Source organism: Adhaeribacter aquaticus DSM 16391 (assembly GCF_000473365.1).
GTDB lineage: Bacteria > Bacteroidota > Bacteroidia > Cytophagales > Hymenobacteraceae > Adhaeribacter > Adhaeribacter aquaticus.
This window is the reverse complement of record NZ_KI421517.1, coordinates 1,337,749-1,452,848: the sequence shown is the minus strand read 5'-3', so window position 1 is coordinate 1,452,848 and position 115,100 is coordinate 1,337,749. Positions and strand designations below refer to the sequence as shown.

At 39.5% G+C, this 115,100-nt stretch carries 118 protein-coding genes and 1 tRNA gene (1 of these 119 running past the window's edge); 50 read left to right on the top strand and 69 right to left on the bottom strand.

Features of this window, described 5'->3' with window-relative positions; translation table 11 throughout:
- Together uvsE and polA are read left to right on the top strand one after the other, a co-directional pair.
- Nucleotides 1-326, top strand: the 3' end of a protein-coding gene (uvsE, locus tag ADHAQ_RS25020) for a UV DNA damage repair endonuclease UvsE (protein WP_034256693.1). Its footprint begins 586 nt before the window's first position; the window shows 326 of its 912 coding nt (coding positions 587-912); its start codon lies beyond the left edge, outside the window; the stop codon is at nucleotides 324-326.
- A complete protein-coding gene (polA, locus tag ADHAQ_RS27160) occupies nucleotides 323-2,944 on the top strand; it encodes a DNA polymerase I (RefSeq protein ID WP_026462552.1) in 2,622 nt (873 codons plus the stop codon). Before uvsE ends, polA begins: the two co-directional genes overlap by 4 nt.
- A gap of 66 nt (nucleotides 2,945-3,010) precedes the next feature.
- Here polA and ADHAQ_RS0108400 read toward each other — a convergent pair whose 3' ends face one another.
- From ADHAQ_RS0108400 to ADHAQ_RS25010, 7 genes are all read right to left on the bottom strand, one after another.
- Nucleotides 3,011-3,757, bottom strand: a complete 747-nt coding sequence (locus tag ADHAQ_RS0108400) for an Fpg/Nei family DNA glycosylase (protein WP_026462551.1) — start codon at nucleotides 3,755-3,757, stop codon at nucleotides 3,011-3,013.
- A gap of 62 nt (nucleotides 3,758-3,819) precedes the next feature.
- Nucleotides 3,820-4,617, bottom strand: a complete 798-nt coding sequence (locus tag ADHAQ_RS0108395) for an SDR family NAD(P)-dependent oxidoreductase (RefSeq protein ID WP_026462550.1) — start codon at nucleotides 4,615-4,617, stop codon at nucleotides 3,820-3,822.
- Nucleotides 4,618-4,735: 118 nt separating this feature from the next.
- On the bottom strand, nucleotides 4,736-5,503 hold the full coding sequence (locus tag ADHAQ_RS0108390) for a C10 family peptidase (RefSeq protein WP_026462549.1): 768 nt from the start codon (nucleotides 5,501-5,503) through the stop codon (nucleotides 4,736-4,738).
- Nucleotides 5,504-5,630: 127 nt separating this feature from the next.
- Entirely contained in the window at nucleotides 5,631-6,536 is a 906-nt protein-coding gene (locus ADHAQ_RS0108385) for a helix-turn-helix domain-containing protein (RefSeq protein ID WP_157433376.1), read from the bottom strand.
- A gap of 399 nt (nucleotides 6,537-6,935) precedes the next feature.
- Complete coding sequence (locus ADHAQ_RS0108380) at nucleotides 6,936-7,664, bottom strand: carbon-nitrogen hydrolase family protein (RefSeq protein ID WP_026462547.1); 729 nt, start codon at nucleotides 7,662-7,664, stop codon at nucleotides 6,936-6,938.
- 162 nt (nucleotides 7,665-7,826) lie between these two features.
- Nucleotides 7,827-8,327, bottom strand: a complete 501-nt coding sequence (locus tag ADHAQ_RS0108375) for a DUF305 domain-containing protein (RefSeq protein WP_084523791.1) — start codon at nucleotides 8,325-8,327, stop codon at nucleotides 7,827-7,829.
- A 366-nt stretch (nucleotides 8,328-8,693) separates the two neighbouring features.
- Nucleotides 8,694-9,464: a DUF6503 family protein gene (locus ADHAQ_RS25010; RefSeq protein ID WP_245590587.1), complete on the bottom strand. Its 771-nt coding sequence runs from the start codon at nucleotides 9,462-9,464 to the stop codon at nucleotides 8,694-8,696.
- A 138-nt stretch (nucleotides 9,465-9,602) separates the two neighbouring features.
- On the opposite strand from ADHAQ_RS25010, the gene ADHAQ_RS0108360 reads away from it, so the two are divergent.
- The 13 genes from ADHAQ_RS0108360 to ADHAQ_RS0108295 all read left to right on the top strand — a co-directional run bounded on the left by ADHAQ_RS0108360 (nucleotide 9,603) and on the right by ADHAQ_RS0108295 (nucleotide 23,372).
- Entirely contained in the window at nucleotides 9,603-12,317 is a 2,715-nt protein-coding gene (locus ADHAQ_RS0108360; RefSeq protein ID WP_026462545.1) for a PAS domain-containing protein, read from the top strand.
- Between the two features lie 6 nt (nucleotides 12,318-12,323).
- Nucleotides 12,324-12,770, top strand: coding sequence for a response regulator (locus ADHAQ_RS0108355; protein ID WP_026462544.1), 447 nt, complete (start codon nucleotides 12,324-12,326; stop codon nucleotides 12,768-12,770).
- 329 nt (nucleotides 12,771-13,099) lie between these two features.
- The gene (locus ADHAQ_RS0108345; RefSeq protein WP_051359798.1) at nucleotides 13,100-14,053 is read left to right on the top strand and encodes a nucleoside hydrolase; all 954 of its coding nucleotides are present in this window, start codon (nucleotides 13,100-13,102) and stop codon (nucleotides 14,051-14,053) included.
- A 139-nt stretch (nucleotides 14,054-14,192) separates the two neighbouring features.
- Nucleotides 14,193-14,882 (top strand): helix-turn-helix transcriptional regulator, encoded by a 690-nt coding sequence (locus tag ADHAQ_RS0108340; RefSeq protein WP_026462542.1) that lies wholly within the window; start codon nucleotides 14,193-14,195, stop codon nucleotides 14,880-14,882.
- Between the two features lie 181 nt (nucleotides 14,883-15,063).
- Nucleotides 15,064-15,579 carry a DinB family protein gene (locus ADHAQ_RS0108335; RefSeq protein ID WP_071781101.1) on the top strand — a complete coding sequence of 172 codons (516 nt, stop codon included), beginning with the start codon at nucleotides 15,064-15,066 and terminating at the stop codon, nucleotides 15,577-15,579.
- A gap of 175 nt (nucleotides 15,580-15,754) precedes the next feature.
- On the top strand, nucleotides 15,755-16,780 hold the full coding sequence (locus ADHAQ_RS0108330; protein WP_026462540.1) for an MBL fold metallo-hydrolase: 1,026 nt from the start codon (nucleotides 15,755-15,757) through the stop codon (nucleotides 16,778-16,780).
- Between the two features lie 25 nt (nucleotides 16,781-16,805).
- Complete coding sequence (locus ADHAQ_RS0108325) at nucleotides 16,806-17,150, top strand: cupin domain-containing protein (protein WP_034256692.1); 345 nt, start codon at nucleotides 16,806-16,808, stop codon at nucleotides 17,148-17,150.
- 330 nt (nucleotides 17,151-17,480) lie between these two features.
- On the top strand, nucleotides 17,481-18,668 hold the full coding sequence (gene egtB / locus ADHAQ_RS0108320; RefSeq protein WP_051359797.1) for an ergothioneine biosynthesis protein EgtB: 1,188 nt from the start codon (nucleotides 17,481-17,483) through the stop codon (nucleotides 18,666-18,668).
- 5 nt (nucleotides 18,669-18,673) lie between these two features.
- On the top strand, nucleotides 18,674-19,615 hold the full coding sequence (locus ADHAQ_RS0108315) for an L-histidine N(alpha)-methyltransferase (protein WP_034256690.1): 942 nt from the start codon (nucleotides 18,674-18,676) through the stop codon (nucleotides 19,613-19,615).
- Nucleotides 19,616-20,106: 491 nt separating this feature from the next.
- On the top strand, nucleotides 20,107-20,778 hold the full coding sequence (gene fsa, locus ADHAQ_RS0108310; RefSeq protein ID WP_026462536.1) for a fructose-6-phosphate aldolase: 672 nt from the start codon (nucleotides 20,107-20,109) through the stop codon (nucleotides 20,776-20,778).
- A gap of 30 nt (nucleotides 20,779-20,808) precedes the next feature.
- Entirely contained in the window at nucleotides 20,809-21,651 is an 843-nt protein-coding gene (locus ADHAQ_RS0108305; RefSeq protein WP_026462535.1) for a transketolase, read from the top strand.
- Between the two features lie 44 nt (nucleotides 21,652-21,695).
- Nucleotides 21,696-22,661, top strand: a complete 966-nt coding sequence (locus ADHAQ_RS0108300; RefSeq protein ID WP_026462534.1) for a transketolase family protein — start codon at nucleotides 21,696-21,698, stop codon at nucleotides 22,659-22,661.
- A 36-nt stretch (nucleotides 22,662-22,697) separates the two neighbouring features.
- Nucleotides 22,698-23,372: an HAD family hydrolase gene (locus ADHAQ_RS0108295; RefSeq protein ID WP_026462533.1), complete on the top strand. Its 675-nt coding sequence runs from the start codon at nucleotides 22,698-22,700 to the stop codon at nucleotides 23,370-23,372.
- 154 nt (nucleotides 23,373-23,526) lie between these two features.
- Here the strand turns inward: ADHAQ_RS0108295 and araA are convergent, their stop codons facing one another.
- The 4 genes from araA to ADHAQ_RS0108275 all read right to left on the bottom strand — a co-directional run bounded on the left by araA (nucleotide 23,527) and on the right by ADHAQ_RS0108275 (nucleotide 28,224).
- Nucleotides 23,527-25,029 (bottom strand): L-arabinose isomerase, encoded by a 1,503-nt coding sequence (gene araA, locus ADHAQ_RS0108290; protein ID WP_026462532.1) that lies wholly within the window; start codon nucleotides 25,027-25,029, stop codon nucleotides 23,527-23,529.
- 140 nt (nucleotides 25,030-25,169) lie between these two features.
- Nucleotides 25,170-25,868, bottom strand: a complete 699-nt coding sequence (locus ADHAQ_RS0108285; RefSeq protein ID WP_026462531.1) for an L-ribulose-5-phosphate 4-epimerase — start codon at nucleotides 25,866-25,868, stop codon at nucleotides 25,170-25,172.
- Nucleotides 25,869-25,884: 16 nt separating this feature from the next.
- Entirely contained in the window at nucleotides 25,885-27,627 is a 1,743-nt protein-coding gene (locus tag ADHAQ_RS25005; RefSeq protein ID WP_051359796.1) for a ribulokinase, read from the bottom strand.
- 144 nt (nucleotides 27,628-27,771) lie between these two features.
- Entirely contained in the window at nucleotides 27,772-28,224 is a 453-nt protein-coding gene (locus ADHAQ_RS0108275; protein ID WP_026462530.1) for an MEKHLA domain-containing protein, read from the bottom strand.
- A gap of 123 nt (nucleotides 28,225-28,347) precedes the next feature.
- Here ADHAQ_RS0108275 and proB point away from each other — a divergent pair, with 123 nt between their 5' ends.
- The gene (gene proB, locus ADHAQ_RS0108270; RefSeq protein ID WP_026462529.1) at nucleotides 28,348-29,433 is read left to right on the top strand and encodes a glutamate 5-kinase; all 1,086 of its coding nucleotides are present in this window, start codon (nucleotides 28,348-28,350) and stop codon (nucleotides 29,431-29,433) included.
- Between the two features lie 2 nt (nucleotides 29,434-29,435).
- Nucleotides 29,436-30,683 carry a glutamate-5-semialdehyde dehydrogenase gene (locus tag ADHAQ_RS0108265; protein ID WP_026462528.1) on the top strand — a complete coding sequence of 416 codons (1,248 nt, stop codon included), beginning with the start codon at nucleotides 29,436-29,438 and terminating at the stop codon, nucleotides 30,681-30,683.
- Between the two features lie 67 nt (nucleotides 30,684-30,750).
- Here ADHAQ_RS0108265 and ADHAQ_RS25000 read toward each other — a convergent pair whose 3' ends face one another.
- Entirely contained in the window at nucleotides 30,751-31,368 is a 618-nt protein-coding gene (locus ADHAQ_RS25000) for an START domain-containing protein (protein WP_051359795.1), read from the bottom strand.
- A 176-nt stretch (nucleotides 31,369-31,544) separates the two neighbouring features.
- On the opposite strand from ADHAQ_RS25000, the gene ADHAQ_RS0108255 reads away from it, so the two are divergent.
- Nucleotides 31,545-32,486, top strand: coding sequence for a Nif3-like dinuclear metal center hexameric protein (locus ADHAQ_RS0108255; RefSeq protein WP_026462527.1), 942 nt, complete (start codon nucleotides 31,545-31,547; stop codon nucleotides 32,484-32,486).
- 111 nt (nucleotides 32,487-32,597) lie between these two features.
- On the opposite strand, the gene ADHAQ_RS0108245 is transcribed toward ADHAQ_RS0108255, so the two are convergent.
- From ADHAQ_RS0108245 to ADHAQ_RS0108230, 3 genes are all read right to left on the bottom strand, one after another.
- Nucleotides 32,598-32,792: a hypothetical protein gene (locus ADHAQ_RS0108245; protein ID WP_026462526.1), complete on the bottom strand. Its 195-nt coding sequence runs from the start codon at nucleotides 32,790-32,792 to the stop codon at nucleotides 32,598-32,600.
- A 290-nt stretch (nucleotides 32,793-33,082) separates the two neighbouring features.
- Nucleotides 33,083-34,507, bottom strand: a complete 1,425-nt coding sequence (locus tag ADHAQ_RS0108240) for an MATE family efflux transporter (RefSeq protein WP_026462525.1) — start codon at nucleotides 34,505-34,507, stop codon at nucleotides 33,083-33,085.
- Between the two features lie 988 nt (nucleotides 34,508-35,495).
- The gene (locus ADHAQ_RS0108230; RefSeq protein WP_026462524.1) at nucleotides 35,496-36,212 is read right to left on the bottom strand and encodes a 3-ketoacyl-ACP reductase; all 717 of its coding nucleotides are present in this window, start codon (nucleotides 36,210-36,212) and stop codon (nucleotides 35,496-35,498) included.
- Nucleotides 36,213-36,404: 192 nt separating this feature from the next.
- On the opposite strand from ADHAQ_RS0108230, the gene ADHAQ_RS28845 reads away from it, so the two are divergent.
- The 4 genes from ADHAQ_RS28845 to ADHAQ_RS0108210 all read left to right on the top strand — a co-directional run bounded on the left by ADHAQ_RS28845 (nucleotide 36,405) and on the right by ADHAQ_RS0108210 (nucleotide 39,790).
- On the top strand, nucleotides 36,405-36,530 hold the full coding sequence (locus ADHAQ_RS28845; protein ID WP_281172326.1) for a hypothetical protein: 126 nt from the start codon (nucleotides 36,405-36,407) through the stop codon (nucleotides 36,528-36,530).
- A gap of 238 nt (nucleotides 36,531-36,768) precedes the next feature.
- The gene (locus ADHAQ_RS0108220; protein ID WP_026462523.1) at nucleotides 36,769-37,797 is read left to right on the top strand and encodes a glycosylasparaginase; all 1,029 of its coding nucleotides are present in this window, start codon (nucleotides 36,769-36,771) and stop codon (nucleotides 37,795-37,797) included.
- An 85-nt stretch (nucleotides 37,798-37,882) separates the two neighbouring features.
- Nucleotides 37,883-38,611 carry a copper homeostasis protein CutC gene (locus ADHAQ_RS0108215; protein WP_026462522.1) on the top strand — a complete coding sequence of 243 codons (729 nt, stop codon included), beginning with the start codon at nucleotides 37,883-37,885 and terminating at the stop codon, nucleotides 38,609-38,611.
- Between the two features lie 900 nt (nucleotides 38,612-39,511).
- Nucleotides 39,512-39,790 carry a hypothetical protein gene (locus tag ADHAQ_RS0108210; RefSeq protein ID WP_026462521.1) on the top strand — a complete coding sequence of 93 codons (279 nt, stop codon included), beginning with the start codon at nucleotides 39,512-39,514 and terminating at the stop codon, nucleotides 39,788-39,790.
- Between the two features lie 235 nt (nucleotides 39,791-40,025).
- Here the strand turns inward: ADHAQ_RS0108210 and ADHAQ_RS28840 are convergent, their stop codons facing one another.
- The 14 genes from ADHAQ_RS28840 to ADHAQ_RS24970 form a co-directional block, all read right to left on the bottom strand.
- A complete protein-coding gene (locus ADHAQ_RS28840; protein ID WP_281172386.1) occupies nucleotides 40,026-40,241 on the bottom strand; it encodes an SDR family NAD(P)-dependent oxidoreductase in 216 nt (71 codons plus the stop codon).
- A complete protein-coding gene (locus ADHAQ_RS28835; RefSeq protein ID WP_026462520.1) occupies nucleotides 40,238-40,480 on the bottom strand; it encodes an SDR family NAD(P)-dependent oxidoreductase in 243 nt (80 codons plus the stop codon). Before ADHAQ_RS28835 ends, ADHAQ_RS28840 begins: the two co-directional genes overlap by 4 nt.
- A 345-nt stretch (nucleotides 40,481-40,825) precedes the next feature.
- Nucleotides 40,826-41,350: a DinB family protein gene (locus tag ADHAQ_RS0108195; protein ID WP_026462519.1), complete on the bottom strand. Its 525-nt coding sequence runs from the start codon at nucleotides 41,348-41,350 to the stop codon at nucleotides 40,826-40,828.
- 78 nt (nucleotides 41,351-41,428) lie between these two features.
- Nucleotides 41,429-42,004, bottom strand: a complete 576-nt coding sequence (locus ADHAQ_RS0108190) for a DUF1572 family protein (protein ID WP_026462518.1) — start codon at nucleotides 42,002-42,004, stop codon at nucleotides 41,429-41,431.
- Between the two features lie 81 nt (nucleotides 42,005-42,085).
- Complete coding sequence (locus tag ADHAQ_RS0108185; protein WP_026462517.1) at nucleotides 42,086-42,838, bottom strand: class I SAM-dependent methyltransferase; 753 nt, start codon at nucleotides 42,836-42,838, stop codon at nucleotides 42,086-42,088.
- A 457-nt stretch (nucleotides 42,839-43,295) separates the two neighbouring features.
- Nucleotides 43,296-43,427 (bottom strand): AraC family transcriptional regulator, encoded by a 132-nt coding sequence (locus ADHAQ_RS28050; RefSeq protein WP_071781165.1) that lies wholly within the window; start codon nucleotides 43,425-43,427, stop codon nucleotides 43,296-43,298.
- Nucleotides 43,428-43,607: 180 nt separating this feature from the next.
- The gene (locus ADHAQ_RS0108180; RefSeq protein ID WP_026462516.1) at nucleotides 43,608-44,354 is read right to left on the bottom strand and encodes a CPBP family intramembrane glutamic endopeptidase; all 747 of its coding nucleotides are present in this window, start codon (nucleotides 44,352-44,354) and stop codon (nucleotides 43,608-43,610) included.
- Between the two features lie 159 nt (nucleotides 44,355-44,513).
- Nucleotides 44,514-45,578: a serine hydrolase domain-containing protein gene (locus ADHAQ_RS24990; RefSeq protein WP_084523789.1), complete on the bottom strand. Its 1,065-nt coding sequence runs from the start codon at nucleotides 45,576-45,578 to the stop codon at nucleotides 44,514-44,516.
- Between the two features lie 1,022 nt (nucleotides 45,579-46,600).
- Nucleotides 46,601-47,053, bottom strand: coding sequence for a cupin domain-containing protein (locus tag ADHAQ_RS24985; RefSeq protein ID WP_051359792.1), 453 nt, complete (start codon nucleotides 47,051-47,053; stop codon nucleotides 46,601-46,603).
- Nucleotides 47,054-47,940: 887 nt separating this feature from the next.
- Nucleotides 47,941-48,684 (bottom strand): DUF4386 domain-containing protein, encoded by a 744-nt coding sequence (locus ADHAQ_RS24980; protein WP_051359791.1) that lies wholly within the window; start codon nucleotides 48,682-48,684, stop codon nucleotides 47,941-47,943.
- Nucleotides 48,685-48,720: 36 nt separating this feature from the next.
- Entirely contained in the window at nucleotides 48,721-49,425 is a 705-nt protein-coding gene (locus ADHAQ_RS24975) for a porin family protein (RefSeq protein WP_051359790.1), read from the bottom strand.
- 119 nt (nucleotides 49,426-49,544) lie between these two features.
- Nucleotides 49,545-50,240, bottom strand: a complete 696-nt coding sequence (locus ADHAQ_RS0108155) for a LytR/AlgR family response regulator transcription factor (RefSeq protein ID WP_026462515.1) — start codon at nucleotides 50,238-50,240, stop codon at nucleotides 49,545-49,547.
- Entirely contained in the window at nucleotides 50,233-51,300 is a 1,068-nt protein-coding gene (locus ADHAQ_RS0108150) for a sensor histidine kinase (protein WP_026462514.1), read from the bottom strand. Before ADHAQ_RS0108150 ends, ADHAQ_RS0108155 begins: the two co-directional genes overlap by 8 nt.
- Nucleotides 51,301-51,534: 234 nt before the next feature.
- Entirely contained in the window at nucleotides 51,535-53,022 is a 1,488-nt protein-coding gene (locus ADHAQ_RS24970) for a serine hydrolase (protein ID WP_051359789.1), read from the bottom strand.
- Nucleotides 53,023-53,146: 124 nt separating this feature from the next.
- Between ADHAQ_RS24970 and ADHAQ_RS27155 the strand changes: the two genes are divergently transcribed.
- Nucleotides 53,147-53,902, top strand: coding sequence for a winged helix-turn-helix domain-containing protein (locus ADHAQ_RS27155; RefSeq protein WP_026462513.1), 756 nt, complete (start codon nucleotides 53,147-53,149; stop codon nucleotides 53,900-53,902).
- A 111-nt stretch (nucleotides 53,903-54,013) separates the two neighbouring features.
- Here the strand turns inward: ADHAQ_RS27155 and ADHAQ_RS0108135 are convergent.
- Together ADHAQ_RS0108135 and ADHAQ_RS0108130 are read right to left on the bottom strand one after the other, a co-directional pair.
- Nucleotides 54,014-54,086: transfer RNA gene (locus ADHAQ_RS0108135), tRNA-Met, on the bottom strand.
- A 145-nt stretch (nucleotides 54,087-54,231) separates the two neighbouring features.
- Nucleotides 54,232-55,992 carry a BamA/TamA family outer membrane protein gene (locus tag ADHAQ_RS0108130; RefSeq protein ID WP_026462512.1) on the bottom strand — a complete coding sequence of 587 codons (1,761 nt, stop codon included), beginning with the start codon at nucleotides 55,990-55,992 and terminating at the stop codon, nucleotides 54,232-54,234.
- 196 nt (nucleotides 55,993-56,188) lie between these two features.
- Between ADHAQ_RS0108130 and hemW the strand changes: the two genes are divergently transcribed.
- Nucleotides 56,189-57,325, top strand: coding sequence for a radical SAM family heme chaperone HemW (hemW, locus tag ADHAQ_RS0108125; protein ID WP_026462511.1), 1,137 nt, complete (start codon nucleotides 56,189-56,191; stop codon nucleotides 57,323-57,325).
- Between the two features lie 465 nt (nucleotides 57,326-57,790).
- Here hemW and rpmA read toward each other — a convergent pair whose 3' ends face one another.
- On the bottom strand, nucleotides 57,791-58,060 hold the full coding sequence (rpmA, locus tag ADHAQ_RS0108120; protein ID WP_026462510.1) for a 50S ribosomal protein L27: 270 nt from the start codon (nucleotides 58,058-58,060) through the stop codon (nucleotides 57,791-57,793).
- Nucleotides 58,061-58,074: 14 nt separating this feature from the next.
- Entirely contained in the window at nucleotides 58,075-58,386 is a 312-nt protein-coding gene (rplU, locus tag ADHAQ_RS0108115) for a 50S ribosomal protein L21 (RefSeq protein WP_026462509.1), read from the bottom strand.
- Between the two features lie 380 nt (nucleotides 58,387-58,766).
- On the opposite strand from rplU, the gene ADHAQ_RS0108110 reads away from it, so the two are divergent.
- From ADHAQ_RS0108110 to ADHAQ_RS0108085, 6 genes are all read left to right on the top strand, one after another.
- A complete protein-coding gene (locus tag ADHAQ_RS0108110; protein WP_026462508.1) occupies nucleotides 58,767-59,726 on the top strand; it encodes a ribonucleoside-diphosphate reductase small subunit in 960 nt (319 codons plus the stop codon).
- Nucleotides 59,727-59,908: 182 nt separating this feature from the next.
- A complete protein-coding gene (locus ADHAQ_RS0108105) occupies nucleotides 59,909-62,296 on the top strand; it encodes a ribonucleoside-diphosphate reductase subunit alpha (protein WP_026462507.1) in 2,388 nt (795 codons plus the stop codon).
- Nucleotides 62,297-62,363: 67 nt separating this feature from the next.
- Nucleotides 62,364-63,197 (top strand): hypothetical protein, encoded by an 834-nt coding sequence (locus ADHAQ_RS0108100; protein ID WP_026462506.1) that lies wholly within the window; start codon nucleotides 62,364-62,366, stop codon nucleotides 63,195-63,197.
- Between the two features lie 82 nt (nucleotides 63,198-63,279).
- Nucleotides 63,280-63,627 (top strand): STAS-like domain-containing protein, encoded by a 348-nt coding sequence (locus ADHAQ_RS0108095; protein WP_026462505.1) that lies wholly within the window; start codon nucleotides 63,280-63,282, stop codon nucleotides 63,625-63,627.
- A complete protein-coding gene (locus tag ADHAQ_RS0108090) occupies nucleotides 63,620-64,213 on the top strand; it encodes a hypothetical protein (protein ID WP_026462504.1) in 594 nt (197 codons plus the stop codon). Before ADHAQ_RS0108095 ends, ADHAQ_RS0108090 begins: the two co-directional genes overlap by 8 nt.
- Before the next feature lie 639 nt (nucleotides 64,214-64,852).
- Nucleotides 64,853-65,398 (top strand): hypothetical protein, encoded by a 546-nt coding sequence (locus tag ADHAQ_RS0108085; RefSeq protein ID WP_157433375.1) that lies wholly within the window; start codon nucleotides 64,853-64,855, stop codon nucleotides 65,396-65,398.
- A 403-nt stretch (nucleotides 65,399-65,801) separates the two neighbouring features.
- Here ADHAQ_RS0108085 and ADHAQ_RS0108080 read toward each other — a convergent pair whose 3' ends face one another.
- From ADHAQ_RS0108080 to ADHAQ_RS0108065, 4 genes are all read right to left on the bottom strand, one after another.
- On the bottom strand, nucleotides 65,802-66,077 hold the full coding sequence (locus ADHAQ_RS0108080; protein ID WP_026462502.1) for an SH3 domain-containing protein: 276 nt from the start codon (nucleotides 66,075-66,077) through the stop codon (nucleotides 65,802-65,804).
- A 241-nt stretch (nucleotides 66,078-66,318) separates the two neighbouring features.
- Nucleotides 66,319-66,777: an Hsp20/alpha crystallin family protein gene (locus ADHAQ_RS0108075; protein WP_026462501.1), complete on the bottom strand. Its 459-nt coding sequence runs from the start codon at nucleotides 66,775-66,777 to the stop codon at nucleotides 66,319-66,321.
- Between the two features lie 671 nt (nucleotides 66,778-67,448).
- Nucleotides 67,449-67,721: an SH3 domain-containing protein gene (locus ADHAQ_RS0108070; protein WP_026462500.1), complete on the bottom strand. Its 273-nt coding sequence runs from the start codon at nucleotides 67,719-67,721 to the stop codon at nucleotides 67,449-67,451.
- A 537-nt stretch (nucleotides 67,722-68,258) separates the two neighbouring features.
- Nucleotides 68,259-68,654 (bottom strand): DUF983 domain-containing protein, encoded by a 396-nt coding sequence (locus ADHAQ_RS0108065; RefSeq protein ID WP_026462499.1) that lies wholly within the window; start codon nucleotides 68,652-68,654, stop codon nucleotides 68,259-68,261.
- Between the two features lie 254 nt (nucleotides 68,655-68,908).
- Here ADHAQ_RS0108065 and ADHAQ_RS0108060 point away from each other — a divergent pair, with 254 nt between their 5' ends.
- On the top strand, nucleotides 68,909-69,157 hold the full coding sequence (locus tag ADHAQ_RS0108060; RefSeq protein ID WP_026462498.1) for a hypothetical protein: 249 nt from the start codon (nucleotides 68,909-68,911) through the stop codon (nucleotides 69,155-69,157).
- Between the two features lie 67 nt (nucleotides 69,158-69,224).
- Here ADHAQ_RS0108060 and ADHAQ_RS0108055 read toward each other — a convergent pair whose 3' ends face one another.
- Both ADHAQ_RS0108055 and ADHAQ_RS24960 read right to left on the bottom strand, forming a co-directional pair.
- On the bottom strand, nucleotides 69,225-69,416 hold the full coding sequence (locus ADHAQ_RS0108055; protein ID WP_026462497.1) for a YwbE family protein: 192 nt from the start codon (nucleotides 69,414-69,416) through the stop codon (nucleotides 69,225-69,227).
- A gap of 28 nt (nucleotides 69,417-69,444) precedes the next feature.
- On the bottom strand, nucleotides 69,445-69,858 hold the full coding sequence (locus ADHAQ_RS24960; protein WP_051360166.1) for a hypothetical protein: 414 nt from the start codon (nucleotides 69,856-69,858) through the stop codon (nucleotides 69,445-69,447).
- A 247-nt stretch (nucleotides 69,859-70,105) separates the two neighbouring features.
- Here ADHAQ_RS24960 and ADHAQ_RS24955 point away from each other — a divergent pair, with 247 nt between their 5' ends.
- The gene (locus tag ADHAQ_RS24955; RefSeq protein WP_051359788.1) at nucleotides 70,106-70,510 is read left to right on the top strand and encodes a hypothetical protein; all 405 of its coding nucleotides are present in this window, start codon (nucleotides 70,106-70,108) and stop codon (nucleotides 70,508-70,510) included.
- Nucleotides 70,511-70,626: 116 nt separating this feature from the next.
- Here the strand turns inward: ADHAQ_RS24955 and msrA are convergent, their stop codons facing one another.
- Both msrA and ADHAQ_RS28045 read right to left on the bottom strand, forming a co-directional pair.
- On the bottom strand, nucleotides 70,627-71,298 hold the full coding sequence (msrA, locus tag ADHAQ_RS0108040) for a peptide-methionine (S)-S-oxide reductase MsrA (RefSeq protein WP_026462496.1): 672 nt from the start codon (nucleotides 71,296-71,298) through the stop codon (nucleotides 70,627-70,629).
- 112 nt (nucleotides 71,299-71,410) lie between these two features.
- Nucleotides 71,411-71,584: a hypothetical protein gene (locus ADHAQ_RS28045; RefSeq protein ID WP_157433374.1), complete on the bottom strand. Its 174-nt coding sequence runs from the start codon at nucleotides 71,582-71,584 to the stop codon at nucleotides 71,411-71,413.
- A gap of 183 nt (nucleotides 71,585-71,767) precedes the next feature.
- On the opposite strand from ADHAQ_RS28045, the gene ADHAQ_RS0108030 reads away from it, so the two are divergent.
- Nucleotides 71,768-72,190: a hypothetical protein gene (locus ADHAQ_RS0108030; RefSeq protein WP_026462495.1), complete on the top strand. Its 423-nt coding sequence runs from the start codon at nucleotides 71,768-71,770 to the stop codon at nucleotides 72,188-72,190.
- A gap of 111 nt (nucleotides 72,191-72,301) precedes the next feature.
- Here the strand turns inward: ADHAQ_RS0108030 and ADHAQ_RS0108025 are convergent, their stop codons facing one another.
- Nucleotides 72,302-72,601, bottom strand: coding sequence for an SH3 domain-containing protein (locus ADHAQ_RS0108025; protein ID WP_026462494.1), 300 nt, complete (start codon nucleotides 72,599-72,601; stop codon nucleotides 72,302-72,304).
- Between the two features lie 666 nt (nucleotides 72,602-73,267).
- Here ADHAQ_RS0108025 and ADHAQ_RS0108020 point away from each other — a divergent pair.
- Entirely contained in the window at nucleotides 73,268-74,041 is a 774-nt protein-coding gene (locus tag ADHAQ_RS0108020) for a hypothetical protein (RefSeq protein WP_034256688.1), read from the top strand.
- A 194-nt stretch (nucleotides 74,042-74,235) separates the two neighbouring features.
- On the opposite strand, the gene ADHAQ_RS0108010 is transcribed toward ADHAQ_RS0108020, so the two are convergent.
- Entirely contained in the window at nucleotides 74,236-74,496 is a 261-nt protein-coding gene (locus tag ADHAQ_RS0108010) for a hypothetical protein (protein ID WP_026462492.1), read from the bottom strand.
- A gap of 116 nt (nucleotides 74,497-74,612) precedes the next feature.
- Here ADHAQ_RS0108010 and ADHAQ_RS0108005 point away from each other — a divergent pair, with 116 nt between their 5' ends.
- Both ADHAQ_RS0108005 and ADHAQ_RS0108000 read left to right on the top strand, forming a co-directional pair.
- Nucleotides 74,613-75,002: a septal ring lytic transglycosylase RlpA family protein gene (locus tag ADHAQ_RS0108005; RefSeq protein ID WP_034256686.1), complete on the top strand. Its 390-nt coding sequence runs from the start codon at nucleotides 74,613-74,615 to the stop codon at nucleotides 75,000-75,002.
- Between the two features lie 201 nt (nucleotides 75,003-75,203).
- Entirely contained in the window at nucleotides 75,204-78,506 is a 3,303-nt protein-coding gene (locus tag ADHAQ_RS0108000) for a T9SS C-terminal target domain-containing protein (protein ID WP_026462490.1), read from the top strand.
- Between the two features lie 83 nt (nucleotides 78,507-78,589).
- Here ADHAQ_RS0108000 and ADHAQ_RS0107995 read toward each other — a convergent pair whose 3' ends face one another.
- From ADHAQ_RS0107995 to ADHAQ_RS24940, 6 genes are all read right to left on the bottom strand, one after another.
- Nucleotides 78,590-79,342, bottom strand: a complete 753-nt coding sequence (locus tag ADHAQ_RS0107995) for a ZIP family metal transporter (protein ID WP_026462489.1) — start codon at nucleotides 79,340-79,342, stop codon at nucleotides 78,590-78,592.
- A 160-nt stretch (nucleotides 79,343-79,502) separates the two neighbouring features.
- Nucleotides 79,503-79,769, bottom strand: coding sequence for a heavy metal-binding domain-containing protein (locus tag ADHAQ_RS24950; protein ID WP_034256684.1), 267 nt, complete (start codon nucleotides 79,767-79,769; stop codon nucleotides 79,503-79,505).
- A gap of 37 nt (nucleotides 79,770-79,806) precedes the next feature.
- Nucleotides 79,807-80,106: a hypothetical protein gene (locus ADHAQ_RS24945; protein WP_034256682.1), complete on the bottom strand. Its 300-nt coding sequence runs from the start codon at nucleotides 80,104-80,106 to the stop codon at nucleotides 79,807-79,809.
- A 76-nt stretch (nucleotides 80,107-80,182) separates the two neighbouring features.
- Entirely contained in the window at nucleotides 80,183-80,656 is a 474-nt protein-coding gene (locus ADHAQ_RS0107975; protein ID WP_026462488.1) for a YcxB family protein, read from the bottom strand.
- A gap of 227 nt (nucleotides 80,657-80,883) precedes the next feature.
- A complete protein-coding gene (nadC, locus tag ADHAQ_RS0107970; RefSeq protein ID WP_026462487.1) occupies nucleotides 80,884-81,747 on the bottom strand; it encodes a carboxylating nicotinate-nucleotide diphosphorylase in 864 nt (287 codons plus the stop codon).
- Nucleotides 81,748-81,827: 80 nt separating this feature from the next.
- Nucleotides 81,828-82,232 (bottom strand): DUF4783 domain-containing protein, encoded by a 405-nt coding sequence (locus ADHAQ_RS24940; protein ID WP_051359787.1) that lies wholly within the window; start codon nucleotides 82,230-82,232, stop codon nucleotides 81,828-81,830.
- A gap of 139 nt (nucleotides 82,233-82,371) precedes the next feature.
- Between ADHAQ_RS24940 and gpmI the strand changes: the two genes are divergently transcribed.
- From gpmI to ADHAQ_RS0107950, 3 genes are all read left to right on the top strand, one after another.
- On the top strand, nucleotides 82,372-83,898 hold the full coding sequence (gene gpmI, locus ADHAQ_RS0107960; protein ID WP_026462486.1) for a 2,3-bisphosphoglycerate-independent phosphoglycerate mutase: 1,527 nt from the start codon (nucleotides 82,372-82,374) through the stop codon (nucleotides 83,896-83,898).
- A gap of 58 nt (nucleotides 83,899-83,956) precedes the next feature.
- Nucleotides 83,957-84,502, top strand: a complete 546-nt coding sequence (locus ADHAQ_RS0107955) for a hypothetical protein (RefSeq protein WP_026462485.1) — start codon at nucleotides 83,957-83,959, stop codon at nucleotides 84,500-84,502.
- Nucleotides 84,503-84,585: 83 nt separating this feature from the next.
- Complete coding sequence (locus ADHAQ_RS0107950; RefSeq protein WP_026462484.1) at nucleotides 84,586-86,079, top strand: M43 family zinc metalloprotease; 1,494 nt, start codon at nucleotides 84,586-84,588, stop codon at nucleotides 86,077-86,079.
- A 15-nt stretch (nucleotides 86,080-86,094) separates the two neighbouring features.
- On the opposite strand, the gene ADHAQ_RS0107945 is transcribed toward ADHAQ_RS0107950, so the two are convergent.
- From ADHAQ_RS0107945 to prfA, 4 genes are all read right to left on the bottom strand, one after another.
- Nucleotides 86,095-86,523, bottom strand: a complete 429-nt coding sequence (locus tag ADHAQ_RS0107945) for a secondary thiamine-phosphate synthase enzyme YjbQ (RefSeq protein WP_026462483.1) — start codon at nucleotides 86,521-86,523, stop codon at nucleotides 86,095-86,097.
- A gap of 11 nt (nucleotides 86,524-86,534) precedes the next feature.
- A complete protein-coding gene (locus ADHAQ_RS0107940) occupies nucleotides 86,535-87,941 on the bottom strand; it encodes a right-handed parallel beta-helix repeat-containing protein (protein ID WP_026462482.1) in 1,407 nt (468 codons plus the stop codon).
- An 80-nt stretch (nucleotides 87,942-88,021) separates the two neighbouring features.
- On the bottom strand, nucleotides 88,022-88,612 hold the full coding sequence (locus tag ADHAQ_RS0107935; RefSeq protein WP_026462481.1) for a DinB family protein: 591 nt from the start codon (nucleotides 88,610-88,612) through the stop codon (nucleotides 88,022-88,024).
- A 130-nt stretch (nucleotides 88,613-88,742) separates the two neighbouring features.
- Nucleotides 88,743-89,813, bottom strand: coding sequence for a peptide chain release factor 1 (prfA, locus tag ADHAQ_RS0107930; protein WP_026462480.1), 1,071 nt, complete (start codon nucleotides 89,811-89,813; stop codon nucleotides 88,743-88,745).
- 160 nt (nucleotides 89,814-89,973) lie between these two features.
- Between prfA and ADHAQ_RS0107925 the strand changes: the two genes are divergently transcribed.
- From ADHAQ_RS0107925 to ADHAQ_RS0107915, 3 genes are all read left to right on the top strand, one after another.
- Nucleotides 89,974-90,606 carry a c-type heme family protein gene (locus ADHAQ_RS0107925; RefSeq protein ID WP_157433372.1) on the top strand — a complete coding sequence of 211 codons (633 nt, stop codon included), beginning with the start codon at nucleotides 89,974-89,976 and terminating at the stop codon, nucleotides 90,604-90,606.
- Nucleotides 90,607-90,721: 115 nt separating this feature from the next.
- On the top strand, nucleotides 90,722-91,039 hold the full coding sequence (locus ADHAQ_RS0107920) for a thioredoxin family protein (RefSeq protein WP_026462478.1): 318 nt from the start codon (nucleotides 90,722-90,724) through the stop codon (nucleotides 91,037-91,039).
- 4 nt (nucleotides 91,040-91,043) lie between these two features.
- Nucleotides 91,044-91,286, top strand: a complete 243-nt coding sequence (locus ADHAQ_RS0107915; RefSeq protein WP_026462477.1) for a DUF6952 family protein — start codon at nucleotides 91,044-91,046, stop codon at nucleotides 91,284-91,286.
- Nucleotides 91,287-91,370: 84 nt separating this feature from the next.
- On the opposite strand, the gene ADHAQ_RS0107910 is transcribed toward ADHAQ_RS0107915, so the two are convergent.
- The 4 genes from ADHAQ_RS0107910 to crtD all read right to left on the bottom strand — a co-directional run bounded on the left by ADHAQ_RS0107910 (nucleotide 91,371) and on the right by crtD (nucleotide 95,185).
- Nucleotides 91,371-91,982 (bottom strand): hypothetical protein, encoded by a 612-nt coding sequence (locus tag ADHAQ_RS0107910; protein ID WP_026462476.1) that lies wholly within the window; start codon nucleotides 91,980-91,982, stop codon nucleotides 91,371-91,373.
- Nucleotides 91,983-92,141: 159 nt separating this feature from the next.
- On the bottom strand, nucleotides 92,142-92,762 hold the full coding sequence (locus tag ADHAQ_RS0107905) for a TetR/AcrR family transcriptional regulator (RefSeq protein WP_026462475.1): 621 nt from the start codon (nucleotides 92,760-92,762) through the stop codon (nucleotides 92,142-92,144).
- A gap of 315 nt (nucleotides 92,763-93,077) precedes the next feature.
- Nucleotides 93,078-93,710, bottom strand: coding sequence for a carotenoid biosynthesis protein (locus ADHAQ_RS0107900; protein ID WP_026462474.1), 633 nt, complete (start codon nucleotides 93,708-93,710; stop codon nucleotides 93,078-93,080).
- Nucleotides 93,711-93,718: 8 nt separating this feature from the next.
- The gene (gene crtD, locus ADHAQ_RS0107895; RefSeq protein ID WP_026462473.1) at nucleotides 93,719-95,185 is read right to left on the bottom strand and encodes a 1-hydroxycarotenoid 3,4-desaturase CrtD; all 1,467 of its coding nucleotides are present in this window, start codon (nucleotides 95,183-95,185) and stop codon (nucleotides 93,719-93,721) included.
- Nucleotides 95,186-95,333: 148 nt separating this feature from the next.
- On the opposite strand from crtD, the gene ADHAQ_RS0107890 reads away from it, so the two are divergent.
- Nucleotides 95,334-96,074 (top strand): hypothetical protein, encoded by a 741-nt coding sequence (locus ADHAQ_RS0107890; RefSeq protein ID WP_026462472.1) that lies wholly within the window; start codon nucleotides 95,334-95,336, stop codon nucleotides 96,072-96,074.
- Between the two features lie 113 nt (nucleotides 96,075-96,187).
- A complete protein-coding gene (locus tag ADHAQ_RS0107885) occupies nucleotides 96,188-96,478 on the top strand; it encodes a hypothetical protein (protein ID WP_026462471.1) in 291 nt (96 codons plus the stop codon).
- A 1-nt stretch (nucleotide 96,479) separates the two neighbouring features.
- Here the strand turns inward: ADHAQ_RS0107885 and ADHAQ_RS0107880 are convergent, their stop codons facing one another.
- From ADHAQ_RS0107880 to rbfA, 5 genes are all read right to left on the bottom strand, one after another.
- Entirely contained in the window at nucleotides 96,480-96,914 is a 435-nt protein-coding gene (locus ADHAQ_RS0107880) for a hypothetical protein (protein ID WP_026462470.1), read from the bottom strand.
- Nucleotides 96,915-97,419: 505 nt separating this feature from the next.
- Nucleotides 97,420-100,365 carry a DEAD/DEAH box helicase gene (locus tag ADHAQ_RS0107875; protein WP_026462469.1) on the bottom strand — a complete coding sequence of 982 codons (2,946 nt, stop codon included), beginning with the start codon at nucleotides 100,363-100,365 and terminating at the stop codon, nucleotides 97,420-97,422.
- 166 nt (nucleotides 100,366-100,531) lie between these two features.
- Nucleotides 100,532-101,755, bottom strand: a complete 1,224-nt coding sequence (locus ADHAQ_RS0107870) for an ABC transporter permease (RefSeq protein ID WP_026462468.1) — start codon at nucleotides 101,753-101,755, stop codon at nucleotides 100,532-100,534.
- 168 nt (nucleotides 101,756-101,923) lie between these two features.
- A complete protein-coding gene (locus ADHAQ_RS0107865) occupies nucleotides 101,924-102,736 on the bottom strand; it encodes a class I SAM-dependent methyltransferase (protein WP_026462467.1) in 813 nt (270 codons plus the stop codon).
- A gap of 9 nt (nucleotides 102,737-102,745) precedes the next feature.
- Entirely contained in the window at nucleotides 102,746-103,141 is a 396-nt protein-coding gene (rbfA, locus tag ADHAQ_RS0107860) for a 30S ribosome-binding factor RbfA (protein WP_026462466.1), read from the bottom strand.
- 133 nt (nucleotides 103,142-103,274) lie between these two features.
- Here rbfA and ADHAQ_RS0107855 point away from each other — a divergent pair, with 133 nt between their 5' ends.
- Nucleotides 103,275-104,681, top strand: coding sequence for a hypothetical protein (locus ADHAQ_RS0107855; protein WP_157433371.1), 1,407 nt, complete (start codon nucleotides 103,275-103,277; stop codon nucleotides 104,679-104,681).
- A 15-nt stretch (nucleotides 104,682-104,696) separates the two neighbouring features.
- Here the strand turns inward: ADHAQ_RS0107855 and rpiB are convergent, their stop codons facing one another.
- From rpiB to ADHAQ_RS0107820, 7 genes are all read right to left on the bottom strand, one after another.
- On the bottom strand, nucleotides 104,697-105,131 hold the full coding sequence (rpiB, locus tag ADHAQ_RS0107850; protein ID WP_026462464.1) for a ribose 5-phosphate isomerase B: 435 nt from the start codon (nucleotides 105,129-105,131) through the stop codon (nucleotides 104,697-104,699).
- An 8-nt stretch (nucleotides 105,132-105,139) separates the two neighbouring features.
- Nucleotides 105,140-105,970 carry a twin-arginine translocase subunit TatC gene (tatC, locus tag ADHAQ_RS0107845; RefSeq protein WP_026462463.1) on the bottom strand — a complete coding sequence of 277 codons (831 nt, stop codon included), beginning with the start codon at nucleotides 105,968-105,970 and terminating at the stop codon, nucleotides 105,140-105,142.
- Nucleotides 105,971-105,996: 26 nt separating this feature from the next.
- Complete coding sequence (glyA, locus tag ADHAQ_RS0107840; protein WP_026462462.1) at nucleotides 105,997-107,271, bottom strand: serine hydroxymethyltransferase; 1,275 nt, start codon at nucleotides 107,269-107,271, stop codon at nucleotides 105,997-105,999.
- 158 nt (nucleotides 107,272-107,429) lie between these two features.
- The gene (locus ADHAQ_RS0107835) at nucleotides 107,430-109,250 is read right to left on the bottom strand and encodes a T9SS type A sorting domain-containing protein (protein WP_026462461.1); all 1,821 of its coding nucleotides are present in this window, start codon (nucleotides 109,248-109,250) and stop codon (nucleotides 107,430-107,432) included.
- A gap of 606 nt (nucleotides 109,251-109,856) precedes the next feature.
- On the bottom strand, nucleotides 109,857-110,096 hold the full coding sequence (locus ADHAQ_RS24935) for a hypothetical protein (protein WP_034256678.1): 240 nt from the start codon (nucleotides 110,094-110,096) through the stop codon (nucleotides 109,857-109,859).
- Between the two features lie 25 nt (nucleotides 110,097-110,121).
- Complete coding sequence (locus ADHAQ_RS28040) at nucleotides 110,122-110,580, bottom strand: hypothetical protein (RefSeq protein WP_034256676.1); 459 nt, start codon at nucleotides 110,578-110,580, stop codon at nucleotides 110,122-110,124.
- A gap of 116 nt (nucleotides 110,581-110,696) precedes the next feature.
- Nucleotides 110,697-111,551 (bottom strand): SDR family oxidoreductase, encoded by an 855-nt coding sequence (locus ADHAQ_RS0107820; protein ID WP_026462460.1) that lies wholly within the window; start codon nucleotides 111,549-111,551, stop codon nucleotides 110,697-110,699.
- Nucleotides 111,552-111,681: 130 nt separating this feature from the next.
- Here ADHAQ_RS0107820 and ADHAQ_RS0107815 point away from each other — a divergent pair, with 130 nt between their 5' ends.
- The 5 genes from ADHAQ_RS0107815 to ADHAQ_RS0107790 all read left to right on the top strand — a co-directional run bounded on the left by ADHAQ_RS0107815 (nucleotide 111,682) and on the right by ADHAQ_RS0107790 (nucleotide 115,011).
- Nucleotides 111,682-111,957: a 4a-hydroxytetrahydrobiopterin dehydratase gene (locus tag ADHAQ_RS0107815; RefSeq protein ID WP_425393691.1), complete on the top strand. Its 276-nt coding sequence runs from the start codon at nucleotides 111,682-111,684 to the stop codon at nucleotides 111,955-111,957.
- Between the two features lie 90 nt (nucleotides 111,958-112,047).
- Nucleotides 112,048-112,761: a 16S rRNA (cytidine(1402)-2'-O)-methyltransferase gene (rsmI, locus tag ADHAQ_RS0107805; RefSeq protein WP_026462458.1), complete on the top strand. Its 714-nt coding sequence runs from the start codon at nucleotides 112,048-112,050 to the stop codon at nucleotides 112,759-112,761.
- Complete coding sequence (locus tag ADHAQ_RS24925; RefSeq protein ID WP_051359786.1) at nucleotides 112,754-113,956, top strand: Lnb N-terminal periplasmic domain-containing protein; 1,203 nt, start codon at nucleotides 112,754-112,756, stop codon at nucleotides 113,954-113,956. The genes rsmI and ADHAQ_RS24925 overlap by 8 nt, the downstream gene beginning before the upstream one ends.
- 16 nt (nucleotides 113,957-113,972) lie before the next feature.
- The gene (locus ADHAQ_RS0107795; protein ID WP_026462457.1) at nucleotides 113,973-114,782 is read left to right on the top strand and encodes an inositol monophosphatase family protein; all 810 of its coding nucleotides are present in this window, start codon (nucleotides 113,973-113,975) and stop codon (nucleotides 114,780-114,782) included.
- Nucleotides 114,783-114,831: 49 nt separating this feature from the next.
- Entirely contained in the window at nucleotides 114,832-115,011 is a 180-nt protein-coding gene (locus tag ADHAQ_RS0107790; protein ID WP_026462456.1) for a FeoB-associated Cys-rich membrane protein, read from the top strand.
- The last annotated feature ends 89 nt before the right edge of the window (nucleotides 115,012-115,100 follow it).

Sequence of the window (115,100 nt, the reverse complement as noted above, 5' to 3'; positions counted from 1 at the left end):
AGGATTTATTGTGGCTGCACGGGCAAACTAACATTCCTATTACTTTCGATTATTTCCATCACCAGTTTTGTACAGGTGGTTTAAGTGAGCAGGAAGCATTGCTGGCCGCCATCAGCACCTGGCCAACCGGAACAACCCCGGTTATTCATTTTTCCAGCTCTAAAAAGAAGTACGAGGATCCGGCTGCTGTACCAACCGCGCATGCCGATTACTTACATGAAGAGGTAAATACCTACGGGCAAGACATTGATATCATGTTTGAAGCTAAAGCCAAAGAACTTGCTGTAGCCAAATACCTGGCAGATTATAAATTACCGCAACTATGAAAGATAAAAAACTCTTCCTGCTCGATGTAATGCCGTTGTTGTACCGGGCACATTTTGCTACCATGGGGAAAAAGTTTGGTACCACTACCGGTATTGATACCCGAACGCCGCTGGTATTTTTTAACTATATTTTGCAGGTTATAACTGAAGAAAAGCCAGATGCCATTGCGGCCGCCCTTGATTCCCGGGCCAAAGGCCGGGTAGAAGTTGCCTCTACCTATAAAGCTAATCGGGAGAAAATGCCTTCAGAAATTTACGATGCTTTTCCTTACGCCATGCGGTTACTAGAAGCCCTGCAAATCCCGGTAATGAAAGAAGAAGGCTACGAAGCCGACGATGTGATTGCGGCCATGGCTAAGCAAGGTGCCAGCCTGGGCTACTCGGTTTATATAGTAAGTCCGGATAAAGATTTTGCGCAATTGGTAACCAGTGATATTTTTCTTTTCCGGCCAGCCTATAAGGGTGCGGCCATGGAGACTTTGGATGCGGTTGGCGTAAAAAATAAATACGGGGTAGAGCCGCACCAGATTGCCGATTACTTAGCTTTAAGAGGAGATAGCGTAGATAATATTCCGGGCATCAAGGGCATTGGCGACAAAACCGCAGCCTCCCTGCTGGAAGAATACCATTCTGTAGAAGAACTAATAGCCAAAGCTGATACCATAAAACAAACCAAGGTTAAAGAAGCTATTCAGACGTTTCGGGAGCAGTTAGAAGAAAATAAATTCTTAGCTCTTTTAACCGGTGAGTTAGATGTTACTATTAATTGGGAGGATGTTATAACACATCAACCCGACGAAAGTAAATTATTGCCTCTATTAAATGAACTTCAGTTTTCTAAAATAAAGGAACGACTGACCCGGCAAGGCCTTATCTCCTCGGATGGCAGCAACAACTCCCAAACCGAGGCACCTACGGTTTCACTTAATCAGGTAAATGCAGCAAAAGCCATACAGCAATTACAAACAGCTAAAGAGGTGGCGGTAGGTTTCCTTGAAAATCATCCCGATTCTTTATACGCAATGGCCGATGGGGAAAACGCTATTTATGAAATAAACCTTGTACAAGAATCGGAATGGCATCAGTTGATCAGTTTTCTGGATCAGGAGGCTATAACCAAAACAGGCTGGCAATTAAAGCCTTTACTAAAAAAAATAAATGAATTAAACCTTACCTTAAGCAGTCAATGGACAGATTTAATCTTAGCCGCTTATTTATTGGAACCAGACGCCAAAATAGAATGGACGTATATCCGGGATAAGTACCAGCTAGCGGAGTTTAAGATTAGTGATTCCTTCTATGACTTAAATTATTTGCCTGCTTTACCAAAAGCTCATAAAACCATTATGAGCAAAATTGAGGAGATGGAATTAGACAGTTTATTACGGGAAGTAGAGCTACCCCTGGAGGCGGTTATTGCCCGAATGGAACTGCAAGGAATACGAATAGATACCGAAGCTTTAACTTACATTAGTGAGGCTTTAACCCAACAGCTGCACAACCTGGAACAACAACTACATCAAACTGCCGGAACCAAATTCAATCTTAACTCTCCATCTAAAACGGCCGAGATACTGCAACAAATTGCGGATCCGGCGGAGCTAAAGAAAACTAAAACCGGACAAATATCCACTGCCGAACCATTTTTAATAGACCTGGCACCCAAATACCCGTTTGTAGCCGATTTGCTGAATTATCGGAAACTAAACAAGATTATTACTAATTATGTAGAGGCACTTCCCAGGTATATAAACCCAACTACCGGCAAAATTCATCCTACATTTCAGCAAATAGTAGCTGGTACCGGTAGGTTAAGCTGCACCGATCCTAACCTGCAAAACCTACCCATCCGCAACGAGGCCGGGCGCGAAGTACGGAAAGCCATTGTACCTTCTAATCCGGATTTTAGTATTGTCAGTATTGATTACAACCAGGTAGAACTCCGGTTATTGGCTGCTTTAAGTGAAGATCCGGTTATGATTGAATCCTTCCGGGCCGGGAAAGATATTCATACTACCACTGCCAGCCGCATTTTTAAGGTTGCCGAAGACCAGGTTACTAAAGATATGCGCAGCAAAGCCAAAGGCGTGAACTTCGGAATTGCTTATGGCATTACCCCCTGGGGACTTTCTAATCGTTTAAAAATATCGCAAAAAGAAGCAAAGCAAGTGATAGAAGCTTATTTCCAGGAGTTCTCTTCCATACAGAAATACCTGGAGAAATCTTTAGCCGAAACCCGGGAAAAAGGTTTTACCCGAACGCGGTACGGCCGCATTCGCTACATTGAAGGTATTGATTCCCGCAACGGCACCACCCGGAAAGTGGCCGAACGCATGGCCGTAAATGCACCATTACAAGGCTTGGCCGCAGATATCATAAAAGAAGCGATGGTATTAATAGACCAGTTCCTTTTACAACATAAATTAAGATCAAGGTTAATTTTGCAGGTACATGACGAGCTGGTATTTGATGCCGCCGATACTGAACTGGACTTTTTAATTCCGGAAGTAACCCGTATTATGGAAAGCAAGGCCGATTTATTAGTACCTTTAAAAGTGGAAGTAACGGTTGGTAAAAATTGGTTAGACCAAGAGGATTATAAAGTTTTGCGGGATTAAATTACTGCAACTTAAACTATGAATTTTTTAAGGTTTCCACCAGCAGTTAGCTGCCTATAATATTTCTTAAAGAGTATTTATGTGGTATAACTGCTGGCACTTATCACAGAAGTAGCAAGACCGCCCTCCCTTTCCAATTTTCTCCTTACGTAATGGAATCTGGTCCCGGGGGCAAACTTTCTGCCTATACACTTGCCAGTGCTCATTTCTATTCCCTTCCTGCAACCAACGAAGGTATTGGGCACTGAATGTTACACACGCATTAATTAGTTTTCTTACTTCTTCCGGTGGAATCTCTCCCACCTGGCTTTCCGGATGAATTTGCCTTTGATACAAAACTTCATTTTTAATGCCATTACCCACCCCGGCCAGAATAGCCTGATCCAGTAAAGCCTCACAAATTAACTTCTTTGGTTCTTTGTATAGCTTCTCTAATGCTTTTTCAGGATTAAAAGATTTTTGCATGACATCTGAACTCCAATCATACACATCATTTAATGGCTGGGAAATAATGCGGCAATCACAAGCATAAAAGTTAATAGTACCGGTTTCAAACTCTAATCCCAATCGCAGTTCTCGGTTCAATTCTCCGTTTATGCTGTACTTCCCGAAGAGCATTAGATGAATACGAATGGTGAGGTCGGAGAAGCAAAAGAATATTTCTTTCCCAAACGTTCTGATATTATTTAATGTTTGTTCCGGAAGTTCCTGAAAAGGCAGATGCGGTGCCTGACCAGTTGCGCTAATAATAGAGCAACCAATAAATTGCGCGGCTTGCTCTTTCAGGAAAACCATTTCGGGTCCTTCCGGCATAGGGTATCTAGTCTGTAGTTTTCTGGTTTAAAACTTATTAGCGGCTAATCTTTTATAAAAGGTTACTCTGCTTTATGCTGCTGTTTCCAGGTATCAAATTCTTTGGCTACAATTCGCTGGTTTGTAATGCCGTTGCTTTCGTCGGAGGCCAGGAATAAAATCGGGTCGCCCATAATATCCGGGCTAAGCAAATAGCCGCTTTCCCTAAAATGTTTTTTATAAGCTTCCGGTATCATCTCAGTCTCGGTAGCGCCCCCGGGTAATAATATATTCACATCAATGTGGTGTTCCTTTAAATCTTCGGCCATAATACAAGACAGCGATTCTGCTCCGGCCCGGGAAGGGCCGTAGGGCACAAAGCCCTTGCGGTTCATGGTTTCCTGGTTCATAGATATGTTAACAATCTTACCTTTGCCCTGCTCTATAAACAACGACACAAAAGCCTTGGCTACTAAAAAGTACCCGGTCAGGTTAGTCTCAATTAAATCGCGGAAACCGGCGGCTGTTACCACATAAAAAGGTTTGGGATCGGAAAGAAAAGATGGGTTTACTGTGCGCATACCTATGCCGGCATTGTTTACCAGCATGTCCAGCGTACCCCACTTATCCTTTACCCAATCCAATGCCTTGGCAATAGAGTCTTCCTGCCGGACATCCATTTGTAGGCCATACACCTCTCCGCCCAGACCACTCAATTTTTGGATAGCCCTACCTAACTTTTCTCTAGAGCGACCAGTTACTAAAACTGATGCCCCTGCCGTAGCCAGTGCTTTGGCCATAGCAAAACCTAAGCCCGTTGAGGCGCCTGTTATTAAAATTCGTTTGCCTGTTAAAAGCGTTGTTTCTGTTGGTGATGGCATACAGGTATTTAGTATTTACCTAAAAAGTAATGGTTACTAAAATTTTACTGTACCCCATTTACGGGATTTAAACCTTTATAGCTATCTCTAATTATAATTCAGCGCTGGCACTTGGTATTTATTGGGGTTTAAAAGTATATACCACCCGTAAAGCATTATCATCAGGTCTGAGAATACCTTTGTAAAAATTATACCAGCCATCCGTTGGTCCGCCCTGGCCCTGGTTGGTATGTACCATAAAAACGCCGTCTTTATAACAATAGCCATCAATAACCAGCGAGTGACCAAAGTCTTTCAAGTTGGCAAAGTGCAGGAAAACCGGTCGTTTTTCATTCAATTCGTTATAAATTACTTTCTCCAGTTTACCTAAGGTATAGGGCGCAATTTGATGAAAAGAAATAAAGCGTTCAGCCTTTACATTAAAGTGTTTTTCAAATAACCTGGCCGGTGCTAATTTATTCATGTACCGGTCGGTGCCAAAATCTTTCTGAACAACCAACGCCGCATAGTAATTATACCTTGCCATTTCGTTCGCCGCTTCTTCAGTTGTATTCGAATCAATAGAGGCGCTAAAGAGTTTAAAATTGAATGGCAAACTGTCTAACTTTTGGTTTATTTTATATCCTTGCCGGGAGATATATTGCACTTGCCCAAATGGCTTTAACTGATGGTAATAAACAATTTGTGCCAGGGCAGTACTCCAACAACCAAGTCTTAATTTATCGGGTGTAAATTTTTCGAAGCCGCCCATTTGCTTCCATTGGGTTTTTAGTAAGCCTCCATCTTCTGCTACACAAGAATTATAATTAGGTAAAAAAGGGAATGAGGCCGAAACAGTAACGAATAAGACCAATAGCAAAATCAGGGAAACAAAAATAATTTTCATTTTTCTCTTCGTTTATTTTGAGCAAAACAAGAGAAACAAAATGCCTTTTTATTCTCAAAATATGTTTTGAGAGCAAATATTTAATTATTTAGACTTTTTGAGAGTCGGACAATAGGATTTAAGTGTTCTATTGGAGAGAGCGAAACTGGTTTATATACTCTTTAGGCGAAATACCCACCGTTGCTTTAAATATCCGGTAGAAACTCGCCTCAGAATTAAAGCCACATTCATAGGCAATGCCCAGAATAGAAAACTGATTGGAGGCCGGCTCTGTTAATCGCTGCTTCACCTTCTCTACCCGGTATTCATTAATCAAATTCCGAAAGCTTTTCTGAAAACTGTTATTGATAACCGCAGATACTATTGCCGGACTTGTCTGCACTGCTTTTGCCAGCTTTTGTAAATTCAGCTCTGGGTCCAGGTACATTTCGTCTGTTTCCAGGGCCTTCCGGATAGCTTCTTTTACCTGCTGCTTTTTCTCTTCGGATAGCTTTAACTCTTCTTCTGTTTGGCTGATTGAGGCTATTGTTGTTTCCTGTAAGCCAACCTCCTGACCTCCATCTATCTCCTGAAAGAATGGCTCAGGTTTCTTTTCTGATTCATCGCCTATTTGGATAAAAGCAAATTTTTTATCTGGTATCTGAGCCCCTTTAAATCCAAGATAATAGACCAGCATAGCCATATAGACAAAAAATATCTGCCAATGTATAAAATACAGGGCTCCAAAATGGAAGAGATAATCCAGGGTAACCGCTACCGTTAATCCTATAATGAGCACACCCATTAGAAGCATTATATTTCTTAACCAGGCATAGGTAGGGTAATCTGTTTGAGAAATATTGGCATAAAGCCAACGCCTATACTGCAGAACAAGCCGGGAACCCGCCATCCAATATATTACAGCAGAAACAACCGAAAGGTAATCCTCTACTTCCTTTACCGGGTTAAAATAAAAGCTATTGGCAATAGCGTCTTTAGCTTCTAATGCTACCCGGGATATGGTAGCCAGGTAAACGGCAACTGAATAAGCCAAGGAAATAACACAAGGAACAAAATGTAGCAGGTATCTCTTATGGAGCTTAAAATTTGGTTTCGTTAAAGAGGCTATGTACAACCAAATAAGGGGCTGTATGGCAAGCTCGAACGCCAAAGGCAGGTAGCGAAAGTACGGTGTGTTCCACAGTCCGGTGGTATGGATAAGAATTTTGATGCATAAAAAATTAAAAACGACTAGTATTCCGGACAACAAAAGCTTACTTACACTTTTATGCTGGTTCAGCCATATAGAACCAGCTATTAAAAAACCTTGGGTAATACCAATGAGAAGAAGTACTTCAAAAGGAGAAAAATTGAGGGGCAATTTATAACCAGCTGTTTTAGATGAAAAAATAATTTTGTACCTCCCATAAAAACTCAGATAGCACCACCTAATTTATAATAATTTTTCAATTACTTCCTGAGTATCTATATCAAAGATTAATAATCCTTCAGAGGCATCGTTTAACTGCCCCTTCAGTAAACCATTGTTACTCCAGATAGCTGTTTCCCCACCACAATGAACGTTATCACAGTAACCAACACAATTAGCTACTGCTACTGTCATGGCGTATTTTCTGGAAATTTCTGCTAATCTTTCCTGTGCTTTAGCCATACCAGAAACTGATTTTGCTACACTAGCCAAATAAATAGTTGCGCCTTGTTTAAAAGCAGTTTCGGCATTTTCAGGCACCGATATTTCATAGCAAATTGCCAGCGCTGTATGGTGATATTCGCCAATAAAATTAAGCGTATTCCTTCCGCTTACAAAGTAGGGTTCTTCATCAGGGTGCAAGTATTTTTTAGTGTAAGTTTCGCGAGGCCGGTTAGGGGTAAAAAGCACTAAACTTATACCAATACCATTGTCTTGTCGCGTAGGTACTCCAATCCCAATAGTAATCCGGTTAGAATCACTCAATTCCTGAAAGGAATTGAATCTGGGATCATCGGGAGTGGTTGCTAACTCATTGGCTAAGGCTGGTTCATATCCCGTTATAGATAATTCAGGAAAAATAATAATATCCACGTTATGAGGCAAAGCAAGCTTTATCAGCTTTAGATGATGCTCGATATTGCGTTGGATATTTCCTTTAATAGGTCTGGTTTGGGCAACACATATTCTCATAATACCCGCAATTTAAACACAACCAGAAAATTAGTAGCTGACGCAAAACTATACGCTTTTATGGTTTTATAAAATAATTTTAAGATGGTAATCGCTTTTTCATAAAGAAGGGACTCTTTATAGGAGTCCCTTCTTAGATTTAGTTTAAAACAAAACCAATTATTACGGTTTATGTTCTTGTAACCACTTATCCAGCACCTGCTTCTCTTTTTGCTGGTCATTCTTCATTTTCTGCGCCATCGCTTTTATTTCCGGCACTTTAGCCCGGTCCAGGTAAATGTTCACCATTTCTATACCACTCTGGTGGTGCTGGCTCATCAGCACCGCAAAATGATGATCGGTAGAACCGCTCATGTTATGGTTCATGTTGGCCATCATTACCTTCATGGGCTGCATCATTTGCATGGTAAGGGCAGTGTCGCCTTTAGCATTCTTGTGGTCATCAGCAAACTTTCTGAGTTTATCCATTTCCTCTTGTTGGGTTGTCCGTATCTTTTTAGCCATATTTACCAACATCGCATCTTTCCCATTGCTTTCTTCTTCTTCCGCCATGCTTACTCCGCCTTGGTGGTGAGCGGCCATTAAATTGGTAAAATCAGTATCCGGATCACCAACCATTTTTACTTTTTGCATGTCCGTCATGTTTTCATGCATCAGGTCCATAATTTTATTAGATTGCCGGCTTCCGTATTATGCTCGGCATGCTCCCCGGTTTGCGTTGCTTCGGTCTGGCTTGAATTCTGGTTACAAGCACTAAAAAAATAGTTGCCCCTAAAAGCCATAGGCACACCTGCCTGCCTGCTCACCTCTTTTTCATAGTATTATTTTAGTTCTTTAAAATCAACAACACCTAATAACTAGGCTATTTGGGTATACGCCCTGTTTTTTGAGAAGTTAAAACCTGGATTCAATGAAGCAAACATTAAGATATAACAGGTATAAAATCAGATTTGATTTAAAAGAGAAAGGCTACTATAGAAGAATAAAAGCAATAAGTAACTATTGGCAAGGCCAGACAAGAACCAACTTCTAAAAGGCTTTAACCTTTATTTGTCTTAGTTCAATACGAGAAAGTTCAGTTAATCTGCCGGTTTCAAAAGCTTGTTCTATTTCCCAGAAATCAATGGCCGCTTTAGGTTCATAATTAATATATTCCTGAAACAAAATACCACCAACTCTTTTTGGGTTTATGGCCTTCCGGAAACGAATACCTCCGCCATCGGTAGCAAAGGTATAAGCCAGGTAATCCATTGTAAAAGTCTTTTGATTAATGTAGTACAGGAACTCGTCCTGAAAATCTTCGCCGCCACCTTCCTGCCTAAAACCAACTTTAATTTTATAATAAGGAATTTTATTGATGACAACTTTACCTAAAAGCTCTTTTTCTACAGCCGGATCATTCAGGCCCAAAGGCAGCAACGCAAAATAAATTACTGAATTAACTGAAGAACTAAATGCTTTCACCCGCTCGGCCGGTAACGCTATCTTTTGCCCGTTAATAAAGCGGGAAAAGCTATTGTTTTTTAAAACATCTCGTACCTGCCCCGTTGAATCAGAAAAAGAGTGGGTATAGGTATACAATCCATTTTTACGGGTGGCGGTATAATGTTTATCCCGAAAATTAAAAGTTATGGCTACCTGATTAAAATTCTCTCCGCCATGAACCGCAATGGCTTTGTTAATAATGGATGAAGCCTCATTATTGGTTTCGGAGGAAGCAATAACTTCCTGCCTGGAGTTATTCTGTCCGCATCCTAAGGAAAAACATATCAGGAAAAAAAAATACAACCAGTGGCGCATAGAACTATAAAGCAGGACTTAAGTACCTGCTAACGATTTGAGGACCTGAACAGACAGTAACCTTTTTTTTATTTAAAAGTATACCAAAAGTTTTATTTCTACAAAACTTCCTGTTTTACTTAGCTTTTATTTAGTTGCATGGTTAATCCTGCTGCAAAAATCCTTGATTTGCAATTTTTACTTAATTCCTTCCCCGGGCAATTCCTTGTTCTGGATACCGATCTTACTATTCAGCATGTAAGCGAGGCTTATTTAGAAGCTACTTTAACTAAACGCTCCGCCATTATCGGTCAATACTTGTTTGATGTTTTTCCGGATAATCCAGATGTATTAGAAACAAATTCGGTTAATAATTTAAAGCGCTCTCTTTTACAGGTTATTCAAACCAAAAGGCCCCAAGCCATGCCTGTTCAGCGCTACGATATTCCTAAACCGGCAGAACTAGGCGGAGGTTTTGAGGAACGGTATTGGGAACCTGTAAACACCCCCATTCTTGATGTTTCCGGAGAACTGATAGCTTTGATTCACCAGGTAAAGGATGTTACAGAAAAAGAGAAGAAAAAAGAAGTTGCCTTACGCAACGAAGAACTTATAAAAGCCATGACCCAAACCATAAACGATGTGGTATGGGACTGGAATTTAATAACCAATGACATTTGGTGGAGCGATGGATTTAATACAGGTTTTGGTTATGCTCCCCAGGAAACAGAACCAACCATTGAATCCTGGTACTCCCGCATCCACCCGGAAGATGCCCAGCGGGTAGTAGCTAGCATTCATCAGGTAATTGAGTCGGCCGGGCAAAGCCTTTGGAGTGACATCTATAGGTTTAAAAAGAAAGATGGTACCTATGCAGAAATTTTAGATAGAGGTACGGTTTTCCGCGACGAAAATGGCCTAGGTTATCGGATGATTGGCGCAATGGTAGATATTACCATCAATAAAAAAGCGGAACTGGAAGCCAAAGATAATGCAATCCGTTTGAGCCAGGTGTTGGAAAGTATGCCTCATATGTCCTGGATGGCAAATACTGCCGGACAAGTAACTTACTATAACCAACAATGGTCAAACTTTCTTGGGGTAACTTTAGAAGATTTGTATAAACTAGAGTGGGCACATTTTATGTACCCCGATGACCGGAAACGAACAATCACTATTTGGGAAAACGCGCTAAAAACAGGAGTACCTTTTGAAATTGAAAACCGGTATTTAAAGGCTCCGGAAATGGAATATAAATGGTTCCTGACCCGTGGCGTACCAATCAGGAACAGCGAAGGAGAAATAGATATCTGGACCGGCACCTGTACGTTTATCGACGACCAGAAAAAGTTAACCCAAAAGCTACAAGAGCAGGATGAGAAAATACAACTTATATTAGGGCAGGCGCCTGCTCATTTCTGCCTGATCAAAGGGGAAGAACAAATTATCGACTTTGCCACACCTGGTATCCAAAAATTGTTTGGAAACCGCGAATGCGTTGGTTTACCACTAAGTAAAGCCTGGCCCGAAATAGAAGAACAAGGCTTAACCAGCTATATGCGGCAGGTTTATGAAACAGGCAAACCCTTATTCTTCTGGGAAACGCTGGTAATGGTAGATCGGCAAAACAATGGCAACTTAACAGAAGGCTATTATGATTTTACTTATCAGCCCTTCCGGAACATACAAGATGCCATAGAAGGAGTATTGATTCTTGCCATTGAAGTAACGGATAAAGTGCTGGCCAAGCAGGAAGCCCAGAAGCTATCAGAAGAATTGATCCAGGAAAAAGAACGCTTCCAGTTTTTGGCCGAAACCATTCCGCAATTAATTTGGACTACTGATTCCAATGGATTTCATGATTATTTTAACCAGCGCTGGATAGATTTCACCGGGTATACCGTAGAAGCTAGCCAGGGCACAGAAATGTGGAATAACTTATTACACCCCGATGACCGGGAAAGAGCCCACCAACGCTGGCAACATTCACTTCAGACAGGGGCGTTCTACGAAATAGAATATCGGTTTAAAAGTAAAGAAGGTACTTATAAATGGTTCTTGGGTCAGGCTGTACCTATGCGTAATGCCCAGGGCGAAATAACAAAATGGTTTGGTACCTGCACCGATATAGAAGAACAGAAACGCTGGCAGGAAGAATTAATTTCTGCTAATGACGAACTAAAGAAAGCCAATGCTGACCTGGACAGTTTTGTGTACACCGCTTCCCATGATCTGAAATTACCTATTATTAGCATGTCCAGGATATTTTCAGAGCTGATTAGTTCTGCTCATTTTACTGATCCGGATGCAGACAAGCTGATAACCATGTTCCAGCAATCCTTAATTCAGATTAATACCACCATTCAGGATTTATCTGATATTGTAAAAGTACAGAAAGCTACCGATCATGTTCAGAAATATTTGAGTTTACAGACTATAACCGAAGAAGTAAAACTTAGTATCAATGATATCATTCAGGAAGCGGGCGCTCAAATAACAACCGACTTTAATGCTGCTCCGGAAGTATATTTTTCGCATGTAACCTTAAAAAGCATAATTTATAATTTATTAAGTAATGCCATCAAGTATCGTTCACCAGAACGAACACCAATTATTACTATTACTTCAGCATTAAAAGACCAATATACTCTGGTAACAGTGACTGATAATGGTTTAGGCATTAATTTAGCCCGCCATAAAGAAAAACTCTTTAAAATGTTTAAACGCTTTCATAACCATGTACCTGGTTCAGGTATTGGGTTATATATAGTAAACCGCTTAGTAGAAAAACAAGGTGGTTATATAGAAGTAGAAAGCGAAGTAAACAAAGGAACAACTTTTAAAATATACTTTCGGACCGAGGAGAAAAATTAGCAGGAAATGAGAAAAATTTTGCCCTTAAAGTTAATTATGTTGGTAGACGATGATGATACTACAAATTATTTAAACAAACGTTTATTAGAAGGACTTAATGCAGCAGAAAGTATTATAGTAGTTAAGGATGGCGAACAGGCGCTGGAATACTTAAATCATGCTTGCGATGAGAGTAAATCTGCCGAATATCCGTGTCCAGATTTAATATTCATGGATATAAAAATGCCGGTAATGGATGGCTTTGAATTTTTAGAAGCTTATAAAGATTCGGGCTTGGTTCAAAAACAAAATATTACCCTTTTTATGCTTACTTCTTCGGCTAGCTTCTACGATTTAGAACGCTTAAAACAATTTCCGGAAGTAAAAAGGCATTATTCTAAATCATTAACAGAACCCGACGTGAAAGCAATTTACGAAGAGTTTTTCCCCAATCATGTGCAGTTTATCTCCTAATAATAAACTTATTAATACTTAAAAATATTTATGCCTGCGCCAGCCTTTGCTGGCGTTTGTTTTTCCTAGCTGGGAACAAAATGGATTGCACGACATTACTTCTATTAAGGGTTATAATATTAGCACAGCTTTCCAAGTCATAATAATAAATAAGCTATGCTGGCCAAAATTGCTTTAGCCGACTATTTAGCCACAAGTTGTCTGGTGGGAAATAACAGGAATTCTATTAATTATTTTTTTTAATGGCCTTCTTGTTTGAATTATATAGCAACAAGTTTATTTATCTTACATTTAGTTTTTAAGACAACTATAAACTTCTACTGTAAGTCATGAAAATAGTAGCCGCTCTTTGCTTTCTTTTGCTGGGTTTTCAACTATTGGGGCATACACAATACAAGGTTATTCTGGATGCAGATATTGATTCGGATGTAGACGATGTGGAAGCTTTAGCCATGTTACATACCCTGCATGCCCAAAAGAAAATAGATTTTATTGGGGTTATTGTTACCAGCGACGATCCGTTTGCACCTGTTTGTGTGAATGCCATTAATAACTATTTCGGCCAGTCACGAATGCCAATAGGTTTCCTTAAAAACCAACCCGCGTTAAAAAATCATTCAAAATACACCCGACAAATAGCAGAAGAATTTCCGCACAAATTAGCTTCCCACGAAAAAGCCGCTGATGCTACCGCACTTTACCGTAAGTTGTTGAGCCAAAGTCCGGATTCCTCAGTAGTTATTATTACAATTGGGCACCTAACTAACTTTCAGAACTTATTAAAATCTGGTAGTGACAAATATTCTAAACTAAGCGGAAAAGATCTTGCCCATAGAAAAGTAGTTAAGTGGATTTGTATGGGCGGCACGTTTCCGGAGGGTAAAGAAGCAAACTTTTATCGTCCCGATCCGGGATCTACTTTATACAGCCTGCAGCATTGGCAAAACCCCGTAACTTTTGCCGGCTGGGAAGTAGGAAATGTTATTAAAACAGGTGGCGATTATTTAAAGAATAAGCTTTCTCCCCAAAGCCCGGTTTACCGCGCTTATCAGCTATACAATAATTTTCAGGGCCGGGCCAGTTGGGATCAGGTAGCTGTATTTTTACTAATGGACGAAGCTACCCATTTTTTTAGTGCCGTTACCCACGGCTATTGTCAGGTAAATGCCGATGGCAGCAATAAATGGATAACCGACCGCGATAGCCGACAAGAGTATGTGGTGCTTAAGCCAGATGCTAACCCCGCCGAAATTGCGAAGCTGATGGATGATATGACCAGGTAAAGTTATTTATTATATTTAGCCCTGGCGTGAGGCTTATTTAATAAGCAATTCAGTTATTCTTTATAGCCAGTATTCTACTCCAATTAGTGTTTATAGTTACCTAAAATTGATGTAAACTAAAGTTCTAACTGGTTGTAACATGAATCGTATTGATCGCTTATTTGGTATCCTGACCCTGCTGCAATCTAAAAGATATGTAACTGCCGAAACCATTTCCGAGCGGTTTGCCATTAGTATCCGGACCGTTTACCGGGATATTAAAGCCCTAGGAGAACAAGGTATACCCGTAAGCTTTGAGCCTGGCAAAGGATATTTTGTAGTACAGGGGTATTTTCTGCAACCTGTTTCGTTTAGTACCGAAGAAGCCAATGCCCTGCTCTTGATGGAATCCATGGTTTTTGGGTTTGCTGATAAATCAATTCAAACACATTACTCCAATGCCCTAAATAAAATTAAAGCTGTTTTAAAAGGGGCACAGAAAGAAAAACTGGAAAATTTAAGTCATAATATTCGGTTACAGCTGCCCCCTTGCTTTCACAATAACTACGAATATTTAACGCTCCTGCAAGAAGCCATTTCAACTAAAAGAATAATCCGGATTGCATATACTAACAACAACCAGGAAAACAGCCACCGCGAAGTAGAACCCATTGGCCTGGTATTTTACGCATTAAACTGGCACTTAATTGCCTGGTGCCATAACCGGGAGGCATACCGCGATTTTCGGGTATCGCGCATTGCTGAAGTTAAAACCACTGGAATGCCCTTCCGGAAAGAAAACCACATGCCGCTGAACGATTACATGAAACTCTTGCCGGTAAATTATTAAGTCTATTTCTGGTTTTGCTTCTAGCATCCTTGGTTTTTAACAAATGCTTTTCCCGGCCTATTGAGTTATTTATGCCCTTTTAATTAACCATCCTAAAAAAAATTTTTTACTTAAAAACAGGCTGCCATAGGGTTGTCAGTGGGGGCCTCTTTCTTTGTGCTATACCAAAACACTTAAAGCTATGTTAGAAGTTCAGACAAGTACCCTGTTTGATTTACTCCTGAAAGAAATGGAACAGGAAGCCGAAACCACCCGCAAAATGTTGTCTCGGGTTCCTGCCGATAAATTTGATTGGCAGCCGCATCCAAAAAGTGGCACAATAAGATGGTTAGCAACCCACATTGCTGAATTACCAACTTGGGTAGCCATGGCACTTACGACCGAGGAACTGGACTTTGCCGCTAACCCATACATGCCTGAAGTTATCAACCATACAACTCATTTACTGGATTATTTTGAAAATTCGTTAGCTACCGGTAAAGCAGCATTGGAGCAAGCCAAAGAAGAAACGTTTTGGGAAACCTGGATTTTGAGAAACGGTGAAGAGATTTATGGTAACTATACGAAGTATGAAGTAATCAGAATGTCCTATAGCCAAATTGTACATCACCGGGCGCAGCTAGGTGTTTACCTGCGGTTATTAAATATTCCTATCCCGGGCAGTTACGGCCCCAGCGCCGACGAAACTGATTTTTAAAAATGCGAAGGGCTGCTTTATAAAAGCAGCCCTTTTTTTGAGCAAGGGCAGCAGGGTTTAATTTATTATTTTATCTTGTAAAGTAGCTTTTTATCTTTAGCCAAAATAAGAAAAACAAGCACTCATTTTTATCCTGGAGTAGTTACTTATTTTTAGAACGGCTGGAAAACAGAACATGAAAGTACTTGGCAAGGCTCCTGCGGGAGAAAGGTTAAAAAGGATTAGGCTATCACCCCATTATCAAGACGGCACATTTCAGAACATAGAAAAAACCGAGGTGATGCTGAAAGGCGTGTCCCCGCTGAAAATGATGCGCGACTTTATAAATAAACCTGTTACGGTAAAGCCTGGTCAGCCTTTGCCTGTTATTAAAACCGATTTAAAGAATATTGCTGCAAATACTCCAGCATTTGTCTGGTTCGGGCACTCTTCTTATTTTATTAAACACTACAACTTTTCCATTCTGGTCGATCCGGTACTGGTAAACTATGCATCTCCTTTTTCTTTTATAATAAAAGGCTTTACCGGCCTGGAAGCTTATAGCCCGGCAGATTTACCTCCTATTGATCTGCTGATTATTACCCACGACCATTACGATCACCTGAACTACGAAACCATCAGCCAGATAAAGGATAAAGTAAAAAAAATCGTAGTTCCCTTAGGTGTAGGAGAACATTTAGAGTACTGGGGCATTGCTCCTGAAAAAATTACAGAATTAGACTGGTGGGAAGATACCCAGATAAATAAAAATATAAAACTTACAGCAACACCGGCCAGACACTTTTCGGGCCGTGGTTTTACCCGAAATAATACGTTATGGACTTCCTATGTGCTGGAACTGCAGGGCTATAAAATATTTTTGGGAGGCGATTCTGGCTATGATGCCCAGTTTAAAGTAATAGGTAATAAATTTGGTCCTTTTGACCTGGCTTTGCTGGAATGTGGTCAGTACGGAATAAATTGGCCTTACATACACATGTTGCCGGAACAAACCGTACAAGCGGCCTTAGATTTGCAAACAGAGGTTTTATGGCCTATCCACTGGGGTAAGTTTGCCTTAGCGTATCACCCCTGGGACGAACCGATTACCCGGGTTTTAGCGGCAGCGGCCCCACATAACTTACCAGTAGCCACACCTGCCATTGGCGAAACTTATGTTTTAGGAGATTCTACCGCCACACGTACGTGGTGGCAGTTATAAGAGGTTTATAAAGGATACTAACTGTATGTTAAACCAGATAGCTCTTGCGGACGCAGCAAACGCACTAAGAAAAGAAGAAAAGCCTTTCAAGGTGCTTTTTGAACACGGTACTCTTTCGGTAGAATTATATAAACCCGACAAAGTAGATAACCAGAATCCGCACGAGCGGGACGAAGTATATGTAATTGCCGCAGGAAGTGGGCAGTTTATTCTGGAAGGCGAAATTACAGAGGTTAAAGCCGGTGACTTTTTATTTGTTCCGGCCGGGGCTTACCATAAATTCATAAACTTTACCGCCGATTTCAGCACCTGGGTATTATTTTACGGCCCGTCGGGAGGTGAAAAAGGAATGACTACCAATTATCTATAATTTAAAGTTAAAGGTCACACCTGACATAGTGCGTGCTGTTCCGCTGGCAGGTACGTAGCCATTCCAGAGCCTAATCGGTCATAAAAATATACTTTTAGGTTCCCACCTACTTTTCAACGCGGCATAGGAACATACCTTATCATAAGCAAAACACTCTGTATTTATTTCTGCCGAGCCTGGGGGAAAAAGGTTATAATGCTATTTGAATATAGCGTTTGTAAGGGAATAATAAAGCTGTATTGTTCTTTTATCAGGTTTATTACTTCCTGTTCTGCTTTTTACCCGTACTACCATTTTGCTACTAAACCAAAGTAATTTGTTACCCATAACATGAATTCCAATACGTCCACGCAGCCAGTTGCTCCCCCAACTTACCTGGCACAATATGCGCAAACCCGGAAAAGAACTGTTAGTATTTGTGCTCCCCTGGAAACAGAAGATTATGTGGTGCAGCCAGTAGAATTTGTAAGTCCGCCGAAGTGGCATTTAGGACATACTACCTGGTTTTTTGAAACCTTTATTTTAAAACCGCACTTACCCGAATACGAAGAATTTAATCCCCAATATAACTTTGTTTTTAACAGCTATTACGAAGCCGTAGGAGCACGCGTGGTACGTACCGACCGCGGAAATTTAAGTCGCCCTACGGTAACGGATATTTACCAGTACCGGCACCACGTAGATGAAGCCATGGCTTTGTTGCTGTCTTACCCTCATTTACCAAAAGAAATAGAAGAACTGGTAACGCTGGGCCTGAACCATGAAGAACAGCACCAGGAACTTTTATTAACTGATATTAAATATATTCTGGGCCATAACCCGCTTCTGCCTCCTTATAATCACAGCTACCCAACTGCCGAAGCATCTTTAAACCAAGAAAGCTATATTAAAATGCCGGCAGACTTGTACGAAATCGGGTATAAAGGCAATGCTTTTTACTTTGATAATGAGAAAGGCCGCCACCAAGTTTATTTAGGCGCATATGAGTTATGCACCCAACTGGTAAGCACAGCAGCATATTTAGAATTTATGGAGGCAGGCGGCTATAAAGACCACAAATACTGGCATGCTGATGGTTGGGAATGGGTAAAAAATAACCAACAGGAAGCGCCATTATACTGGCACAAAATTAATAAAGAATGGCATCACTATACTTTAAGAGGGCTGGAGAAAATTAACCCGACCGAACCGGTAACGCACGTATCCTGGTACGAAGCAGCTGCTTTTGCCGCTTGGAAGGGGCAGCGCTTGCCAACAGAATTTGAATGGGAAGCCGCCGCGCCTAAACTTAACTGGGGCCAACGCTGGGAATGGACCGAAAGTGCCTATTTGCCTTACCCTAACTACATAAAAGCTCCCGGCGCTTTAGGCGAGTATAATGGCAAATTTATGATAAACCAAATGGTACTGCGCGGAGCATCTGACTTTACACCACCTAATCATTCCCGCCTGACCTATCGTAATTTCTTTCAGCCTGTTATGCAATGGCAATTAACCGGAATTAGATTGGCTAAATAAAACGTATGAATCAATTTTACCAGGACATTCTGCAAGGCTTACTGGCCACCCCAAAGTACTTACCATCAAAATACTTTTACGATGCTGAAGGCGATATTATTTTTCAGCAAATTATGCACTCACCGGAGTACTATCTCACTAACTGTGAACTCGAAATCTTACAGCATCAGACGGAAGCGCTTGTTCAGGTTTTTAAAGAGCAGTTAAACACCTACGACTTAGTGGAGTTAGGGGCCGGCGATGCTTCCAAAACTTCTTACCTTTTAAAGCATTTAGTTAACACCACTACTGCGTTCACCTATTATCCGATTGATATTTCACAGCATGTTATTGCGCTTTTAGAAACTGAACTTCCTTCAGCCATTCCGGGCCTATTGGTAACAGGATTAAATGGCGAATATTTTGACATGTTGGAAAAGGCTAATCAGCTTTCGAAAAAAAATAAAGTAGTGCTGTTTTTAGGATCTAACATTGGAAATATGTTTCCGGAGAAGTGCCTTGAATTTTGCCGGCACTTATATCAAATGCTGTTGCCCGGTGATATTTTAGTAATGGGTGTAGATCTTAAAAAACATCCCCAAACTATCTTAAGTGCTTATAACGATAGGCAAGGTTTTACCCGGAATTTCAATTTAAACTTATTGAACCGTATAAACCGCGAACTAGGAGCTGATTTTAACTTAGCTAACTTTGATCATTATCCAACCTACGATCCGGAAACAGGTTCCTGTAAAAGTTATTTAATAAGTTTAAAAGATCAACAAATTACTCTATCCAAAACAAAAGACGTTATTCAGCTGGCAGCGAATGAACCAATTTTTATGGAAGTTTCCCATAAATACAGCCCGGAGGAAATTGAGAATATAGCTCATATAACTGGTTTTACGCCAATAGCGCAATTTTACGATAGCAAACACTGGTTTACAGACGTTATATGGCAGCGGTAATAGGGCCAGACTTATCACCAAAACTGCGTCGTTCAGGTAATATCTATTTTAGGTTAAATTTAAGTTTAATTGCACCTGAATTACTGCCCTTAATAAATTGCTCCAATTCCCTCCTGATACAATTGCCCGGTTAACTAAATAAACTGAAAATACCCTCCTTTTCGCTTAAGTAGTCCTCTAAGCTTTTTAGAGATAAAAAGAAAATAAGTTAGAACAAAACCTAAACTCCCAAGTATAGCATTATCAATGGTTTAACCAACAGTTACACTAGGTTCGTATAAAATCAATTGCTACATGAACGTTATTAGAAAATTGCTTACTTCCTTTGTTTTTCCTCTTCCTAAATCATTTTTCCTGAAACATATATCCTTACCTTTGTCCGGATTTTAGCAGGCGTAAATTTTAGATTAATATTTTAACAGGACCTAGTAATTGTAATAAATACAATTACCTTTGCGACCGTTAACTATTAAATAGCAAGTCAAGCTTTTATGAAATTTTTTATCGACACAGCCAACCTGGCGCAAATTAGAGAAGCAAACGAATTAGGTATTCTGGATGGCGTTACTACGAACCCATCTTTAATGGCTAAAGAAGGCATTACAGGCGAAAAAGCAACTTTAGACCATTATAAAGCTATCTGCGAGATAGTGGATGGTGATATAAGCGCCGAGGTACTATCAACGGATTTTAAGGGCATGGTGGAAGAAGGCCAGAAATTAGCGGCCATTCATCCAAACATTGTGGTTAAAGTGCCAATGATAAAAGATGGGGTAAAAGCAATAAAATGGTTTACCGATAACGGTATTCGTACTAACTGCACATTGGTTTTCTCAGCCGGACAGGCTATTTTAGCGGCTAAAGCTGGTGCTACCTACGTATCGCCCTTTATTGGCCGGGTAGATGATATTAGCTGGGATGGATTACAGCTAATAGAACAACTAGTTCATATTTATGATGTACAAAATTATCAGACGCAAATTTTAGCAGCCTCCATCCGGAATCCAATGCACATTATTAAATGTGCCGAAATTGGTGCTGATGTTTGTACCTGCCCGCTAGAGCCAATTGTAGCATTATTAAACCATCCTTTAACCGATAGCGGCTTAAAGAAATTTTTACAGGATGCCGAAAAAATGAAAACGGCAGTTGCTGGACAATAAATTAAAAACAAAAATTTAAAATATTATAAAATGGAATTAGACGAATTAGAACACATAGCAAAACAGGTCCGCCGTGATATAGTGCGGATGGTACACCAATGTCAGTCAGGCCACCCAGGGGGGTCTTTGGGCTGTACCGATCTTCTGGTAGCGCTTTACTTTAAAGTAATGAAGCACAACCCGGACTTTAACATGCACGGTGAAGGCGAAGATCTTTTCTTTTTATCAAATGGTCACATTTCGCCGGTATGGTACAGTGTGTTGGCTCGTTCCGGTTACTTCCCGGTAGATGAACTAAAAACCTTCCGTAAACTGGATTCCCGTTTACAGGGACACCCTACTACCCACGAACATTTACCAGGTGTACGCATTGCTTCTGGTTCTTTGGGCCAGGGCTTATCAGTAGCTATTGGTGCGGCTCTTACTAAAAAATTGAATAAAGACAATGGCTTAGTATTTACCCTACACGGTGACGGTGAATTACAAGAGGGTCAGATTTGGGAAGCGGCTATGTTTGCACCACACAACAAAGTTGATAATTTGATTTCAACTATTGATGTGAACGGTCAGCAGATTGACGGTCCTACCGATGTAGTGTTATCTTTGGGTAATTTAGAAGCTAAGTGGGAAGCGTTTGGCTGGGATGTTCTAAAAATGAATGGGAACGATTTAGCTGATGTTATCAAAACTTTAGAATTAGCAAAATCCAGAGCGTTCCAGGGCAAGCCAATCATGATATTGATGCAAACTAACATGGGTCACGGCGTTGACTTTATGATGGGTACCCATAAATGGCATGGCACAGCTCCAAACGACGATCAGTTATATGCTGCTTTAAACCAGTTAGCAACAACTAATCATCAGGATTACTAGGCAACAGTACCTGGAAGTTTAATTCACTTGTTAAGAAATCGAAAATGAAGAAATATACTTATACCGAGAAGAAAGACACCCGCTCTGGCTTTGGCGCTGGCTTATTAGAGGCTGGCCGTAGAAATGAAAATGTAGTAGCGCTTTGTGCCGATTTAGTAGGCTCGCTTAAAATGGATGCGTTCATTAAAGAGTTTCCGGAGCGCTTTGTGCAGGTTGGTATTGCCGAAGCCAACATGATGGGCATTGCCGCAGGTATGACCATTGGTGGTAAAATTCCGTTTACCGGTACTTTTGCCAATTTTGCTACGGGCCGGGTTTACGACCAGATTCGTCAGTCTATTGCGTACTCCGATAAGAACGTAAAAATATGTGCTTCCCACGCAGGTTTAACGCTGGGTGAAGATGGTGCAACGCACCAGATTTTAGAAGACATTGGTTTAATGAAAATGTTGCCAGGCATGACCGTTATTAATACCTGCGATTTTAACCAAACCAAAGCCGCTACCATTGCTATTGCCGAATACGAAGGTCCCGTTTACTTACGTTTTGGTCGGCCGGTAATCCCGGTATTTACTGATCCGGATCAAAAGTTTGAAATTGGCAAAGCCTGGATGGTAAACGAAGGTACCGATGTAACCATTGTAGCAACCGGCCATTTGGTTTGGGAAGCTATAAAAGCTGGCGAAAAATTAGCCGAAATCGGCATTAACGCAGAGATCATCAATATTCATACTATCAAACCTTTAGACGAAGAAGCTATTTTGGCTTCGGTAGCTAAAACTGGTTGCGTTGTAAGTGCCGAAGAACACAATCGCTTAGGCGGCTTAGGCGACAGCATTGCACAGGTACTGATTAAACACAATCCGGTGCCAATGGAATATGTGGCTGTAAACGATAGCTTTGGCGAAAGTGGTACGCCAGAACAGTTAATGAAAAAGTATGGTCTGGATGATGATCATATTATCATGGCGGTGAAAAAAGTAATGGAGCGTAAGAACCGGAAGAAATAAGTTTTTTCTTCCCCTTTTACACTTTCTTTAAAATCTATGAGTACAAAACCTAAAGCTTTCCTTTTTGATTTAAATGGTACCATGATTGATGATATGCACTATCATGGTAAAGCGTGGCACCATATGTTAAACAACGAGTTAGGAGCCTCTTTAAGTCAGGAGGAAGTAAAGGTGCAGATGTACGGCAAGAACAGCGAAGTACTGGACCGCATCTTTGGTAAAGGCCGTTTCACTGCCGAAGAAGCAGATAAAATATCCATAGAAAAAGAGAGACGTTATCAGGAAGAATATTTCCCTTATTTATCTCTTATTAATGGTTTAGATACTTTTTTAGTGAAAGCGGAAGAAAATAATGTCGCTATGGCTATTGGCTCAGCGGCTATACCGTTCAACATTGACTTTGTACTGGACAACCTGCATATCCGGCATTACTTTAAAACTATTGTGAGTGCCGATGATGTAACGGAGAGCAAGCCACATCCAGAAACGTTTTTAAAGGCGGCTCAGCAGTTAGGTATAGCACCAGCTGATTGTGTTGTTTTTGAAGATGCGCCTAAAGGTGTGGAAGCTGCCCAAAACGCGGGTATGCCTTGCGTAGTTTTAACCACTATGCACGAAAAGGAGGAGTTCAGCCAATACCAGAATATTATTCATTTTGTGCAGGATTATACTGATCCCGTATTACGGCAATTATTTTCGGTTTCGGTTTAAGATTTTAGTACAATTATAGATTTGTTAAGTCATTCCGAGCTTGCCGAGGAAACTAAATACTACCGAACAGATGAAGCGGTATTATTTAAATCCTTCGCCAGGCTCAGGATGACAAAAATAAAAGGCTCTTACAACTTAAGAGCCTTTTATTTTTTTAGCTGCGGTTGAGTTGGTAATAAACCTCACTCCAGCGGAGTTCATTTTTAAGTTGAGTCAGCGTGGTATCTTTTCCGATCAACACGCACTCAATACCAGCGATGTCGGCAAAGTCTTGTAACTGACCAGCACTTAAGTTCTGGCTGTAGCAGGTATGATGGGCACCACCAGCTAATATCCAGGCTGCACAGCCGGTTTTCATATCCGGATAAGGTTTCCATAAAACCCGGGCTACTGGTAAGTTGGGTAAATCGTGTTCGGGCTCTACGGCTTCTACCTCGTTTACCAATAACCTAAACCGGTTACCCATATCAATAATAGAGGCATTCAAAGCCGGACCGCTACCTACGTTAAATACCAGGCGTACCGGATCCGCTTTTCCACCAATACCTAATGGATGTATTTCACAGGATGGTTTGCCCTTGGCAATTGATTCATCAATTTCCAGCATGTGTGAACCTAAAACCAGCATATTATTCGGGTCGAAGTGGTAGGTATAGTCTTCCATGAAGGCATTGCCACCCGGCAAACCACTTCCCATTACTTTCATGGCCCGCACCAACGCTGCTGTTTTCCAGTCGCCTTCTCCGGCAAAGCCATAACCGGCACCCATTAAGCGCTGCGCCGCAATGCCCGGCAACTGCACCATGCCGTGTAAATCCTCAAATGTATCAGAGAAACCTTTGAAGTTGCCGTCTTCTAAAAAGGCTTTTAAACCTAATTCTATTTTGGCTGCTTCCCGCAAATCCTTATACCGCTCTCCGCCTTTACGCAAGGCAGCTACAACCGCATAACGTTCTTCGTATTCTTTAGTAAGTTGATCTATCTCTTTGTCGCTGATTTGGTTTATGACTTTAACCAAATCACCAACGCCGTAGGTGTTTACGGAAAAGCCAAACTTTATTTCAGCTTCTACCTTATCGCCTTCGGTTACGGCTACATAGCGCATGTTATCGCCAAAGCGGGCAAACTTTGCGCCTTGCCAATCGTACCAGCCCGCCGCAACCCGGCTCCAGCCGTTAATTTCTTCCAGTACTTCCGGATCTTGCCAATGGCCCACCACTACTTTGCGGTTAATGCGCATCCGGGAAACCATAAAGCCAAACTCCCGGTCGCCGTGGGCACTTTGGTTCAGGTTCATGAAATCCATGTCAATGGAATTCCACGGAATATCCCGGTTAAACTGCGTATGCAGGTGCAGCAAAGGTTTGTTTAATATTTTCAAGCCGCCAATCCACATTTTAGCTGGTGAGAAGGTGTGCATCCAGGCAATAATACCAATGCAGTTAACAGCATTATTTACTTCCTGGCACAGCCTGAATATTTCTTCAGTTGATTTTAAAACCGGTTTAAAAACAATCTTTACCGGAATCTGCGCAGTATTATCCAAAGCCTTGGCTATTTGCTGCGAGTGCTCGGCTACCTGATTTAATGTTTCTTCGCCGTATAAGTGCTGGCTACCGGTAATAAACCAAACTTCCAGTTGTTTTAGGTTGATCATGCTATTTTGTCGCTGGTCCATGGTTTACAATCCACAGACAATAAGTAAGTTGTTAATTAATATGTAACGTGTAATCAAATTTGTTTTAAAGGTTACGTTATTAAACCTCAGAACTATATTTCATGAACCCAGGGCTAAACTTACTGCCCGTAATAAGAGTGCGGTCCGTGCTTGCGTTCATAGTGTTTCTGGATAAGGGAACCTTTTAGTCGCGGCGCATTCGGGTTTATTTGCTCCGTAAGATAAGCCATACGCGCTACTTCTTCCAGCACAGCACTGTTGTAAACAGCTTTAGCGGCGGTTTTGCCCCAGGTAAAAGGTGCGTGGTTGCCAACCAAAACCATTTCCACTTCTTCGTAACTGATACCTTTATCCTGCAGGTAATTTATAATTTGGTAACCGGTTTGGTACTCATAATCACCCCGGATCATCTCATCGCTCATAGGTGGGGCACATGGGATATCTACGGTATTATGGTCGGCATGCGTGGTGCCGTAAATAGGAACATCGCGCTGCGATTGTGCCCAGGCCGTAGCATACGTGGAATGTGTATGAACAATGCCGTTAATGTTTTCCCAATTGTTGTATAACACCGCATGGGTTAAGGTATCAGAAGAAGGACGCAAATCCCCCTCCACGGTTTTACCCACAAAGTCTACAATCACCATTTTTTCCGGAGATAATTCCTCGTAAGGCACCCCGCTGGGTTTAATGGCAAAAACGCCTAATTCGCGGTCGGCGGCGCTTACATTGCCAAAAGTAAAAAGCACTAAACCTAATTTAGGCAGTTGCATATTGGCCTGGTAAGCTTCTTCTCTTATATGCTGGTATTTACTCATAAATTTCTGTAGTTAATTAGTTTCGCTGCGTTTCATAAGCCTGCGTACCCGTTTCGGGCAAATCAGAACTAGCAGGTGTCTGCAGTTGATTTGTTTGGCTCTGAATGAACGTTCCTAATTGGGAATATTTCTGGTAGCGTTTGGCATATATTTTTGCGCGGGTTGCATCCGGTACGTATTCGGCATCAAAGCCTTGCCCCATGGCAGCCATGGCTTCTTCTACTTTCGGGTACAAGCCGGCCGCTGTAGCAGCAAACATAGCCGCTCCAATAGCGCAGGTCTGCTCTGATTTATGAATCCGAATAGACATGTTCATCACATCAGCCATCATTTGCATAATAAACGGAGATTTACGGGCCACACCGCCTAAACCAATTAAACCTTTTACCGGGACCCCTTGCTCATTAAACCGATCCACTATTTTCCTTGCGCCAAAACAGGTGGCCTCTACCAAAGCCCGAAATATTTGCGGAGCATCGCTGCCTAAATTTAAACCCGAAACCGCACCTTTTAATAACTGGTTAGCATCCGGTGTCCGGCGGCCATTAAGCCAATCCAAAGCATATTCATTTTCTTCCGATAAAGGTATTTCGGCGGCTTGCTTACTTAACTCCGGAATAATTTTAGCAGAAAGCTCTTCAACCAAATTATTCATTGTATTCTGATCTATGACCTGAGATTGGGATAACAGGTTTTGTAATGGCCATAAAAGTACTTTCCGAAACCAGGCATAGACATCGCCAAAGGCAGATTGCCCAGCTTCCATCCCCATCATGCCCGGAATAACAGAACCTGGCACCTGGCCACAAATACCTTTCACTAAAGTGTCCTGCACTTCTTCTATGGGGGCTACCAACATATCGCAGGTAGATGTACCCATTACTTTACTTAAATAATACGGTTCAATCTGCCCCCCAACTGCGCCCATGTGCGCATCAAAAGCACCTACTCCTATTACTACCTCAGTACCTAAGCCTAATTTAGCTGCCCATTCCGGGCTTAAAGTACCGGCCGCTACATCAGCCGGAAAAGTCTGGGTAAATAAACGGGAAGTAAAACCACTCAGGACGGGGTCTAACGAAACAAAGAATTCTTCGGGAGGTAAACCACTAAACGCATCGGCCCATAAAGCTTTATGTCCGGCGGCACATACGCTACGCTTCATCTCTTCAATGGCCGTTCCTCCGGTTAGCACAAATGGTATCCAATCGCAATGTTCTACCCAGGAATAACAGGATGCCCGTACTTTTTCATCTACCCGTAAGGTGCGCAACAGTTTAGCCCAGAACCATTCACTGGAATAAATACCACCAACATATTGCAAATAATTAGTTTCGAACTTTGCTGCATGCTCATTTATTTCGGCAGCTTCTTTTACCCCGGTATGGTCTTTCCATAAAACAAACATAGCATTAGGGTTTTCGGCAAACTCAGGCAATAAAGCCAGGGGTGTACCAGATTTATCTACTGCTACCGGCGTAGAACCAGTGGTATCAACCGAAATACCTTTAATGGCTTTAGCTACGGATTCTCCGGCCTGAACCACACAAGCTTTAATAGTGTGCTCTAAACCTTCCAGGTAATCTAAAGGGTGCTGCCGAGACTGATTTATTACGGTATTACAATAAAGCCCTGCTTTCCAGCGGGGGTAATAAAATACCGAAGAAGCCACTTCCTTTCCGTTTTGCGCATTGACAATTACCGACCGAACTGAATCAGTTCCGTAATCAACTCCAATTACATATGAATCCGTAGACATAGTTATTTATAAGAAATGTCAAATTAACGCTTATTATTTTATTTTAAAAACTTTGAATTGAAATATTAAAATGCGCACAATCAGAAGAGCTAAAATAACATTAATAACCTTACTTAATCTGCAACAGCTTGTTTAAATTATATCCTAAATAAACACCCATTTTGTAAAAATAACTGCCTGCCCCTGGTACTGCTTACTGGCATTGTAAATATTCCAAAGGGTAGCATCTTTTATAATAAACCTTTTTCCGGTGCTGGAGATGCGTACCCCTGTATAATTGGAGATGTAACCATTCTTATGGGCTTCTTCCAGCATAGCTTGTCTTTCTGCCACCGCTACCGGTTCGGCCGATAAACGGGAGGGCAAGGCTGTAAATTGCTCCCAGTTCATTTCCCAGAGTCGCTGCCCCGTTTTATTGGCGTAGTTAAATACCGGATCGGACTGAGCACCGTGAGATAGTACCACAAAAGGAGCTTCGTATAACTTATCTGCTAGTTCTGAGGCAGTAAATTCACCTTCCAGTAATACTTTACCTGTTACCAGCCTGTAAGAATCATACAATAATTTACTGTGTTGAATAAGGAAATCTGCCTTCATTTTACACTTTACCAATGGCCAAAGCCAAATTTAAAATTATAAGGAGCTACTAAATAATTAACTAAAAATAAAATATTGCTAATAAAGCGTTAAAATTGTGTTTTATTTTAGAAGACGCAGGTAATGGCGCTTAATTATAATCGCATAGTAGTAAAAATAGGCTCAAATGTGCTCACCCAGAAAAACGGCATGCCCGATGTGGACCGCATGCAACACCTGGTAGATCAAATAAATGAGCTTAAAAAAAGTGGAAAAGAAGTAGTAGTGGTGTCGTCAGGAGCAGTAGCTTCTGGTCGTAGCCTGATTACGGTATCCGAAAAAGCAGATGCCGTTAGCACTCGCCAGTTATTAGCCTCGGTGGGCCAGGTAAAACTTATAAATACCTACTCAGAGCTTTTTAACAGGCACAACCTTATTTGCGCCCAGGTATTGGTTACCAAAGAAGATTTCCGGGACCGGCTGCATTACCTGAACATGCAAAACTGCTTCCGGATTTTACTCCAGAATAACGTTATCCCGATTGTAAATGAGAACGATGTTATTTCGGTAACAGAATTGATGTTTACGGATAACGATGAGTTGGCTGGTTTAATAGCTTCTATGCTGGATGCCGATGCGTTAATAATTCTGAGTAATGTAAGCGGTATTTACAACGGCGATCCTAAAGAACCTGGCACTGAGGTAATCCAGGAAATAGATGCTACTACCGGGTTTACTTCTTTTATAACCGCCCAGCGTTCGCAGTTTGGCCGGGGAGGCATGGTTACCAAAAGCCATATGGCCAGCAAAGTAGCGCAGCTAGGTATTGCCGTACATATTGCCAGCGGCAAAACCTGGAACGTGTTGCCTAAATTATTAAATGGCGAAGTTGTAAATACACGCTTTGTACCAAATAAAACCGCTTCCGGCAAAAAGAAATGGATTGCTCACTCTGAAAATTATACCAAGGGAGCAGTGCAGATAAATGCCGGTGCCAAAGCAGCCTTAAACTCTTCCAAAGCCACCAGCTTGTTGCCCGTAGGGGTAATCAAGATTATTGGTGAATTTCAGAAAGGAGATATAATTAAGGTATTAGATGAGCAGGAGAAGCAGATAGGCCAGGGTATTGCCGAATATAGTTCTGAAAAAGCCGCCGAACGTATCGGTCAGAAAAACCAAAAACCCCTGGTACATTATGATTACTTATTTTTAAATCCTGAACTCAATTAAAAATGAACATAAATTTAATTTTTGAGAACACGCAGAAAGCCAGCCGCCAGCTTGGGTTGTTGGCCTCTGAAAAGGTAAATGCAATTTTACATGATGTGGCGGATGCTGCCGTTGCGCAAACTCCTTACCTGCTCTCTGAAAATGAAAAAGACTTAGCTCGCATGAGCCCGACTGATCCTAAATTTGATCGGTTAAAGCTATCCGAAGCCCGCATCAAGGATATTGCCAAAGACATGAAAAGCGTGGCAACCCTGCCATCGCCACTAGGCAAAGTACTGATGCAAAATAATCTACAAAACGGCTTGCAGCTATCTAAAGTGAGCGTACCAATGGGTGTAATTGGTATTATTTACGAAGCGCGTCCGAACGTAACCTTTGATGTATTTGCCCTTTGTTTGAAAACTGGCAATGCCAGTATTTTGAAAGGCGGTAGTGATGCATCTTTCTCCAACGAGGCTATCATGTCAGTTATCCACGGGGTGTTAAAACAACACGAAGTAGATCCGAATGTAGCGTCTTTGTTGCCACCCGATCGTGCTGCCACAGAAGCGTTACTGAATGCGGTTGGTTACGTGGATGTTATTATCCCAAGAGGTAGTCAGGCCTTAATTGATTTTGTGCGGAAGAATGCCCGCGTACCAGTTATTGAAACCGGCGCCGGTATTGTACATACGTATTTTGACCAAACCGGCGATGTAAACAAAGGCAAAGCTATTATAAACAATGCCAAAACGCGCCGGGTAAGCGTGTGCAATGCCTTAGATTGTTTATTGATCAATGAAAACCGGGTTACCGATTTACCTGCTCTAGTGGAGCTGTTACCTCAATCTAATGTAACAGTTTATGCCGATGAGCCAGCTTTAGCCGCCTTACAAGGAAAATACCCATCGGAGCTGTTACAGCCAGCTACGGACGAGCATTTTGGTACAGAATTTTTAGATTACAAGCTGGCAGTTAAAACAGTAAAAGATTTAACCGAAGCGTTGGATCATATTGCTAATTATAGCTCCAAACATAGCGAGGCAATAATTTCTGAGGATACCGAAAATATTGAGAAATTCCTGAATGAAGTAGATGCGGCTGCGGTTTATGCCAATACGTCCACTGCCTTTACCGATGGAGCACAGTTTGGGCTAGGAGCAGAAATTGGTATTAGCACGCAAAAACTACATGCGCGGGGTCCAATGAGTTTAGAAGAACTTACCAGTTATAAATGGATTGTAAAAGGAGATGGGCAAATACGCGCTTAAGTTTATTTAAGCAATAACTAAAAAAGGTCAGTTCTTTATAGCGCTGACCTTTTTTAGTTATTGTGGGTTACTTCTTGTTTTGCAGGATTTCCCGCAAGTTCTGAAAAGTATAATAAGGCCCGGTACTGGATGCCAGATTTACTAACCAGGCTGGCAATGACCCGCCTGGATTAACCCGAAAAGTATATTCTACCTGTAGCCGATCTCCGGCGACAGGGGTAACCTCCCAAATAGCTAAGGCATCCGGCACCCGGACATAACCGGGTTTGGGCCCCAGAAAGCCAGGAAGCCCTCTGGACTCAATATGTAGTTTTTTTGTAACTGGGTCTTCTTCAAAGGTTAATTCGGTAACAAAATCGCGGTCACTAATGGGCCAGGGCATGTCGGCCTGGGTATAATAAATAATATTATTCTCACTTTTTTTCTTCAACACATGAGAACTCCGAACACTGTATACCCAATTCTTCTGATTATCAACATCTTTTAAAACGCCCATTAATTTTTGGGTAGTACCTGGCAGTTCGCATAGGACCTTTAACTCTTTGAACCCATTACCTTGTAATTTACGGCTATACACCCTAATGCCATTCTCATCTTTACGTAATTCCCATTTCTCCTGTGCATACCCACTCAGGCATATACCTAAAGCAAACAGCCCGAGAAAAACAGCCTTTATTTTATTCATAATAGAGTTTATCAGATTTCTGTAATATATAAATAACAAACATTTTTACCATAAAATTGCATTCAAATTGCTCAAGTAGCTTGAAATTAGCCATTTGCGCCTGACCGGGTTTTAAACATACTTTAGCGTTTGAATTAACAAGAAATTTAGTTTAATTTCAGAATACGTAAAGCTTTATGAAAAAAAATAACCGTACCAGTACTGCCCATACCCCCACCGGAAGAAGGAAATTTTTAACAACTGTTACTAAAGCAGTAGGAACTTCTATGGTATTAACTATTCCCGGGCTGAGCTTTGCCGAAAATTCAAGGTCACCAGTTGCGGCCTCCTTAACCGTTAAGCAGGTAATTGATATTATCTTGAAGGAAATTCCGGGAGCTCCTTTTGCTACTACAGTAGATACCCTTAAATCCGGTAGTATGGAACAGGAAGTAACTGGCATTGTAACTACTACTTTTCCTACGGTAGAGGTTATTGAGAAAACCGCCAAAGCCGGAGCTAACCTAATAATTGTGCATGAGCCTACCTTTTACAACGGCCAGGACGACACTAATTGGCTGGAGCAGGATGAAGTGTATCAATACAAAACTAATTTAATAAAGAAATACAAGATAGCTATCTGGCGCTTTCATGATTATTGGCATGCGCATCGGCCCGATGGTATTTTAACCGGATTTTTGGCTACACTGGGTTGGGAGAAGTATTACGATGCCAACAACCCTAGAATAATTACCTTGCCCAAACCTATTACTCTGCGGGCCATAGCCCTGCACGCTAAGGAAAAATTGGGTGCCCCCATGGTACGATTTATCGGTGATCCAGGACAACTTTGCAGCCGCATTGGCCTTTCGCCGGGAGCAGCAGATAGCCGACGACAAATGGCTGCCATCCAACAAACTAAACCAGATTTATTTATTTGTGGCGAAACAAGAGAATGGGAAACAGTGGAACGGGTCCGGGATGGGTTGCAAATGGGTCAGAAAACAGCCTTACTAGTGCTGGGGCATGCCATAAGCGAAGAAACAGGCATGCAATATTTAGTTAAATGGCTGCAACCCAAAGTACCAACCACCAAAATTACGCATATAGCTGCTAAAAATCCGTTTACTTTTGTATAAGCAAAAAAGCAGGAAGGGTTTAACAGGTGCTAAAATGTATTTAAATAAAAAATTTATTTTGGCTATGCCTTTCTAAAGTTTTAGAAAGGCATAGCTAATGAAACTTAAAAATTAGAAGAGCATAGAATAATTAATCTGGTTTTCTATGTTTCTCAGAGGTTTATTTAAAACCTCTCTTCTTACTTGCTCATTTTCCAGCCGATTTAACCGATTTAGAATTTCGGAACACTCGGGCAGGTCATAACTTTCAAAATTTTGGATTTTAAAAGGCATTACCACCTTTTTACTTTCTTCTTTTTTCTCCATTACCAAACGGCATTTAATTTATTGTAAAGCGATAACTATTTTAAATAGCAAAAAATGCCCGGGGAAAGCATAATTCAGTATTTAAACCTGATTTTAAGTAGTAACTGTTATTAGTAAGTAGTAAGCCAGGGTGGATTACGTATTGAATAACCTTATACTTAAAACTATATATTCAGGTTCTACATTATTTGCCTGCTTTATCGATAAAGCAGAAACAGGAGCAAACATAAAGGCCCTAATATGGTAATTATTAAGGCCTTTAAACAGTTAATACAAGTAAAAGTTTTTATTTAAACTTTTACTTTTTTCCATTTACCCTTGCGAAATAAGATATAGCTAACAATAGTTATAGTGGTTTCAGAAACCGGAATGGCTATAAAAACGCCGGTTGGTCCCATGTTTAAGTATTTGGCTAAGAAATAAGAAAAAGGTATCTGAAACAACCAAAAACCTCCTAAGTTTACCCAGGTAGGAGTCCAGGTATCGCCGGCACCATTAAAGGCATTTATCAGCACCATTCCAATACCATAAAAGACATATCCCAAGCTCATAATCTGAATTGCCTGCACCGCTATGCGCCTCACTTCAGAATCATTGGTAAAGAAGGAAACGAAAAAATGCGCTCCAACTAAACTTAATACCGTTATAGCCGCCATGAAAATCACATTATACTTAGCTGTTTTAAGAACCGATTCTTCGGCTCGCTGCACGTGCCTGGCCCCTAAATTCTGACCAACCAAGGTTGAGGCAGCATTACTTAATCCCCAGGCAGGTAATAAGAAAAACATAAGCAAGCGCAAAGCAACCTGATAACCCGCCGAACCCTGATCACCACCTGTAGTTGCCACCACCTGGGCAAGAAAAATCCAGCTACAGGAGGCAATAACAAATTGCAATACAGCCGGTGCTGCAATTATAACCAAAGCTTTTATTTGTGACAAGTCCGGTATTAAGTATCCAATGCGTACTTTTAAGGTATTATTCCCATTAAATAAATGATATATCTGATAAAATACGCCCAAGCCTCGTCCTAAAGTAGTCGCAATAGCAGCGCCGGTAAGCCCAAAAGCCGGCACCGGACCAAAGCCATTGATGAATATAGGGCATAAAATTATATTGGCCAGATTGGCCACCCATAAGCTTTTCATGGCAATGGCAGCATTACCAGCCCCTCTAAAGATTCCATTAATCAGAAACAACAGCATAATAAACAAGCTACTGCCCATCATAATCTGCATAAAGGGAGTACCCTGCCGGGCCGATTCCGGTGATGCCCCCATCAACAATAGTATTTCCTGAGCCTTGATTACGCCTACAACACTAATAATGCTATTCAAAAGCAGGGCTATCAGAAGTGCCTGCATCCCTGCTTTAGCTGCGGCCACCGGGTCTTTCTCTCCTATACGTCGAGCTACTACAGCAGTAGCCGCCATACTTATACCAATAGCCAAGGAATAAATAATGGTTAAAACTGACTCTGTTAAACCAACCGTTTGAATAGCATAACTGCTATTATGCAAATGGCCAACAAAATAAAGATCTACTAAGGCAAAAACAGATTCCATAACCATTTCCAGCATCATGGGAATAGCCAGTAAAACAACTGATTTACGGATGCTCCCAACCGTATAATCTATCTCTTCGCCTTGTAAGGATTGTTTAACAAGTGCGTAGAGAGCCAATAACTTTCCCTGAAATGTTCCAGATTGAGACATGGTTGTAATAAGTTAAATAAATAGAAAAACAGGTAAAGTGCCTCGCACTACCTGCTTAAACAGATGAGAAAAGGGAGAGTGCCCTATTGTTCCGCAGAACGGGCTACCAAAGCAATCATAAACTTAAAATATTGATAGGCAAAGATATAGGGTTTTACAATCTATCTGACAAACTTTTCCTGAAAATTTTAAGCCTTCCCACAAACAACTTAAACTTTCTATTTCAATGTAGTAATTTACTACCTATAAAGTACTTCCCACTCTCTCTAAGGGCTTTTTTATAGAAGCTAAAATAAATGCAAAACTTGTTTAACTATTTATAAACTAGACGCGGTAAGTTTGGTTTTGACAACCGGAATAAGTTGGAAAAACAGGAAAAAAAATTGAGTAACTTAAAAAACAAGAAAGGCGCAAATAAGAGGATTGCTATTGACAACCAGGGCATATAGGTGTTACTATAATAGTGCACTTTCACTCATTATGCTTTCATCCGGCGTCTTATCTTTATTTCTTTTTTGATATCCCAAATCAATACCATTCCAAAAACAAAAACAGGAGCAATAAAGGAAATAATTACATAGGTGTTCATAGCAAATAATTTGTGGAGGTGCTGGAGTAAAAAAATAAATTATTTGGTATATATCCAGAAATTTAGACAAATTCCTTCTTTTGCTCGACGAATGTACTAAGTTACTAGTTTAATAAAATTTACCATATTCCATCCTTGGTTCTAAAGTACCATTAACCTTACTGGCTTATTAGATAATTAGCTTATTTTAATAGCGTATGCTTTAGTAGGTTTATTAGTAATTTCAGAGGAGGCAGATAAAACCGCCTATTCTGTCAGGAATATTTACCGACTCTTACGAAGCTAAAAATTTCCAAACTGGTTGATAAAAGGAAACAAGTATAAACATAAATATCCTGAAGTAGGCTCCAGGATATTTATGAGTTAATTAAAAATTTTGTTACTGACTTGATTGGTGAATTAAGGATTAGTTGACCACAATCCTGCTTCCTTAATAAATACCCGGCGGTTTAGTTTAAGTTGCGCAATAATTAATTCGGCTAAATCTTCCGGTTGGGCTACTTTATCCGGATTTCCATCAGTTAACTTTAAATCAACCGCTAATTCGGTAGCAATGGTACTTGGCGTTAAGGCACTCACCCGAATATTATGCTTGCGGACTTCTTGCATTAAAGATTCCGTTAAGCCCAGAACAGCAAATTTAGAAGCGCTATAAGCACTGGTTGCTGCCGCTCCGCGCTGACCAGCAGTTGAAGAAATATTAATAATATCACCGGTTTTGCGCTCAATCATGGCAGGCAATACGGCACGGGTGGTATAGTAAACTCCCAATAAGTTAACTTTGATAATATTTTCCCAGGCGGAAGGCTCCAAATCCAAAAACTTACCAAAAGCGGCTGTACCAGCATTATTTATTAAGATGTCAATAGCACCTAATTCTTGTGTAGCTTTTTCTACTGCGGCATTTACAGAGTTAATATCAGTGATATCAGCAGTAATTACTAAAGCCTTTACACCTAATGCTTCCACCTGGGTTGCTACTTCCTGCAACTGACTTTCTGTACGGGCTAATAACGCTACCTGCACACCTTCTTTCGCCAAGGCTATTGCTACTGCTTTACCAATACCTTTGCCGGCACCGGTAACTAAAGCTATTTTACCTTTTATAGATTCCATTATTATTTTTTATTTAATGTATATACAACTATTGTATACACAAACATACAATAAAAAGTTTATTTATCGTATTCCTAAGAATATTTTATTCCCCTCAAACCAGCAGAGTTGAACAAGACAAATTAAAATTCCTTATCAGGAAGGAAGAATTAAACATGGGACTAGAGGCCATACCCCAGTATTTTTTAAAGAATGGCCGGGATAGAAAAAGATCAGGTAAAGTCTCCTTCCGGCATCATGAGGTATCATCATTATAAAGCAGGTGCTGTAGCTGATGTTGAATTTAAAATTATTGAAGCACTTACAAACGACAGTTAGCGGGTAAACGAAAAGTTTGGTTACAAATACACTTCGGCCCTGGGAGAACTAAGCAGGATAAAACAATTCTGTAATGATTACTTGGATAAGATACAAAGCCTACAAATATTACTGTATTAAAAGCCTTACCAGCTTTGCTAACTATAGGTAAAAAGTTTAACTTATACTTTAAAAGCAATTAAAACCAGAATAACACAAAACAAATAGTCGCTAATTCCCCAAAGCCCAAAAGTTTCTAATGAAATATAATCGTCGCAAATTTATTGGTTTGTCAGCTCTGGGCTTACCTTTTCTAGCCGCTCCAAAGAACTTTGGCCATGCCTTATATCAACCCGAGATTACCAAGGAAAACGCGCCGATAGTAATAGCAACCTGGGATTTTGGAGTAGCAGCTAATGCTGCTGCCTGGAAAGTATTAAAAGAAGGTGGTCTGGCCCTGGATGCAGTTGAACAAGGTGTTCGGGTACCGGAAGCTGATCCTACAAACCCTACTGTAGGCATTGGCGGGTATCCGGACCGGGACGGCAAAGTAACGTTGGACGCCTGCATTATGGACCATCTGGGCAATTGCGGAAGTGTGGCCGGTCTAGAACACGTGGTTCATGCTATTTCTGTAGCCAGAAAGGTAATGGAGAAAACGCCGCACGTAATGCTGGTAGGAGATGGAGCACTACAGTTTGCCATGGAGGAAGGCTTTAAAAAAGAAAATCTGCTTACTGCCGAATCAGAGAAAGAGTGGAAGAAATGGTTAAAAACTGCTCAATACAAGCCTATAATTAACATCGAAAACAAAGCCTTTGCGCCTAAACGTTTACCCGGCAACAAATTTAACCATGACACCATAGGCATGCTTGCCCTGGATGCAAATGGCAACCTTTCCGGCGCCTGCACTACCAGCGGCATGGCTTTTAAAATGCACGGGCGCGTGGGCGATTCGCCTATCATAGGTGCAGGCTTATACGTCGACAATGAAATAGGGGGCGCAACCTCTACTGGTGTAGGAGAAGAAGTAATCCGGAATGTGGGTAGCTTTCTGGTAGTGGAACTGATGCGCCAAGGTTATTCACCTGAAGAGGCTTGCAAGGAAGCAGTTATGCGGATAATCCGAAAAAAGCCTGAAACGGCTAAAGAGATTCAGGTAGGATTTCTGGCTCTAAATAAAAAAGGACAATACGGTGCTTATGCTATTCAAAAAGGGTTTTCGTTTGCCGTTTGCCATACTGAGAACCAAAAACTGGTAGTGAAAGGAAACAGTTATTATGGATAGGTCCCTTAAAAAATCACCTCAAACAGCGGCAGTAGTTCTCAATTGGGTATTATAGCAAACTAAAAAGCTTTATTTTAATCCTCGGATGCAGTATAAACTTGAGATTTGTGTAAGCTCTATGCCGTCTGCCCTGAAAGCTCAGAAAGGTGGCGCAGACCGCATTGAGTTATGCGATAATATGGCAGAAGGTGGCACTACTCCTTCTTTTGGGTTAATAAAAGTTTGTAAAGAAAAGTTGACAATCCCTGTTTTTCCTATTATTAGGCCCAGAGGTGGCAATTTTGTGTATACCGCCGAAGAATTTGAAGTAATGCAAACAGATATCCTCGCCTGTAAATCATTAGGCTGCGAAGGGGTGGTGCTTGGACTTTTGAATTTAAATAAAACTATTGATACTGAAAGATGCGCTGCGCTTATTGCCTTAGCCAGACCCATGCAGGTCACTTTTCACCGAGCCTTTGATGCTTGCCATAACCTGGAAAAAGCTTTGGAAGCCATTATTTCGCTCGGTTGTGAACGGGTGCTAACTTCTGGTGGGGAAGCATATGCCGCGCAAGGTCTTTCTAAAATAGAGGCTTTAGTTAAAAGAGCCAAAGATCGCCTGGTAGTTATGCCTGGCTCAGGCATCAATGTAAATAATTTAGCGGATATAGTACTTCAAAGCGGCGCTACCGAGTTTCATAGTACTGCAAAAACAACACTTCCTGCTGCACTTACGCCACCAAAGCTATTTAGCGATTCTCCTTTACTTCAAACTAACAGTAAGCAAGTAAAGGAAATGAAAAATATCCTTTTATCACTTGGCCCCAGTTAACAACTATTTCCTGCTTATATATATTAATACCCTCTACCCAGCCAGCCTGAGTTCCTCATTAATGAGAAGTCTTTGACCATTTATTAATCTTTATAAAATACAACAACAACTACCCTCTCATTTTGCTAATTATAGTCCATTTTGATATATTAAAGAAGGGGTAAAACTAAAATGAATATAACAGAAGAAAACTGGCTTAGATTACCATTACCGTTAATGCCGTTTAATGACTGCATTAATGAATTGACGGATACCCATGTCAGTTTTGTTATTCCATACTTTTCAGAAGAAAGATTTATTCACTTAAGAAGGTATATTTTTACAGACCAACTCTTAAAAGAGGAATTTAGAAGCCACTATATTAAAAGAGATTGCCTGTTATCAAAAGGCTCTTTAACCTATTGCAATCAACCGCATTCCCCCAGCATTTATATTATTTGTTACTTTCAATAAGCTTATAGCTGAAAACTTTTATTCAAGTTGCTGGTTCATGGATAGCTTTCGTAAACCATAACTTTCCTAAGTCTAGTATAGTTACATTAATCAGTACAATAGGAATTGCTCTTCTTTCGTCTAATATTTTGCAATAATTCCTTTATTCCCCAATACAAAGCTTTACCAACCTAAGGTTCTTTAACATAGCATCTACCTTTACCTAAAATAGAATATTCATTTCTAATATTCTCAATTTATAAAACTGAACCCATTACTCATAAACACACCTGCTTTCCCACATAAATTAACAATATCCTATTACTATATTCATATAGTACCAAACTTTCAAGATCTATGAGAGTAGAAAGGCTTTACCTTTTGTTTTCAGGCACTTATACTAAAAACAAAGTTGTGATGAAGAAATACTATTAGTAACAGGTATATATTTTATAAGAAATTAATCAAATGAATCCATATATAATATTCAGAGTTAAAGAAGAAGTAGAGGAATTTTGCAGAAAGGTGGATAATGCGCTGGGGTTCCCAAAAGAAATAGCTTTGGCAACAACTATCAGTAATACCACCGGAAATAAAATAACTTACGCTACTTATGCCACGCCCATTAAAAAGTACAACGACGAACAATATGCCTATCCCGTCTCAGATGCCATTCAACATTTAATCCCTGCCGGCAAGGAACTAAGATTTGATTTGGGCAACTGGAATGCAGATGGAATTATATAAAAATAAACCAAACGGGTTATATAACCTTTTATGCTACTTGAAGTCCGTGTATTTGTTACTTCTTAAGAATTATACTTTATATTATTTGGTAGAACACTTTTCCATAATTGTGGACAATATTCGCTGAAAGCGAAGGAGAAAAAACCCAAGGTAATATAAGAAGCTTCATCAGATAAAAAATACAAAAGGATAGCATGAGGGACCTCTTCCGGCTGGCCGCCCCGTTTCACGGGAACTAGATTTTTGATTTGGTTAATTGTCCAGGTTCGCCGCCACTAGTATGGATATTGGTGTAAATAAATGCCGGCCTTACCCCTTTTAACGGGATTCCTTCTTCTGCCACTTCTTTTGAAAGCCCTAGTGTTAGGACATCCATGGCTCCTTTAGAAGAGGCATAATCTACGTACTCGTCTGGGTAACCGGTGCGGACTGCAACAAAAGAAACATTTATGATTGCTCCGCCTTACCGCCATGTTCCGTAAACATCCGCCTGACCGCTTCTGGGGAACAAAGAAAACAACTCGTAATATTATTGCTACACACGCTTTGCATGCGGACATTATCTGTTCCCATTACCCATATCTGCCCTTCCATTGGACCTACATTATTAACCAGCGCCATAACAGAATCAAATCGGGCATCAATACCTTTAAATAAAGCTATGACCTCTGCCTCTAAGGAAACATCCACCTAGAAAGCTTTTGCAATACCACCAGCACTTGTTATTAGACCAAAGAGCTTGATACCAACTTCTTAATTTTTTAAATAGTTACACGCTTAATACCCCATTTGAGCTGTAAGGATCGCGGTAGCTGCCTCAATCTCTCGACTTACCCTTGTTATTACTATTGTCTTTTTCATGGGAGGATTGATTAAATCAGTAGATACTTTATAACAGAAATTGATGGTATTAGCTTGTGGTTACAAGCCATTGCTATCAAAGGCTACTTATCATAAATATTACTAGCTTGCCTGGCATCATTCAGTTCAAATACTAGGGCAAACTATCACGCTTTTCAGGATTCATGATACTGGTTAGGCATTTAAAATTTTAAGAAAAACCTCAAAGGGGCCCACCTGCTCTTTCTGTTGCCTGGCCATTACTCTTGAAATTTGAGTTATATGACTTAAATCATGCGTAACCCAGGTAGCTATTAATTGTTGCAGGCTTACTTCTCCTACTTTTGGATGCATAGCCGTTTTTTGCAAGCTACTTTCGTCAGAACTTAGTTTTTTTAACTCATCCAGGCTGCACTCCCTTAACCGGGAAAACCCTTTTAATAAATCCTGTAGCGAACTGTTTTTCGCTAGGTCAAAATGACCCATCATATCAATTGGAGATAATATTTTATCCGTCGAATCAGATAAGATAATTTTTGCTCTTGTCAGCCAATTTGTTTTCTCGCAAATAATGAGATGAGCCACTATTTCTTTCGGCGTCCAGGTATTCTCTCCTTCATTGGCTTCTATCCATTGGGAGCTCAGGTTATTCAACATAGAGAAAAGAACCTGAGGTGTTCGCTCAAGAACTTCTAATGATTTAGATAAAGAAAATTGCATAGCAAATTAATTTCAGCGTTTAAATATTTTACCTACCCCTTTAGTGAATATTCTTTTTTACCAGTAACTAAATGAACATCAACCAGCATTTTTATTGTTTTTCAAAAACTCCTCGGTGAAATGCTCTTTATGCTTTGATTTTGAAAATTTCTCAGCATTAAACTGTTTTGAGTTTCCTTTGGGAATAGAAAGTGAATCCCATTTTTCTGCCACCATTTTTCCAATAAAAACTATTTGCCCGATATGATAAGGGTAATGGGCTAACTGCCGGTTGATAGCTTCCAATACTGTATGCCCCTGATTACGGATATAAACTGTTTTGCTAAGGTCATCTTCAGATAATGCGTTTAAGGTATCCAAGAGTACTTTCCAGGCTTCATCCCATTTTTGCAACAGCTCCTCCTTGGTGGTAATAGTACTTTCAAATTCTGCATCTCTGTCGCGCCATTCTTTTTCGCCATCAGTTGTCAGGAAATGTGTCCATCTGCTTAACATGTTGCCCCACAAATGATTTACAATAATGGCAATGCTATTGCTTTCTTCGTTGTATTGCCAAAACAGCTTTTCAGCTGGTACTTGAGCAAAAGTTTTTTCTCCGAGCATTTTATAATACTCAAACTGCCTGATCACACTTTCTAAATAATTGGTCTGCATAGCGTTCTGGTTTACTTAATTCAGACAAAATAACTAATGGCCTTCTCCTTGGGGTGGGCCTTACTTTACTTAAAGATTATTTTACTTGCTTGCTACTACTCTTAGCCGTACATAATCAGCATACCAGGCACCATCTTTCAGATTAGTTTCTCTTAGCTGATCTTCCACATCCTGCAACACGGTTTCTACGACATCATTGCTTAAGCCTGCTAGGTAAGAGGTAGCAAACATGCGGAGCCAATTTTTTAATCCGTGTCCATCCTGTAAGAGGGTAGGCCGGTCAAAGTGCGCAGCAAAGGTTACCCGAAACCCTGCTTCTTCCAGCAGCGAGGTATAAGCCGGTAATGAAGGGAAATACCAAACGGTTTTTTCAGCATTACTGATATAGCCTTTGTTCCTCAAGGTACTTTTCAAGGCGTCTATAATACTTGCTACATTCCCTTTTCCACCAAACTCTGCCACAAACCTTCCTCCGTTTTCTTTCAGATTATCGTAGATGCAAGCAATGGCTTTTTTGTAATCCAGTACCCAGTGTAGTGTTGCGTTAGAAAAGATAGCATCAAACTTTTGCTCATAAGTAAAATCAGTCGCCGACTTCACCTCAAACTGAATATCTGGGTACTTTTTAGAGGCGGTTTCAATCATATCAGGTGAGCTATCTATTCCAATAACCGTTGCCTTTCTATCTCTTATCACGGCAGCTAGATCGCCGGTACCGCAGCCCAGGTCCAGTATAAGTTCTCCTTCTTTAGGACTTAAAAGCTCGACTACATCTTGTCCGTACTGCGACACAAATTCGTGCTTGTTATCATAGAGATTCGTATTCCATTTCATGTAGACGTTATTTTACAGGTTTAATAAGCTTTATCTTTTATAGTAGAAAATCAGGGTAGCGTTTTCTATCAGAAGTTATTGCAGCGTAAAATTCCCAACTGCTCGATTTACCTGATTATCTAAACCGAACTTTTCAGCTTCTAGAACATAAACAGTTACTAAATACTGGTGCCACTACCCGCTACTATCGGAGTGGTTTCATCAAAAATACTTATGCCAAATCTTTCAACTCCTTGGGGCAGGTTTTTCCAAAAGAGCTGCGGTAATAGGTTTCTGCCACCAAAGCCTAATCCGTATGATGCCCCTTGGTGTGTAGCCTGACCGCTTTGTCCCTTGCTTTTAAACGTAAAAGTTTGGCCAGACCCGATACCTGCACCCTGCTAAAGCAACAAAAGAGCATGCTATTTTCATTGTTCTTAAATTTTTATAAAAGTGCAGGAATATCCCCATATAGGTGTTACGCTAAAGGTTCAAATGCTTTCGCTGTCTGTTCATTATGGGTCTGAAGCTGCTTAGGAGACAACCCAAAGTGTTTTTTGAACTCATTACTAAAAGCAGATAAACTCTCATAACCTAGTTCATAGTAAATTTCTGACGGCTTCCTTTGAAAATAATCCTAGTTGTTTTGTAGTACTTGTCATTAATAATAATTTAAATATTATTGGCAAGTTTTAAAATAACCCATTGTCAATTATGAAGGATTATTTAAGCTTTCCGATAACGGCTTTGTGTAATTGGCAGCAGGAATGTCGGCCGAAGTTGGCGTTATTTATAATTGATAAAAGATTAAATATATCATCGCTAAATTAAACCCTGCATGACTAGCTATGGCGCCTATTATTGAACCTGTCTTTTTCTTACACTGTATAAAAATTAAACTTGTTATAAACATCGCCAATACCCATAGTATGGATGGAATAAACAAGAACTTCCACCTGTCGTAAATAAAGACAATGCCAAAATGAGCAAGATGTGTTAAGGCAAAAGCTAGGCTATCTATTATAGTGGCTTGCTTCTCTCCTAAACTTACACTAAAACTTGAATGCACAATTCCTCTAAAAAATAGTTCTTCCCCAATTGGGCTAAAGCACATCCCGGTAACAGCAAAAACGATAAAATAAATTAGTTTATCCTGCGCATTTAAATCCGTAGCAATGTTGTAGGACCGTCCAATATACACGAACCAGTTATTCAGCGTATTTGTGTATAAAATATAACCCAATGCAAAAATTATGGCACTGATGGCGATACCGGCCAGGAAAGAATACAGAATCCATGTATAATTTTTCGGCTTGGTAACCCCTATTTGTTTACGCCCTTCTTTAGATAGAAAGATGAAAGGAACAAGAGCAGAAATGGCCATAATAATACCTATGCTACCATAATTGCCAGTTAGGTTTGCATTCAAAACCATCCAAAATCTGGGTACACATATGGCTACTAATAAAATCAATCCAAACACCCAGTTGAATTTAAATAATCTACTCCAAAGAAATCTAAGCTTAGTATTAGCCATTCATTTTAATTTTTACCACCAACGGCATCGCATAAGGATCCGTGCCAGCCGATTACAGCATTACAATTTATAACTCTAATTTGATTTACTTGTGTAGCGTCAGATCAGGCATGGCCATTGTGTAGTGTTGGTAGCAGTTTTATTTAATCATTCGTGATTTCAATTGAAGGTTAATGAAATTTTATAAGGTATATTAAAAACAATACTTAATAAGCCTACTGCGATTGCATTATTATTTATACCTGTTCCATTTGAAGTTATGGCAAATGAAATCTTTTCTTTTACAAAATAGCCATACATGGAATTAAAGCCATCAATGTGTCCGGTGTGTCCATAACTTAATTTTCCTTCAAAAGAAAATTCTCCTATTCCCAACCCATAATCGTCTTTAATTTCTTTCATAGCTTTCAAGCTTGAACTTGAAAGTACCTTTCCATTGAAAACAGCTTCTGCGAATTTAAGTACATCAGTTGGAGTAGAAACAATTGCTCCTGCTCCGGTAAACATAAGCAAATTCGTTTCAGGCTGTTTTATCCAATCATTATCAAATTCATATGAATTAGTCTCATTATGCTCTATTTCAATTTTACCGCCAAAGTATGTATCCCGTAAACCAAGTGGCCTCACTATTTTTTTGTTTAGTATTTCAGCATATGGTTCTTTATAAATTCTTTCAAGGATATAGGACAACAAGACATAATTTGAATTGCTATATGCTGCTTTTGAGTCTGGTTCAAAATCGCTTCCTGCATTTGAAATAATAGCAATCATTTCATCTTCAGTTTTACCTTTAAATTTATATTTTTCATAATCTTCATCTTTAGTGAAATTATGAATGCCGCTTCTTTGATTTAAAAGGGTTCTTATTGTGATTTTATCGGCATTAGTAACTAATGGAAAATACTTTTCGATTGTTTGATCAAGTTTTAATTTTTTTTCATCTATTGCTTTTAAAATCAATATTGCTGTAAATGTTTTTGTGATAGAACCTATTCTATATTTGGTGTTGATTTGTGATTTTCGGCTGGTCTCAATATCGGAATAACCAGTATTTTTAGTATAAACAATTTCTCCATTTTTAGAAATTGCAACGCCCCCCATAAACTTATTACTCAGTTCAAGAGTTTGAAATAAACTGTCAAGTTTGGCAATATTTAAATGTTGGGAGTAGGTTGTACTGATACATAAGCTAAAGACTACTACTGTTATTATTCTTGTAAACATTTATTTCAAATTAAAGTAATGAATGTGATCGTAAGAATTGCCGGTCACCTTTCGCGCCTATGCGTAGGTAAATTTTAAAAGCATTGTTCTTTTCTGCTATCATCCGAATAGTAAAATTATTAGATTTTTCTAATCGCCCAGAATCGTCCACTTTTGCAAATGCGCTGGTAATGGGTGGTAATTTCGTCTGGCATTATTGCATTACTTAAGAACCAGCAAGCTCTGATGCTACCATAGGAATTTTTATTTTATTACTAACAGTTGCCTTATCAGATAATTTGCTTCAAATACTTTCAGAAGTGATTTTTAATATAATTATTTTGCTGAATTCTTTCAGCAACTTTGCTAAGATTACACTTAGTTACAACTGTATCTTATAGCTTAGGTTTGGAATAATTACCGAAAACAGATCACTTTCAATTGTATTCTTCGCTTGGTTATATTTATATCCATAAAAGTCAGCTTGCCCTGTCAGGTTCAAGATTTTCTTACAATTGAAAATCTTATTTTTCCCAATTATTCATGCCGCTAGTTTTTAAAGAGAAAAAACGTTTTATAAAATATAAACTAAGGGACAAATGGTATCAGTTTCGGCCATTTCACCTTTAGGTAAAAGTGCTTGCTGTTATTTATAAAGTTATAGCTATTAAAATAGCTTCTAGTCCTTTCATTATATTGCCAAGGTAAAACTATTCCAAAGACTATCCAGCAACCTACCCATTGTATCTCATGATACATGGTAATATTTAGTATAGTACTTAGAGGAAAAACTTGAATCCTAAATCTACAAAAGCAAAAGCTTTTCTGTAAATAACTTAATGCTTATAAAAAAACGCCTTCCCTAGATTCCTTTGAACAGCTTCGGAGAGGGCGCTTTTTGTTAATTTTTTTTTAATACTAATATTTTTATGCAGTATTAGCTTTTAGGTACCTTCAGTTTACAAACAACCACACTTCAATACCGATACACCGATCCCTTATTCGTCCACCGACATTGCCTAAACACCTTGATAGCGGTATAACTATATTAAGAATTTCATCCCATATCTATCACATAGGCTATTAAGCTTTTCCATATCCGGAGGTCCCGGAGGAAATTGGCTTAGCTCACCAAAAAATTCTTCAAAGCCTTTACCCGGACTTACATACCATAATGTTTTAGCATCCGTCGTCCCAATATTTTTATAAGCATGTGGAATATTGCGGACAAAGTTTAAACAATCGCCTGCAGTTGCATTAAAAACTTCACCTCCAACCATTACTTCAAACTCACCTTCTAAGATGTAAATTACTTCATCCTCATTTTTATGAACATGTGGCGGAATACCCGAACCGGGAGGAGAACTCATTCGAAAAACATAGTTATTGTTTCCTGCCCAGTTATGAAGTATCACCGTTATCTCATGCCCTGATATGTCAAACTTAGCTCCTTCCTGGGAAGTAATTACCTTTGGTATGTTGGTCGCTGTTTCCATCTTTATATTTTTAAATGGTTAAATGCATCCTTATTAAAATTAGTAGCAAATAATTCCTCAATAAATTATGAAAGAACTAGTCTAGCTATAAATTATTGAAATTCAAAGCATTATTAACCAAAAATATACCCATAAGTTTATTTAAATCTGGCAGAACCTTCTTTTCTGGTTTATCAAAAGGATGACTCTTTTACAGATTAAAGTAATCTTTACACCTTTACTTTATTTTGCTACTAACCGGCAATAGCCCAAGTTTAAAAACAAAAATCCTTGCCCAGGCAAATTACAAAGACTTAAAAGAATGGTGGTTTAAAACATCCAAATGCACCTGTTTGCTGCCATTGAACAGCTCATTTATGCGAAGGACGAAACTTTTATTTCTTTTTTATAACAGGTGATAAGAACTTAAAACAAGGTGCTATTACCGCACGTAGCCGGCTTACTTCTACTAGTAGGCAACAGCATAAGTTAAGTTGGCACTGTAATAGGTGATCTGGACAAATACCCTTATAAATTGGCTAAATTGCAGGAACCAAAAACGCATACAAGAAGAGCTAATAAAAAAATGTAATCCTTGTTATACTATATATTTATATGTGACTTTATACCATCAACACTGCATCTTTTAACTAACAACAAACACATTTTATATAAAAAGGCTAACAAACCGGCAGCCTTTTTATTTTTTCCGGGAGGCGCAAACAAGCATAACAGCTAGTTATTAAGCTTCCAATATAGATAATTAACTTCTCATTGTTTTTGCGAAAAAACTTTCCAGAAGAACTATATTTAGTGTAAGGGTGGTAGGGCATTTTTAAATTTTAAAGCCGTAAATATTTGAAGGTTTTTATAAAAACCTGCTAAACAAACAGACTTGAGCTATTCTTTTATAAATGCGGTCTTTTAAGACCAAGAGCATTGGCATAAAACTGTAAATCAACTTTAGGCTCGTTTATCTTTTCTTCCTGCTTAAAACCCTTAGCTAAAAGCCAAACTGCCAGCGACATTTCATAAAGGAAAACAGGTAAGCAAGTAAGGGCTCCTAATACCGAAACCTGAGGGTACATGCCAAACATGACCATTACACCTGAAGCGGAAACAAGTGGTCCGGCTACCATGCCCAATACGCTAATAAAATCTGGAACAAGCCCGGATCGGTAAAGCAAATAACCCGTTATAAAAGTACTGGGCCCCAAAACAATGTTAGGTCCAAACAGGAAGGTCCAATCGTGAAGAGCCACTAATAATTTGGCATTCACCAGGTAAGCGGCGCTGTTTGCGCTGATTTCACCTGGATGCTGCTGTAAAGTTAAAATAGTTAGCAGGCTCATTATGCCAATTATAATGATTGTTGCTTCCAGCAATCGGAAAGTAACCGTGGCTACTGCCATGGATTCATTGTATTTTTTCAGTACCGGGAATAAGGTTACTGCGGTACCGATTACCGCAAAGGCTGTTATAATTTCAAAGAAGGCACCCCACTTGATTTGGGTTGAATTTTCTGCCCCATTCAGGATATAATCCGCATCATGAAGAATAGGATTGTACAGAATAAGGCTTACGATTGCGGCAACTGCTGCTATTATAAAAAACACGCCTGCCGCAATTGCTGTACTTCTGTTCTTTTTCATATCATTATGTTTTCAGAAATTTAGATGCAGATAAGGTTATAATGTACCTATTTCGGTCGCAGGTTTTGAGTTAGGTCGTTTAACTGCAATTATGCTTACAACTATACTCCGGTTGTACATTTCTTTGGAATGTGAGATATTAGTCAGCCCGTGGTTATACCGGATGTCCAAAGTAAACTGCTTTTGTTTTATTGGAAACGTATAGCCGCCTCCCATACCAATTCCTGCCTTCAGGCGCCGGTAGCCATCTCCAGTTTTGTTAAAAGAAATGGCTTTAGTTTGATCAGTGGTTTTTTCTTTCCCAGAAAAATAATATGCAACAGAAGGTCCGGCATTCACGTGTATTCTGCCCAGATGCAAACGGGCCAGTACCGGTAGCTCTAAAGTATTAAACTTGTAAGTTGTTTCATCGGTGGTTAAAGGATTATTTGCTTTCAATATTCCGCCTTTCCGCATATAGTAGAACTCCGTTAGCAGGGAAACATGGGGCGCTAAGCCTATCTGGACAGAAGCACCCGCCTGGATACCTTTAAGTTCCTTTTTAAAATCTGCTACCGATGAATTATCACTACCATAATTCAGATTGGAACTTGCCAATTTGATGATGGGGGTAAAATAGGTTTGGGGAATGGCTTTATTCTCTTTATCCGCTTTTACACCAAGGTCAGTTGTTTGACCGTATGCACTGCTAAAAAGGAAAATCATTCCCAGCGTTGTTTTCATTTTTTTGTTCATAATCATAAATGTTATTGATTTATAGAACAAAAATATAGGGCACCGAAAGGGGCTGCAATTACGATATGCAAAGCGGGACAAGACGTCTGCATCCTGCCGTTTTTAATCTGCAAACGGACATGGTACTATGCCCTGTAGTTGACGAGTTGGAAGAAAGCGTCTTTGTAAGTATCGGAAATAGGAATTAATTCATCGCCTATCTTTATCCGGCTTCGCTCAATGGATTCAATTTTATTTATGGCCACCATAAAGGATTTATGAACCCTGCATAACATGGTGGAAGGAATAATTTTTTCAAACTCGCTAAAGTTTTGCAAGGTCATTATCTTCCTGGTTCCGGTATGAATTCTCCGGTAATCTCTCATTCCCTCAATAAAAATAATTTCATTGAGCAGGACTTTCTCCAGGCGGTTTTCGGTTTTTACAAAAATAAATTCAGGAGGTGAAGCTGCTTGCCGGTTATTCAGGTTTTCCTGGGCTTTATTGGCCGCCTGTAAAAAACGGTTAAAAGTAAATGGCTTCAACAGGTAATCGGTAATGCGTAGTTCATAGCCTTTCAGGGCATACTCCTGGTACGCGGTGGTAATTATTACTTCGCTGTTAATCCTGGTGCTTTCGAGCAAGTCTATACCCGTTAATTCATCCATGTTAATATCCAGGAAGAGCAGGTCTACCTTATTGCTGTTCAGGTACGCCAGGCCGCTCAGTGCATTGTCAAAGGTTGCTGCCAGGTTAAGGAATGGGATCTTGCTCACAAAGTCACTGGTTTTCTCCAGGGCCAGCGGTTCGTCCTCGATGATGATGCAATTAATTTTATTCATGGATTAGGGTTAAGCTTACCTGGTAAATATCGTTTGTCTTCCGGACTTCCAGTTTGTGGTTTTCTCCATAGGTCAGGTTGAGTCGCTTTTGAATCAGTTCGTTGCCTAACCCACCATCTTTAGTATCTGATTTAAAATGAGGATCAAATTTGTTTTCACAAAGTAGCCGGGTCGTTTTTTCTTCAATTAAGATAGTAACGGTAATAGCATTTTCTACCTTTTTATTGGTAGTATGCTTAAACGCATTTTCAATAAAGGAAATAAAAGCCATAGGAACAATCTGCTTATCATCGGCATTACCTGTGACGGTATAATTTACATAACTTTTATTCGCTGTTCTTATCTTTTGCAGGTCGATGTATTTGGCAATGTATTCAAGTTCCCGTGATAAAGCAATTCTATCAGCTTTGGTTTCGTAGAGAATAAACCGCATGATATCGGAAAGCTTATTCAGATACTCGGAAGCACGCACGGCATCTTTTAATATTAACGCATCAATGTTGTTTATGGTGTTAAACAGAAGGTGCGGGTCTAGCTGAGATTTTATTAAAGCCATCTCCATTTCGTAGTTTTTTTCCCGCAAAGCCTCTTTTAATTTAATCTCCTGGAACCAGGTGATAAATCCCTGGATAACTAAAGCAATTATGCCGCAAATACCACCAATAAAAGTAGTCACTAAAATCACTCTTATTGCTGTAGAACGACCATTTCTGCCGCCTGCATCCATATCAATAACATAGCCGTGCTCTATAAAATACCGATGCAGGAAATAGAAAATTGTAGCAGTGGTGATAGCTATGGCTAAGGAAAATACTACGGAAAGGAAATATTTCTTTTGCTGAAGGTACCTGGGGAATAGAAAGAAGCAATAACTAAAATAACAGATAACGGATGGAAGGATAGCGAATAAGGCCAGATTTTTTAGCGCATTGATAATTCTGGGAGCATGATCAATTTCGCCACCCAGGCTACGGTTATAGACAGCAAGGATGATGATAATTAATAACCAATAACATAACCAGAAACCAACGTGAAGCGAAACCGCGAATGATTTTTTCATCCGTTAAAGCTAGCAAATTTCATTTATTTGAACAGGAAAATAGAAATTGCAGGAATTCTGGTAGTGTTCAAATAAAAGAGTTCCTGGCTTATTTGTTTTACAATCTCGTTTAATAATTAAAGATCCTTTTCTGTTTGCCTTAAGCTTAGACGTTGGCCATTAAATCATTTTTCAAGTTGTTCAGCCAGATCTCTAAATTAAATGTTTTTTTAGATCACTAGCTGAAGCTCAATATTATTCAACTTTAAAAACAGGCTGTTTGCTATCGCTTCCTAGAATGTAATGTCCCGCAACTTTCCCATTTGCATCCATAAAGAATTGCTGGTTCGCCCACTTAGCCTCTAACATAAAAAATTCAGTTTCAGAAGTAAAATACATTCTCCACTTTGTTGGTGATCCAGGGGCAAGAAGATATAAATTACCATTTTCCATGGATATGGCCGGCCCGGTATCTTCATCTTGAAACCTATATTTCCCTACATATTTATTTAAAATATTCTTAGGAAGACTAACTACTTTTTTTGTAGTTGATGGGTAAAAGTCTTTCCAATCATATACAGTTGCCACGCTATTTACAATCTCCTGCAGAAAATCAGTATTATCTGAATTGGTAAGTATCACTACTCCTTTACCGTTCTTAAATGACCCGTAATATTGGCTACTAAAGCCTTCATTTAAGCCACTGTGCTGAAAATATTCTTCCTTACCCCGCTTTTCCAGAAAGAACCCATAGCCGTAATTAGAGATTGGTAAATACGGTGTTAGCATGGCTTTTGCCCTTTCCTGATCAATAATCTTACTTGATTTGCCTTCCAGCGAAAGCTGGGTTTCAATAACGAACTTTGCCAGATCGGTTGCTGTTGACCATAATCCTGCGCCGCAAGCTTTCTCTGGATATAGATGATATTTACACCCAATAGCTTTCCCATCGAACCGATAAGCAGTAGCAGCTCTATTGGCGGTAGGTTTTAAAATATAGGTACTATTGGACATTTTGAGCGTTTTAAAAATAGAAGTTTCAATTAGGGATTTATAGGACTTGTTTGTTACTTCTTCGGCCAATAACTCACTAATCTCATAACCACCGCCAGAGTATTCAAACTTTATTCCGGGTTCAACCTCTGACCGGACCGCTGGATTATTCGCTGGTTCTTCGCCATTCAATATTTGCTTTAGGGTAGGTAAGCTCTCCGTCCATTTATAACCATCAAAACCGTGTACATTTAACTCTGCGGTATGGCTTAGCAGATGGCCAAGGGTAATGAGTTTCCCTTTGGAGATCTTATCATAAGGAAATTTCCAGCTGCGTAAATAAGTATTGATGTCTTTGGTCAAATCAACTTTCTTATCTTTTACCAATTTCATGTAGGCAAAGCCGTGAATAGACTTACCAATAGAGGCGGATTGAAACAGGGTATGATCTGTAACTGGGCGCTTTTGGGCAGTATCAGCCCATCCGTAAGATTTTACCCATTCAATTTTATAATTATTTATCACGGCAATACTAAGGCCGTTGACATGCATTTCTTTCATGCGCTGATAGATGTTCCAATTGGAAGTACTATCCAGCTTTACCCAAGAAACCAGATTATTTTCAACCTGTTTAATTTTGTTATTAATTTCGGTTGGATAGGTAGACTGGCTTTGAGAGGAGGCGAAGGTATTAACCCAGAGAAATAAAATTAAAGTAAAAATAGTTTTTTGGTTTAGCTTAAAGTACATTTTTTGGTTATTTAATTTTAAGCCAAACCTAGGGTCAGGGTCTTTATTTTCGGCTATAGAAAACCTTTTGATTTCCTATATTTAACCTATAAATTGCTTTTCAGGCATTTTAAGTGGTAAAACCATGGTTAATTCCAATCTCGTTTTCAACAATAGCTTTTTATTAGATTCTACTCTTAACCAACTAAAGGAATTAGAAAGTGGGGAGGTGCTTAGGCTTGAACCAAGGTTAGTTAGCGTGCTACATTTACTAGCTGAAAATGTGGGGAAATTAGTTACCCGGGAAACCCTCATTAATAAAGTATGGAATGATTATGGAGGGGCAGACGATGCTTTAAACCAAGCTATATCATTTTTGAGAAAAGTTTTAAAAGATAATAGGAAGGAAATTATTGAAACAATTCCTAAAAAAGGATATATTTTACATGCCACAATAAGCGCTGAAGAACCAATTATAAAAAAGGAAGTTAGGAAGCTGGATTTCAATAGGCTTAGAATACCCGTGGCAATTGTGATAGTGCTATTATTTGCTTGTTTTATTTGGAACAGACAAACTAATAAATTCGAGGTAGGTAATGAATCCCCAAAGATTAAGCTGACAAAGAGCTCAAATAAAGAATCGGTAGAATCAAATTTTACTGAGTTAAGTGCGACTGAGGAAGAAACCTATTTCAATACCATTACTACTACTGGGGCCGATCAGGTAAAATACAAGTTGGTAGCGATAGGAGACCAAAGGCCGAAATTCTATATCAATAACCAACTTATAGCGGAATCGGATCAGGAAGAATATTCAAATTTAATTCAAAGTATGCTTCGAAAGTTATGGAGCAGGAAAAAAAAGTATGAGGGGTCTTTAAATATAAGCTCTTCTAAATAAGTAATTTCTTGTTTGGTCCTAATCTGCCTTGGTATTATCCGGGATACGTACGAATGATAAAAACAAAAAAGCGTAGACCGCTTATAGTTAGCAATCTACGCTTCATTTAGGTAGCGGGAACAGGACTCGAACCTGTGACCTTTGGGTTATGAGCCCAACGAGCTACCAACTGCTCCATCCCGCACTGTTTGGTAATACAAAAGTAGATAAATATTCGAAATTAGCAAAATCTGGTTGCAAATTTATTTACCTTTCAAGGTAAGTAACTTAATATGAGCTACTTTATTTTAATATCTACAAAAATTAATTAGCGAAAAGCAGCCATTGTTTTAGAAGCGGCTAACAATTCCAAAGTGAATCCGGGAAAAATTTAAGCCAATTGGCTGATTAACTTCTTTGGACCGGCCCACCGAATAAATAAATTGAAAAATACCTGCTCCGGTACTAAAGCTGATACCCCCTCCTAAACCATATGGATATTGCTGAATTTTATCTTTCGGCAAATCGCGCCGGTAATAGCCTTGGTCATAAAAAAGCAATACATAGGAATCAGCAGCCGTGTAAAGCCTATATTCCAGCGTGCTAATGGCATAAGAGGAAGCAAAAAAGGCAAACTCAGAAAAGCCCCGGATGGAATTTAAGCCTCCCAACCGGAACAGATCATTCCGGAAAAGACGCTGATTAAAAAGGGCCTCTCCTCTTAAACGCGTCAGCAACACGCTGTTCCTGGCTAGCCGCAGGTAATTCTCAAGCCGAAAAGCCCCCGAGACCTGAGTTGTTTTCATTTGCAAAGTATCATAATAAGCACTCTCAAAAGCATTGTTCCGTAAAATAGTTTTATTGCCAACGGTTGCCTGCACATCTACAAAATACCCTCTTTTAGGAAAATAAAGATCATCTAAAAAATTACGAAGGTAATTAAGGCCAAAGGCCCGGTACCGCACGTCCGCTAATTGCAGTGTGTCATTGCGTTGCCGGATACCTGAACCCGAAAGTAACAACCTGGAACTCCGTACTTCACTAAAGAAGCTAACTTTACTGCCGTGCAAAGTATAATAAGAGACCTGTATCTTTGGCCGGAGCGTCAGAAAGGTTGAATCTTGCTTAAACAGGTTAAAGGTTCCGGCCAATTCAAAAGGCGAGCCTAAAATATTAGGATGAATATAATTGGCATCCAGCACCTGAGAAGCTTCCTGCACTTTGCGCCATTGCAAGCCCAGCTGTTTTCCGCTGCCGCGTATGTTCCGGATATTTAAATTAGCTTCGCCATTAATTAAAAACTTACGGGTAGCACTTCTGGGATCTGGCAGAAACCCAACCAAGCCATCTAGTTGGTTTGCTTTTTTATCGTTCAGAAACAAAATAATACGGGCTTTATTTTCTAAAAATCTGATTTGGGGAGCTTGTATTACTTCGATGTAGGGCAATTGCCGGAGTAATTGCTGCATACGATCTACTTTTTGCTGATTATAAGCTTGCCCCGGATAAATTTGCAGGTACCGGGAAAGGAAACGGTTTGTGGTACGACTGGAACCCTCTATACGTAATGAATCGAACAGATAAAGTGTACCCGGATCAAACGCAACTATTGCTTTTATCTGATTATCCTGAATCTGCAGCGAATCTAACTTGATGGTAGCAAAAGGAAACCCATTGTTTTCTGCTAATTGTAATACATCTTCCTGCAACTTAACCCACTCCCGGGGCGAGAAAGGAACATTATTATAAAGCTTTTCCTTATACCCAGCCTGCTCCAGAAAATCATTCCCGAACTTTCGTTGCCGCAATTGCGCCCAACGATACTGTGCTCCTACAAAATATTGCACATACAAGGTATCGTTACGGGCATAAAAGGAATCTGCAGAAGCAGTAAGGTAAGCATCATTTTGTAATTGCAAGGTTAGTGCTTGTACTTCTTGCCAGGCTGCCAGTGAATCAGAAAATGTTTTCTGATAATTATATTTTCGTAAAACAACTCCCTCAGATGGCCCTGTTCTTAAAGCCAGATAATACGTTTTTTTTACCGGTAACTCCGACTTTGGCTTATCCTGGCCCTGACTGCTAAAGCTGATACCACAAGTAAGCAACATAGTAAAAGCCCAAAACAGGCACGCGGCTAGACCTGCCGGCTGATGCTTAGCCCCTCGTATGCTTTTATTATTTTTAGAAGTCTGCAATGAACAGAAATTACTCTTTTAATTGTTTCTAATTTAGCACAGCCTAATTACCTGCTTTACCATAAGGTAATATTATTCTGTAACGCATAAATTGCATAAAATCATTAACGTGGCCGGTATTTATATCCATATTCCTTTTTGTAAACAGGCTTGCCATTACTGCGACTTCCATTTTAGCACGTCGTTGCAGCACAAAAGCACTATAGTTCAGGCTATTTGCCAGGAAATTGAACTACAGCAAAATTACCTGAATAACCAATCTATTAATACTATTTACTTCGGCGGCGGCACGCCATCGTTACTCAACGCCGAAGAACTAGACCAAATCTTTAGTAAACTTCAGAAGCACTTTACCATTACCGCCGATGCTGAGATTACTCTGGAGGCTAACCCCGATGATTTAACAGCTGCTAAATTACAAGTTTTAGCTGCCTCGCCGGTAAACAGGCTAAGTATTGGTTTGCAATCTTTTCATGAACCGCACCTGCAACGTATGAACCGCGCCCATAACGCAAGCGAATCCTTATCAGCGGTAAAAAATGCCCAGGATGCTGGCTTTACCAATATTACTACCGATTTAATTTATGGTATTCCGGCGCCTTCCCATGAAATTTGGTTAAATGATTTAAACCAACTATTCGCTTTACAGGTACAGCATGTTTCTTGTTACGCACTTACCATTGAAGAAAAAACTGCTTTTGGTCGCTGGACCAAGAAAGGCAGCTTTAAGCCCAGCGAAGATGAATTTGTGGCTGAGCAGTTTGAAATTCTGGTAACCCAAATGCAGGCAAATGGCTTTACCCAATATGAGATTTCTAATTTTTGCAAACCAGGTTTTGAGTCGAAACATAACAGCAATTACTGGAAGGGCGTGCATTATTTAGGCTTAGGCCCAAGTGCCCATTCCTTTAATGGCCCATCCAGGCAATATAACATTGCCAGCAATGCTAAATATATGGCTGCTTTGGCACAAAACCAGCTAGCCTTCGACAAAGAAGAACTTTCCTTAACAGATCAGGCTAATGAATATTTACTAACCAGCTTGCGGACTATTTGGGGCTGCGATTTGCAGCGCATGTACCAGGAATATGGTGTTGATTTGCTCACGCTGCAACATACTTATTTACAAGAGTTAGTGGGGAAAGGTTATATTACCATCCAGAACAGTGTGTTGTATTTAACGGATAAAGGAAAGTTACTAGCTGATCAGATAACTCTGGATTTATTTTTAGAGCCGCAGGAATAATAATTTTTTATTTCCCTGTTCGGCTTATTTTCTTTATGCTTATAGCTTTTCTTTAGATTCATATAATATCAAAGTCATTCCGAACCTATTGAGGAATCTATTACATACCGTAGAGGCGGTAATACTTAGATCCTTCGCCAGGCTCAGGATGACGAAAAGCAAAATTCAAGGAAGAAATACTTTACCAGTTTAGATAGAGAAGAATTCATGAGGCTGCGGTCAGAGGCACGAGGCATACCGCCGCGAAGCGAGGAAAACTTTTAAAGCAGACTGATTGACTAGATTAAGCCTCGTAGGTCCGACCCAATTTAGGCTGAAATCTGCCGTTAGCGCCCAGTATTGAGGAAACACCTTTTCGAAGGAGAAACACGAGCACCTTAAATCAAGACTCGCAATTGCAATTATTAAAAACAAAAAAGGGAAGCCAGATAGCTTCCCTTTTTTGTTAATTTTAATTTGTTTGAATTAAGCTTCTGCTGCTTCTACAGGAAGTACAGAAACATAAGAACGGTTTTTAGCACCTTTCTTAAATTCAACTACACCGTCAGCTAAAGCAAATAACGTGTGGTCTTTACCAAGACCTACGTTTTTGCCTGGGTGGTGCGCAGTACCACGCTGACGAACGATAATATTACCGGCTATGATGGCCTGGCCACCATAAATCTTAACGCCAAGTCGTTTGCTATGCGATTCACGACCGTTGTTAGACGAACCTGCTCCTTTTTTGTGTGCCATGTTTTCTTATAAAATTAAAACGCTAAAGCGTCAATTAATACTTTAGTAAATTGCTGGCGATGGCCATTTTTCTTTTTGTAACCTTTGCGACGTTTCTTTTTGAATACGATCACTTTGTCACCTTTTACATGGCCAAGTATTTTACCAGTAACTTTGAAGTTATCAACAAACGGAGCACCTATTGATACTGTTCCGTTGTTGTCGGTTAATAATACATTGGCGAACTCTACGGCGTCACCCTCGTTGCCGGAAAGCTTATTGGTATAGATGAACTTGCCACCTTCTACCTTGGTCTGACGACCAGCGATGTCTACAATTGCGTACATGTTGCTTTCTTTTTAATTTTGATAATTAGGGTGCAAAGGTAGCACTCTTTTCTAAAACGTCCAAGCCTTCTCCATTTTAATTTTTTACTGTAGCTTTTTATATAGTTATACATATATATTTACATGTTGAAAAGTTATCCGCATACCTACCCTTTAGCCTGTGGATATTAGGTTAACTTACTATATATCAGACCATTAATTTTGTGGAGAAATAATGCATTTTTGGGGCATAAGTTAGAAGCCTTCTCCCGTATATTTGACCTATAGATTTAACGCTAAATATACCGTCTGCTTCCGCATTTTTCAGTACAGACTATTTCGGTAAATACGCAGTTAAGTCAACCTATTAGCAAACAAAATACCTTATAATATAATAGAGTATGGAGCCTATCTTACAAGAAAACCCGAACAGGTTTGTTCTGTTCCCGATTCAGCACGATACCGTGTGGCAGATGTATAAACAAGCACAAGCCAGCTTCTGGACGGCGGAAGAAATTGATCTGTCCCCGGATTTGAAAGACTGGGAGCGTCTGAACGACGGCGAAAAACATTTCATTTCGCACGTGTTGGCATTCTTTGCCGCTTCGGATGGTATCGTAAACGAAAACCTGGCGGTAAACTTTATGCAGGAAGTACAGCTGCCGGAAGCCCGTTGCTTCTACGGTTTTCAGATTATGATGGAAAACATCCACTCCGAAACCTACTCTTTATTAATAGATACTTACGTTAAGGACCCGGCCGAGAAAGACCGATTGTTTAACGCGCTGGAAACGGTAGACTGTGTGAAACGGAAAGGCGAGTGGGCGCTAAAGTGGATTAACTCCGAAAACTTTACCGAGCGTTTAATTGCTTTTGCTGCCGTAGAAGGTATTTTCTTTTCGGGCTCGTTCTGCTCTATTTTCTGGCTGAAGAAACGCGGTTTAATGCCAGGCTTAACCTTCTCCAACGAGCTTATCAGCCGCGACGAAGGGTTGCATTGCGACTTTGCCTGCTTGCTTTACTCTATGTTAGAGAACAAGTTACCGCAAGAACGCGTACATACCATCATCCGCGACGCCGTGATGATTGAGCAGGAGTTTGTAACCGATGCGTTGCCTGTTGACTTAATAGGTATGAATGCTAAACTCATGAGCCAATATATCGAGTTCGTCGCCGATCGCCTTCTTGTTGCCCTCGGCTACGCCAAAATATACAATGCCACTAACCCATTCGACTTTATGGAAATGATTTCGCTGCAAGGCAAAACCAACTTCTTTGAGAAGCGCGTGGGCGAGTACCAGAAAGCCGGCGTAATGACGGAGCGGACGGACAACGTTTTCTCCCTCGACGAAGACTTTTAATCAGAATTAAATAAAGATGAGGGCGCCGGGAAACTGTAGACAACTTGTTCAAAACTTTCCGGCCTCTTCATCCTCTTTCCCAAACATTTTTTTTAGTTTTAATGCACTGTACTTACGGACGCGTGAGCACGGGAGGCGGATTTATGCATCTGTTTCACAACCTTTAATTTTCTCGTTAAACTATGTTAGTAATAAAAAGAGATGGCCGGCACGAATCGGTTAAGTTTGATAAAATTACCGCTCGGATAGAGAAGTTGTGCTACGGGTTAAACATGACGTATGTGAGCCCGATAGAAGTTGCCAAAAAAGTTATTGACGGTATTTACGATGGCGTAACTACTGTTGAGCTTGATAACCTGGCAGCAGAGATATCCGCCTCCATGACCACGAAGCACCCGGATTACGCTATTTTAGCGGCCCGGATTGCTATTTCAAATTTACATAAAGTAACGGCTAAGTCGTTTAGCAGCACCATGAAGCGGCTATATACTTATACAGATCCGAAAACCGGCGAAAATGCTTCGCTGATTGCCAAGGATGTGTATGAAGTAATCCGCAAGAACGCTGCCTTACTGGATTCCAGCATTATTTATGACCGGGATTATAACTACGATTATTTCGGTTATAAGACCCTGGAGCGGTCTTACTTACTGCGCCTGGATGGCAAAATTGTAGAGCGTCCGCAGCACATGCTGATGCGGGTAGCCATTGGTATACATAAAGATGATATTGAGCAGGCCCTTTTAACCTACAACTTAATGTCAGAAAAATGGTTTACCCACGCTACGCCTACTTTATTTAATGCCGGTACGCCAAAGCCACAATTATCCAGCTGCTTCCTGTTAACTGTTAAAGACGACAGTATTGCTGGTATTTACGATACCCTGAAAAGCTGTGCTTTGATTTCGCAAAGTGCCGGCGGTATTGGCTTAAGCATCCACGGTGTTCGGGCTACTGGTTCTTACATCAAAGGCACCAATGGTACATCCAACGGTTTGGTACCAATGCTGAAAGTATTTAACGATACTGCCCGTTACGTAGATCAGGGTGGCGGGAAACGCAAAGGTGCTTTTGCCATGTACCTGGAGCCTTGGCACGCTGATATTTTTGAATTCCTGGATCTGCGCAAGAACCACGGTAAAGAAGAAATGCGCGCCCGTGACTTGTTCTTTGCCCTTTGGACACCGGACTTATTCATGAAGCGGGTAGAAGCCAACGGCGACTGGAGCTTATTCTGCCCGAACGAAGCACCTGGCTTGCACGAGTGCTGGGGGAAAGATTTTGAACGCCTGTATGAGAAATACGAGCGTGAAGGTCGTGCCCGCAAAACTATCAAAGCGCAGGAATTATGGTTTGCTGTCCTGGAAGCCCAAACCGAGACGGGTACACCGTATATGTTGTTTAAAGATGCTGCCAACAGCAAATCTAACCAGCAGAACTTAGGTACCATTAAATCTTCTAACCTGTGTACCGAAATTATTGAATACACGGCGCCGGACGAAATTGCAGTTTGTAACTTAGCATCTTTAGCATTGCCGCGCTATCTTAAAGATGGGGCCAACGGTCATAAAGAATTCGATCATGATAAGCTTTATGAGGTAACTTACCAGGTAACTAAAAACCTGAATAAGGTAATAGACATTAATTACTACCCGGTAGAAGAAGCGCGTAACTCTAACATGCGCCACCGGCCAATTGGTTTAGGGGTACAAGGTTTGGCCGATACCTTTATTCACCTGCGTATGCCATTCGAAAGCGAAGAAGCGGCGCAACTGAACAAAGACATTTTCGAGACCATTTACTTTGCTGCCATGACGGCATCTAAAGACCTGGCCAAGAAAGAAGGTCCTTACCAAACATTTGAAGGTTCTCCTATCAGCCGGGGTATCTTCCAGTTTGATATGTGGGGCGTAAAACCAGAGTCGGGTCGTTGGGACTGGGAATCGTTGCGCAACGAAGTAATTGAGCACGGTGTGCGTAACTCTTTATTGGTAGCGCCAATGCCAACTGCCTCTACCGCGCAGATATTAGGTAATAACGAAAGCTTCGAGCCTTATACCTCTAATATTTATGTACGCCGCGTGCTTTCCGGTGAGTTCATGGTGGTAAACAAACACCTGTTAAAAGACTTAATTGGCTTAGGCATCTGGAACGACAACCTGAAAAACCAGATCATTGCGGCTAACGGTTCTATCCAGAACATCCCGAACATACCGCAAAATATTAAGGACCTGTACAAGACCGTATGGGAAATTAAGCAAAAGACGGTTATCGATATGTCTGCCGACCGCGGTGCTTATATCTGCCAGAGCCAGAGCCTGAACCTGCACGTGCAGAACCCGAACTTTGGTAAACTGACTTCGATGCACTTCCACAGCTGGCGCCGCGGCCTGAAAACCGGTATGTACTACCTGCGGACCAAAGCCGCTGTCGATGCGATTAAGTTTACGGTGGAAAAACAAGCTGCCGAAACCTTACAGCCGGTTTACAACGACACCTACGACCAGAATAAGAGCGACATGGCCTGCTCCCTGGACAATCCAGATGCATGTGAGGCTTGTGGTAGCTAAGTAAATAAGAATAACTTTATAAAAGGAGATCAGAAATGATCTCCTTTTGTGTATTAATATTTAATGAATGGAAGCTACTATTACTATTCGTGTCTCACTAGAAGGAAAAATTTGTACAACGGCAAGCGGGCATAATAGATTAATTCAGTTTTATAATAACTGTAAACAATATTTTGATTGTATAATCTATATAGACTTTTCAAACTTATACTGGTTTGATGCTAATCTATCTGCAGTTCTCCAAGCAATCCTTTATAAATTGAATAAGGACAATTGCCTATCCTTTAACTTCGATGTTAATCTAGTAAGAAATAAATTCCCTATTTTATTTAGAAATGGCTTTTTATCATCAATTCTGAGTTTACAAGATAATCTTGGCTCTACTGTTGAAATGGAATTGTTTGATTGTTCGGAGGATGTTAAATTTTATAATTATATAAAAGAACAATTACTAGGTCATAGTCAGATGGGAAACTTAAATTGTACTGGTGTTGAAGAAAACTTCTTAGAAGTATTTGCCAACATAAGTAAACATGCAAAGACTTTAGACCCAGTATTTGCATGTGGTCAATTTTATCCTAATGAATCTAAGTTAGCCTTTAGCCTCGTTGATTTAGGTATCGGTTTCTTACCTCCAATAAAAGCTTTTACAAATGGTAAGATCGCTTCCTCAGAACAAGCTATTAAATGGGCTGTTGAATACTCCAATACAACTAAGGAAAGAGATGAAACTGGAGGAATTGGTCTACATAATGTTTTAACTCATTGTAAAGAGACCGGTGGGCACTTTAATATTGTTACTGGTGATGCTTATTGGGGTAATAATCTTGGCGAAATGGGGACACGTAGAATATCAGAGTTTGTTGGCACAACTATACATCTAATCTACAACTGTAAGTAGTATTGCAACGTATATTTCTTTTAATTATGTTTGTGTTGTTTTTCAATACAAAAACTCTCATCTTACTAGAAATAATCTAAATATGCAGCTTACAGTATCTCAGATCATAGGTAAATCGATTGCTGTTCTAGATATAGATGGTCGTAAAGTTTATGAACAATTAGAAGACGCCTATAAAAGAGGAGAAAAAATTGTTCTTTCTTTTAAAGGTCTTCAACATGTAACGACTGCATTTTTAAATGCAGCAATAGGCAGATTCTTACTTTCTGCACCTAAACCTGAAGAAGCTAAAGAATCTTTGGTTATCGAAGATGTGGATAATGATGCTACTAAATACAAAATAGAACAAGTTTATGAACTTGCTCTAAATGCAGATTTAAGAGCAATAAAAGAATCAGCACGAAATCAAGAATTAGGTATTCATGATTAATTATAAAATTTATGACATCAAAAAAATAAAGCCGGATAACCGGCTTTATTTTTTTGATGCTAATGTATGGCTATTAATAATTGATAGACCTTTACAACCTCAATATTTTGAACAGCCATATATAGATTTTTGGGATTCTTTAATTGCATCCCAAAGAAAAGATGAAAAGTTAATTGCTGTTAATTCCCTACTAATCTCAGAAATCTTTAATGCTTTTTTAAGAATTAGATTTAATAATTTTAAGAAAGCATTAATATATAAAGGCCAGCTTTCCAACACAGAAATAAATATTTATGACTTTAAAAGAGATTATAGAAAGACAAAAGATTGTGAAAGAGACGTAAAGTTATTTTCATCGGAATTTTTGGCATATTCTGATTATGTTCAAATCTTTAATGATAGTGCAGAGAAGATCGATTTATTCAATTTTATAAATAGCTTTTCTTTTGATGCAGATTTTAATGATCTATTTTACCACAAATTCTGTAAAATAAATAACCTGCCTATAGTAACTAATGATGGAGATTTTGCCTTTAACAATATTGAAATAATATCAAATAATAGAAAGCTTTTATCTTTAAAATAATTCTCAACCAAGGCACCAATCCCACCTGCCGTTTCATCCCGCTGGCTTCAGGTCATTGGAAACTATTTTCTAACTTCAATCCACTAGCCCGTTCCGGCGGCATAAGGTCAGGAGATAAAGATCAAAAACGAGGATGCTCGCGATTGAGGAAAAGAGAGGGAATACTTCAAGTACCTTACTATACAGCTACACTCTTCAATCCTTGTCCTGCTTTTTGCCTTCCTAACTTCAGCCTCAGCCTAAAGTAATGAAACAAATCTACTTATCTATTTAGCAGCAGGAACTAAAGAGCTTTTCTGTTTTCTTGATTAACTCTCCTTAACACCAATAGCACCTCCGGTAAAAGGCTCATAAAATTTCTAATATATTTTAGCTCTCATTCCTTCTGTATCGACTGCCTAAGCTTTGCTCTTGTTTAGTAAAAACTTTCTCATAATAATTTCGTTTAAACCAAGGCAAAAACACCTTTTACCAATTATCAGGATTTCATAATCTGTATTTTATTTCATTCTGTTAAACTACCAACAACTTATTTCTTATTTGATGAGATTCTTACTTCCTCTATTCTGTTTCCTGTTTATTTTCCATTATTCTTTTGCTCAGGAAAGCAGATACCCGGTAAACAGATTTAGAAGGGCTGTGCTAGAGTACAAAAAGGACCGTTATTTAAATGCTGGAACTGTTTATGGACTTTATGTAGCCCCCATGGGTCAGTACCGGCAAACCAACATTAAACGTGGATTTGGTTTAGGCATAGAAAATAAAATAACTGCTCTGAAGTTTAACCCAAACATAACTCCGGTATATAACATTAATATGTCTATTAACCGGTGGCTCAGAGCCGACGAAACCCATACCATTACTAACTCTGGAACCAATATTATTCTCTCGGCACAGCTAGGAGTAAATTATTTTTTCCCAACCCTGAGTGAAACCGTTAAGACTTATGTACAAGGTTTAGCTGGTGTTGGCGGGGCTGGCTCCTTTACCCTGGTTGGCCCAGCTACCCCAGAAGAAAGTAACCACGAAGGCATTGGTTTAATTGGCACCATAGGCACAGGTATTTATTATAACCGACTTCACCTAGGCCTAATGGCCAACCTGTTTAATCCAAAGCTTAAAAATGAGGTGGAAGTAAAGAAACCCATGAGCACCCTCTATATCCGGGCTGGGTTAAGATTATAAGCTACCAATTACTTTGCGTAAAATATGATTACTACTGGCTTAACCTGTTGGTAGCATCTTGGATTTTGGTTTGCAGATATAAAAATAAGGTGAACTTACGGGTTCGCCTTACTACTGATTAACTTAAAAAACTTACGGGTTCTTCGGTATTTAGGAAATTTAATTAATAGAAAATGAGCTTACAGGCGCACGTTTCTAAATGTATTAAGCTGCGGCCTTATTCTTGCATTTCAGGACTTACGAACCCTATCAATTCAGACAGACTTACGGGTCTGGTTATCATAAGCTAACTTACGGGTTCACTTTTCACTAATACGGGAGAACTTATGGCCCTACCTTCTTTTTGATAGCCAACTTTCGGGGTAGCTTATATATGAATCAAGGGTATAATTTAGAAGCTACCTTATTTCGCTTCGGTTCTCAGCTTAATAATTTCTGAAACCAATACATAGCCGGCCTTTCCGTTTACCATTACAATAGCCCATTCATCGTTATACATACGCACATACTCTATTTTATCAGTAGTACTTAGTGTTTGTACAACCGTAGTAGAAGTACCTGCCTGCTGAAACATTCTAACGTTTTCGTGCCGAACTTTTGCTAAAGTAAATTCATTGTTGTTGGCCATAGCAAAACCAACCTGTACTAAAAGGGCGAGGGTAAAAATAATTTTTTTCATAGTTTTAAAGATCAATTGGTTACACAATACTTTTATTCATTTTGCAAGCCTTAATCGGCTTGTATTACCATAATTACAAGCTGCGTGCCAATTGTAAATATGTTCCCTAACTCAAAAAAAAGCCCTTATTCAATATTATTAAGAATAAAAATGTTCTAAACCCGAACAGCTATGTTCGGAATCAGAACAATCACCCTAACCAAAGTGTAGTAATAAAAAAGGCGGGAAAGCCCGCCTTCTGTTACTCTATAGCTATTTGCTTAGCCGGCTTAACCTTAGCTTCTTCAGCTTTTGGAACCGTAATGTGCAGAACACCATCTATGTATTTAGCAGAGATCTCTTCTCCTTTCACTAATCTTTCAGGTAAGCTGAAAGAACGGCTAAAGGATTGATAACTGAACTCTCTGCGGGCATAGTTACCTTTTTCGTCCTGCTCTTCGTGTTTATCTTCTTTATGAGCTGAAATTACTAACAGGTTATTGTCCAGCTCAATTCTAAAGTCTTGTTTGCTCATACCAGGAGCAGCTACCTCTAATTCAAAGGCATCGTTTGTTTCTTTTATGTTAACAGCCGGAACAGAATTACCATTGGAGTTGCTGTGGTTCATCGGCCAGTTAAACAAATCCCGCGTTAACATATCATCAAAAAAGGACGGGATGCCTGGAAATAAGCTTCGATTATTCTTCACTAAAGGTCCCATAACTAATCCTCCTATTTTAAGATTTAACTTATGATTAATTTTAACAACTTGCTTATAACAAGTGAAATGCCAATTTAAAAAAATGAATTTTTGACAGAATACCAGCTACAAACAGGAGCTTGAAATGAAATTTTTTCAGTGTAGTATACTTCTTCAGGATATAGTAACTTAAAAATTGTCAGACTACGCCTGTACTATGGGCTTTTCTCTGAACCAGTGACAATTTACACTAATTGCAATAATTGTTTTCTTTGTAAGGCTTATATAAAGCTATTGCCGGTAAGGTTATATTGGAGTTCAGCCTGTAAGGTAATAGCACAAACTAAAACTTGAGGAGACATTAAATAAAAAAAGGTGAACTTACAGGTTCACCTTTTTTTACTTGGCACAAGGAGCTCTCAGGCTCCCTGGTGCTGGCACTGGATTAGAAAGTATACTTACGGGCACACTTTATTTTAGGAGAATAAGCTTACGGGCTTATCATTGTGTTATCAGGCTTACGGGCCTATATAAATCAGGATAAACTTACAGGTTTATCTTTTTGCTCATGAACTTACGGGTTCATGGTGGGTTAAACAGGAGAGCTTACGGGCTCAGCCTAAAGGCAGGGGATGAACTTACGGGTTCATCAGGTAAGTAAAACCAAAAACAAACAACAATAAAAACCTTAATTATTCAGCTCCTGCTTTTAGTTTAGCTATTTCCGAAAGCAAAACATATCCAGCTTTTCCATTGGCTGTTACAATAGCCCAATGAGCATTATGTTTCCGCACATATTCTACTTTATCGGTAGTACTTAAAGTTTGTAGAACCGCAGTGGAGGTACCTGCTTGCTGAAACATTTTAACATTTTCATGACGGACCTGGGCTAGCCTTACTTTGCTACCGGCCATAGCAAAACCAACTTGTACTAAAAGAGCTAGGGTAAAAATTACTTTTTTCATAGTTTTATAAGATCAGCGTATTTTCAGATTGTAAACTGTTGAGGCCTTATAATTTGCGGCTTCTGATAAACAAATTACAACTTGCATGCCAACTTTAAAAAAGTTCCCTGATTGCTTAAAATAGTTTTTTCAAGGCTTAATTGGCTAAGAAACTGTTCTACTTCCGGACGCTAATGTTCGGAAGTAGAACAGTGCCAGAGAGAAAAAGTGAAGTATATAAGATACCTGTTGATAGGATTACTACACTACTTTTGTAAAACTTGGATGTATACACCTGGTAAAGACTTTTATTATATGAAGGCCACTTATACCAAGAACAAGCTCGTTCCTTTGCAGCCTCTTATAAAATCTTAAATAAATAATTTGTAGATATAAATGTAAAACTGGCAAATAATTAATCAGCCGTTAGGGTACTATTAGAACTGAACCCGGAGTACCAGAAACATAACAGGAAGCAGCAAGGAGACCAATTAATGAGACAAGCCAGGATTAATAGCCATATACTATTGCCAGTAACCCCAGCGGAAAAAGCCTGCTTTACTTTCTGGAAATCTCATTGCAAGGCCCTTCGTAACGAATAAAGATATTGATCCATACGGCCCGGGATAACCTGAAAACAACCGGTAATAAACCTACAACTATAGCTACAACAGCACCCATTACCATAGCCATAGTTATTTCTTCCACTAAAAAATTTAAAACAAATACCACAAACAGAAAGATACCGGTACTAAAACCAAAGCTTACGTACATGGCACCGTAGTAATAGCCTGGCTCCGGCTCAAAGGTTTGTCCGCAGCAAGGACAGCCAGGATACATATCGGCAAACCTGCGACTATACAACGTATTAGCCGGAAACATATTTCCTTCGCGGCACCGCGGGCACTTCGCCTGCATAATAGTGGACAATAGTGAATTTTTCGGACGCGCCATAACCGTTTCTTTACAAAAACTTATACTCGATTTTCTTAAAAAAGTATAACTACAAGGCCTACTTTTTACCAGACAAAAAGCTTATCATTTATAATTATTTTAATATAAAATTTTAAAACAAAATGGTTATTTTTTATTTATAAAATATTATAGCCATTTTTATTACCGTATATCGGGTTTTTTAAAGGATTGATCGAAAACACTTATTTATGATTAATTTTTTGTGGATATTTGCAAAATAAAATTTTACTAAGATGAACAACAATATCCTTGTATTGGAAATAAATATTAAAGACATTCAAAGTTATACTTTAAAGGAGGCCGAAGAAAAATTAATTGTGGTAGAATACTTTTTAGAACGGGAACCACGAACAGCTATTAAGGTCAAATATCAGCAATACATTTATTTAATAGAAGACAGAATAGAACAGTTTCAAAACTTTGAAAATGTCCTGCATATGTTCAACACCCATGTTTCCTCTTGCCGTTGTGGCATTAGTTAGGCTATTGGGGCACTAAATTTTAAAGAGGTACCGCACCTCTCCAAAATTCTTGTAATAATAAAACCTGCTAAAACACCTCTACTACCCGACCAATCTGGCCGTCTTCCAGACGCACTTTTATTCCTCTGGAGTGGTAGGCGGCACTGGTTAGAATATCCTTTACAACGCCTGGCGTACGCTTGCCACTACGCTGATCCTTTTTTAAAACAATATCCACTTCTACTCCCGGGTAAACATCCTTTCTGTACTTTCCGTCCATTTATTTATTGATTAAAAAACAAAGATGCTTACTTGTTTTCAAATAATCTAGTACGCTCTTTTTCCTGCTGATCGTATAAAGCAAGGCCGTAGGCAGTGGCAATAACATAAATAAGCTGATTTCCAGCTCCACTCCAATCTTCTTTTAAGGTAGTCCCGAACAATAAAAAACTTAAAATTAATCCGCAAGCTACTAAGCCATACCGGCCTAACCTACCTCCAAAAAGTATGAGAAGCCCGGTTATAAACTCCAGGAAGGGCAGCACCATCAGAAAGGCCTTAACTACGGTTTCGGATAATAACGTGCCCTCAAAACCAGCTGCCATTTTAGAGGCAAAAGCCTCCAATTTCGGAAGGCGTACCAATCCGTGCATCAGCATATTTATACCTAGTCCTAATCTTAAAATAAACAGTGCAGAAAATTTGTCCAGAAATGCGTGCATACTGATGAATTTATAAGCAAAAGTAAAATTGTTTGTTGATGCTAAAGTATAAATACCTATTGATATTTTAGTTGAAAGAACTACTAATAAAAAGTAACTCTTAAAACCAAAGCACAGCTGCAACCTTAATTGTATGGCCAGAATCTATTTACAAAAGCCAACTATAATCTTTATTCTATAGATAAATCCTTTTTTATATTTACACCAATAAAGCTGCACTACGTTTTACCTACAAAAATTTTTTTGTATGATAGCTGTTGCCCAAAATCCGTACTACGAATTCTCGTATGATCCTGCTAAGAACCGTTTATATTTTAAATTTTTAGGGTACTGGAAAAGCCCGGATGTTGTTCCGGATTATTTACAGGAGTGGGGCCATGTTATTAAACTTACAAAACCCGGATTTACGATTGTAGCCGATGTACGGAATATGATTACTCATCCCAGAGAGGTAAAACAGTTACACGAGAAAGCAATAGATTTGTGCATTATAGCCGGAGTATCACATATTGCAGAAGTAACGCCAGCCGATAAAATTGCAGTACTACAAACTACCGGAATGGCTGATAAAGCCCAACTGTCCTATAACCGGTTTCCGGATGTGGCATCTGCCGACGCGTATCTGGATCAGTTATATTCTTACACATTTTAAGCATCTATTTGTTTTTAGATAAATCGCTCCACAACCATTGGCAGACAGCATAAGCCTAAATAAAAAACAAAGGCCCGGAAATTATTTCCCGGGCCTTTGTGTACTAAACACACCTTCTAAACTCCCTTCTGATACTGAGGCTTAAGTTTAGTTTTAAAGTGCTTTTCAAATTTATGCACTTTAGGAGCGGTTACATTCATAATATATGGATTGCTTCTATTCTCAGCAATGTCATAATAATTCTGGTGATAATCTTCGGCCAACCAGAAAGTTGTTAATGGCTTTACCTCTGTTACAATCTTTTTGGGGAAAGCCCGATTGTTGTCCAACTCTTTTATATAAGCTTCAGCCAGTTGCTGTTGTTCTTCATTCTGATAAAAAATTGCTGAACGGTACTGGCGCCCCACATCAGGTCCCTGTCGGTTAAGCGTAGTAGGATCATGGGCAACAAAAAACATCTCTAGTAATTCCTTATAGGTGATAACTTTCGGATCATAATACACTTGTACCGCTTCTGCATGGCCTGTTAAACCAGAACTAACTTGCTCATAGGTTGGGTTTTTCTCTTTGCCCCCGGCATAACCCGAAATTACTTGCTTTACGCCTTGTACCCGTTCAAATACTGCCTCGGTGCACCAGAAGCATCCACCAGCAAAAATAGCCTTTTCGGTTCCGGCTAGGTCAGCAGCAGTTAGCTTAGGCCGCAGAATAGTTTGTTTAGAACTAGCATCTGTACAGGAAGCCAGAAACAGTAAGAATAGTGGTAATAAAAATAATAAGCGCTTCATATTTATAATCTTTAAAGGGATGTACGAAATTAAGAGAGTATCCAGATTTTCATTTCTTATATAACAAAAAAAGAGGCAGTAAGATTTTATTTTACCAGCTCTTTTATTTTAATTATGATGCTATGGCAATATACAATGCGACAAAGCTGGCCACCACCACTTGGCGGTAACCCTTACGCGGATTAATATGGGAATTGAACTCCTCGTTACTCAGGTCACTGTTACTTTTTATCACCAGCACTGCTTCCAGAAGGGCTACTAGTAAACCCACCATTATAAACACCATGGCGCCTACTTAAAAATAAATTGCTTTCCTATCTGCCCCGGTATAACTTACTCTTACCGCTATAATTATTATTTTTTCATCTCACTTAAACTATCTTTTGTTTTATACAATTATACAAGCTACCAAGGATTTAGGCATTCATCTTACAACCTGCTCCGTATACAAAACATATAGCAGTAAATTATGCCAGACACTAACTTAAACCGGATTATTCAGATGCCTTTTGGAAATACGCGTCTGGAAATTTCTTATGATAAGGTGAATAACTGGATTTATGCTAATTGGATAGGTGTACATTCTTTCGAAAGTATCAGACAAGGTGCCCAGGAATTACTGGAAGTATTTACACTAGCTCCTACAGCCAAATACCTGAATGACAATACCCATATTTTAGGTGCCTGGGATACTGCTAACTCTTGGCTTGCCCAGGAATGGATACCGGCTGTTGTAAATGCAGGTATTAAACACGTGGCACATGTAGTATCGCCTGGTATTTATGGAGAAGAATCAATAAAAGCTTTACTGCCCTTGATACCAGTAAATTTAAATTTGATGCTTTTTGATAATTTAGAAGAGGCTTCCGATTGGTTAGCCAATCAGGCATAAGTTATAGCTGCTACTAGGCTGTCGGTTTAAAGAAAAAAAACTACCTGCTGTGCAGGTAGTTTTTAAAACGAAAACGAAAATATAACAAAAACAAAGGAGCGGTTCTTTAGCCTAATTATTTTCAGGTTTAGCTAAAGCAATTTTAGATTCTTTTGATTTATTTAAGCTAACAGACCTTACATAACCTACCTCACCATTTACAGTTACAATGGTCCAGTGATTATTGAACTTACGCACTACTACTAAGTCATCAGCACTTTTTAAAGTTTTAACAACTTCGGTTTTAGTAGACGGTTGTTTAAATAATTTTACATCATCATTTTTGGTGTGCGCAATAGCCTGGGTATTTTCACCAGCGAAAGCGAAAGCAGTTTGTACTAAAAGAGCCAGGGCGAAGATTACTTTTTTCATAATTTTAAATTTTAATTTTTTGAAGTTATTTTTATAGTTATTTATTTAGCTCTAAATCAAATATCCAACTTCCGCTTTCAACTCCTCTTTTACTTACCAGATGCGCCTTTTATTTTTTAGGTTGCCTGGCTAATTATTTATAAAAACTAATCTAAACACCTGCCTTCGTTTAAGAAGTTACAGCCTTTATTCATATTTATTTTTTACAAGCCATGTGCCAACTTCAATTTTTTCTTGCCAAATGAATACTTCTTGCTAAAAGAATTGCCTCTTACCAGGAGTTATAGCTGAAATCAGCGAAGGAGCAAAATGATTATTTTACCTCCGATTTTATTAATCTGGGCTGTTACGGAGGCATAAAGCAGCAAAAAAGGGATAAACTGAATTAAAGGAGGGTTAATTTTTACTTTAGAATTAGATAAGGGATTAAAAGAGAGTTTTATTTATTTTTCTTTTTTCTACCTTGCAACCATCTATTTCTTTACTTAATCTTAATAACAGAGGAGTTTTTAGTACTCTATTTAGTGTTCGCTATCGTACAACAAATGTTCGATTTTATTACAAATGCCGTACAATTTTATTTATATAAAAAAGTTATTAAAATAAATTAATTACCTTATCTAAAACAGTTAAACTCAGTATTATTGAGTAAATAATAACATTAACATGAAATACCGATTTCTCTTATTACTTTTCTTCCTGCTAAACAGTTTAGCTTTTGCCCAGACTGGTAGTGATGATGATCCACGGGCTCGTTTTGTTGGTTTACAAAACGGACAAAAAATATACGGAAAACGCGTACAGCTAAAAAGCCCGCTCTTAAAAAGCAATTATTTCTTAATTGATGATTCTATTCGTTATCCGGTGGATGCAGTAAAGTTTTACCAAAGTGATAATGGCTTTTTTCTGAAGATTTCCGATGTGTATGGTGGGCAGGAATTTGCCAAACGTACGGTAGCCGGTCGTATCTCTAAATTTTATATTTCGCGGGTAGATTATAATCCGTATGGCAATGGTGCTTTTGGTTACCCACGCTACGGCGGGTTTGGTTATGGTGGTTTTGGATACCCTGGCTACGGCTACGGTCCTAGCCGGCGAAATATCTACTTCTTTTCAAAGGATGGCGGCCAATTGCAAAACTACACTTTCGAAAATTTACGGCAGGCCATGTCTGATAATCCAGGAAGTTTAGAAGTGCTGGCTAAATACCGTCGTGATAAATATATTGATACTGGTTTATCGTTGGCTGGTGCCGCTATTCTAATTGCTGGTTTCACCTCTACTATTAGAAACACTGATTTGCAAACCGGTGTTTCCCGTGTATCGCCAATGGTATACGCAGGAGCAGGGATATTAAGTATACCCCTAGTAAAAGGCTTGTTTAAGAAAGATAAACTTACACAAGCAGTAGAACTTTACAACTACCAAAAAAGAGATTAGCAACCCAATATTTCCCTTTTAAAAAGTCGCGGAACCAGCTCAGAACTGGTTTCGCGACTTTTTATTTTAATCCCGCTGTTTCTTTAGGTAAATTACCTTAAGTACTAACTGCTCCCTATTACGGGATAACAGATGAGGCAGTACTATTTTATGTACCAGTTTACAGCCCGTACCTTCTTTTTTCATTAGCTCTTTCAGGAACGATAAACCTTGCCTTTAAAATCCCAATGGCTTTTTACGATAGTAAGACCATCCGGAGCATACTGAATACGCCGTACATATCTTTCCCCGGCAATACTGCCATCGGGGTTTCGCTTCCCAATAAATAAAGTTACCGGATCTCCGTTCTGGTTGGTGATATAAGTTAAATCTTTACCATTATAAACATCATCTAACCGGCTGGAACTGGCATATTTTTTAGCTAAACGATTTTCTATTGCTGATTGTAACGGCATAATAATCAAAAGTTTAAATTTAACCTTATTTAAAAATGATTCTGTTCATACGTCAAAACCCGCTTTACTACGTTCTTAATTAAGAAATAATGTATTTTTTACCTGATTTCTTATAGATGCGTTTTTCCTCTAGTTGCTTCAATAGCATATTCTTTTTATTAATCTTAATTGTTTTAAATGGTTGTGCCGGCAACAAAGCTTTTACAGAGTTTGGAAAAGCTTCTTACTACAGCAATAAGTTACAGGGAAGGAAAATGGCCAACGGCAATCCTTATCGCAAAGGCAAAAGAACGGCAGCCCATAAAACCTTACCCTTTGGCACAAAACTACGCGTCACAAATCAGCAGAACGGTAAATCGGTAAAAGTACGCGTTACAGATCGGGGACCTTTTGTTAAGGGCCGTGTTGTTGATCTATCTTTACATGCTGCCAAACGAATTGATATGGTGCAGACAGGAGTGGTACCTGTAAAAATAAAAGTCTTGAATGGTAGAAGACCAAATTAAGTTTATGCTGCCTTTGCCAGAATAAACCCAATCCATAACAGCTTTTCAGTAAGAGCAGTCCAAGTTCATCTAAAAGGCTGTAAGCTTAGCCTCTAAAACCTAACAAGCGCCTTTTATTCCAGAATAATATACAACATAAGTAGTATAAGTTTAGAACTGTTAAAACTTCTTAATACCTTTAATTACCAGCAGTTAAAGCGCATGAAATATAGGTTTACCATTTTACTTTCTTTACTTATTAACCTTGCCTGTACACCATTTGCTTCTATGGCACAATGGACCAAACCGACCATTGCGCCCCAACAGCAACCTCCTACCCAAAAAAGCCTTCAATTTATTCAGAATAAAAACCAATGGGACAAATCGGTAAAGTATATGGCGCCATTGCCTGGCGGGAATTTATTTCTCCAGGACAAAGGCTTCGTGTATAAATTCTACGACAACTCAGCTATTGCTCATCAACATGGCTCGGGCCAAAAAGTTGGATCAGGGCCAGTTTCTGATAAAGTAAAAGCCCATGCTTATTCGGTTACTTTTTTAAACGCTACTGCTGGTGCCACCACTGGCAAAAGTACCACCAAAGAAGTTCGGAATTATTTTATTGGCAATGACCCTGCTCGGTGGGCTTCCAATGTCCGTAGTTATGAGGAAGTAAATTATGAAGCCCTTTATCCTGGAATAAGTATGCACCTTTACGAAAATAAGGCGCATTTAAAATATGAATTTTTGGTACAACCCCAGGTTAGTCCAGCTGTTATTCAAATGCAATATAAAGGTGCCAAAGCTCTTTCTCTAGAAAACCAGGATCTACATATTAAAACATCCGTTAATGAAGTTATTGAAAAAAAGCCTTATGCCTACCAATATGTGAACGGCAAGGAAGTTGAAGTACCCTGTTATTTCAAACTCGAAAAAAACATCGTGTCTTTCTCTTTCCCGGAAGGATACGATACTAATCAGCTTTTGATTATTGATCCTACCCTTATCTTTTCTACTTTTTCTGGCAGCCAGGCCGACAACTGGGGATTTACCGCCACCTACGATAACGATGGCAACATGTATTCGGGAGGCATTGTGCAAGGGGTGGGCTTTCCAACTACAACCGGAGCGTATAACATGTCGTGGAATGGAAATGCCGATGGCTTTACTGAAAGCAGCTGGGATATAGGCATTCTAAAATATAAGCCGGATGCTACCGGAGCAACCTCGCTCCTGTATGCTACTTATATAGGAGGTAACCGTACTGAAATACCAAGCAGTTTAGTTGTAAACAGTAAAAACGAATTACTGATTTTAGGATCCACCAGCTCCGGAAACTTTCCTACCACCCCTGGTGCTTATGACCAAACCTTTAATAGAGGTGCCTCTTTTACCGAACCAATTGGTGGCATTTTATATTCAGAAGGCTCAGATCTTATTATTACCCGATTAAGCCCAGATGGCTCCCGCTTACTGGCTTCCACTTTTTTGGGCGGCACAGCCAACGATGGCTTATTAGATGGCAGCTTCAGGCTTGATCATAACTACGGCGATCAATTTCGGGCCGATATTTTTACCGATGCCACCGACAATGTATATATAGTTTCCAATACGGCTTCCCGCGATTTCCCGGTCAGAAACGGCTTTCAGAATACTTTTGGAGGCGGCGAATTAGATGCTGTAATTGCAAAACTAACTCCTGAGCTAAATTTGCAATGGAGTAGCTTTTTGGGAGGCAATGGGGCAGATGCGGCTTATTCATTACAACTAGATACTGCCGGGAATATTTTTATTTGTGGCGGAACCACCAGCTCTAACCTGGCCGGAACTACAGGTGCCTATAAACAAAGCTATACGGTTTCTAATACCGATGGCTTTGTAGCTAAAATAAAAAATGATGGCACTGGTATAGATCGATTAAGCTATTTAGGGACCACGGCTTATGACCAGGCTTATTTTGTGCAATTAGACAGCAACAATGATGTTTTTATTCTGGGCCAAACCCGCGGTGAATATCCTAATTCTCCCCGGGTTTACAAAGTTGATTCTGGTCGTCAGTTTATACATAAATTAAACAACAGTTTAACTACCAGCCTATTATCCACAGTTTTCGGATCTAGCAACAACGATATCAGGCCTAATATTTCGCCTACAGCTTTCCTGGTTGATAATTGTAACCGGATATACGTTGCCGGCTGGGGAGGTGGCGCCAACGCTACTGGTCAGTACCAAAATGGCAATACCCAGGGATTACCTACTACCAATGATGCTTACCAACGCACCACCGATGGTAAAGATTTTTATTTAATGATGCTATCCCGAGACGCCAGTGCCCTAGAGTATGCTACCTTTTTTGGAGGCGTTCAGGCAGCCAACCAATCTGGTGAGCACGTAGATGGTGGCACCAGCCGATTTGATAAGCGTGGTTTCGTTTATCAGGCGGTCTGTGGTGGCTGTAGTGGCACATCAGCTTTCCCTACCACTCCTGGAGCCTGGTCTAGCACAAATGGCACAGTGGGCCAGCCCGATGCCAATTGCAACAATGCAGCTTTTAAGTTTAGCATAAATATAACCTTAGCCGCAGCCGGCCCCGATCAAACAGTTTGTGATAAAGCAGCACCTTTTAAATTAACTGGTTTTACTCCGGAAACGGGTGGTACCTGGTCAGGTCCGGGTGTTACCGCCGATGGTACGTTTACGCCTAGTCCAACTCTGGGCAACACCGTTACCCTAACTTACTCCGTAGCAAACGGCAGTTGTATCAGTACCAGTACCAAAACCATTAGCTTAATTCCCTCCCCAACTATAACTTTTACTGGCTTACCAACGGCAGCTTGTTTACCTTCTGCACCTGTTACTTTAGTTGGCTCACCTGTTGGCGGCACTTTTACCGGCAAAGGCATAGCTGGCTCTACTTTTGATCCGGTAATAGCCGGCCCCGGAACTCATACCATTACTTACAGTTACATCACTGAGGCAAATTGCACCGTTTCGTATAGCCAGGATATAATTATTAATCCAACTATAACAGCTGCTGCTGTACCAACAGAATGTGGTACGCCTACCAATATCCAGGGCTTTGCTCCGTTTACCGCAAACTTCACCAATACCACGAAAGGAGCCACCGGTTATTTATGGGATTTTGGAGATGGCACCACCTCCTCCGAACAAGTTCCCGCCCATCAATACCTGAAAGAGGGAACTTACGAAGTAACACTTACCGTTTTTTTTGGGAATATTTGCAAGGCCAGCCAGCTGGTGGCAGTGGTAGTAGTAGAGAAAAGCCAATCAATTCCTAATATTTTTACGCCTAACCGCGATGGGGTAAATGATACTTTTGCTCCCCGTATTACTTGTCTGCCCACTGATTTACGGATATTTAACCGGTGGGGAAATCTGGTTTACGAACAAAAAAATTATCAGAATAACTGGGGTGGAGAAAACCTGACCGATGGTATTTATTTTTACCAGCTTACCAGTACTAAAGGCGAGACATGGAAAGGCTGGATAGAAATTGTGAGGTAGCGAATAAGACCTGCTACCTTATAATGGGTAAGCTTATGACCTTACAGTAACCAAAAAAGTTTAGAACGTCCTGTTGTAAACTCTTAGTGAATCCAGTCACTGGCTAAGGCCAGCAAAGCCCCAACCAAGGTAGCCAGAATTTTATTGCGGTTAAACCGGTGCTCAGGGCTGGTTTCAAAAAGAATAGTAGTAGAGATATGTAAAAAATTACCAGCTACCAGACCTGATAAAATAGTAAATACTTTTCCATCCTGCAGTTGCTCTGGTATTACATAATTACTAAATAAAATACCAATAGGTGAGGCTATTGCGAAAACGAGCAAATACAAAAAAGCCTTCCGAAAATTATTTAACCGGAAAACCAAAATAGACATCAACGCAAAAGCTGCAGGGATATGATGAATGGCTATTCCTGCCAGTACCTGGTAAAAATTCTCAACTAAATGGGTATGAGGGGCTACCTGCCGATTCTCTACTAATATACTTCCTTCCAAAAAAGAATGAATGGTAAGCGAAGCCAGTAACAGATACGGTACTACCCCCGTTTCCTTTTCATGGGGATGCATGTGCATGTGCCCGTGCTCAATACCATGCGAAAATATCTCCAGTATTAACTGCAAAAAGAATCCAGCTAAAATATAATACCCAACCTCATGCGGGTCCGGCGCTCCTAACAGCACATCGGGTAGGATATGAATAATAGTAAGCGTAAACAGGTAAGCGCCACTGAAGGCCAAAATAATCTTTAGCCAGTGTTGTTTACGTTGTGGGAAAAATCGTACCAGCCAACCTGAGAAAATTACGGTAAAGAAAAGAACCAGTATTGCTATCAGCATCTAACCGAATAACTAATATATAGTGTGTATTTACCTTCTAAAGAAGGATTTCCAGGTACTTGCCTGCAACATACAGGCAAAACCACTTGCTTAGAAACTACTAAACAGGAAAAAGGCAGGTAGAGCTACCTGCCTTTAACTTAATATTTACTTTTAAGAACTAGTTTGTTTTTAAAGAGTCCTGGGCAGGTTCAAAATCAGGATTTTTTACTAGATCCATATCACAAACCTTACACTTCCCGGGCTCGTTGCTGCCACTGCCTTCACACTTCATCGGGCAAACATAGGCTAATTTCATTGTCGGATCGGAAGCATGTTCATGCTCCGTTGCCGTAGCTTCTGTTGTTTCCCCGGCACCGTTTCCAGTACAAGCAGGAAGCAAGGCTAAGTTAAATAGCAACACCAGTACGCCTAATATATTCTTCATGATATTACTCCTTCTCTCCCAAGACCACCAACAAATATTAATTGTGGTTTTCTACGTTTTGTTTATGCTGAGTTTTTTCTTCCTGGGTTACATCCTTATTTTTAGTGTCATTGCTGATTTCATTGGCATGTTCGTCATGATTTAACTGAACATCCTGCTGCTTATCATGCGCGCTTTTATCTTCAGCATTATCCAGGTTAGGGGTATCGCGGGTTCCTGGAGGCACTGCATCTACCGATACTTTTTTGCCCGGACGTAAATCAGATGGTTCGCTGCTGCAGGAAACTAAATATAAGCTGCATGCTACAAAGGCTACGGTTAAAAAACGTTTAGTCATCTTTCGTATTTTTTATTTTATAGGTTGCTGCCTTATCCGGGCAGTTAGCTTGTACGTGATATTTATAATTATTTTTCTAAGCTATCAAATTTTTACGCTTCAGGTATGCTTCCATCAGCTTTATATCATTTGAGCTATTAAATATCCTGAATGGCAGGTAAATAAATTGAGCTTTGGAAAGGGTAAGCAGAAAATGATCCTCTTCTCTTTTCGCACTTTTAACCATTTCCCAGCTGATGGGCATTCCCTGACGTTCGTTTAATTTCATCAGAATTTGCCGGCCATCAATCTCGTAAGACAGTTTCTCAAACATAACCTTATTCTGCTCTACCTGAGTAACACCCGTAAACTGTATAGCCCAGAACAACAGGTATAAAACTATGATTAAAATAGCTCCTGAAATAAACCACCATGAAGGCCAGATAAAAGCTAAACAAGCCACAGCTATCGGACCAGCAACATACCACCATTGCTTGCGCAGTAGTTCGGTCATTGCCATTTTTATATATTGACTGGTTTCTAACTTGTACTTTTTGGTTTTAATAAGCACGCGAAAAAAATTAAAATTTGTAACTAGAAATTAAGAAGGCCTCTTTTGAAGTTCCCCCTTCCTGATTTCGAGCACAAAAGTAGTTAAAATTTAGCTTTTAACAATTAGCTTTTAGTTATTACTGGCACGTTAGCCAGAGTTATTTTTAGATTTCGGCGTTCTTTATTACTAAGTTTACAAAATCAGGACCTACTTCCCTCACTTCTGCACAAGAATGCCTTACTTATTTATTTAAAGGCTTTCAGGCTTAGATCTAAACTTTTAATAGAATGTGTTAAGGCTCCGACCGAAATATAATCTACTCCCGTAGCTGCTACGGCGGCAATGGTTTCTTCATTGATTCCGCCTGATGCCTCAGTTATATAACGGCCATTAATCAGTTCCAATGCCTGGCGCATCAAATCCGGACTCATATTATCTAACATAATACGATCTATTCCACCAGTTTCTACGGCTTGTTTTACCTCATCAAGATTGCGGGTTTCTATTACAATGCGCAGACTTTTACCAGTTCGGTTTAAGTAGTCATGGGTGGCTCCAATAGCCTGCCGGATTCCACCTGCATAATCAACATGGTTATCCTTCAGGATTATCATATCAAATAAACCATACCGATGATTTATCCCGCCGCCAATTAATACCGCCCACTTCTCCATCATTCTGAAATTAGGAGTTGTTTTGCGCGTATCCAGTAAACGAGCTTTGGTTCCGGCTATTAATTCGTTTAAATGGTTAGTGTAAGTGGCAATCCCACTCATCCGCTGCATGCAATTAAGCAGCAATCTCTCTGCCGTTAAAATAGATTGAGCTTTACCTGCAACGGTAAAGGCAACATCCCCATATTTCACCGGCGTACCATCTGTCAGTAAAATAGTAAGCTTTAAGGCAGGATCCACGACTGAACAAATTTTTTGAGCCAATTCTACCCCAGCTAAAATGCCATTGTCTTTAACCAGCAAGCGAGCCTGGTTTTGAGCTGATTCTGGAATAGCGGCTAAGGAAGAATGGTCGCCGTCGCCAACATCTTCGTGCAAGGCAGTTTGAATAAACTGGTTAATTGCTTCTTCGGTTAAATAACTTGGTTTTTCCACGGTGTAAAAATAAAAAGGCTCGCTATATGTTTGCGAGCCTTTCTTACTTTTTATTCCGGAAGTAGTTACACAATACCGGATTATTTCTTCGTAAAATCAATTGTATCAATTAAATAAACCCCTCCCACCTGTTTTACTACCACAAAAACCCGATGGAGCCCGGTTTTACTATTATAAGTACCAATTGCATACCGCTGCCCTTTATCAGAACCGCCCTGATGTTCAAATTCAAACCCTACCGGTGGATTCTTGCTAAAAAAATCTTTTAAAACAAATTCTGCCTGGGTTTTGCTATATGGAGACTTATCACCATTTAAACCAATTTCTACTGTGCTGTTTAAAAACTTAGCCAAATCACGGGAAGAACCATTTTTGATAGCTGTTCTTATTTCGCCCGGTAAGGCTGCCTGCGCGCGTGCTGTTTCTGTGCCCAATATTCCGGCAAGCATTAATCCTAAAATCAGCACAAGCTTTAAATATTTCATAATTTTAGTTAACTTCAATACTACTCCAGACAAAGCGAAAATTATGCCAAGCCTTCTATTTCGTTAAAGTTTATATATCAGCCCGCCGACAAGTTAATAATTAATTCTACATTTTACTAGACCTTAGTATATTTGCGCCATGAACAAGAAAGTGATATTAATTATACTTGATGGTTGGGGCATTTCTACCAACAAAGAGGTTTCGGCCATTGACAAGGCCAATACTCCTTTTATAGACTCTCTTTTCCAAAAATACCCTAATTCTACTTTAGAAGCATCTGGCGAGGCCGTTGGTTTACCGGAAGGGCAAATGGGTAACTCCGAAGTAGGACACATGAATATAGGTGCCGGCCGGGTTGTATACCAGGATTTGGTTAAAATTAATAAGGCTATCCGGGAACAAACATTGGCCCAACAGACTGTGCTCGCAGATGCCCTGGATTATGCCCGGAATCAGAATAAAAAACTTCACTTTATCGGCTTAGTATCAGACGGTGGTGTGCACTCGCATATAGAACATTTGAAAGGTTTACTTTCTATTGCCGCTGAAAAAGAAGTACCGGAAGTATATGTACATGCCTTCACGGATGGTCGGGATACTGATCCCAAAGGAGGCTTAAGATACCTTACGGATTTACAAAGCCATTTAAATACTACCGGAGGTAAAATTGCTTCTGTAGTAGGGCGGTATTATGCCATGGACCGTGACAACCGGTGGGAGCGCGTAAAAGAAGCCTATGATGTAATGGTTAACGGCACCGGCACACCGGCTCAGGATGTAATTGCAGCGGTACAGGCTTCTTACGAGGCAGGCGTAACTGATGAATTTATCAAACCTATTGTGGCTGTTGATGCTACTGGTAACTCGGTGGCTACCATTCAGGAAGATGATGTGGTTATTTGCTTTAACTTCCGGACCGACCGTGGTCGTGAAATTACGCAAGCTTTAACCCAACGTGACTTCCCAGAGCAAAACATGCAGAAGTTAAATCTTTATTATGTTACGCTAACGAATTACGACGACTCGTTTGTAGGGGTACAACCAATTTTTGATAAAGATAACCTGAACAACACACTTGGCGAAGTAGTATCCAATGCAGGTCGTACACAAATAAGAATAGCCGAAACCGAGAAATACCCGCACGTTACTTTCTTCTTCTCAGGAGGCCGCGAAGCCGAATTCCCGGGCGAGAAACGGCTACTATGCCCATCACCCAAAGTAGCTACCTACGACCTGAAACCAGAAATGAGTGCCTACGATATCCGGGATGCTATTGTACCGGAACTGGAACAAAAAACCGCTGACTTTATTTGCCTAAACTTTGCTAATCCGGACATGGTAGGCCATACCGGCGTATTTGAAGCCGCTGTTAAAGCCTGCGAAACCGTAGATGCGTGCGCTCAGGCAGTAATTTCTACTGCTCTAGCCAGCGATTATACTTGTATTGTAATTGCTGACCATGGTAATGCCGACATGATGATTAATCCGGATGGTACTCCAAACACGGCTCATACTACTAATCTGGTGCCTTTTATAGTTGCCAGCAACGACTACACAGGTACCTTGAGCAGCGGCAAATTAGGCGATTTAGCTCCTACCATTTTAGAATTAATGGGCGTTGAGCAACCTGTTGATATGACCGGAACTTCATTATTACAACATTAATATTTTGGCTTTGCCTAAATATTCACTCTTCATTAGCATTCTGGCAAGCATTTTTTCTTTGAATGCTTGTCAGAATAATGCTGACCAGGCCCATAAGCAGGGAGCTACCGGCCAGTACTTTAATGTGGCTGCTTTTATACAGGATCAGGTTAATGTACTTAACCAACAAAAGCCTGTAGCTACTAAAACTGTAGCCGAGAATAATACCTCAAAGGAGAGCAAAACACTTCGAAATTTAAATTGGCAAAAAGAACTGGAATCTTTTTCGGAGCTGGATATAAATAAACCAGCTTTACGAAACAGCTACACCATTCAGAAAAAACAAAATGTTGCTGGTTATACCACCGAAACGTATACAAAAAAACCAGAGACAGATGGTGATATACAATTTTTAAGTGTTACCAGAGATTTGCAGGGGCAAGTAAACAAGATTAAAGCCTTAAGAACCAGCTATAATACCTTGATTTTTTCCCGGAAAGAATTAGAACTGGAGTGTTATACCAGGAATGGGCAAGCTATCGTTAATAAATACCAGATAAAAGGGGTACAAAAATCTGTATTTTTTGACTCGCTTCGGTATGTAATATTTACAGAAATACGGTAAATTACGATTGCCATTTAAAAACTGCACCCGTTTAAAAGGAAACCAGGGGCTTTACCCAATATATTTGAACCAGCTATTCATTTATGCCAAGAATCATTGGGTTTTTAGTTTTGCTCCTGTTTCTGGCAGTACCTACGCAGGCTCAACTTACTCCACCTATTGTTAGCAGAACCTGTGGGGCTACCCATCAGCGCGATAAGTTAATCCGGCGGTACCCGGAAACTAAAACGCATATGGAAAATGCCCGGAAAGCCGCTGCTGCTTTTGCCCAGAATTCCCAAAAGGCCAGGCTAACCCAGCCTGTTATTCAAATTCCGGTAGTCTTTCATGTTCTTTATCATACTCCCGAAGAAAATATAACTACAGCTCAAATATTGTCTCAACTGGAAGTATTAAACGAAGATTACCGCCACCGGAATGCTGATTCAGTAAAAACATTACGTCCATTCAAAAAATTAGCCGCCGATACCCAGATTCAATTTTGTTTAGCCATAGTAGACCCTAATGGGCAACCTACTACCGGTATTACCCGCACCTACACCGATTCTGTATCTTTTGATTTAGAAGATAACATGAAGTTTTCCGCTACCGGAGGAAAAGATGCCTGGAACACAAAGAAGTACCTGAATATTTGGATTTGTAACCTAGGTAATCAGGTTTTAGGTTATGGACAGTTTCCAGGAAGTCCGGCTAATATAGATGGTGTTTCCTTATATTATAAAGCAGTGGGCAGGTTTCCGGCTAACCCCAACCAGAACTTTGCTTATAACCTGGGACGTACCGGTACTCATGAAGTAGGACATTGGCTGGGTTTGGAGCATATCTGGGGCATAAACTTCGGCTGCGACGACACCGATGGTATTGACGACACGCCCAATCAGGATGATGCTACCACTGGTTGCCCTACCGGAACCAGAATATCCTGTAACAATGCCAGCTTAGGAGGTGATATGTACCAGAACTTTATGGATTACACCGATGACGCCTGTATGAATTTGTTTACCAGGGGGCAGGGCACGTACATGCAAGCCATAATTAATACTGCCCGGCCTGGTTTATTAAGTTCAGTCGTTTGCGCTAATCCATTACAGGCCGATTTTTCTGTTAGTGATTCTGTTATTGTAACCGGTTCTACAGTGCAGTTTACAGATAATTCTATCGGCATCCGGGCTAACAGCTGGAAATGGGATTTTGGCGGAGGTATTGCTAATAGCACCAGTATTCAGAACCCTACTGTTACTTTTCCGGAACCCGGCAAGTATACTGTAACGCTTACAGTTTCTGCAGGCAATATCTCTGATACCGAGACTAAAATTAATTATATACTGGTAACCCCCAACGAGCCGGTTATTTATCCGAACCCTGCCCGAGATATGGTAACCGTAGTGGTACCAGCCAATTTGGAGGTAAATTCTATTATGCTGTTAAATTCCCTGGGCCAATCTATCCGGGCCGGCAACGCTCCAGGTAAAGAATTAACAATTAACCTGGCGGGTTTAGCGAATGGAATTTATTACGTCAGAATTATCTTACACACAGGGCAGGTAATAACCAGGAAACTGATTGTTCTTAAATAAAATCAGAAAAACTAATTACAAACTCTGGCCTTGTAGTGTAACCACTATCCAGCGGCGTGTGGCATGGTCGCGGTGCTCGCAAAGGTAAATACCTTGCCAGGTACCTAGATTAAGTTTTCCATTGGTGATGGGTATGGTAACGGAATTACCCAAAATAGATGCTTTTAAGTGAGCCGGCATATCATCAGAACCCTCATCATTATGTCGGTAATAAGGAGCATTTTCTGGTACCATCTTGTTAAAGTGGCTTTCAAAATCCATTCTTACCGTAGGGTCCGCATCTTCATTAATGGTTAAGCTAGCCGAAGTATGCCGGATAAAGACATGCGCCAGGCCAACTTTTATCTTTTCGATTTCAGACATTTCAGCCACCACCAAATCTGTTATTAAATGAAAACCCCGCTTTAATGCCGGAAGTCGAAAACTCTTTTGGTACCATTCCATAGTTCTAAGGGTTAAGGAAGTTCGTAGGTGCCTATATCCGGAGCCGTTGCATCCCGGACTACATCTTTTATATCTTTTTGTATATCCGGTAATGGTTTAGCCGCTCCATTGGCTTTTGCCCCGGCAACTAAGCTGTAATCGTATTTATAATTACGGGTAGTTTCTGGTGTATTTTTGAAGCCGGGCTCCTGATTAATTAAGTTAGTTTTATTTAACACATTTTTATACCGCTCTGTTTGCAGAATGTTATGGGTAAAAGTTGTATCCAGAGTAGTTCCACCGGTATGTTGCAAATGCATTTCTTCTGTTAGGCGCAGCCCTCTTTTACCAGCCCAAATAATAGAATTGACCATTGCTATTTTAAGCCGGTAGGTTACTTGCTTTTCTTGGTCTGTAAAATAAAAGGAGGGAGTTTCGCGCTTAAATTCGGGTGTATAATTAGCAATGGTACAATATTTAAAACTATAAGTACCACCTCCTAAACCAGCTACAGCATATTGTCCACAATTGGTTATAAGCGAATTAATTACTTCCACATCGGCTGTATAGCTCAGAATACCTGCCGTAAACATATTTTTAATAATACAATTCTCCAATACAACATCATAAGTATTGGCATTCCGGTCGCTGTTATTAGCTAAAATAGCAACATTCGCATTTCTTATATCAGCATACCGGATTGTGTTGTTTTTGCTTTTTCCCAAAAACTGAATACCCGACCATTGCCCGGGAACTTCGTTGTAAAAGGGCTCCAACCGGTCTCCATCAAATATTACCCGCTGGTCGGAGGTGCCTTCTATGCGTAAAGTACCGCTTATTTGCAGAGCAGCATCTTTATGCGCATAAATCCGGGCTCCCTTCTGAATGGTAAGGGAACATCCGTCTTTCACCTTAATATTTCCGTATATTACATGAGGCTTATCGGCAGCCCAGGTAGCATCACAAGGCAATTCGACATCCCGATAGAAATAGGCCTCCTGCCCATAGGCTACCAATTTTACATCCTGAACTTTATTATTGATTTTAAAACTAATAGCATCCTGTACCAAGAAAGGCGCATTACTATTGCCCGGCTTAATCTTGACTTTTACCAGCACATATAAGCTATCCTGGCCCCGGATACGCACCTGGCGGGCAACCGGGCCATCTACCCCATCAATAATAAGGGTATAGGGCGAGTTGGTAGCATTTCCTAACCTGATCTCGTCTACCTCAACTGCATTTTTATTAAAGTTATAAACTGTCAGGCGCCTGGTTACACTGCCTGTTTGTACAAAAACTGTATCAAACAACACTGAATCAGCTGAAAACTCTAAATCTGCTTTGGGATTTCTGATTACTACCTCCTCTTCCGGCTCGCAAGCTACCAGACCTACCCAAACCGAAATTAATAACAAAAAGCCAATGAGGTAATTCACAGAATATTATTGAATGTACTTATAACAACCATTCTTACGCCATCCTTCCCTGGGTGTTATAAATAAGGTTGCCAGAAGGGTTATTTTCTGGAGAACGAATTATTTTTAGTATTTATTGGGAATGATTGGTTTTTCAGGACGCGTTTAGCCTGTAAAAAATGCCTTTCTTCGTGCGTTACACAAATATTAATACAATCCTTCAAGCTAAAAGTAATTAGCCCCGAAATAGGTGAGGCTACAATAACTTTATCATGTTTAACTTTATCCGTTGCCGTAATTTGTCGGATAAATTCTTCCTGGTGATAGCCAAAATCAGTAACAACAGTACCTGGTATATTACTGGCCGCAGGTTTAAAAGCTCCGGGTGTCTTCAGTTTTTTGGCAGATGATGGGTCTAAGGCTTTTAGCATCATCCGGCCGGTTAGGGCCGGTAAACCTGGTAAATTACCTAAGAAAGGTTTCTTATACCTACCGTTATGGATAGACGCAAAAACAGGGAAATATAAAATATTGGTCTTGATTAAATGATCAAGGCATTGCCCAATGCTCCACGCATCTGCCGATGGCTTCCAGTTTAGCTGCTCTGTAGTAAGGCCCCCAAACTCACTTTTAACCTTTCTAGATATCAGGTTTAGCTCATAAACCACATCCGGCAAATAACTGTTTTGCATCTCCCCTAACCAAGTAATTAAGATTTAGAAGTATTAAATTGTTTAATCGTCAGGCTTGTATTGTAAAGCGAATAACAATTAAACAATTTAATCAGAATAGCTATCATTATAAAAGGTTACGGTTAAAAAATTACGCAACCCCTTCTTTTAATCTCTCGGCACTTTCAGCAATACGCAACTGTTCCACAAAGTCGTCAATGTTACCATCCATTACAGAAGGTAGGTTATAAACAGTATGGCCAATCCGGTGATCGGTAACCCGGCCTTGCGGATAGTTATAGGTCCGGATTTTATCTGAACGATCGTTGCCACCTACCATGCTTTTTCGTTGCGCACCTTCTTCTTCCAGTTTTTTAGCCAACTCTACTTCATAAACCCGCGAACGTAAAACTTTGAGAGCTTTATCAAAGTTTTTTAACTGGGATTTCTGGTCCTGGCACTGCGCCACAATACCAGATGGAATGTGGGTTAAACGAACGGCCGAATAAGTAGTGTTTACCGACTGCCCACCTGGTCCGGAAGCACAGAAAAGGTCTTTTCGGATATCGTTCATGCTCAACTCTATATCAAACTCTTCTACTTCTGGTAATACCACCACACTGGCTACGGAGGTGTGAATACGACCTTGTGTTTCGGTAGCCGGTACCCGTTGTACCCGGTGCACACCTGATTCAAATTTAAGCTTGCCGTATACATCTTCGCCGGAAATACTGGAAATAATTTCTTTATAACCACCGGAAGTACCTTCCTGTGCATCAATCAATTCCATTTTCCAGCCTTGTTTCTCAGCAAAACGAGAGTACATGCGGTGCAAATCACCGGCAAAAATAGAGGCCTCATCGCCGCCAGCGCCAGCTCTGATTTCAATAATAATGTCTTTACTATCGTTCGGGTCTTTTGGAATCAACAGGTTTTTAATCAATTCTTCCATTTCATCCAACTGCGGAAGCAGCTCGTCCAGCTCTTCCTTCGCCATTTCCCGAAATTCCTCGTCTTTTTCGGTAGCAATTACCTGCTTGGCATTATCAATATTGCTAATCAGGTTTAAGTATTTTTTATATTCAATTACGATCTTTTCAAGGTCTTTATATTCCTTGTTAAGCGATTTGTATTTCTTCATGTCGCTCATAGCATCCGGCTGTATGAGCTGCTGGCTAACATCTTCAAAACGCTCTTTGATCGCTTCTAATTTATCTAACATTTCTTTAGAAATTGTGTTTTAACTGCAAAGATAATAAATAACATTTGTGAATGCACAAGAGTTGCATATGAGCAACAAAGGTTATTTCTAAAGCAAAAATTTATTTGGTTGTACCGTAATATAACTGGCAGGGTTTAACTTGCGTCTAAAATCCATAACCATGCTATACAGGTTTTGTTTTCTGTTACTTCTCGTTAGTTCAGTGCTATTTGATTCTGGCTGTAAACCTAAAAAACTGGAGAATGGGAAAGAAATTGCTGATGAGTTTGAGCGAAGATCGGTAAAACGTATTACCGACAAACAAATATTATCAGAAGCCACCCGGATTGGTGACAGCTTAGTTTTTATTGCTGATACGCTGTTGCACACCCGCCTAACCCAGGCCTTTGAAAATGGAGGTATAACTCAGGCCCTAACTGTTTATCCGCCGGAAAAATACGCTGAAATAACTTCTATGGCGCAGGAATTACAAACTAAGCTTACACGGCAAACAGACCACCAGAGCAAACTTACAACCGCCCAAACCCAGCGCTTAAGCCAAACAGAAGTTTTATACACGGCTCCTATCTATCTAAAAAATACTTGCTTAAAATGCCATGGCCAGGTTAATACAGATATTGCAACAGCCGATTTTGCCACCTTACAGGCACAGTTTCCAGGTTATAAACTTAATGGCTTTAAAACCGGCGAACCAATAGGAAGGTGGCACCTGCCGTTAAAGCGGCAGGTAGTACTAGCTAGCTTAACTATGAAACGTGGCAAAGATCAACGAATCCGGAACCTGTTTAAATAACTAACCCTAAACATAATAAACCTAATAATCTTTCTCATTAGGACTACGTATAGTTGATGCCAATTAAATAAATTACGTAATTTTGTACAAAATTTTAAGTAAACCATTTAGAAATATGGCAATTATTCAAGCAACCGATTCTGATTTTAATAATATTCTTACCTCTAACGAGAAAGTTATTGTGAAATACTATGCCGACTGGTGTGGTAACTGTCGTTTATTTTCTCCAAAGTTTAAGCGTATGTCGGATAATGAGCAGTATAAAGATGTTACTTTTGTTGATGTAAACGCTGAACAAAGCCCGGAAGCCCGCAAAGTAGCCGGTGTTACTAATTTACCTTTCTTTGCTGTATTTAAAAATGGCGAATTAGTAGATACAGTAGCCGCCAGCAAAGAGGATGCGGTAACTAATTTAATTAATAAATTAAACTAAGCTTATGAAAATACCAGCTATAAAAAAGTTAGTCGAAACGCAAACTATTGAGTCGCTGCGCCACGCTGAAGAATTACTACTGGACGAACAGCAACCAGATTTTGAGGTAGAGGGTTCTGATGAAGGCGAACAATTAACGCATGTTTTTGGCGCCATCTGGATTTTAAACCACATGCACGACCACCAAACAGACTTTAAAACGGCTCTGCGGGAATTTACGCAGAAGGTACGCGTTTCTATTTCATAGAATATAACTAGAACCTAAACAAGAAGGCCAGCTACACTAAGTGCAGCTGGCCTTCTTGTTTAGGTTCTGAATGTACTTTATAACTTATAACCTATTCCGGGTAAAATATTCTTCAGCTAACTTGGAGCCACTTTCCGTGCAAATACCTCTTACATAATATAAATAGATGCTTCGAAAAACTTCCGCTAAATTATATCTTTCAGGCGGAAAAATAGCCGGGTTTAACATCATATTCAGTTGTTCTAAAATAATTTTAGTAACTAACTGAATATTTACATCCCGCCGAAAGCTACCTTCTAATACGCCCCTGTTTATAACGTCGTGCACCTGGGGGTAAGAATAAGAATTTAAATGCTCCAGCGAAATGGCCCAAGCTTTAGGGTATTTTTCCTGCAATTGCTTATAATAAACAGGATTGGTTTTTTTAACACTTTCAATACCGTCCTGCAATAAAAACATAATGTCTTCTACGGCATTTTTGGAATGGGCAAAAGCTTTGGCGTGCTCCTTCTTTTGGTTTTCCAGGTCATACATTACTACCTTATTCACCATATCCTCCATTCCGGAAAATAACTCCTTAAAAGTAGCCTGGCTAATATCAAGTCTGACCAATATATTCTGTTCATTGAAATCAGCCAAACCTTCTGTTTTTACAAGATTAACTGCCTCTTGCAAAACGGTATCTCTTAACATCATTTTATTTATACGTCACGCTTTTTAGCCAATTAGCAAATACAATCAGCCTTTAATATTGATACTTCCTGAATTATTACTGGTTAAAAATAGAAAAATTAATTAGATTCTACTCAATATTAATTTGTACCTGCTCCTATGGAGGAAGAGAGAAAAACTTGATTAATCAAAAATGTTATGAACAAATAACTGATCGGCTTTATGTAACCCTTTCTCAGTACAAATACCGCGTAAGTAAAACAGGTAAATGCTTCTAAACACCTCGCCCATATTATACCGATGTTTAGGAAAGAGATGAGTATTATGCATTACATTAATTTGTTCTATCAAAACCTTCGTCACAATTTCAATATTTAAATCCCGACGAAGTAACTGTTGATCGATGCCTTTGCTAATGAGGTCGTAGAATAGGTAATAGCCGTACATTTGGGCATGCCGCAGATAAGTTTGCCATACCTCCGGGTACAAATATTGGATCTGAATAAAATAAGAAGGATGTATATTGGCTATTTTAAGTGTATAGTGGCGCAGTATTTTAATAATTTCCTCTACAGCATTGTCTGTATTTACCAATACTTCCTTTTCCTGATTTTTCTGGTCTTCCAGATCAAATTCAACTGCCTGCCTCAGAAAGCCTTCTTTGTTTTTGAAATGAATTTTAAAGTCTTCCTCAGATAAATCAAAATCTTCGCATATCTTTTTTCCGGATATACTTTTTACCCCATTTTTATAAAAATAGGACATGGCTTTCCTGAATAATGCTTCCCGGCCTGCTAATACCATATTTCTCTATTGAAGCTTTACTATTTTAAGTATCTAAAATTTAAAACAAGATAAAAACTTTTAACACATAATTAGTTTCCAAGCTTAAAAAAGATACATTTTAGAAAATATTCAATAAAATTTACCATTTTAGATTACGAAAACACAAAATTAATGGAGCAAGGGAGAAGGTTTCAGAGATATTTTAAAGAGTTACCTGCGAAAGCTAAAGCGTACTGAAAAGGGTTACCGTTAAAGCTTTATTTTCACCTTTTACCACTTCTATCAAGCAAGTTTGTTCTTTTATTGTTTAGCGCCTTACTACTAAACCAGTAATTAAAACATTAGATTAAATCCTAAAAAGAAAAAAAACTGGGTAGCATATACATATTTAGCCATGGAGTTGGCTTTCTGGAAATCGGCTTGCTGAAAGTAAATCTGCAACAAAAAGCCTACTCCTAACCATCCCCAATAATTGGTAGCGGGTATTTGGTAATTGTGCCAGGTCCAGAAATTTAAAATGGCGGCAACAGGCTCAATCAGTAAATCCAGTAATACCATAAAACCGGCAGCTAAAAATGCTTTTATAAGCCAATGCCATTTAAAAGGCGTTACCAACACCCCTGTAATGTACACCAGCATTAACCAGTTAAGCGCTATAACCAAGGGTACATCCCACAGCTTGGGCCCCAAGCCGTTTCCATAAACGTAACTACCAAAAAGCAGATTGGTATGAACACCTATTAATTCTACCACAAGCCCTACCGCAAATGCAACAGCAGCAAAAAGAGTAAATGATAGATTCCAGGTCTTATGAAAAGAAAACAGGAGAAAAGCTGTTATTGCCAGATTAAAAGCTGTTAAATCTAAAAACCAGTTACGGTACGGACTAAATGCGATTCCAAAAAAACCGACCACATGCAAAATTATTAGTACGGTAACCGCTATTACAAGCTTTTTATCTTTCATATATTTATCTAGTTAGCTGGCACCAGATCGCCTACTATTTTAGCAGATAGCAAACATAACGGAATACCACCTCCCGGGTGCACACTGCCTCCACAAAAGTACAGGCCTTTAACACTGGAGCTAAAATTAGCATGACGTAAGAAAGCCGCCATTTTGTTGTTAGAGCTACTGCCATACAAAGCCCCGGCGAACGAAGACGTTTGCGCTTCTATGCCCCGCGGATCCCAGATTTGTTCTGCTTCTATTAATTGGTCTAAATTTACCCCAAGAACGGCTGATAATTTTTGAATCACATTTGCCCGTGTTGTCCTGATTAAGTTATCCCAGTCCTGGCCTTCGTTATGCGGTACATTTACCATTACAAACCAATTTTCACATTCTTCCGGCGCATCTTCCGGCGAATATTTAGAGGTTATGTTTACATACACGGTGGGGTCCAGACTTATATCCTTTTCCTGAAAAATATGTCTGAATTCTTCCTGATAGTTTTTGCTAAAGAATATATTGTGCAGGTGCAATTCAGGAAAGCTGTGGCGTATTCCCCAATAGTATATTAAAGCAGAACTGGAACGGGGTTGTTGCAAGGTGTCTTCGGGAGCGGTTACACCAGGCAACAATTTGCGGTACGTAGGTACAATATCCATATTACTTACTACCACATCAGAATTGTAAAGAGCTTTAGCAGTACGTACACCCGTTATATGGTTATTTTCAACCACTATTTCCTTCACCGGCTCCTTGTACTTAAACACCACACCAAGTTCCTCGGCTAATTGTACTAAGCTTTTGGCAATAGCATAAATGCCCCCAGTTGGATAATAAGCCCCGAGGTTATGTTCTAAGTGCGGAATCAGATTTAACGTAGCCGGAGCCTGATAAGGGTCTGAGCCATTATAGGTAGCAAACCGATCCAGTAGTTGTACAAAACGGGCATCTTGGAAGGCCTGAGCATTAGCTTTGTGCATGGTGGTAGTAAGCCCCAAATCCGGCAGAACCGGTATGGTTTTCAAAATATCTTTACTCAGGTAGGTTTTTACCTTATGCAACGACTTGTGCAAAAAGGTATCAGCGGTAGCGTTATAAATGCGGGCACTTTTATGTAAATACTGCAATACATCTGCCTGCGGAATATTAAACGTGGCTTCTACCTCCCGGGCAAATTGAACAGGCTCGGCATAGGCCGTTAATCGGGTATTGTCAGCAAAAAAGTATTGGGTAATGATATCCAACTTCTGATACTGAAAATAATCGCCTGGATTTCTATCAGCCAAAGTAAATAGCTCGTCTACCAGGTGCGGCATCGTAAATAACGATGGCCCCATATCAAACCGGTATCCGCCCAATTGAAACTGCTTCATCTTGCCGCCAAAGGTTTCGCTAGCTTCAAAAACGGTAACGGCATACCCTTTTACTGCTAATCGAATAGCTGCAGCAATACCACCTATACCAGAACCTACAATACCGGCTTTTTTCACGCCTGTAAACTAGTAAATTTATATTTCCTGTGTTAACCTGAAAAGGTTAAAATAGTTTAAAATAACTGCAAATTCAGATATAACTACCTATAAATAAATTTATTATTTTTTACTTTTATAACTTCTTAATTTTCTTTTAATTAAGAGAATGAAACAATGCTTTACCCTTCCAGTAGTATTATTTTTATTTTTTGCTTCTTACGTTAGCCAAGCTCAACATCTATTTAAAGAAGTTCATCCCAAACTTATTGCCTCCGAGGTTAAACTAAAAAAGGAGAAAGTTAAAGCTCCCGATAGAGGCGTACGCAAGATTTTAACCCACAAAAAATTTAAGGAGCTTACCCAGGAGCATAAACAGGTAGCTATTTTACCTATTGATATTATCATTGATAAAGACCCTAAATACCATACTCCTGTTCAGGAATTACAACACCGGGCTTATTTAGAGGCTCAAAATGCTTATCCTGTTTTATTTGCCTGCTTACAAAAAGAAAAGTATTTTAAAATAAAGAATATTACTATCCAGGATATCTCCAGAACCAAACAATTACTGGAAGAAAATAATATTACGGCTGAAAGCTTGAAGACTCTATCAGCTCAACAATTGGCCTCTGTGTTAGGTGTTGATGCTATTGTTAGCTGCACCATAGAACGGGACGAAAAGCTGGTTTCCCAGGCTAGGTTATTTGAAAACCTGAAGCGCTTTAAAAAAATGGCAGGCCCAAGTGCCGGCAAAGCCATCGTGAGCTTGCACAACGGCCAAACCAACGATTTACTTTGGCAATTTGAAAGAGAGTTAACCTCTACACTTGGCAATAATTTTGAACAAACGGTTTTTCATTTAGGAGAAAAAATTGCCCTAGACTTTCCTTATTTCCGTTCATATTAGTTGCTTTTAAATTCTACCTATGCGGTATACCATGTACGCCCTTTTAAGCTGCTTAACAGTAAAAAGGCCGCTTGCGTAAACCCTTATTAGCACTATAACTACTATATCTTTCTATGACTTTGCAGGAATTTAAATCTTCTTTATCAAACGGAAATCCTCCCGCAGGCTTAAGCTCCGAATTAAAAGCTATGTGGTACGACGGAAAAGAAGATTGGAACCAGGCTCATGAAATTGCGCAGGAAGTAAATACGGCTCCCCATTGCCTGGTGCACGCTTATCTGCACCGGAAAGAGGGCGACCAATGGAATGCCAACTACTGGTACAACCGCGCAGGCCGTAAAATGCCCAACGTTTCGTTAGCTCAGGAGTGGGAAATTATTGTGCAGGAATTTTTAGTGGCTTAACCTAATTAAAGACGGATTTATAGATAGCTTTCCTGCGGGCAAACTGCACATACATAAATGGGTAAATTAGCCAATCTATAATTTTGGAGAAAGTTTTATATTCTATTAAGTCGCTTATAACAGCGCCGCCATTGTGTTCAGTAATCAAATGCTTGTGTTGCCAATACCGCAATGGCCACGGCAAATTTTGTCCCAAATCAATAAAATAAGCAGCCTTCTCAGATTCTTTCCGATCTAAAATAAAACTTGCAAAGTATTGCCGGAATAGGACAAAGTCTAACTCGACTGCAACCAAATCTCCTGGTTCAGTTCCATCAAATCGTAGAAGTTTAAGCTTAGGATAAGGAGGAGCTAAATACAAAAACAATTCTCGATCGAAGTTATAAAAAACAGTTTGAAAGTCTTGCCCTACGGTTGTATGTATACTAATTTTCACAAATCATTCGCTAATTTCTTTCAAACAGCATTATTTTAGGATTACAAGTTATTACTTTATATATAATATTTTATATAACTTTAATAATTTTTAGCCCTTTATATTTTTATAAAATATATTTAATTGATAACTAACTAATTGCATAAGCTAATACCTTAAATATTTATTAGAAATATTCTTTGCTGATCCTTTATTTCCCACTTATATCATTAACAGCTTTCAGCTAAACTTCATAATTTTGAATTAGCTACTATTAACAATTTTAGATTTCGTCAAAAACAAGAAACAGGTTCGCTAGTTAATCTTATTAATTCTTCTGTATAAGGAAGATAGCTTTAACTTAAATTTCTGTACTTAACCACCAGTATTACACATACCAGAACAAGCATTCATGCTAATTTCCTTATCTCTGGATATCCCATTTTACAAAATAGTCCTACAACAGCAAGGCCAGAATATTACGTTCTGGCCTTGCTGTTGTAGGACTACTATTACTATGTTTTCGTTAACTTAATAAGTTTTCTATATCATCCTTGGTTAAGTTTTTCATGATAGCCTCATCCGTAGAAATAAGATCCGTAACTAACTGTAACTTCTTATTCTGAAGCGCCAGTATTTTTTCTTCTACCGAATCTTTGGTAATAAATTTATAAGTAAATACGGTATTTTGTTGGCCAATGCGATGCGCCCGGTCTACAGCTTGGGCCTCAATGGCTGGGTTCCACCACGGGTCAAGAATAAAAACATAATCTGCGGCCGTTAAATTCAACCCTACCCCACCGGCTTTAAGTGAAATCAAAAATACGCGAATGCTTTCATCATTCTGGAAACGTTCTACCTCCCCCTGTCGGTTTTTAGTACTGCCGTCCAGGTAGGTGTAAATTATCTGTCTTTCGTGTAACGCAGAACGTACAATTTCCAGATGCTTAACAAATTGACTGAATATTAACACCTTGTGCCCTTTGGCCACTACATTGCGAATCATCCGGATAATTTCTTTCATTTTACCGGATTCACCTTCGTAAGCTTCATCAGCCATCCGCGGATGATTCGCAATTTGTCTTAGTTTCATTAAGCCCTGTAAGAGCATAAACTGCGTATTGTTGGTCCCTTTTTCTTCCAGACTTTTCAGGATTTTATTCCGGTAGAAAGACTTGGTTTCTTCATAAGCATGTTCCTGTTCTTCCGTCATTTTGCAGTAGGTAATATGCTCTACTTTTTCTGGCAATTCAGTAGCAACCTGCGACTTATGCCGCCGCAAAATAAATGGTTTTATCAGCGAATGCAGTTTCTTGGTTTTGGCTTCGTCTTTATCTTTTTCTATGGGCTTCAAAAACTCTTCTTTAAAGAAATTTTGATTACCTAATAACCCCGGATTTATAAACGACATCTGCGACCATAAATCCATTGTGCTGTTTTCTACGGGTGTACCCGTTAGAATTAACTTGTGCTTGGACTTTAATTCGCGAACGGCTAAAGAAGTATTTGAGCCAGGATTTTTAATAGACTGCGACTCGTCCAGGATTATATAATCAAAATAATAACTTTTAAGCAACTCCTTATCTAATCGCACAATACCATAAGAAGTAAGAATAAGATCGTAGTGCTTAAATTGGGAAACGGTTTTATCGCGATAGGTCCCAGTGTAATTCAATACGCGTAACTCAGGGGTAAACCTTTGAGCCTCGTTTAGCCAGTTATATATAAGCGAAGTAGGCATTACCAGCAGGGAAGCGCTCTGGGCTCCATTTTCCTTTTGGTATTGTAGCATTGCCAGCGTTTGTACGGTTTTTCCTAAACCCATGTCATCAGCTAAACAACCGCCAAATTTATAGTCTTTTACAAAGTGCAGCCAGTTATAACCCGCTTTTTGATAGGGACGCAGACTCCCTTTAAAACCAACTGGTAACGGCTTATCGTCAATAGTATCAAACTCGCGCAGTTTTTCCAGTTTACGCGTCATGGTTACCACAGCTAGGTTGCCATTCTGCAACTCATTTACAAGCGCCATGTGGTGTTTGCGCAAGGTTAATTCCTGCTCGTCGCCGTCCGAAAAAGCAAATAGTTCTATGTATTGGGTAAACCACTCGTCCGGAATAATGGCTATTTGTCCGTTAGGCAGCTTGTATTCGTTTCTCCGGTTCAGGATGTAACTCTTTAGTTTTATAAAAGGAACTTCAAATTCACCGAAATGAACTGTTCCGTAAATGTCAAACCAATCGTTGTTTTCCTGGATGCCGACACTAATTTTTACCTCACCGATAAAATAATTTTTATTGCTGCCCCCATTTAGCTGTTTAATGGTAAAGCCGAGTTCCTGTAATTCCTGTGCGTAATTATTCAGCCACGAAAAAGCCAGATTTTTGTCTAAAACAGCTTTGCCATTTTTAACTTCTAATGCCCGTTTGGTTAGCTCTTTTACAAACTCTTTTTCATTATCTATATCCCGTATTAGCCGGTGAAACACATAAGAATCAGAAGTTTTTTCTACGTTTACACTTACCTGCTTTACATCCTGATTTTGGATGGTATAGTCGCCGTATTTAAAGGACAGATTAAAAACAATTTTTTCAGTACTGCCGTTTTTACCGTTTCCATTTAAAAGTCCGTTACCATTTACAAACAACTTTGGGTTGGCAGCAGCATCTATTATCTCTGTAAAAGTTAAATGCGGGTTTGGTTCAAACTTCTCCGATTTTATATCGAAGCCTTTGGCATAAACATCAAATTGTTCTACCAAAGGAGCCACAAATTTCTGGTAATACGCTTCCTCCACTTTCCGCGGTATCAAGATAAATTTCTTATTCAGAAAAGGCTGAAGCTTTTTACCGTCTACATCTTTTTGGAAACTGTATAGCACATCGTTCAATAATAACCACGCAGGGTCATTACAAACCAAAACAGCATTTTTATATTGGAAATCTAACTTTTCGCCACCAAACTTTATAGTGGGAAAGTAATGCGTATTTTCTTCGTTGCGTCTGAAATGAAATAGAATACTGGCTTTATCCTGAGCCAGATGTATTGGTTTCCAGGTAGGTTCACCGTCCTTTCCCATAATAAAAACCTTTTTATCATGGCATAATAAATCCAGAATCTTGGCAAGCCGGCCTTGCACGAAGCTAATAATAGTATCTTGTAAAACTTTATCGCCTTTTTCGGAATCAAACGTTTTAAGGAAGAAATCAGCAACACTAAGCTTTTTAGGGGAAAACTTCTTCACCACTGCTTCCTGCTGAATTTGATCTATTAGACTTATTAATTTAAAATCTACTGCATCTAAGCGCGAGGAGAATTCAGTGGCATTTTTAGCTGAAATATTTTGGTGCTGCAGGGTAAGCTGATTTTTACTATTTACCTGCACCACATATGACTGGAATAAATAGCCCAGGTATTCGTGCTCAAACAGCGAATAAACAATCTGAAAAGGCTGTGTAGTGAATACCTTCATCGGTTCTAATATAATCAGACGATTAAATTAATAAATTATTTCAAATAATCTATTTAAATCGTATTATTATTTTATTAAACCAATCATTATTATAAAAAATATATAGGCAACGGCTACAATCGTTAAATATTTTGTATTAATTAAAATAAATATTGAGCTTTGAGATTTATAGAATATCTTTTGGCTCTATGGCGGCGGCTTTGATAGCTGGCCGAATGGATACCAGCAAGGTAATAAAAATGATAGTCAGGCCAGTTAATAACACATCTGAAAGGCGCATTTTTACGGGATAGGCATCGACCAGCGCAGTAGCCATACCCATTGAAATCAAACCAAAGGTTTTTTGTACCCAACACACCAACAAGCCTAACGACAAGCCTCCTCCTGCACCAATACAAGCCACAAGTGCCCCTTCTGCCAGAAAAATATTTCGAATTATTTCGGGAGTAGCTCCCATAGAGGCCAGAATCGCGATATCTTTCTTTTTATCTATTACCAACATTGAAAGTGAGAAGAAGATATTAATAGAGGCAATTAATAAAATGAAAGCAAATGTAATAAACACAAACATTTTCTCTACTTTAACCGCCCTTAATAAACTTACATGTTGCTGGTCACTATCCAGAACCTTATATCTGTTTCCTAATAAATTTTGCAGGGCATTTTGCACGCGTGCAATAGATTGCCCTTTTTTTACTTTTATTTCTAGAGAGGAGCGCTTATTGCCGTACTCAAACAGTTCGCTGGCAAATTCCAACGGCACAAAAACATAACTGTCATCGTATTGCTTTTCTATTACAAAAACACCGCCCGCAATAATGGATTTTTCATTAAATGCATCCTCCGGTGTCAATGTTAACCCTTTCTTTTTTTTAGGATAGAGTAACTGCATGGGCACAATAGCATTAGTTACCCTTACCGATAGCTCGTATTGAATTCCTCTACCAATAAGTGCATAATTATACCCATTGCGTCGTAACCGGTAATCTCCTTCTATAATAGTAGAATCTATCCGATTCTGGCCAAAGAAATTACCACTTACGCCTTTTAACTTAATAACCTTTTGCCGGCCTTCATAACGCAACAAAGCATTGTCTTCTACCACTTCGGTTATAAATGCTACGCCTGGTGTATTTCTTAGGCTATCCAGAAATTCTTTATCTGTTACAAAATTTTTGCCCCTTGTTGCTACTATGCGTAAATCCGGATCAAAACTCCCATAGATGCTGCGGATTAAATCTTCCAATCCATTAAAAACCGAAAGCACAATAATAAGGGCCGCCGAACCAACAGCAACTCCAATCATGGATATATTGGAAATAATGCTGATTATATTCCTCTTCTTCTTCGAAACAAAATAGCGTTTTGCTATAAGAAAAGGGACATTCATAGTTTAGTTAAAGCAGATTAGGTTGAGTAAAACAGTATATATAAAATATTTATTGCTTTAATGGAGGTCTATAGTACTTGTAAGAAGAGTAAAGAGTTGTCTTAGGTAAAAAGTCAGACTGATTTTTGCTGAATAACTACTTTTAATACACCTTTTACTATTTATCCATTACTTCCAGGCTTTTACAATTAATCCGGTACCTGTTGGATGGTGGGTATTAGCATCCAGCCAGTTTAAAATTAAACAGAAAGGGAAGGTAAGAGAATAATAGAAAGGCAGTAATAGGAAGAAAGCTTTTGATTTACCAAGCATCAAGATAGGGTACTTCATTGATAAGCGCCAGGAAATTTGCCCGGGCTTGCCATACGAATAACGCGCCTGTACTTTACTAAACCCGGCTAGCATTAATTTATCCTGAATTTCCTGAATATTATATCCATCCCGCACGTGCTCTTCTATAAAAGAACTTTCATCATCTTCGTGTACATCAGAGCCTCCCTGGTCAGATGGGGTAGAAATAAGTAACATACCTCCTGGTTTTAAGCCGACATTTATGTTTTTAAATACTTCTACATCTTCCAGAATGTGTTCCATTACATCTACTGACAGGGCTAAATCGTAAAGGTTATTTTGCCGGAATGTTACCAGGTCTGCTACTTCAAACTTTACCCGCTCCCCTCTACCAATTTGCTTAAAAAAATGATTGCTATCAGCTATCTGTTCTTCCTTAACATCAACGGCTAAAATCTGCCACTTCGGGCTCATACCCGACATGTAATAGGTATATTGGCCATATCCGGAACCAGCATCGAGAATTTTAATAGGCTTTTCTCTTTTACCAACCGCCCATACCTTTAACTCTTTATGCACATGCCAAGTCCGGAGTAAAAGTAAATCCAGAAGATTATAGAAAAAGCGCCGTAAAAATGGCGTTTTATTGAACGTTTCGCCCAATACACGCTTTATCGGATCGTATTGCATTAAATTCCCCTAATAAGTAGCATCATCGTCCTCTTCCGGCTCTTTCTCGTCGGCAGGCGGAATATCAAGACCTGAAAATATTTTATCCATGTGCGCGGCGTATTCTGCACTATCATCTAAATAAAAGATAAGGTCTGGAATAACCCGCACCTGATTTTTAATGCGCTGGGCCAGGGCATGTCTGATTATTTTGGTATTAACTTTTACCTCCTGTAATATAGCTTTGCCATCTCCTGCCAATATAAGGCTTAAATATACTTTTGCCGTGCCCAAGTCAGGACTTACTCGCACTGTACTGATAGAAATATAAGCTCCATTTACAACATGGGTTAACTCCCGCTGAAAAATCTCGGCTAATTCTTTCTGTAAAAGTTTGGCAAACTTTTGTTGTCGTTTACTTTCCATAGAAGCTGCAAATATCGTATTATTTTTGCATTTTTACCCGTTTTAAAAGGCTTTAGTTATAGTTCTTGGTAATTAAGCCTGTTTGCTCTTTAGGCAACATAAATTTGTACCTACTTAAAATTTACCAGATCCCTTGATAAGCTACTTTAAGAGCATATTATTATCCCGCTTGTTTTTGTTAGTGCTATTGTTTTTAGCTATTCGGGTGCCCCTCATTTTGTTAGGCATACCGCTTACGCTACAAGAAGTCAAAGCCATGGTTCTCGGCGAACGGCTTTCAGAGAATTTTATGCTGTACCGGGATGTTTACGATACAACCGCTCCTTTGTCGGCGGCGCTCTTCTGGGTAGTTGATGTAGCTTTTGGCCGAAATATTTTAATGTACAGAATTATTGCCAGTACTTTAATTTTTATCCAGGGCCTGCGCCTAAACCTAACCCTGAATACTAACGGCGTTCTTAATGAGAAAACTTATTTACCGGCCTTATTATATTTTATATTTGGCAGTATCTTTTTCGAATTTGATACCTTATCGCCTTTGCTGCTGGGCATGACATTTCTGATCTTCTCAATACAATACCTGATTGTAGCACCCAAAGAGGGCATAAGTAATCCTAGATTATTTAAAGGTGGATTTATGCTAGGTATAGCTGCGCTTTGTTATTTACCTTTTTTACTGTTTTTAATATTTGGTTTTTTTGCGGTTGTGTTCTTTGCTTTCAATACCTTTCGTAGCTTCCTGTTATTTCTGTGCGGGTTATTGTTCCCTTATATTGTAGCTTTTACTTATTTTCTTTATGCCGATGCCCTACCTAATTTTATCCAATACAATATCTTATCGGCCTGGCAATTTGATATAGATTTATTATTACCTGGGCTGGATTTACTTAAAATTGTAGCCTTACCTATACTATTCCTATTATTTGCAGTAACCTTTTGTGCCATTTATGCTCCAGGTCTAAACTATCAGCTTAAGTTTTTTCAGTTAATGTTAATTTGGTTACCTATTGCGGCATTGGTAACTATAGCTGGCCAGGAGATATCTGCTATAACCTGGTTATTGTTTTTGCCGGCCTTTACCTATTTTGCGACCTTTCTATTTCTAAGGTCCAACTTTTTATGGCTAACGGAGCCCTTATTTTTGATTTTATTTGGGTTTGCCATCCTTACCCGGTACAATACGCTTTTACCTCCTTTACCTTATGTAGCAATTAATACGTCTGGCCTTACCACCCAATCAGCCTCTAAATACTATGAGGTAACAAACGCCCGAATATTGGTTTTAGGAGATGATATAAATTTTTATGTAGCTAATAAGGCGGCTACGCCTTACATTAATTGGCAACTAGCCCAGGAAGATTTTGGACAGTTAAATACCTATTATGCTGTTTTCAAGATTTCTCAGAACATAGCTACTGCCAAGCCTGAATATATTGTAGATGAGAAAGGATTAATGCCAGAGCTTAGATATAAGGCTCCGGAAGTGTTTGGCCGATATAAGCATATCGGCCAGAACCATTTATACAAAAGAATAGATTAAAAGTAGAACCGAGGATTAGCAGGTAATTTTATTTACCCGAGTTTGGTGACGGCCACCTTCGAAAGCAGTAGTAAGAAATACTTTTACCATTTCGGCTGCTACTTCTACAGAAACAAAACGGGCTGGCACACATAAAACATTTGCGTTGTTGTGTTCCCGAGCCAACTTCGCAATTTCAGGTTCCCAACAAAGAGCAGCGCGAACTTCTGGATGCTTATTAGCTGTAATAGCAACGCCATTGCCACTACCACAAATTAAAATACCGGCTTCCGCTTCGCCTTGTTTTATTGATGTAGCCAATGGGTGCACATGGTCCGGATAATCAACAGAAGCTTCTGAGTCAGGTCCGAAATCTATTACTTCATACCCCTCTTTTTGTAATAATTCTGTTATCAATCCTTTATATTGAAAACCGGCGTGGTCACCACCAATTGCAATTCTCTTAACCATGATGCTTATTAGTTTGTGCTTTTATTCAGGCGTTTTAAATCTCTGCGACGTACTATATTAGAGATCAAAATACTTACTTCATAGAGTCCTAATAGAGGCAAAGCAAAGATGGTCATACTTAACACATCAGGTGGCGATATCAATGCAGCTATAATTAATATCACAACAATAGCATGCCTACGGTAAGCTATCATAAATTCCGATGAGATAATACCCGCTTTTGTTAAAAAGAAAGCAATCATCGGCAACTCAAACATAATACCACAAGCTAGGGTCATCCGGGTTAACGTATCGATATAAGAAGATAAGTCAAACTCGTTTGTAATGCTTGGATCTATGGTATAAGAAGACAGAAAATTAATGGATAGGGGAGCGGCTACATAATAACCAAATAATAATCCAATAATAAACAGCAATGAAACAAAGAATACAGCACCCCGGGAGTTTTTTTGCTCTTGCGGGTATAAACCTGGTTTAATAAAACGCCATATTTCCCAAAAGGTGTAAGGAAACGCTAAAATCAAACCAATAATTGCTGAAACAGTCATGTGGGTGGTAAACTGGCCACTCATATCCCGTGCCTGCAGGGTAAAGTTCAATTTCTGAATACACATGCCCGGACTATTCATGTACTCGCCTAATTCACACAACTTGCGGTAGGTATAGAAATCTGCCCGGGAAGGAGCCAGTATTAAATCATGAAATACAAACTCCTTCGCGATAAAGGCGGCAATTGCAAAAACTAATATGGAAGCCAATGAACGGATAATGTGCCATCTTAATTCTTCTAGATGGTCAATAAATGACATTTCCTGTTCTCCGTGTTCTTCTACAGTCACGTGTGTACCCGTTCTAATGGTTATAATTAATAATTAAATAAAGGGAAGTTTTTCATCCAGGAATTAATCTCTTGCTTTACGCCGGCAATCTTGGACTCGTTTTCATGGTTTTGCAACACATCATCAATTAAGGAAACAATACGTTCCATGTCGTTTTCCTTCAACCCACGAGTAGTTACCGCGGCAGAGCCAATGCGCATACCAGAAGTAACAAATGGAGATTTATCATCAAACGGCACCATATTTTTATTAATGGTGATATCCGCTTTAATTAAAGTATTCTCTGCTTGTTTACCTGATAAACCTTTGGAACGTAAATCAATTAACATTAAGTGGTTATCAGTACCGCCAGAAATAATATTGTAACCTCTGTCGGTAAATCCTTTTGCTAAGGCTTGTGCGTTCTTCTGCACCTGAAGAATATATTGGCGATAATCATCAGATAATGCTTCGAAGAAAGAAACCGCTTTAGAAGCAATAACGTGCTCTAAAGGTCCACCTTGCGTACCAGGGAAAACAGCCATATCTAATAACGAGGACATTGACCGGATTTCACCTTTTGGTGTTTTATAACCAAACGGATTATCAAAATCGTGCGGTAACATAATCATACCACCTCTTGGACCACGCAGGGTTTTATGAGTAGTAGTAGTAACTATATGGCAATGTTTAAAAGGATCGTTTAATAACCCGTGAGCGATTAAACCAGCAGGGTGGGAGATATCGGCCAATAATAAAGCACCTACTTCATCAGCAGCAGCCCGCAAGGCTTCATAATCCCAATCTCTGGAATAGGCAGACGCCCCGCAAATGATTAATTTTGGTTTTTCCCGACGAGCAATATCAGCTACTTTTTCCCAATCAATTAACCCCGTATCTGGCTCTACGCCATAAAACGTAGGCTGATAAATTTTACCGGAGAAGTTTACCGGCGAACCATGAGTTAGGTGACCACCATGAGACAAGTCAAAACCTAATATTTTATCGCCTGGATTTAAAACAGCCAACATTACAGCAGCATTGGCTTGTGCCCCAGAATGCGGCTGCACGTTTACCCAAGCAGCGTTAAATAATTCTTTTGCCCGATCAATCGCTAATTGTTCAGCCTGGTCTACAATTTCACAACCTCCATAATAACGCTTACCCGGTAAACCCTCAGCATATTTGTTGGTTAATTCACTACCCATGGCTTTCATTACCTGCTCCGAAACAAAGTTTTCGGAAGCAATTAATTCAAGGCCATGCATCTGGCGCTCTTTTTCTTGACGGATTAGGTTAAATATAACGCTGTCTTGCTGCATTTTTTTACTATTTAGTGGCGCAAAATTACGGGAAGAACTTCAATAAACCAATTGCTTTTATTTATTCTCTTTTAATTAGTTCTAAATCTTTTATACTAATTCCTCTTTACCAAAAAAGGAGGGCTTTTGGCCCTCCTTTTAACTTATAATATATACTGTTATTGCTTGATCAGTTTAATCTGCTCCTTAACGGTATCGGTTACCACATTTAAAATATAAACACCACTTGGATAATTACCTGCCAAAGAAACAGGTATCCGGTTCAGGCCAGCTGCAACCGGCACTTTTTGCTCCAATACTTTTTTACCAGTTAAATCAGTAACAGTAAGCGTGGCCTCTTGCTTACCAGAACCACCTAATTCAACCTCAAAAGAATTAGTAAACGGATTTGGATAAGCTTTTACTGTTGTTTGATTCTTATTTATATCAAATCGAACGGCTTCAACGGCATAAAATGTTTCTTTCCCATCCAGATCTAATTGTTTAATCCGGTAGTAACGTACGCCTTGTTTTGCCGGTTCTTTATCTGTGTAAATATACGATTGGGCAACTGAGGAATTTCCATTTTTAGTATGTACAAAAGCTAACTTTCTGAAATTCTCACCGTCATTTGACACCTGAAGCTCAAATCCCTGGTTATTTGCTTCCATAGCTGTTTGCCAGGCAAGTTCTGCATTGGCGCCTTTACGGGTTGCTTTAAAATAAGTAAGGGTTACGGGCAGGGTAGTGTTTGGATCTTTATGCCCCATTGTCCATAACGAAAACCCAGTTACACCGGATAATGTAACGGTTTGGTTATTTAAGTCCCGGCTATATGTTTGCCCTTCTCCTTCTAATTGTTCTAAATATTTTAAATCAGAATCTCTCTTTCTATAGAATACAAGCGTATTTTTATTAAAATTTTCTGCTTCTAAAGTGCTATAGTTTAGAGTCAAATCGGCCTTTAATCCAGCGTTACCGTTTGCTGCCGGAGATATACTATACAATCCTCTGACAATTTTATCCCCTGTATTTTTTTCAATATCTCTTATATAACCAAAATTAGACCGCGTAACCTTTGTTACTCCAGGATAAACTGTACCAGTCGATCTTAAAGTAACGCCTATCCCTCCAAAATTTTCTAAATTGCCATTACTGATAGTTCTGGTAGCATCCACTCTTCCAAATAAATAGCCTGTTGCTGATTCGTGCAGACTGCCAGTCTCAGCAATAGTAACTATATAAGTACCCGTATTTAGCACTCCATTACCACTAATAGTAAGGGCATGTGATACAGATAAATTAGAAGCTAATGATATTGTATTTCCATTATTAATATTCAAAGTAAGATTACTAAAGGTTTGTGTTAACCCCACTGGCAGAACCTGGTTATCAGTAAACCCAGTAATCTTTGCTGTTGAAGAGGGATCCCAGGTTGCCTGAGGTATTTCACCGGAAGTAGCCGTAAACTGGTGTTCATAAACACTACCTGGTCTAAAAAATAAGGTTGATGCACTAGCCCCCGTAATCGTACTTTTATTATTGAAGGTACCAGTTACAACAACTCTAGGCACTCCAGATTCTGTGTAGAAATTTATGGCTCCATTATTATATAATGCTCCACCTATTGTTAAATCTTCTCCTTCAGAGTTAGGAACAATGGTTAAAACTCCACCCTTATTAACGGAAAGAGAAGCTCCATTTAAAACTACTGTTTGATCCACTAAAACTTGTGTGCTGATAGCAATATTATGCACAATAAGGATTTCAGTACTATTAGCGCTGCTGGGCACAACATCTGTCAGAGTATAAGGTCCCGAGTTACCATTTCGAACTTCCCAAATAGACGCACTTCTACTCCAATCACCGTCTGCTCTTGTCCGATAACTTTGCGCTGCCGCATTAAATGAGCATAAGCCTAGAAAGGCGGATATCAAAACTGCTGTCTTGATATAATTTTGCTCCCTTAAGAAATAACTTTTTAGTAAATTTTTAACCATACAAACTAACCTTTAACCTGTTCTTAAATCTTTGTTATCCTCACTATCTCATTTTAATAAGAGATTGATATATTTAAAATACTTATGCTAAACCTTTTTGCTAAAATCTCGTTAAAGTTAAATTTTTTCCACATTTAAAACGATCTGTTTTAGAAAAATTTAGCCAAAAATCCGTTTTTATACTTATTACCAGCAAAAAAATAAAGCAGCATTATTTTAAAATTAGAAAGAATAAGATTTAATACCTAACCTTCAAACTAGTTTATAATGTTAAATTTAATAATGACTTCAATATGGCAGTTTTATTTCTTGTCGGAAAGTTTTTGAGGGATTAAACTAATGCAAGCCTAGCTTATCTTTTTTATATAGCTTTAGTTTATTATAATTCCTTAATATTACTATATAAAGAACCCCCTATTTTTATAAATACACCCTAGGCATTTGCCTTGAAACTAAGTCAGCAAAGTCATTATTAGAAAAATTATAAAATAGATCCGTTAAAATTCTTTAAATAGTTAACAATAAAGTATACAGAAAAAGATAAAAACAAAAAAGGCGAAGAAGTTCATAGTGACTTCTTCGCCTTTTTCCTATTGAAAAATTTCCTTAGCTATAAGGAGGTTTATCAATTTTAGGTTTATTGGTATTGCGATTAGGATGACTTCCTAATCTTGTATCAATAGTTGGTTCATCTTCCCCATCTGTATACTTAGCCCGAATCATATCGTGCAGTGCATCTTCGCTAGCCTCTGAATTAACAATTTTTTCTCCGCCAACGCCTTTTCCAGCCGGATCACCACCAGGATGACTCGATTGTTGATTGGTATTATTGCTTTTATACGGCATAATCTTCCCTCCTTTTTAAATTTAATTAAATGTCATCATCTTCTTCGTCCAAATCCTCATCCAGATCTTCGTCCAAATCATCGTCAAAGTCCGGATCATCTATATCGATGTCATCGAAATCATCATCCGGAATGTCATCAACATCTATATCATCTCCTAAGTCATCATCCTCTTCCAAGTCATCATCCTCGTCATCGGCTACAGCAACAGGAGTTTTGTTAGCTAATTGCGAACTTGTACGCAACCCATCGGTATGAGCATTTTGATCTACAGTATCTTCATTCATTGACAAAGATGTGGAGCCATCGCTTGAGTCGGTTCCAAAGCCATTTCGGCCATCCCGGTCACCAAAACCACCCCGGGCATGGTCATTCTTTGGGGGATCAGCACCTGGAATGATGTGACCGGCTTGCATTTCTTCGTAATCGGTGTTACTCTCAATAACCCGAACACGTCTTTCAGTATTTCCTCTAACTGATGCCATTTGTTCTGTTTAGTTAGTTTTTATTTTATTTTTATTTTCCTAAGCTTTAGTGCTTATAATAAATTTCAGTTTTTGCTTCTTACTCTATTTTTGCTGATGGGGTTTAACTAATTTGCTTAACCCGCTACTACTTCGCCACCATTAATATGGATAACTTGTCCGGTTATATAAGAGGCATCTTCCGAAGCTAAGAATACATACGCAGGAGCTACTTCTGAAGGTTGTCCTACTCGGCCCATTGGCGTACTTTTACCAAACTCTTCCACATTTTTTAAAGTAGCCGGAATAAGAGGTGTCCAGATAGGACCTGGCGCTACAGCATTTACCCGTATGCCTTTCTCAGCTAAATTTTGGCCTAAGGCCCGGGTAAAAGTGGTAATGGCACCTTTGGTGGCGGAATAATCGATTAAATGAGTGCTTCCCCTAAAAGAAGTTACCGAAGTAGTATTTATGATAGAATCGCCTTTTTGCAGACGTTCCAGGGCTGCTTGCGCCACAAAAAAGTAGGCGAAAATATTAGTCCGGAAAGTTTTTTCGAGCTGCTCGCTGGTTATCTCTTTTAAATCTTCTTTCTCGTGTTGCTCCGCTGCATTATTTACCAGAATATTTAAACCTCCTAGTTCCTGCACCGTGTTTTGAACAATAGATTTACAAAACTGTTCTTCCCGCAGGTCACCTGGTAGTAACAGACATTTTCGTCCTTCTGCTTCTACCATTTGCTTTGTATCCTGGGCATCCTGATCTTCCGACAAATAAGCAATAGCCACATCTGCACCTTCGCGGGCAAAATGAACCGCAACGGCCCGGCCAATACCACTATCGCCTCCGGTAATAAGGGCAACTTTTCCTTTTAATTTATCACTACCTTTATAATTATCCCGAATAACTTCTGGTTCGGGGGTCATTTTATGTTCTTTGCCCGGTTGCTCTGCCTGGTGCTGGTCCGGAACAGAAGTAGGTTTATTTTCCATAGTTGGTTTAGGGTTAGATCAAACTAATAATTCTTTAAGAGGCTTTCTATACGGCCTTCTAAAATTGGTAGTTGGAGCAGCACCCATTTATTTTCAAGATTTTAATAATCCATAATATTCAGGTAATCAGATATATTTAAATTTTAAAACCTTATTTGTTATGTGGGAAGAAGAAAACAACAGCCTTAAAAAAGCCTTTATTTTTAAGAACTTTAAAGAAGCCTTTGCTTTTATGACCGAAGTAGCCGCTGTAGCAGAAGATTTGGACCACCACCCGGAATGGACCAATATCTACAACAAAGTAAGTTTTAAGCTTTATACCTTTGCGGGAAATAAAGTAACAACCCGCGACCGGAAACTAGCTCAGGCCATAGATCGGGTAGCTGAAAAATATTTAGAGTACTAATCGTGTATATTTAAATAGCCACATAAAAAATAGACACGTATTTTACCAGCACCATTACCCGCAATTAAACTGAAATATTTACCTTTGGGCATGTCATCTGGCGAAGAAACAAGGCTTTACTTAGTACCAACTCCAATTGGTAACCTGGAGGATATAACGCTTCGGGCAATTAGGATTTTAAAAGAGGTAGACACCGTGCTGGCCGAAGATACCCGTACCAGTGGAAAACTGCTGCAACATTTAGGCATAGATAAACGCATGCACAGCCACCACCTGCACAACGAACACAAAGCGGTAGCCCACTTAATAGATCGTATGAGTAAAGGCGAAAAAATGGCTTTGGTGTCAGATGCTGGTACCCCGGGCATATCGGATCCTGGCTTTTTACTGGTGCGCGAGTGCCTGCGCAACAATATTAAAATAGAATGTTTGCCCGGACCCACTGCTTTTGTACCAGCTTTACTAAAATCTGGCTTTAGCGCCGAGCGATTTACTTTTGAGGGATTTTTGCCACAGAAAAAAGGCCGACAAACCCGCTTACAGGAGTTAGCCAAAGAAGAGCGCACTATGATATTTTATGAATCGCCGCATCGTTTACTTAAGACACTGGGCCAATTTAGCGAATACTTTGGTCCGGAACGGCAAGTATCGGTATCAAGGGAACTAACTAAAATGTTTGAAGAAACCATTACCGGTACTTTAGCCGACGTAATTCAGCAGTTTAACCAGAAGGCAATAAAAGGAGAATTTGTGTTGGTAGTAGAAGGAGGGAAAGCTTTAAAAGCCTCTTATGCAAATGAATAAAAGATCAATTTTTAAATTAATAATACTTTGTCTGGGATTCCTGTTGGTTATTCAACAAAGTAAGGCATTCCCGTTGTCGCCGCAAGCTAAAATTAGCCTTATTACAGTTTCTCCTGGGGCCGAATTATACTCGATGTATGGCCACAGTGCCATACGGGTAGTAGACCCGGTCCAGGATATGGATGTGGTTTTTAACTATGGCACTTTTGATTTTAATACCCCTAACTTTTATATAAAATTTATTCAGGGTAAGTTACCTTATAATTTATCAGCCGGATACTTCCAACAATTATTAGAGAACAGCCAGGAAGATAACCGGTCGGTATATGAGCAAGTATTGAATTTAAATTTGCAGGAAAAACAATGGGTAATGGATTTCCTGGAAAATAATTACCTGCCCGAAAACCGCTCGTATCTCTACGACTTTTTCTACGATAACTGCGCTACCCGTATCCGGGATGTTTTTAAAAAAGGCTTAGGGAACAAATTAATTTACCCTCAAACCCCGTTAGATGGTCCGCCTACTTTCCGGCAGTTGGTTGGCATTTACCAGGCACCGCACCCCTGGGTAGATTTGGGCATAGATTTATTAATGGGCTTGCCTGCCGACAAAGTAGCATCGCCCACCCAAATGATGTTTTTGCCGGACTTTTTAATGCAGGGATTTGACAAATCCAGGGTAGGAGGTATGGCTCCTTTTGTACAATCTAAGCAACAATTATTTAAGGCAACTGCCCCACCAGCTGAAGCGCCCCTTCTAACACCTTCGTTTATTTTCTGGGTGTTACTGGTGGTAGTAGTACTTGTTACCATTCTGCAGATTCGGCAAAAAGCTGTTTCCCACGCATTAGATATTGTTCTATTTAGCTTAACCGGCTTATTAGGTATTATATTAACGTTTCTTTGGTTTGGCACCGACCACCAGTCGTTTTCCCAAAACCTCAATATTCTTTGGGCTTTTCCTCTTCACTTACCAGTTGCTTTTCTTTTGCTTAAAGAAAAGAAATCAACTTTTATAAAAACTTACTTTTTAGTTACAGCTGCCATTTTAGTACTGTTAGCCGTTAGCTGGAAAATATTACCTCAAGAATTTCATCCATCCGTATTGCCACTCGTACTAACCCTGGCTATCCGGGGCTGGTATATTGCCAAGGGCAGCAAAAAAGTAAAAAGTTCTACAAACCCGTATAAATAAACCTAAAAATAAGCCTATGAATCTTTCTGAACTTTGCCAGGAAATAGTTGCTATTGCTAAAAAAACCGGCGAATTTATTCGTGCCGAAGCGGCGGCTTTTGACAGAAGTAAAATTGAACATAAAGGCCTGAACGACATGGTTTCGTATGTAGACAAACAGGCTGAAGAACAAATAATAGCTGGCATAAAAGCTGTATTTCCAGATTCGGGATTTATTGCGGAAGAAGGCACTTCTGATGAGAAACACGAGGTATACAACTGGATTATAGACCCTTTGGATGGAACTACCAATTTCATTCATGGGGTGCCTGTTTTTTGCGTGAGCATTGGCTTAATGGAGCGGGATGAAATGGTGCTGGGAGTTATTTATGAGATAAACCAGGATGAATGCTTTTATGCGACAAAGGGTGGTGGAGCTTTCCTGAATGGCAAGCCTATAAAAGTAACTGATACTCCTGACTTAGCTAATAGTTTAATGGTAACCGGGTACCCCTATACCGATTTTGGCTGGATGCAGGATTACTTACAATTGCTAGGTGGCTTTATGCAAAAATCACATGGCGTACGGCGGTTAGGATCAGCGGCTGCAGACTTAGCTTATGTTGCCTGCGGCAGGTTTGAAGGGTTCTTTGAGTTTAATTTAAAGCCTTGGGACGTGGCAGCAGGAGTAGTTATTGTAAGAGAAGCGGGCGGACGTGTTACAAAATTCGGCGGCAGTGGCGATCCGGTTTTTGGCAAAGAATTATTGGCTACTAACGGGCGGATTCACGACGAAACCAGTCAATTTATTTTATCCTACTGGAATAAGAGTGAACAACCTTTGTAATAGCAGCCACAATAAACTTTTTTTAAACTTAAGCGGTTCTTAACAAGACATGGTACAGCAACTTATTATATTTCTCATATTTATTGCCGCTGCTTTTTATGTAGGTCGTTTAGTTTACAGAAACTTTAGCACCAAGTCTGGCGGCTGTGTTAAAGGTTGTGGTAGCGCTTGTTCTTCTATTGATTTTACTAAAATTCAGAAGAATATAAACTCGGCTTCCCAGAGTTAAAAGCCTGTTTTTATGCGACTCTTTAGCTAGAGAATTTACAGACTTCCAAATTTTTCCGGTTTGTGCAGTTAACTTGTTTCGGTTTTTAC

Coding starts and splice junctions, on each gene's coding strand:
- ADHAQ_RS25010 (WP_245590587.1), bottom strand. CDS start 9,464: ATGCGCCACTGGTTGTATTTTTTTTTCCTGATATGTTTTTCCTTAGGA.
- ADHAQ_RS0108340 (WP_026462542.1), top strand. CDS start 14,193: ATGAATCGTATTGATCGCTTATTTGGTATCCTGACCCTGCTGCAATCT.
- ADHAQ_RS25005 (WP_051359796.1), bottom strand. CDS start 27,627: ATGTCTACGGATTCATATGTAATTGGAGTTGATTACGGAACTGATTCA.
- ADHAQ_RS24925 (WP_051359786.1), top strand. CDS start 112,754: ATGAATAAAAGATCAATTTTTAAATTAATAATACTTTGTCTGGGATTC.
- ADHAQ_RS0107995 (WP_026462489.1), bottom strand. CDS start 79,342: ATGCTGATAGCAATACTGGTTCTTTTCTTTACCGTAATTTTCTCAGGT.
- ADHAQ_RS0108070 (WP_026462500.1), bottom strand. CDS start 67,721: ATGAAAAAAGTAATTTTTACCCTAGCTCTTTTAGTACAAGTTGGTTTT.
- rbfA (WP_026462466.1), bottom strand. CDS start 103,141: ATGGAAAGTAAACGACAACAAAAGTTTGCCAAACTTTTACAGAAAGAA.
- ADHAQ_RS0108355 (WP_026462544.1), top strand. CDS start 12,324: ATGAGAAAAATTTTGCCCTTAAAGTTAATTATGTTGGTAGACGATGAT.
- ADHAQ_RS24985 (WP_051359792.1), bottom strand. CDS start 47,053: ATGGAAACAGCGACCAACATACCAAAGGTAATTACTTCCCAGGAAGGA.
- ADHAQ_RS0108130 (WP_026462512.1), bottom strand. CDS start 55,992: ATGTTGCTTACTTGTGGTATCAGCTTTAGCAGTCAGGGCCAGGATAAG.
- ADHAQ_RS28040 (WP_034256676.1), bottom strand. CDS start 110,580: ATGGCATCAGTTAGAGGAAATACTGAAAGACGTGTTCGGGTTATTGAG.
- ADHAQ_RS0108300 (WP_026462534.1), top strand. CDS start 21,696: ATGAAGAAATATACTTATACCGAGAAGAAAGACACCCGCTCTGGCTTT.
- ADHAQ_RS0108150 (WP_026462514.1), bottom strand. CDS start 51,300: ATGAAAAAATCATTCGCGGTTTCGCTTCACGTTGGTTTCTGGTTATGT.
- ADHAQ_RS0108080 (WP_026462502.1), bottom strand. CDS start 66,077: ATGAAAAAAATTATTTTTACCCTCGCCCTTTTAGTACAGGTTGGTTTT.
- ADHAQ_RS0108005 (WP_034256686.1), top strand. CDS start 74,613: ATGCGTTTTTCCTCTAGTTGCTTCAATAGCATATTCTTTTTATTAATC.
- ADHAQ_RS24955 (WP_051359788.1), top strand. CDS start 70,106: ATGATAGCTGTTGCCCAAAATCCGTACTACGAATTCTCGTATGATCCT.
- ADHAQ_RS0108345 (WP_051359798.1), top strand. CDS start 13,100: ATGAAAATAGTAGCCGCTCTTTGCTTTCTTTTGCTGGGTTTTCAACTA.
- ADHAQ_RS0108390 (WP_026462549.1), bottom strand. CDS start 5,503: ATGAAAATTATTTTTGTTTCCCTGATTTTGCTATTGGTCTTATTCGTT.
- ADHAQ_RS0107935 (WP_026462481.1), bottom strand. CDS start 88,612: ATGCAAAACAGTTATTTGCCGGATGTGGTTTATGAGCTAAACCTGATA.
- ADHAQ_RS0108330 (WP_026462540.1), top strand. CDS start 15,755: ATGAAAGTACTTGGCAAGGCTCCTGCGGGAGAAAGGTTAAAAAGGATT.
- fsa (WP_026462536.1), top strand. CDS start 20,107: ATGAAATTTTTTATCGACACAGCCAACCTGGCGCAAATTAGAGAAGCA.
- ADHAQ_RS0107945 (WP_026462483.1), bottom strand. CDS start 86,523: ATGGAATGGTACCAAAAGAGTTTTCGACTTCCGGCATTAAAGCGGGGT.
- ADHAQ_RS24945 (WP_034256682.1), bottom strand. CDS start 80,106: ATGACTAAACGTTTTTTAACCGTAGCCTTTGTAGCATGCAGCTTATAT.
- ADHAQ_RS0108275 (WP_026462530.1), bottom strand. CDS start 28,224: ATGAAGGCAGATTTCCTTATTCAACACAGTAAATTATTGTATGATTCT.
- ADHAQ_RS0108020 (WP_034256688.1), top strand. CDS start 73,268: ATGAAATACCGATTTCTCTTATTACTTTTCTTCCTGCTAAACAGTTTA.
- ADHAQ_RS0108060 (WP_026462498.1), top strand. CDS start 68,909: ATGAACAACAATATCCTTGTATTGGAAATAAATATTAAAGACATTCAA.
- rpiB (WP_026462464.1), bottom strand. CDS start 105,131: ATGGTTAAGAGAATTGCAATTGGTGGTGACCACGCCGGTTTTCAATAT.
- ADHAQ_RS25000 (WP_051359795.1), bottom strand. CDS start 31,368: ATGAATAAAATAAAGGCTGTTTTTCTCGGGCTGTTTGCTTTAGGTATA.
- ADHAQ_RS0108285 (WP_026462531.1), bottom strand. CDS start 25,868: ATGAGTAAATACCAGCATATAAGAGAAGAAGCTTACCAGGCCAATATG.
- ADHAQ_RS0107835 (WP_026462461.1), bottom strand. CDS start 109,250: ATGGTTAAAAATTTACTAAAAAGTTATTTCTTAAGGGAGCAAAATTAT.
- ADHAQ_RS0108315 (WP_034256690.1), top strand. CDS start 18,674: ATGAATCAATTTTACCAGGACATTCTGCAAGGCTTACTGGCCACCCCA.
- araA (WP_026462532.1), bottom strand. CDS start 25,029: ATGATCAACCTAAAACAACTGGAAGTTTGGTTTATTACCGGTAGCCAG.
- ADHAQ_RS0108380 (WP_026462547.1), bottom strand. CDS start 7,664: ATGAGAATATGTGTTGCCCAAACCAGACCTATTAAAGGAAATATCCAA.
- ADHAQ_RS0107885 (WP_026462471.1), top strand. CDS start 96,188: ATGACTTTGCAGGAATTTAAATCTTCTTTATCAAACGGAAATCCTCCC.
- ADHAQ_RS0108000 (WP_026462490.1), top strand. CDS start 75,204: ATGAAATATAGGTTTACCATTTTACTTTCTTTACTTATTAACCTTGCC.
- ADHAQ_RS0108095 (WP_026462505.1), top strand. CDS start 63,280: ATGCAGCTTACAGTATCTCAGATCATAGGTAAATCGATTGCTGTTCTA.
- ADHAQ_RS0108395 (WP_026462550.1), bottom strand. CDS start 4,617: ATGCCATCACCAACAGAAACAACGCTTTTAACAGGCAAACGAATTTTA.
- ADHAQ_RS0108025 (WP_026462494.1), bottom strand. CDS start 72,601: ATGAAAAAAGTAATCTTCGCCCTGGCTCTTTTAGTACAAACTGCTTTC.
- ADHAQ_RS0108195 (WP_026462519.1), bottom strand. CDS start 41,350: ATGCAATTTTCTTTATCTAAATCATTAGAAGTTCTTGAGCGAACACCT.
- ADHAQ_RS24980 (WP_051359791.1), bottom strand. CDS start 48,684: ATGAAAAAGAACAGAAGTACAGCAATTGCGGCAGGCGTGTTTTTTATA.
- ADHAQ_RS0108295 (WP_026462533.1), top strand. CDS start 22,698: ATGAGTACAAAACCTAAAGCTTTCCTTTTTGATTTAAATGGTACCATG.
- ADHAQ_RS0108335 (WP_071781101.1), top strand. CDS start 15,064: ATGTTAGAAGTTCAGACAAGTACCCTGTTTGATTTACTCCTGAAAGAA.
- ADHAQ_RS27155 (WP_026462513.1), top strand. CDS start 53,147: ATGGTTAATTCCAATCTCGTTTTCAACAATAGCTTTTTATTAGATTCT.
- ADHAQ_RS0107790 (WP_026462456.1), top strand. CDS start 114,832: ATGGTACAGCAACTTATTATATTTCTCATATTTATTGCCGCTGCTTTT.
- ADHAQ_RS24990 (WP_084523789.1), bottom strand. CDS start 45,578: ATGTTTACAAGAATAATAACAGTAGTAGTCTTTAGCTTATGTATCAGT.
- polA (WP_026462552.1), top strand. CDS start 323: ATGAAAGATAAAAAACTCTTCCTGCTCGATGTAATGCCGTTGTTGTAC.
- ADHAQ_RS0108255 (WP_026462527.1), top strand. CDS start 31,545: ATGAAAAAAAATAACCGTACCAGTACTGCCCATACCCCCACCGGAAGA.
- ADHAQ_RS0107795 (WP_026462457.1), top strand. CDS start 113,973: ATGAATCTTTCTGAACTTTGCCAGGAAATAGTTGCTATTGCTAAAAAA.
- ADHAQ_RS0108360 (WP_026462545.1), top strand. CDS start 9,603: ATGGTTAATCCTGCTGCAAAAATCCTTGATTTGCAATTTTTACTTAAT.
- ADHAQ_RS0108190 (WP_026462518.1), bottom strand. CDS start 42,004: ATGCAGACCAATTATTTAGAAAGTGTGATCAGGCAGTTTGAGTATTAT.
- rsmI (WP_026462458.1), top strand. CDS start 112,048: ATGTCATCTGGCGAAGAAACAAGGCTTTACTTAGTACCAACTCCAATT.
- ADHAQ_RS0108245 (WP_026462526.1), bottom strand. CDS start 32,792: ATGGAGAAAAAAGAAGAAAGTAAAAAGGTGGTAATGCCTTTTAAAATC.
- ADHAQ_RS0108010 (WP_026462492.1), bottom strand. CDS start 74,496: ATGCCGTTACAATCAGCAATAGAAAATCGTTTAGCTAAAAAATATGCC.
- ADHAQ_RS0107900 (WP_026462474.1), bottom strand. CDS start 93,710: ATGAAAGATAAAAAGCTTGTAATAGCGGTTACCGTACTAATAATTTTG.
- ADHAQ_RS0107865 (WP_026462467.1), bottom strand. CDS start 102,736: ATGCAATACGATCCGATAAAGCGTGTATTGGGCGAAACGTTCAATAAA.
- ADHAQ_RS0108090 (WP_026462504.1), top strand. CDS start 63,620: ATGATTAATTATAAAATTTATGACATCAAAAAAATAAAGCCGGATAAC.
- ADHAQ_RS0108215 (WP_026462522.1), top strand. CDS start 37,883: ATGCAGTATAAACTTGAGATTTGTGTAAGCTCTATGCCGTCTGCCCTG.
- msrA (WP_026462496.1), bottom strand. CDS start 71,298: ATGAAGCGCTTATTATTTTTATTACCACTATTCTTACTGTTTCTGGCT.
- ADHAQ_RS0108100 (WP_026462506.1), top strand. CDS start 62,364: ATGGAAGCTACTATTACTATTCGTGTCTCACTAGAAGGAAAAATTTGT.
- ADHAQ_RS0107915 (WP_026462477.1), top strand. CDS start 91,044: ATGAAAATACCAGCTATAAAAAAGTTAGTCGAAACGCAAACTATTGAG.
- egtB (WP_051359797.1), top strand. CDS start 17,481: ATGAATTCCAATACGTCCACGCAGCCAGTTGCTCCCCCAACTTACCTG.
- ADHAQ_RS0107875 (WP_026462469.1), bottom strand. CDS start 100,365: ATGAAGGTATTCACTACACAGCCTTTTCAGATTGTTTATTCGCTGTTT.
- ADHAQ_RS0108155 (WP_026462515.1), bottom strand. CDS start 50,240: ATGAATAAAATTAATTGCATCATCATCGAGGACGAACCGCTGGCCCTG.
- ADHAQ_RS0107910 (WP_026462476.1), bottom strand. CDS start 91,982: ATGATGTTAAGAGATACCGTTTTGCAAGAGGCAGTTAATCTTGTAAAA.
- ADHAQ_RS24975 (WP_051359790.1), bottom strand. CDS start 49,425: ATGATTATGAACAAAAAAATGAAAACAACGCTGGGAATGATTTTCCTT.
- ADHAQ_RS24960 (WP_051360166.1), bottom strand. CDS start 69,858: ATGCACGCATTTCTGGACAAATTTTCTGCACTGTTTATTTTAAGATTA.
- ADHAQ_RS0108065 (WP_026462499.1), bottom strand. CDS start 68,654: ATGGCGCGTCCGAAAAATTCACTATTGTCCACTATTATGCAGGCGAAG.
- gpmI (WP_026462486.1), top strand. CDS start 82,372: ATGAACAAGAAAGTGATATTAATTATACTTGATGGTTGGGGCATTTCT.
- ADHAQ_RS0108325 (WP_034256692.1), top strand. CDS start 16,806: ATGTTAAACCAGATAGCTCTTGCGGACGCAGCAAACGCACTAAGAAAA.
- ADHAQ_RS0108375 (WP_084523791.1), bottom strand. CDS start 8,327: ATGGACCTGATGCATGAAAACATGACGGACATGCAAAAAGTAAAAATG.
- ADHAQ_RS0108180 (WP_026462516.1), bottom strand. CDS start 44,354: ATGGCTAATACTAAGCTTAGATTTCTTTGGAGTAGATTATTTAAATTC.
- ADHAQ_RS0108110 (WP_026462508.1), top strand. CDS start 58,767: ATGGAGCCTATCTTACAAGAAAACCCGAACAGGTTTGTTCTGTTCCCG.
- rplU (WP_026462509.1), bottom strand. CDS start 58,386: ATGTACGCAATTGTAGACATCGCTGGTCGTCAGACCAAGGTAGAAGGT.
- ADHAQ_RS24940 (WP_051359787.1), bottom strand. CDS start 82,232: ATGAAATATTTAAAGCTTGTGCTGATTTTAGGATTAATGCTTGCCGGA.
- ADHAQ_RS0108240 (WP_026462525.1), bottom strand. CDS start 34,507: ATGTCTCAATCTGGAACATTTCAGGGAAAGTTATTGGCTCTCTACGCA.
- ADHAQ_RS0107870 (WP_026462468.1), bottom strand. CDS start 101,755: ATGAATGTCCCTTTTCTTATAGCAAAACGCTATTTTGTTTCGAAGAAG.
- ADHAQ_RS0108105 (WP_026462507.1), top strand. CDS start 59,909: ATGTTAGTAATAAAAAGAGATGGCCGGCACGAATCGGTTAAGTTTGAT.
- ADHAQ_RS0108230 (WP_026462524.1), bottom strand. CDS start 36,212: ATGGAATCTATAAAAGGTAAAATAGCTTTAGTTACCGGTGCCGGCAAA.
- ADHAQ_RS28045 (WP_157433374.1), bottom strand. CDS start 71,584: ATGGTGTTTATAATGGTGGGTTTACTAGTAGCCCTTCTGGAAGCAGTG.
- ADHAQ_RS0108210 (WP_026462521.1), top strand. CDS start 39,512: ATGAATCCATATATAATATTCAGAGTTAAAGAAGAAGTAGAGGAATTT.
- ADHAQ_RS24970 (WP_051359789.1), bottom strand. CDS start 53,022: ATGTACTTTAAGCTAAACCAAAAAACTATTTTTACTTTAATTTTATTT.
- ADHAQ_RS0108185 (WP_026462517.1), bottom strand. CDS start 42,838: ATGAAATGGAATACGAATCTCTATGATAACAAGCACGAATTTGTGTCG.
- ADHAQ_RS0107890 (WP_026462472.1), top strand. CDS start 95,334: ATGAAACAATGCTTTACCCTTCCAGTAGTATTATTTTTATTTTTTGCT.
- proB (WP_026462529.1), top strand. CDS start 28,348: ATGGCGCTTAATTATAATCGCATAGTAGTAAAAATAGGCTCAAATGTG.
- ADHAQ_RS0107950 (WP_026462484.1), top strand. CDS start 84,586: ATGCCAAGAATCATTGGGTTTTTAGTTTTGCTCCTGTTTCTGGCAGTA.
- ADHAQ_RS0108220 (WP_026462523.1), top strand. CDS start 36,769: ATGAAATATAATCGTCGCAAATTTATTGGTTTGTCAGCTCTGGGCTTA.
- prfA (WP_026462480.1), bottom strand. CDS start 89,813: ATGTTAGATAAATTAGAAGCGATCAAAGAGCGTTTTGAAGATGTTAGC.
- ADHAQ_RS0108265 (WP_026462528.1), top strand. CDS start 29,436: ATGAACATAAATTTAATTTTTGAGAACACGCAGAAAGCCAGCCGCCAG.
- ADHAQ_RS0108075 (WP_026462501.1), bottom strand. CDS start 66,777: ATGGGACCTTTAGTGAAGAATAATCGAAGCTTATTTCCAGGCATCCCG.
- ADHAQ_RS24935 (WP_034256678.1), bottom strand. CDS start 110,096: ATGCCGTATAAAAGCAATAATACCAATCAACAATCGAGTCATCCTGGT.
- ADHAQ_RS28845 (WP_281172326.1), top strand. CDS start 36,405: ATGGCCGGGATAGAAAAAGATCAGGTAAAGTCTCCTTCCGGCATCATG.
- ADHAQ_RS0107925 (WP_157433372.1), top strand. CDS start 89,974: ATGCTATACAGGTTTTGTTTTCTGTTACTTCTCGTTAGTTCAGTGCTA.
- glyA (WP_026462462.1), bottom strand. CDS start 107,271: ATGCAGCAAGACAGCGTTATATTTAACCTAATCCGTCAAGAAAAAGAG.
- ADHAQ_RS0107920 (WP_026462478.1), top strand. CDS start 90,722: ATGGCAATTATTCAAGCAACCGATTCTGATTTTAATAATATTCTTACC.
- ADHAQ_RS0107820 (WP_026462460.1), bottom strand. CDS start 111,551: ATGGAAAATAAACCTACTTCTGTTCCGGACCAGCACCAGGCAGAGCAA.
- ADHAQ_RS0108030 (WP_026462495.1), top strand. CDS start 71,768: ATGCCAGACACTAACTTAAACCGGATTATTCAGATGCCTTTTGGAAAT.
- rpmA (WP_026462510.1), bottom strand. CDS start 58,060: ATGGCACACAAAAAAGGAGCAGGTTCGTCTAACAACGGTCGTGAATCG.
- ADHAQ_RS0107905 (WP_026462475.1), bottom strand. CDS start 92,762: ATGGTATTAGCAGGCCGGGAAGCATTATTCAGGAAAGCCATGTCCTAT.
- ADHAQ_RS0108055 (WP_026462497.1), bottom strand. CDS start 69,416: ATGGACGGAAAGTACAGAAAGGATGTTTACCCGGGAGTAGAAGTGGAT.
- ADHAQ_RS24950 (WP_034256684.1), bottom strand. CDS start 79,769: ATGAAGAATATATTAGGCGTACTGGTGTTGCTATTTAACTTAGCCTTG.
- ADHAQ_RS0108400 (WP_026462551.1), bottom strand. CDS start 3,757: ATGCCGGAAGGACCCGAAATGGTTTTCCTGAAAGAGCAAGCCGCGCAA.
- ADHAQ_RS0108305 (WP_026462535.1), top strand. CDS start 20,809: ATGGAATTAGACGAATTAGAACACATAGCAAAACAGGTCCGCCGTGAT.